Below are 115343 nucleotides of genomic sequence, written 5' to 3' on the forward strand. Positions count from 1 at the left end.
GTTCGTAGGGCGGTCAGAAGGTTGCCCCCCACCGCCGCGCGACAGCGTCCGGTATCCGCATCGAACAGGAAGACCGTCGACTGGTGGTTGGTCAGGCCCTTCGCAGCGTTGCCGGGCCAGAAGCCGCCGGCCTTGAGACCGAGCGCCAAGCTTTCCCGGTCGAAGCCCGACTTGAAGCCATACAGGGCCTCGGCATGGCCGATCGCCTCGCGGACGACCGGGAAGTTCCGGGCCGTCCGCCTCGCCATCGCGGCGAAGACCTTCTCGACGGCGGCGAAGCAATCCGCCGCCGTGACCAGGCCTTCGATGGCGCCCTCGGGAACGATGATCATGGGCGTCCTCTCCGTCCGGGCACGGGCCGGCGCCTCAATACGCCTTGCCGCGGGCTGAGACCGGCCAGAGCGTCTCGACCCGGCCGTTGCGGACGCCGACATACCAGTCGTGGACGTTGCAGGTCGGATCGCAGTGGCCGGGGACCAGCCGCAGCTTGTCGTTAACCTTCAGCTTGCCCTCCGGATCGTCGATCACCCCGTGCTCGTCCGAGCACTTGATGTACTTGACGTCGTCTCGGCCGAAGACGAAGGGCAGGCCGGAATCGACCGACTGGACCTTCAGGCCCGCGTCGCAGATCGCCTTGTCGGCCTTGGCGTGGCTCATCACGCTGGTGAGGATGAACAGGGCGTTCTTCCACTCGCCCGCATCGATACGCCGACCGTCCCGGTCAAGGATGCGCCCGTAATCGGCGTCCATGAACGCGTAGCTGCCGCATTGCAGCTCGTTGTAGACGCCGGATCCAGCCTCGAAATAGTAGCTGCCGGTGCCGCCGCCGCTGACGAGCTCCGGCTCGAGGCCCTCCCGGTTCAACGCCTCGACGGCCTCGCGCACCTGGGCGATGGCCGCGTCGAGCTTGGCCCGCCGCTCCTCGTAGCCGTCGATGTGCTGCATGGCGCCCTGGTAGGCCTGGAGGCCGGCGAAGCGCAGGTTCGGCGCGGCCGCGACGGCCTGTGCGATCTCCACCACGTCGGGCGTCGTCCTCACGCCGCAGCGGCCGGCCCCGCAATCGATCTCGACGAAGCAGTCGAGCTGCGTGCCGTGCCGCTGCGCCGCCGCCGAGAGGTCGGCGACGTTCGCCACGTCGTCGAGGCAGACGATGATCCGTGCGCCGTGGAGCGGCAGCCGCGCCAGCCGGTCGATCTTGCCGAGGTCGCGCACCTGGTTCGAGACGAGGATATCCTTGATGCCCGCCCGGGCGAAGACTTCCGCCTCCGAGACCTTCTGGCAGCACACGCCACAGGCGCCGCCAAGCTCCTGCTGGAGCTTCAGGACGTCGACGGACTTGTGCATCTTGCCATGGGCCCGGTGGCGCATCCCGTGCGCCTTGGCGTAGTCGCCCATCTTGCGGATGTTGGCTTCGAGTGCGTCGAGGTCGAGGATCAGGCAGGGCGTCTGGATCTCGTCCTCGCGCATGCCGGGCAGCGCGGGGACATCGAAGCCGACCTCAGGCTCGGCGGTCCGGGCGTATGCGTTCATTCCTGTGCCTCCCTTCGTTGCCAAGGCAACTTGTCGAGATCGACGTTCCCGCCCGTGATGATCACGCCCACGCGTTGTCCGGCGAAGACGGGACGGTTCTTTAACACCGCCGCCAGGGCGACGGCGCTGGACGGCTCCATGACGATCTTAAGCCGCTTCCAGATCAGCTGCATCGCCGCGACGATCTCGGCCTCGGAGACCGTGAGGATGTCGGCGACGTGGTGGCGGACGAAGTGCCAGGTGAGGTCCTTCAGCGGCACCTTGAGCCCGTCCGCGACCGTCACCGGCGCGTCGTCGGCGATGATCCGACCGGCCTTCAGGCTGCGATGGGCGTCGTCCGCCTGCTCGGGCTCCGCCGCGTAGACGGCGATGTGCGGGGCGAGACCAGCCAGGGTCAGGCAGGTGCCCGACACCATGCCGCCGCCGCCGATCGGGGCGATCACCGCGTCGAGATCCGGGACCTGCGCGATCAGCTCGCGGGCGCAGGTCGCCTGCCCGGCGATGACCCGGGGATCGTTGTAGGGGTGCACGAACTCCGCGCCGGTCTCGGCGACGACCTCGGCGAAGACGGCCTCGCGGGAGGAGGTGGACGGCTCACACTCCACCACCCGGCCGCCGTAGCCGCGCACGGCGTCCTTCTTCGCCTGGGGCGCGGTACGCGGCATCACCACCGTGCAGGGGATGCCGCGCCGGCCCGCCGCGTAGGACAGGCAGGTGCCGTGGTTGCCCGAGGAGTGGGTCGCCACGCCCCGGGCGGCCTGCGCGTCGGTGAGGCTGAAGACGGCGTTCGAGGCGCCCCGCGCCTTGAAGGCGCCCGCCTTCTGGAAGTTCTCGCACTTGAAGAACAACTCGGCGCCGGCGGCGGCGTCGATGATCCGCGAGGTCATGACCGGCGTGCGATGGATATGCGGCCCGATGCGCTCGTGGGCGGTGAGCACATCGTCGAGGGAGGGGATGCGCGAGGTGTCCATCGCGGTCAAGCGGCGGCGCGCAGGCCAGGCGCCGCTGCACCCCGGTAGACCGCTTGCGCGGCGGCGACGCCGGAGCCGAGTTCGATGCGCAAACCCAGATCGACCATCGCCATCTCGGCGGCCGCGATGCCGCTCAGCGCCATCACTTCGGTGAGGCTGCCGAGATGGCCGATGCGGAACACCTTGCCGGCGACCTCGCCGAGCCCGACGCCGAAGGCGACGTCGTACTTGCGGGCGGCATGGGTAACGATCTCGGTGGCGTTAAAACCCTCTGGCGTGCGGATCGCGCTGACGGTGTCGGAGTACAGGTCCGGCCGGGCTGCGCAGAGCTCCAGGCCCCAGGCGGCGACGGCTGCGCGGATCCCGTCCGCGATGCGGCGATGCCGGGCGAAGACGGTCTCGAGCCCCTCGGCGAGGAGCAGCTCCGTCGACAGCTTCAGGCCGTTCAGGAGGCCGACCGCGGGCGTGTAGGGATAGGCGTCGTTCGCGTAACCCTTCGCCATGTCGCGGACGTCGAAGTAGGTTCTCGGCAAGGTCGCCTGGGCGGTGGCATCCATGGCCTTGCCCGAGAAGGCGGTGATGGCGAGGCCGGCGGGCAGCATGAACCCCTTCTGCGAGCCGGCGACGGCGACGTCGACGCCCCATTCGTCCATGCGGAAATCCATGGAGGCGATCGAGCTGACTCCGTCGACCAGCAGCAGGGCCGGATGTCCGGCCGTGTCGAGCGCCTGCCGGACCGCAGCCACATCGGACTTCACGCCGGTGGCCGTCTCGTTGTGCGTGACCAGGACGGCCTTGATCGTGCGGGCCTTGTCCGCCGAGAGGATCTCCGCGAAGCGGTCAGCCGGGAGACCCTCGCCCCAGGTCGCCTCGACGACCCGAACGTCGAGGCCGTGACGGCGGGTCATGTCGATCCAGCGGTGGCTGAACATACCATGGCGGGCCGCGAGGACCGCATCGCCCGGGCTCAGGGTGTTGGAGAGCGCCGTCTCCCAACCGCCCGTAGCGGTCGACGGGAAGATGAACACATCCGCGGCATTCGACTTAAGCACCTTCTTCACGCCGGCCAAGGCGGGCTGCAGGATCTGGCCGAACAAGGCTGAGCGATGGTCCAGCGTCGGCATGTCGGCAGCGCGACGCAGGACTTCCGGCATGTTGGTCGGACCGGGGATGAAGACTGGGTTCTGCGCAAACATTGTCGGCGTGCTCCTCCGCTGCCGATACGGTAACACGGCGTCCCACCAATTGAAATTTTTTTGAAAAACTTTTCCATTTGAGGAATCATCCCGAAAAATCAATATTTTAAAAGAGGTTGCATTTTTTCGTTGAACGGAAAACACTTTCACGATAGTCGAGGCTGGCATTGGCCGAGCGAAGGATGCCGTTGTGGAACCGGGATTTCGCCGGAGGGGTCGGCCGAAGGGGATGGGTGGGTCCAAGCCTGCCGAGACGATTCAGGCTCTGGATCGGGCCCTCGACGTGCTCGACCTGCTCGCGGCGGGGGACGGCCTAACCCTGTCTGAGATCGCCGGCCGGCTCGATCAGTCCGTGGCGACCATGCATCGGGTCCTCGCGACCCTGGAGCGGCGGGCCTTCGTGGAAATCGGCTCCGACCGGCAGGAATGGCACGTGGGCGCCGAGGCCTACCGCCTCGGCTCGGCCTTCCTGCGTCGCAGCAACGTTGTCGAGCGCAGTCGCACGATGATGTGGACGCTCATGCAAAAGACTGGCGAGACGTCGAATCTCGGCGTCGAGAAGGATGGCCGCGTTCTCTTCGTGAGCCAGGTCGAGACGCACGAGACGATCCGCGCATTCTTCCCGCCGGGATCGCTGTCCCCGCTCCACGCCTCGGGCATCGGGAAGGCCTTGCTCAGCACCTTCGCGCCGTCGCGGATCGACCGGCTTTTCAAGGGAAAGCAGCTGGAGCTCTTCACGGACAAGACCCTCGGATCCCTCCGCGGGCTTCACGACGAGATCGAGGCGACGCGCGGACGCGGATACGCCGTCGACGACGAGGAACGGACCACGGGGATGCGCTGCGTGGCCGCCCCCATCCTCAACGTCCACGGCGAGGCGATCGCCGGCATATCCGTTTCCGGTCCGACGCACCGGCTGTCGAACCGGAGGATCGGCGAGATCGGCGACTTGGTGCGAGACGGGGCGGCCGCGGTATCGCGGCTCCTCGGTGCCCCCCGCTGATACGACGGGTCCCGCCTTCGCCAAGATGAATGCGGGGCTATCGCTCCAAGGCACCAAAGGCTTTCAAATGCCGACTGCCAATGAATGTCGGGTGATCCGGCTATCCGGGCTTGGCTGTGGAAGAAGATAGTCCTCTTCCGCGCCGTGCCCGGTTCTCCGTGTCGCTCCCGCTCCAGGCAGTCGACCTCGCCAAGCCCCTTCCCCGCGAATGCGGGTTGTCGAGACGTGGGTCGGCGGTGCGCCGTGCGCTCCCGTCTCGGCCCAGGGGACGCAGCACGCGCTCCTGCTGTCATCGCGCGACGTGCCTTTGCACCAGCCCGTCGAGGATCCCACGCCGGCCGTCCGCGGTCCCTGCGCCCTCGACGAGGGAACGTCCCCCCGGGCGGTGCGGGCCGCGTTGACGTCGGCGTGAAGGTGTAGGCCGCACCACACAGGCAGACGAGCTGCGATTGCGAGCGGCAATTGCGCTTGTCCACGTAGCCGCGGCCGGGCCGGGCGCAGTCTGCCGGGTATGAGCGTCAGGCCCGCCCTCCCCCGACCGATGGAGCGAACGGCCCGTGATCCGTTCGAACGCGGCACCTAACGCTCTGCCGGACCCGTAGCAGACGGACGCCGCCGGCCACATGCGCCAGCGTGTCAGATGAGCGACCGGCGGCTCGTACATGACGCGCTCGAACCGCGCGGCGAAGGTGGAGAGCCACGTCCCGCGTCTTGCGTGCGATCGCCCAACATCCGGCAACGGGCGACATCGCCGTTCATGGAGTTCAGCGCCAGCCGCATCGGCGGTTGGGCATGGCCGCGAGCCAGCCGCCGCGAGCGACGCCCTACTTCGATGCACCCTCAAGGCCTCGGCCAAGAGGGCCTGAGCAAGAAGCTCGGCTAGCGAGGCGCCGCCCGGCGTCGGCACGCTCAACTCCCGCATCAAGCACCGCGCCCCGGCCGATAGCCGGGCCTTGCCGGCATCGCCGGGATCAATGCCGACGAGGACGACCGATGGATCGGCGGCGAGCAACGTGTCCGACCCGAAGTCACCGAAGTCGAGGAATCAGGTATCGGGAAGAATGGGGTAATGCCCGCAACCTTCGGTTAAGCACCCGTCCCGACCTTCTAAGCCCACCGCTTGTGCGGCCGAGCCGCCGCACCTAGAACATAGACGGAACGGCGGAGCTTCACCCTGGCCAGGCGCGACGACCAGCGGCAGACGATCTCGGTTCGGCACCGCCTGACGCCGGCCGACCACGCGCGCCTCGACCCGCTCCGCCGCGAGCAGGCCACGCAGACCCGCCTCGCCTACGTCCGTGCCGCCGTCCCCGACGGCACCGCCGTCGAGAACGGCCGCACCGTCACCGCCTGGGCCATGGTCGCGGAGACGGCCGTGCGCCACGCCGTGCAGGCGCTGTGGCCTGCGGTCGTCGGCGACTCGCGCACCCTCGGCCACGCCGTGCAGGCGCTGTGGCCTGCGGTCGTCGGCGACTCGCGCACCCTCGGCCACGTCGTGCGCCGCGACCTCAGTGCGCGCAAGGCCACGCCCGACGGCACCGCCGTGTTCGGCTCGCGCCAGGAGGCGCGCCGCAGGACCAAGGGCTTGATCAGCCACGAGGAGATGATTCGCACGCGGCTGCTGCCGCTGTACCTGTGCGGCGACCGGGTCTGCCGCGGCAACGCCGCCGCCAAGCTGGTCATGCACGATGCCGGCGGCACCGAGATCGCCGCGCCCGCGGCGAATCAGGACCCGCTGCCGAAGAAGCGCGTGCGCCCGCTCAAGGAGATGACGAAGCGGCCGCGGCGCTCGCACGAGCGACCGGGCGCATGGCTGCGGCACGCCGCGCCTGCGGGTGCCGTTCTGCACGACGCCATGCCGGAGGGCACCCGCGTCACCGTCCTGCGCCTCGCCCTGCGAGAAAGCGTGCTGGTGGTGCCGCTGACGAACCACCGCGGCAAGCAGGGGCGACTCCTCACCCGCGTGGCATGGGCCGGGAGCGCCGGACTCGCCAACGTCACGATCAAGGTCGACGACGAACGGGTGCACGTCACCTTCGACCCCGCCGCGGTCGCCGAGCACCCGGAGCGGAAGCCTCCGACCGCGTTCGTGCCGGGCCGGGTGCTCGGCATCGACCGCAACCCGAACGCGCTCGGCGGCACGGTGCTCGACGTCGCCAAGCGCGAGAGCGTGGCCCGGCCGGACCTGCCGGGCGCGGTCGTCGACCACCTGCTCGTCGTGCCGAACCTCGACCGCTACGCGAGCGCCGAGGCGGCGGCCGAGGCGATGGCCAGGGCGGCCGCGGCGTTCGTCGCCCTGGCGCGGAAGAACCGCTGCGGCACAATCGTGGTCGAGTCGCTGAAGTTCGGCGGCGGCCGGACGCGGTCGCGCCGGCTGAACCACCTGCTATCGCGTTGGTGCCGGAGAGATTCCTCCAGAACCTGCGGCGTCGGGCGAGTCTCGCCGGCATCCGGGTGCTGGAGGTGTAGGCGGGGTACTCGACCATGGTCAGAACGTCCTCTACGACCTGCCGGACGCGTGCGCGTCCGGCGCCGAGATGGCCCGCCGCCACCGCGGCGGGAGAGAAGCCACGGTTCCTTCCGGCCTACGATGCAGGCCACGTCCTGGGCAGGTTGAGGAACCTGCCGCCGGCGCCCCCCAAGGCGCCGGACCGACGGAGGGAAGGGACCCGGGCCGCGAGCCGCACGAGCCACGAGGCGCGCATCACGCGCCTTCTGGCGCGGGCGGAGCATGTCGCGGGCTGGAAGGAGCTGCACCGGGCACTATCCAAATCGGGCGTTCGGGCCCGTCGGCCACATCCCACGCGATCGTCCGGTGTCGCGGTGGCCGTACGCCTGGGCCCCTCCTTGAGGGGCCGGTGCTTCCGGCAGCGATGCCGGAGGCCAGACGAAACGCGGGGCCTGGGGTGAATGGCTAGGAGCCTCGCCCGGCACAACCATGAACTGTGCTCGGCCTTGGCCTCAGAAACCATCACCCCAAGTTTCCCGATTTCCGAAGAATCTGCCGACGCTTCCCACCGGCGCGGACGGGAACGGCCGCGTGGTCTTGCCATGAAGCAGGAGTGTCACGTCGCCCGCGGTCAGGCGCCTGGGCCCGGCGTGGTCCACGGCCTGAATTCGGCAGCTTCTCGCCGCGATAGCGAAGCACCGCATGCCGTGCGCCGCCGGGTGTGCGAGTGCCCGGTCACCCGCAGCATCCGGTCCGCGAGAGCCGTAGCCAACGGCTCGCGACGGCGAGGATCCATGCGGCTCGGACGCCGGTCGCGAAATAATCATCGTTCGAACATGGTCGACCTACGCGCGCCGGCATGGCTCGCTGCCATTGCCGCGACGGAACACCCATAAGGGTTTCTCACGCCACTCGGTGATTGTCCGCGAAGTGCACGCATCTTGTCCAAGGGCCCGGCTAGAGCTGCTCCCGGTCAGGTAGCGACGGCCAAGTCGTTCTCGTAGCCAGCTGCGGCGAGGTAGTTGCGGCACTCTTGCGGCGTGAAACGGGTGAATGCCTGACGGATCGCCGCCCAGAGATCCGGGATCGTGCGAGCAGCCGCGCTGCGCAACAGCGCCTTCAGCTTTGCGAACACTTGCTCGATCGGGTTGAAATCAGGGCTGTAGGACGGAAGGTAGAGCAGCCGCGCTCCTGCGGCCTCGATCGCATCCTTCACGCTGGCGACCTTGTGAGCTGGCAGGTTGTCCATGATGACGATGTCGCCGGACTGCAGCATCGAGACCAAGGTCTCGGTGACATAGCTGCAAAAGCGCGTGCCGTTCGTGGGGCCATCCAACAGCGCGGTCGCGCACAGCCCGCTCGTGCGCAGGGCGGCCGTGATGGTCGTGGTTTTGTAGTGGCCAAATGGAGCCGCAAGCCGGCAGCGCTCGCCGCGTGGGGCCCAACCGGAGCGCCGCGCCATGTTGGTGGCGGCCGCCGTCTCATCCAGGAACACCAAGCGGTCCGGGTCGAGCTCGGGCTGGGCCTCGAACCACGCCTCGCGGGCCGCTCTTACGTCTTCACGCTCCTGCTCAGCTGCGTACGTCGCCCCTTTTTCCAGCTGATCCCGTGCCGCTGGAAGAAGCGCGATAGACCGCTCGTGCTGGTCTGCACGCCCTGCTCAGCCAGTCGGTCGCGCAGTTCGCGCAGGAAGAGACGCGGCTCCTGCTTGGAGGTCGCCAGGATCAGCCCGGCATGCGCCTCAATGCGCTTCGAGGTGTGATCGCCGCCCATCGGCTTGGGCGCGACATGGCCCTCTTGGTGGGAGCGCTGCGACCAGCGGCTGGCGCTGGAGACGCTGACCCCAAAGCGAGCTGCCGCTCGGTGGCACGAGGCACCTGCCGCCACGGCAGCCACCACACGCTCGCGTAAGTCGACGGACAGAGGTGAAGGCATCGGCATGCTCCTTCACCCGGCAACGCGCCACCCGCTAACCCGTCGCCATCAGCCCGGGATCGGCTCTAGGTCGACACCACCCGCCCGCCGCGCAACATCAACTGCGTCCGCCGGCTTGGGTCGCGGGAGTTCGACCACCAAGCCCTACAGCGCGCGAGATACTGTCGTCCGCCCTCGGGGACGCCGATGCACCGGTACCGACTCGCTCGGCACGATTTGGCTCGTCGTCTCCGTGGACATCCCGATCGTTTTCCAATGCGAGCGCTTCGTAGCGCAGCGGACGCCACCGACCTCGACCGTCGACGCTCCAGCCGAGCGCGGATGGACGCGTGAGTTCGCTCCGGCGCAGATGGTCCTAGGCGGCCGTCGCAGGGAGAGAGCCATGTTCGCCGTCATCGAAACACCCTAGCGCAGAGAAGCCCCTATACACCGGGTGCTCCCCAACCTTGCGTTATGATGAAATAATAAGCATTAATGTGCCGCAAAAATCGGCGTTTAGCTCACGTGATGAGCGACAGCCTGACCGGTTCGCATGAATGGCTCGCGCCCTCGATACCTCCTTCCTCCCTGATCCGCTTGCAGCGGGCCTATGGCCTTGGATTGATCTCGTCGAGATGGCCGGGGTTGGAATGGGCGCCAAGCTCCGGATGACGGCTGAAAACACCGTGGCGCTTCTTCGGCGCGAGTTGCGGATGACGCCCCCGATTGAAACCGCGTTGCTGGATGCGCTCCACGCCTCCGATACGTTGGCCCGAGACCTCGACCGGACAAGCTTCTTCCAGACCGAAGCTAGAACCGACGCCCTGTTGGCCCTTCATGCCCTAGTCCTGTGGCTACAAGCTGCCAAACTCCAAAGCGGAGACGAATTGTACGAAATTAGTTTTCCTGGCTGATGGATCGGATCGCGGGGATCAACCAAGCTCGCTTCGCATCGGGGCGGATCACGCCCAGCGACCGGTCAAGATCGAACGCTGCACCACCGCCACGACCGAGCGCAACCGGCTGCGAAGGACGAACGGTAAGGCTCGCCGAGAGGCGGCTGTAGCTGACAAGAAGCGCGGTTGCGGCCGGAACGAGGCCAAGGTGGAGGCCCACATGGCGAAGCGTCGGGAGTAGCAGGACCGCGACCACGCCACCCAGGATGAGGGTCAAGCGGCGGGCACGGAGATGCGCAAGGAGCGGCGCGTGTGCCGGGACAGCCCGAAGGCGACCGTGGGAGAGCGTCGGATGAAAGCCGACATGATGGGTTTCGGGCGCTTGCGGATCGACCCCGGCCGGGAGATACCCGCCGACGCGGAGAAGCCCCGGCTCACCATCCGCATACCGGCATGGCGCGGGGCCAGGTCCGGCTGGTCGTGATCGTGCCGGAGCGCGAGCTGGGTCATGACCCGCTGGAAAGCGGGCGGTTGCTGCACGAGGCGCTGCGGCACCTGCCGGCACGCGCCTCGGCGCGGTCGAAGCGGCGCGAGCAACCGGACTGCAGGTGCGCGGGCAGGACCTCGGCTCGCGCAACCCGTCCTGCGACGACCGCGGCATGGCCACGAAGCCGGTGCGGACCCCGCCTCGACATGCAGGCGATGAAGCGCGCCCAGGCGAGCGTGGCTCGCAAGGATGAGGCCCGGAAGAAGGCCGGCGGGGGCAAGTGCCGGAGCGTCAAGGCCGAGCTCCAGCGGGCGGCGATCCTGCGCATCGCCGGCCGCGGGGCTAACTGGGCGAGGACCCGGGCGCAGCAGGACGTGGCGCTGATGATGCGCTACAGGCCGGTGCTCGTCGCCACAGACCCGAAGCGCATGATGCCGTCGCTGCTCAAGCTCGACGGTCCGGCCGTGCGCCGACGTCCGGATGGAGGAGAAGTCGAGGGAGGGGGGCATCTTCTTCGACGCAGTGTCCGATCGACCCTGGAAAGGAGCGCCTCGGCCTAGTCGCCTCGGCCGTGGCGTTCCTATGCTCCGAACCACGGGCGCGTTCCTGAGGGTCGACGGCGGTTCCGTCAGGACCACGGGCGGGTGAGGCGTCCCTCGTGGAACAGCGGCCGCTCGGTGGTGGCGTGCGCACCGAACGGCTACGTACTGCGAGTTATGCCAGCGTGCGGACCTTCGGTTCGCGGTCCCAGTAGCGCTTCTTCGCCGCCTCGACGAAGCCGCCGAGGTCGGTCACGCCCTCGTCCGCCTCCACGCCCGCCTTGTCGAGAAGCGACTTGGCGGCGGCGTTGTGGCCGATCGCCTTCAGGTGTCCGAACGCATCCATCACCCACTGCACCGCAGCCGCCTCCTTCACGAGCTTGCCGGCGGCCTTCTCGGCGAGGATCACCGCGCAGCCATCCACCGTCACCGAGGGCTGGCCGAACAGTTGCGCGTCGGCGGCGATGGACGATCCGTCCGAGAGCGGCACCTTGCCGACCTTCGGTGCGATCGTCATCGCATGGCCACCCGCCGCCTTGATCGCCGCCTTCAGCGACTGCAACTCGCCCGCATCCGTCCCGTCGGCGATCAGGATGCCGATGGTGCGCCCTTCCAGCGTGTGCCGTTCGAGGGGGCCACGGATGATGCGCAGGGCCGGCGACGGCGCCATGTCCAGGACAGGCGCGGCGGTCGGCGAGGCGGCGGGCAGATCCATCGCCAGCCCGTCGGCGACGCGGGCCGCCAGATCCTCATCGACGTTGCGCAGGTTGGCGAGCATCGCCACCCGGATATGCTCCAGGCTGACCTTGGACAGCTCAAACACGAGCGCGGAGGCGATGTGCGCCTGTTCGGCCGGGTCCATCGAGCGGAAGAACAGCCGCGCCTGGCTGTAGTGGTCGGCGAAGCTCTCCGGCCGGATGCGCAGCTTCTGTCCCTCCTCGTCCGAGGGGAAGGTCTTGTAGCCCTTGGACGCATCCTCACGGGCACCGCCCGGCTCGCCGGCCCGGGCGAGGCTGTTCGGCTCGTAGTTGGCGCGGCCCTTTGGCACCGCCATCTGCATATGGCCATCCCGCTGCTGGTTCATGAACGGGCAGCCGGCGGCTGAGGCCCGCCCCTTGGCGGCGTTGATCGGGAGCTGGTGGAAGTTGACCGATCCCAGGCGCGAGAGCTGGGTGTCCGTGTAGCTGAACAAGCGGCCCTGCAGCAGCGGATCGTTCGAAAAGCCGATGCCCGGCACGACGTGGCTCGGCACGAAGGCCGCCTGCTCGGTCTCCGCAAAGTAGTTGTCCGGGTAGCGGTCGAGCACCATGCGCCCGACGATCCTCACCGGCAGGACCTCCTCCGGGATGATCTTGGTCGCGTCGAGGACGTCGTAGGGCTGGCTGTTGGCGAAGGCCTCGTTGAACAGCTGCACGCCGAGCTCCCAGGTCGGGTAGTCGCCGCGACCGATGCGCTCGAACAGGTCGCGACGCTGGAAGTCCGGATCGGCTCCGGCGATCTTCACCGTCTCGTCCCAGATGGTCGAGGCGAGGCCCGCCATAGGCTTCCAGTGAAACTTGACGAAGGTGCTCTTCCCGTCCTTGTTGATGAACCGAAAAGTGTGGACGCCGAAGCCCTCCATGTTGGCGAAGGTGCGCGGGAGCGTGCGGTCGGACATGGCCCACATGATCATGTGGGTCGACTCGGGCATGAGACTGATGAAGTCCCAGAACGTGTCGTGAGCGGTGGCCGCCTGCGGGTAGCCGCGGTCGGCCTCCATCTTGGCGGCGTGGATCAGGTCCGGGAACTTGATCGCGTCCTGGATGAAGAACACCGGGATGTTGTTGCCGACGAGATCCCAATTGCCCTCGCGGGTGTAGAACTTGACGGCGAAGCCGCGCACGTCGCGCGGCGTGTCGATCGAGCCGGCGCCGCCCGCCACCGTGGAGAAGCGGGTGAACACCTCGGTGCGCTGACCCTTTCGTTGAAACAGGTCGGCGACGGTGATGTCAGCTAGGCTGTCGGTGCACTCGAAGTAGCCGTGCGCGGCGGAGCCGCGGGCGTGGACGATCCGCTCCGGGATGCGCTCGTGATCGAAGTGGTTGATCTTCTCGCGGTAGACCTCGTCCTCAAGCAGGACCGGCCCACGGGGCCCGGCCTTGAGCTGGTTCTGATTGTCGGAGATCGGCGTGCCGTGATTGGTCGTCAGCACGGGGTGATCCGCATCGGCGATCTGATGTGTCTCGCCGCCGTGGCCGGCATTGAGTGAGGTCAGTTCGGTCATGGCATCGCTCCTTGGCTGGGGCCAACCAAAATCGGGGCCGTAAGTTTCACCCGTCATGCGATCGTTGCGACGGAACTGTCGCGGTTAGGCCGCGCGCCCTCCGACGAGCTGATCGCGATCGAAGCAGCAGGTCCGCTTCGCTTCTGTCGCCGCCCGGAGGCAGACCGGCGGCATGCGGCCAGACTACGTCACGCTGGCGTCGCCATCGTAGGTGGGACCAGACATTCATCTTGGCGCCCATCTCGGTGGTTCGCGGCCTTCCCGTTCGAACCCAATCGCGGACATCCGGACGCGAAGGCGTAAACTCGCACACCCTGATTCATGAGGGCTGGAATCGTCCCGCGTTACCTTGGGACGTTCGCCCGCGGGCGCTGTAGAATCACTGAGACGGCTGCGTGGTCCGATCCGTGAAGGCGACCCAGTGAGCTTCGAGGAAGACAGGCAGGCCGATCCGTCGGCCGCGCAGACGCCGACCCCGGAGTTCGGCGGCGGCTCGCGAACCAGAGAGCCGCGTTCCTGCGCGAGGGGAGCCGGCCGGTCGCCTCGCGGCTGCGAGACCTCAGCGCCCGGCGAGATGCGGTGAAAGGACGGCGCGAGGACCTCATCGCGGCAGTCGCGGCGGATTTCGGCCATCGTGCCTGGCAGGAGACGCTCGGCTTCGACATCCTGTCGACGGTGAAGACGATCGACTACCTCAGGCGAAACCTGCCGGGATGGATGCGCCCGGAGCGCCGCCGGGTAGCCCTGCACTTCCGGCCCGGCGCGGCCTGGGTGGGGTACGAGCCGATCGGCGTGGGTGGACCCGTGTCGCCCTGGAACTACCCGATCGTGTCGGCGCTGTCGCCGCTGGCGACGGCGCTCGCTGCGGGCAACCGGGTGATGCTCACTCAAGCCTTCGGAACTCGCCCCCCCGCACTGCCGCTGCGCTGGCCTCTCTGCTCGCCGGGATCGTCCCGCCCGACACCGTTTCGGTGACCCAAGGAGATGGTCAGGTCGCCCAGGCCTTCACGGGGCTGCCGCTCGATCGCCTCGTGTTCACCGGCAGCACGGTCGTCGGCCTGCTCGACGACCTACTCGCGGGCGGGTCGCGGCGAGGCCACCGTTGACAAGATCGACACGAGGGCGCTCGTCGAGGAGCTCGCCGTCCTGTTCAGCCCCCCCGAAGGGTTCACCATCTCGGCGGATGCTTGCCTGCCGACGCTCGAAGCGGCCAGGCCGCCGCCCCCCAGGCCTAGCAGAACCTGATCGGCAACGCCGTCAAGCGTCACGACCGGCCGGCCGAGGTCATATCCGGGTCGAGGCGAGGCCCCCGGGGAACGCGGTCGAGTTCGTCGTGACCGACGACGGGCAGGGCATCCCTGAGCAGTTCCGCTAACGCGTCTTCGGCATGTTCCAGACGCTCAAGCCCCGCGACGAGGTCGAGGACCGCGTCATGGGGCTCGCCATCGTGCTCAAGCTGATCGACCGCCAGGGCGGCGAGGTCTGGCTCGCCGACGGGCCGGATGGGCGCGAGTTGGCGGTGCATTTCACGTGGCCGCTCGACGGTGGGAAGGGGGGGACGGCTGGGCTCGACGTTTAACATCCTCCTGGTCGACGACGAGGTCGACGTCCAGGGACTCAAGCGCGTCTTCTTGAAGAGCAAGATCGGCAACCCGATCACCGTCGCCCGCGACGGCATCGAGGCCTTGGAGTTCATGCGCGGGGAGAACGGGCGCGAGCGCCGGCCGAAGCCGCACCCGATCCTGCTCGACCTGTACTTGCCGCGCATGAACGGCATCGAGTTCCCGGGGGCGTTGCGCACCGATAAGGACCTGCGCGCGGCGGTGGCGTTCATGATCACCACGTCGAAGGCCGACGAGGACCGGATGCGCGCGTACGGCCACAACGTCGCCGGCTATATCGTCAAGCGCGACCCGGCCAACACCTTCATGGAAGCGGTCGCGCTGCTGGGGCATTATTTGAAGGTCGTGGAGTTCCCCGCCTGAGCCCGAGCCCGACGACCCCGACCCGGATCCTGCTGATCGACGAGGACGCCGTCGACCGGGCTGCCGTCCGGCGGGCGCTGGCGAAGTCCGGCCTCACGCATACCCTTACCGAGGCTTCCGGGGGCGACGGGGGCCCGCGCCTCGCCACCGAGGCGACCTTCGACTGCATCCTGCTCGCCTACCGGCTGCCGGGCATCGACACCTTCGCACTGCTCAGGACCCTGCTTGCGGCCGGGGGTTCGGGCGCGTGCGGTACTGATGCCGACCGGCGAGGCCGACCCCGACCGGGCGACCCGGCTGATGCGGGCCGGCGCGCTCAGTTACCTCGACAAGGCAGAGGTCACGCCCTCCAGCCTGGTGCGGGCGATCCGCTACGCCGAGGCCCGGCTGCCCTTCCAGGCGGAGCTCGCCGCGGCACGGCTCGAGGCGGGGGCGAAGTCCCTTAAACTCGATACCCTGAACCGGCAGAAGTCGCTGCTGTTCTCGATCATCGCCCACGACCTGCGCAACCCGTTCCAGGCGCCGCTCGGCGTGTCCGAGGTGCTGAGCAAGGCCGTCGCGGCGCGCGACGCGGCGTCCGTCGAGCGCCGGGCGAAGGGCATCCATGAGGCGGCGACGCAGACCTACGGCCCGCTGAAAAGCCTGTTCTCCTAGGCAAGTCTGCAGATGGACACGATGACGGTCAGCCTGACCGACGTCGACTTAGACGCCAAGGCCGCCGAGGTGGTAAGCGGCGCCGCGGAGGCCGCCGCAGGCAAGGGGTTGAGCTTAGAGTTCTCCCGCGGCGGCGTCGTCGTCCGCGCGCAGCGGGACATGCTCGACACGGTGCTGCGCAACCTCATGGGCAACGCCGTCAGGTTCACGCTTCCCGGCGGGACGATCCCGGCCGCCGCGACGGCGACGAGGTCGAGATCTCGGTGACGGACACCGGGTTCGGCATGCCGCCTGGCAAGGTCGACGATCTGTTCCGGCTCGACCGGCGAACGACGACCAACGACACGGCGGGCGAGCGGGGAAGCGGGCTCGGCCTGCTGCAGTGCCGGGACCTCGTCGAGCGCCAGGGCAGCGTGCTCGCCGTGACCAGCGCCATCGACCGCGGCACGACCTTCCGGTTCCGGCTGCCCGCGTCCCTCTTGCCGGGATCGGTCCCGTCCGCCGCCGTTCCGGCATCCTGACCGTACCCGACGACACTGCCGGTCCGCAGGTGACATCGACGCCGCCGGCCCGAACGAAAAATCGCGTCTGCCTCGCCGCCTCGGCCTGAGTTGTCAGGTATCGGACATCTTTGCGTCAGGAAGTTTGCTACTGGACAACCCAACCGCCAGCGCTGCGACCCTCCCCCGTGAAAATCCGTACCTTGCCCACCATCGACGGCAACCTGTTGCTCGAAGCCCTCGATGCCGACGACCGGGCCCTGCTCGCGCCGCACGCCGAGCGCCGCGACGTCCGACGCGGCGACGTGTTGTTCCGAGCCGGCGATGACGTCAGCCACGTCACCTTTCCCGCGCACCATTGTGTCGTCACCCTGGTGGTGCCGCTCACGGACGGGAAATCCGTCGAGACCGCCACGGTCGGTCGCGAGGGCGCCATGGGCGGCGTCGTCAGCCACGGCTACCTGCCGGCGTTCGGGCAGGCGGTGGTCCAGGTCGGTGGCCCGGTCATCCGGATCGACGCCGCGCGCCTGTCCGAGGCCAAGCAGGCCTCGAAGGGCATCCGCGACCTGTTCGTGCGCTACGCCGACTGCCTGCTCGCGCAGGTGCTGCAGTCGGTCGCCTGCAATGCCGCCCACACCATCGAGCGGCGCTGCCTGCGCTGGCTCCTGACGCTGCAGGACCGGATCGGTACGCCCGAACTGCCGGTCACCCACGAACTCCTGGCCGACATGCTCGGCGTGCGCCGCGCCTACCTCACCGAGGTGCTCGGGCGCATGCAGCGCGACGGCCTGATCGCCATCGGCCACGGACGCATCACCCTCCCGGACCGGGCGCGCGCCGAGGCCGGCTCGTGCGAGTGCCACGCCGCGGTTCGGCGGCACTTCGAAGAGGTGATGGGGGCCGTGTACGCGCCCGGCGGTCGCATCGTCGCCGTCGATGTCGGCGACCCGGACCGGTTGAAACCGCCGTCCGTGCTCGTGAAGGACGCCACTCCGTGAACCAGGTCCTGCGTCCCGCCCGGATCGAGGAGGACGCGCGGCTCGCCGCGCTCGCCGCGTTCGACATCCTCGACACCCTGCCCGAGCGCGGCTTCGACGACATCGTCCATCTCGCGCGCCGCCTCTGCGCCGTGCCCGTCGCCCTGGTCAGCCTGATCGACCGCGACCGCCAGTGGTTCAAGGCGCGCGCTGGCTTCTCGCCCTGCGAGACCGACCTCGACCACTCGGTGTGCAAGTTCGTGCTGACCGAACCCGGCGTCCTGCAGATCCCGGACCTGACAGGCGACCCGCGCACCCGCGCCAACCCTCTGGTGACCGGCGAACCGCACCTGCGCTTCTACGCCGGCGCGCCCCTTCGCACGCCCGAGGGGCAGGTGCTCGGCAGCCTGTGCGTGATCGACCACGTCCCGCGCCCGGGCGGCCTCTCCCCGGAACAGGTTGCGGACCTGGAGGCGCTCGCCCGGCAGGTCATGGACCAGCTCCTGCTGCGCCGCTCTATGTCGGATCGGGACCGCGCCGTGCGCCAGGGCGAGGCCGTCGCCGTGACCCTGGCCGGCGTCGCGGCGGCGGGGGGCGACCTCGACGAGAGCTTCCGGGCTGTGCTGGCGGGCGCGATGCGCGCCGTCCCCGCCGCCGACGCCGGCACGGTCGAGATCCGCCAGGGGGATTTTCTCGTCTATCGCGCTGTTACGGACGGCCTCGCACCGCATCTCGGCCTTCGCGTCCCGCTTCGGGGAAGCCTCGCGGGTGCCTGCTACCGGGAAGGCGTCCCGCTTCTCGTCCGCGACGTCCTGAGCGATGACCGGGTCGAGCCCGAACTGGCCGAGCGGCTTCACCAGCGCTCGTGCATGCTGGTGCCCGTCCGCCGCGGCGGTGTCGTGGTCGGCGTCCTGAAGTTGCAATCGAGCCGGCCGGAAGCGTTCGCGGAGGCGGATTTGCAGGTGCTCGGCGTCCTCGCCGGCTCCGTCGCCTCCGGCCTTGCAGAGGCTGGCGAGCGCGCCGCCAACCGAGCGGCCGCCCTGACCGAGTACCGGCGCCGGGCGGTGTTCGACAGCGCACAGGACTACGCCATCATCCTGCTCGACCTCGGCGGCCGGATCACGGACTGGAACGCGGGCGCGACCCGCATCCTCGGCTGGCGTCCCGAGGAGATGTGCGGCGAGACCGCCGACGCCTTCTTCACGCCCGAGGACCGGCGCGACGGCATCCCGGCCATGGAGATGCGGTCGGCCTTGGAGACGGGCACCGGCGTCGACGAACGCTGGCACCTACGCCGCGATGGCGAGCGGTTCTGGGCCAACGGCGAGATGATGGTGTTGCGCGACGAGGCCGGCGCGGCCATCGGCTTCGTGAAGATCCTGCGCGACCGGACGGAGCAGAAGGAGGCCGCCGCACGCCTCCAGGAAAGCCAGGACCGTTACCGGCTGGCGGCCCGGGCGACGAACGACGCGATCTGGGACTGGAACCTCGCCACCAACGACGTCCTGTGGAACGAGGCCCTGACCGAGGCCTACGGCCATGCACCCGAGACCGTCGAGCCGACCGGCGAGTGGTGGATCGCGCAGGTCCATCCCGAGGATCGGGCGCGCATCGACGCCTCGATCCATGCCGTCATCGACGGCTTTGGCACGACCTGGACGGACGAGTACCGGTTTCGCCGTGCCGATGGCTCCTACGCGCACGTGCTCGACCGCGGCCACGTCATGCGCGACGCGGACGGCCGGGCCTGCCGCATGATCGGTGCGATGCTCGACCTGACCGCGCGCAAGCGGTCGGAGGATGCCCTTCGTACGAGCGAGCGCCGCCTCGGGCTTGAGCGAGGTCTGCTGGAGGCGATCTTCCGCCAGGCCCCGGTTGGGATCTCCATCGCCGGGGCCGAGGACGGCATGCCGTCCTCGCTGAACGCCAAGGCCGAGGAGATCCTCGGCCATGGGCTCGGGACGGAGGGCGATGCCCGCTACGTCTCGTACGGGGCCATGCACCCGGACGGTCGCCGGTACGAGCCCGCCGAGTACCCGACCCTGCGCGCCCTGCGGAAGGGCATGACGGTGCGCGGCGAGGAGATGCGCTACCGCATATCTGGGACGGGCGAGGTGCGCCTCCTGGAAGTTTCGAGCGGTCCCGTGCGCGATGCCGAGGGTACGATCCAGGCCGCGGTGACCGTGCTGGTCGACGTCGGGGAGCAGCGCCGGGCCGATGCCGAGACGCGCCGGCTCGCCGCCCTGGTCGAGCAGAGCCAGGACTTCATCGGCCTCGCGGCCCCCGACGGGAGCGTCGACTTCGTCAACGAGGCAGGCCGGCGCCTCATCGGCCTAACCGACCTCGCTGCGGCCCGGGCCATGCCCATCGTGGACTACTTCGTGCCGGAGGAGCGCGCGCGCGTCCTCGACGAGGTGTTGCCGGCGGTCGAACGGGACGGCTTCTGGGAGGGCGAGCTGAACTTCCGGCACGTGGTCACGGGGGTGGCGGTCCCGGTCCTGTACAACCTCTTCCCCGTGCGCGACGCCGACGGGCGCAAGCTCGGCTACGGTACCGTCACGCGCGACCTCACGGAACAGAAGCGGGCGCGCCAGGCCCTGCAAGCCAGCGAGGCGACGCTGCGTGCCGTGCTGGACACGGTGCCGGTCGGCATCCTGTTCGCGGAGGCTCCCTCCGGCCGCATCGTCGCCGGCAACCGGCGGTTGGAGGAGATCTTCCGCCATCCCGTCCTGCCCTCGCCCGACGTCGAGAGCTACGGCGAGTGGGTCGCCTTCCACGAGGGCGGTCGCCGGGTCGCTCCGGAGGAGTACCCGCTCAGTCGCCTCATCCGGGACGGGTTGGAACATGCCGAGATGCGCTGCGAGTACCAGCGCGGCGACGGCACACGTGTCTGGATCGAGATCACGGGTGAGCCGATGCGCGACGAGGCCGGCGCGGTGGTGGGCGCGGTCGTGGCGGTCGCCGACATCGACGCCCGCCGCCGGGCCGAGGAGCGACAGGAGCTCCTCAACCAGGAGCTCTCGCACCGCATGAAGAACCTGCTGGCGATGGTCCAGGCCATCGCCGCCTCGACGCTCCGCGGCGCCACCGACATGGACGCGGCGCGCGAGGTCCTGGGCAGCCGGCTGGTCGCGCTCGGCAAGGCGCATGACGTTCTGCTTGGGGGCGCCGCCGAGAGCGCCTCCCTGGCGGCTGTGGTCCGGGAAGGCGTCGGCGTTCAGGAATCGGCCGGCCGGCGCGTCGCGTACGAGGGCCCGGACGTCGAGATCGGCGGCAAGGCCGCGCTGTCCCTGGCCCTGACCCTGCACGAGCTGACCACGAACGCGGTCAAGTACGGCGCGCTGTCGGTACCGGACGGCACGGTGGCTGTGACGGCTGCGCTGATCGAGCCGGAGGATGCGCCGCGCCTTCGCATCGCCTGGACCGAGCGCGGCGGTCCGCCAGTCGTGCCGCCGTCGCGAAAGGGGTTCGGATCGCGCCTGATCGAACGCGGGCTCACGGCCCAGGTCAACGCCAACCTCTCGCTCGACTACCGCCCGGAGGGCGTGGTCTGCATCGTCGAGGCGTCACTGGCCGATTTCCAGGCGGTCGCTTGACGCCGCTAAGCAACGAAGGGCCGGACGGGCCGTTGCCGCTTGCCATGACCGATGCCCCGAACGCGAAGATGGCCCTGGTGGTCGAGGACGAGATGCTCTTCCGCCTGGACGTCCGCGACCTCCTCGAAGCGGAGGGCTACGCCGTGGTTGAGGCCGGCAATGCCGCTCAGGCACTCGAACGGCTCGACCACGGGGTTGTTCTGGTGGTGACCGACGTGCGCATGCCGGGTCGGATGGATGGCTTGGCGTTCGCGCGCGAAGTCACCCGCCGTCGGCCGGACGTGGCCGTCGTCGTCGTGTCGGCGCAGGTGACGCCGCGGCCGGGCGACCTGCCCGACTACGTGCCTTTCGTTGAACGGCCGTTCCTGGAGAGCTACTTCCGCGACGCCGTCCATCGGGCCATGGTGGCAAGGAGAGCAAGGCGATGATGCCGTCGAATATCTCGCCCTTCGAGCGGCACGAGCTCTCGGCCAGACCAAAGGACGCACCCGACCTTCGTCCCGGTGCCCTCGAAGGCGTTGGTCTCCGAACGGACGGCGGATAGAGACCGAGGCCATGAGCATCGAGGATCGGGGGAGGTCGAGCGGCTGCGCCGGCGCGAGGGCGAGTTGGTGGCAGCGGTCAAGTGCCTGCGCGCCGACCGGGAATCGGATGCTTCCTCGATCGCGAGCGAAGCCGGCGTCGGGACGCTCAGGCTGACCTTGTGTGGATGGCTCCCGCATTGCAAGTGGCGAATTGAGCTTCTGACGCGTTGGTCGGGTGCAGTCTTGTGTCCGGCCTGTCGATGCAGTCGTTCATGTTGACCGCTGGCCCTGATGGTATCCGCGAGCTGGGTCCCACTCTGCTTTGCGAGCTATCGCGCCCTGGACTGGCGGCGGGGTGTCCCGGCCCCCGGTCTGACCGGTTCGCCATCAACTCTCATCGTCCTTGCAACCTGGAAGGGTCTCCTTGCCCTGCTGTCAGGCGGCCGTGGCCGCCGGTGCGCGGTAGGTGCCGCCGCGGGTCATGATCGCCCAGGCGACCCGCGCCGTGCGATTGGCCGCCGCGACGGTCACCACGCGCACCGGCTTGCGCTGGAGCAGTGCCGGCAGCCGCGGGTCGACCGAGGTCGGCGTCGCCTTCGCGCGCCGGATCAGAGAGGTCATGCCGACCACGAGCAGGCGACGCAGGTGGCGGTCGCCCATGCGTGAGATCCGCCCCATGCGCTCCTTGCGCCGCTGCAGTTCTGAAGCGGCGTCAGCCCTAACGAGGCCGCGAACTGCCGACCGGAGCGGAAGCGCTCGGGCTCGCTCACCGAGGCGGCCAACGCGGTTGCCGAGACGATGCCGACACCCGGGATCGTCGCAAGCCGCTGCGACAGGTCGCTGTCCCGATGCCAGGCGAGCAACTCCTTCTCCAGTCGGGTGAGCTGGATCTGCAAGGCACCGATCTGATCGGCCAGCCCGGTCACGACGCGCTGGGCGAGCGGCGGCACCTCGGCCGCGTCTCCGGCCGAGAGCCTGGCCGCCAGTTCGAGCGCATGGCGCAGGCCCCGCGCCATCTCGAACCCGAACTCGGCGAGCAGGCCGCGGATCATGTTCACCAGCTGCGTGCGTTGCTTGACCAGCAGGTCGCGCGTCCGGTGCAGCGCCAGCGCCGCCTGCTGCTCGGTCGACTTCACCGGCACGAACCGCATGCTCGGGCGCGTCACTGCCTCACAGATGGCAGCGGCGTCGTTCGCATCGGTCTTGCCGCGCTTGACGTACGGCTTCACGTAAGCCGGCGGCATCAGCCGCACGTCGTGGCCGAGCCTCATGAGCTCCCGGGCCCAGTGGTGCGCCGTGCCGCACGCCTCCATGCCGATCAGGCAGCGCGGCAGCATGGCGAAGAACGGCACGACCTGCGCCCGCCTCAAGGCCTTGCGCACGACGACGTGCCCAGCTGCATCGACGGCGTGAACCTGAAAGATGCTTTTGGCCAGATCGATGCCTACGGTGGTGATCTCCATGGGGATGGCTCCTGCATGAGCGTGGCTGCTGCTTTGACAGCAACCACATCTTGGCACCGAGATGCCGTCAGTCGGAGCGGGAGCCATCCACCCCATCTGCGGCGACGGAGCGGCCGTGCGCGCGGCCCGGGATCGCGGACGTCCATGGGCGGGCCGCGCACTCGGGTCGAAGGATGCAGCTCGCGGAGGGAAGAGCCAAGCTTTGGGGGGCGACGGCGGATGTGTTAACCGGACGTGGCGGCGGGTGGGCCGCGGCGGCTTGAGCGAGGCCGCCTCCGAGACACGCTGAGCCAGAAAATTCATGAGAGCGCTCGCGACTGGCTACGTCAGCCGACGGCTCGTCCTCCTCGGAGCGATCATCTGCTCGATGCTCGTCGGCCTGGGGGAGTGGCACGAGTGGGATCAGCGCGCGGCCGACATCCGGCAGACCGAGACGGCCGCCCTCAACGTCGCCCGCGCCGTGGCGCGGGAGGCCGACGCGACGTTCAGGCTCTCCGACACCGTGCTGTTCGGCATCATCGAGCGGCTGCAGAACGAAGGACGATCACCTGGAGCGCTCGAGCGGCTGAGCCGGAGCATGGCCACGGCGACGGACGCGCTCGACAGCGTCGGGGCGCTGTTCGTCTACGATGCCGAGGGGAACTGGATCGCGAGTTCGCGGACCCCCATTCCGCCTGGCGCGAACAACGCCGACCGCGCCTACTTCCATTTCCACAAAGCCGATCCGTCCCTCGCGCCTCACCTGAGTGAGCCGATCCGCAGCCGGTCGTCCGGCGCCTGGATTATCCTCGTCTCGCGGCGGCTGCAGAGCCCGGACGGCAGCTTCGCCGGCGTCGTGGCCGCGACCGTGGACGTCCAGCGCTTCATCCAGCGCCTGTCCGGTTTCGACGTCGGGTCGGGCGGGGTGATCGCCCTGCTGACCGGCGGGGGCAGGATCCTGGCGCGCCAGCCGTTTTCCGAGGATCAGATCGGGCGCGACGTGTCGGCGACGCCCTTGTTCCAGGCGGACCTGCCCAGTCGGTCCTCCGGCGTGGGGCGCTACGTCTCGCCGATCGACGGCAACGCCCGCCTCGCCGGCTTCGCCACGGCGAGCATGTTCCCGGTCGTCGCCTACGCTGCCGTCTCCGAGGACGAGGCCCTGGCCTCCTGGCGTTCCGGCGCCATCATGCGTGTGGCCGTCCTCGGCCTCCTGCTCGCGGCGCTCTCGGGGCTCGGCCTCAGGTTGCTCCGGGATGTCCGGCGGCGGGAACAGGCCGAAGGCGAGCTTGCGCGGAGCGAGGAGCGCTACCGCCTGCTCGCCGAGAACACGAGCGACCTCATCGTGTTCAAGCCGACGATGATGGGGCGGCACAGGTACGTCTCGCCGGCCGTGCGTACGATCCTTGGCTGGGAACCCGAGGAATACGGCACCCTGCCGGCCGCCGAGATCATCCATCCCGACGAGTTGGCCGAGGTCTCCGCCGTCTATGCCGCGCTCTCGCCGGAGCACCCGCAGGCCACGCACATGCACCGCCTGCGCCACAAGGCGGGGCACTACGTCTGGATCGAGTCGGTGCTCAAGCTGGTCGGCCACGACCCGCAGGACAGTGCCGTCTTGGTCACGGGCCGCGACGTCACCGCCCGGCGCGCGGCGGACGAGGCCCTCCGGGTGAGCGAGGCGCGCTACCGGCTGCTCTCCGAGGCGACCACCGACATGGTCACGCACCTGGACCTCTCCAGCCGGCGTCTCTACGTGTCGCCGGCCAGCCGCGAGCTGCTGGGCTACGAGCCCCATGAGCTGATTGGCACCAGCCCTGGCGGACTGACCCACCCCGAGGACGCGGAGGGTCTCGCGGCCCTTCTCGCCGAGATGAGCTCCGGCAGTCGCGAGCAGGCCGTCCACGTGTATCGGCTGCGCCACCGTGACGGCCGCTGGGTCTGGGTCGAGGCCTCGTTGAGATGCCTGGAGGACGAGGGTGGGCAAGCCGCCGGTTTCGTGGCGTCGGTGCGCAACATCGATGCGCGCAAGGCGGACGAGGCCGCGCTGCTCGCGGCACGGGCCGAGGCCGAGCGGGCGAGCGCGGCCAAGAGCGAGTTCCTGGCCTCGATGAGCCACGAGATCCGCACGCCGCTCAACGGCGTCATCGGTTACGCCGACCTGCTGCTCGATGAGCCGGGCATCGATGGGCGGCCCCGCCAATGCGGCGAGCGCATTCGCTCGGCCGGCGCGGCGCTGCTCACCGTCGTCAACGATATCCTCGACTTCTCGAAGATCGAGGCCGGGCAGGTCGAGATCGCGCCGCGACCCTTCTCGCTCGCCGCGTTGATCGACGACACCGTGTCGATCGTGCGCGGGCTCGCCGAGGCGAAGGGCTTGGCCCTCCACGTCGATCTCGACCCGGCGTCGCCGCCCTGGCTTGCCGGCGACGAGGACCGCCTGCGGCAGGTGCTGCTCAACCTGCTCAACAACGCCATCAAGTTCACCCCCGCGGGAGGGGTCGGGCTGCGCGTCGCGGCCGGGGGCGGCCCGGATCCGGTCCTGCTAGCCTTCTCGGTGACTGACACGGGAATCGGCATCCCGGCGGCCGAGCGTGGCCGCCTGTTCAAGCGCTTCAGCCAGGTCGATGGCTCGTACCGCCGTCGCTACGGCGGCACCGGGCTCGGGCTGGCGATCTCGAAACTGCTGGTCGAACTCATGGGCGGACGGATCGGAGTCGAGAGCGAGGAAGGGACCGGCTCCACCTTCCGGTTCGAACTCGACCTTGACAGGGCGGAAGCCCCACCGCCGGTCGCGTCCGGGTCCGGCGCCGGACCGGCGCGGCGGGGGCGGCACCTACTGCTCGCCGAGGACGTGACGCTCAACCAGGAACTCGCCCGGACCATCCTGGAAGGAGCCGGCCATACGGTCGACATCGTCGCCGACGGGGCCGAGGCCGTACGCGCGGTCCAGGCGCGGCGCTACGATCTCGTGCTGATGGACGTGCAGATGCCGGTGATGGACGGCGTGGGTGCCGCCCGGCGCATCCGCGCCCTCGCCGATCCAGTGGCCGCGGTCCCGATCATCGCGCTGACCGCCAATGTCCTGCCGCAGCAGGTCGCCGAGTTCCGGGAGGCGGGGATGAGCCATCACGTCGGCAAGCCGTTCCGCCGCGAGGAGCTTCTCGCCGCGATTGATCGTTGGGCCGATGACCGCAGCCATCAGCGGCCTGCCGCTGTCGAGGGGGGATCGAGCCCGGCGACGGAATCCACCCCCGGCGTGCTCGACGCGGCGGTGCTGGAGGAGTTGAGCGCGAGCATCGGCGCCTACCGCATCGAGCGCATGCTCGACCTTCTCGCCAGCGAACTCAACGAGCGCTTCCGTTCCGACTTAGGCGATCGCGAGCGGGTCGCCCGAGACGCGCACGCCATCGTGTCAGCCGCCGGCTCGCTGGGCTTCCTCGGCCTGTCGAGCCTCTGTCGCGAGATCGAAACCGCCGCCCGATCGGATGCGGACCTGACGCCGCTGACCCGCCGCCTGGCGGAACAGCGCGCGGCCGCGTTGCGGCTGATCCGCGACCTGTCGGCGGCCTGAATCGAGTCTCGGGGAGCCCACCCTCACGAACGGCGGGCGTGGGGTACATCTTGCGTCGGGCGACCGGCAGGGTCGGCGGCCCGTACGGCAACGTGCTAACCGGGACGGTGATCGGCCCATTCGAGGCGGGGGGCGACCATTGCCGCAGACCATGGCGATCCTTCGGGATGGCCGAGTCTGCACGCCTGGATGATTCGATCGGTGCAGCCACCGGCTGCCACTCGAACCGATCGGAAACGAGGCTCCCGCCGAGGCGGACGCGCCGCCTCGCTCGGGCCGAGTTCGGAGCCGCGACCGCCCGACCCAAGCCGAATGGCCACCGGGCAACCCAGCGCGGTTCGGTGAGATTCCTGCATCGACGTCGCCGGTCGGCACACGCCGCCTCGTCCAACCGAGCCCGCCCCGGGAGGCCGATCGCACACTCTGAATGGCCGGGATGGGCGCCGATTTGAATGAACCCGACCGAAATCGGAGTTTCTGCTTTGTGCCTCGAGAAAAAATGTGATTTCTTGATATTGAGACCGGTTTGATATAATAATCATAGATTTTATGTTAAATTTCTACATCATCAAGACATAATTTTTGGTCATATGCAACGACTTCGAAGTTGAGACATTCCGCCGTAATCACAGGAATCCGATGGAGAACCAGGGGACCAGGATAATGACGAGGAGGCCGAGCAAGAGGGCGACGATGTAGCCGACGATCGGGCGCATCCCGGCGTCGGGATGGATCCGGCTGATCGCGCAGGCGGCGTAGTAGCCGACGCCGAAGGGCGGCGCGAAGAGACCGATGCCCATCGCGAGGATCACCACCATCGCATAATGGACCTCGTGCACGCCCACCGCCCGCGCGATCGGGAACAGCAGCGGCCCGAACAGCACGATCGCCGGGATGCCCTCCAGCACCGAGCCCAGGATGATGAAGGCGGCGGCCGAGACGAACAGGAAGCCGAGCGCGCCGCCGGGCAGGCCCTTCATCACCTCGGCCAGCGTCTGCGAGAAGCCCGACTGGGTCAGCGCCCAGGCCATGCCGGTGGCCGCGCCGATGATCAGCAGGATCGCCCCCGACAGGGCAGCAGTCGTCACCAGCATCGGGTAGACGCGCCTCCAGTCGAACTGCCGGTAGACCAGCAGGCCCGCCAGCACCGCGTAGACGATGCCGATGGTGGAGACCTCGGTGGCCGTGGCGATGCACTCGACAACGGCGAAGCGGATCACGAAGGGCAGCGCCAGTGCCGGGATCGCGATGAGGAACGATTTGCCGATGATGCGCCCCGACGGTCGGGCGACGTGGCTGAGATCCTCGCCGCGGTAGCGCCACCAGACCAGCGCGCACAGGGTGGCGGCGAGCACGAGGCCGGGCAGCAGGCCGCCGGTGAACAGGGCGGTGATCGACACGCCGGTCACCGAGCCGATGGTGATCAGCACGATCGAGGGCGGGATCGTCTCGGTCTGGGCGCCGGTGGTGGCGAGCAGCGCCACGAGGTCGCCCTCCTTGGCGCCGCGCGCCTTCATCTCGGGGAACAGCACGGGCGCGACCGCGGCCATGTCGGCGGCCTTGGAGCCGGAGATGCCCGAGACGAGGTACATCGCGCCGACCAGCACGTAGTGCAGGCCGCCGCGCACGTGACCGAGCAGCGAGGCCAGGAAGCCCACCATGGCCTTGGCCATGCCGGTCATCTCGATGAGCAGGCCGAGGAAGACGAACAGCGGCACAGCGAGCAGGATCAGGTGGCTCATGCCCTCGTCCATGCACCCGACCACCACCATGGAGGGCGCGTCGGTGGTCAGCGTGATGTAGGCGAAGGTCGACAGGCCGAACGCGAAGGCGATCGACACTCCGGAGAACACCAGCGTGCCAACGCCGACGACGAAGAACAGCGGCAGGTTGAGGTTGCCGAGGTTCATCAGCCAGGGCTGGAGCGCCACGAGGCCTGCCGCGATTCCGACGCCCAGCGCGAGCGCGCCCGCGGTGAGCTTCCAGTCGGCGGTCTCCAAGAGCCGGATCACCGCGACGATCAGCATGAGTCCGAGGCCGACAGGCAGGGCGGCCGCGCGCCACGCGTTGTTCAGTTCCAGCGCCGGCGTCTGGACGAAGGTCTCCTCGCTGGCGAACTCGAAGGCCGGCTCCAGCAGCAGGGCGACGAAGATGAGGCCGGCCACCACGGCGACCGTCTCCAGGAAGGCGCGCAGGCGCGGGCCGCTCATGGCCACGAAGGCGGTCATGCGCATGTGCTCGGCGCGCCGGAAGGCGACCACGGCGCCCAGCATGGCGAGCCACAGGAACAGGATCGAGGCCAGTTCGTCCGACCAGACGAGGGGCTCGCGGAAGACGTAGCGGCTGACGACGCCGCCGAGCAGCACGCCGATCTCGGCCAGCACCAGCAGCGCCGCGGGGATCTCCACGAGGTGGCCCAGGCCGGCGTCGAGCCGGCGCAGCCAGCCCCGAGCGCGCAGGGGCGGGCCGGTCAACGCAACCCCCGCCGTCGTCTCGACGGCCGCTATGTCAAACTGTATGGTGATCGTCCCTCAAGCGAGCTTAGAGTCCGTCCGAGAAGTCAGGTTGATCGGGCGAGGCGTCTGACGAGGATCATGACGGCTGCGGCGTAGAGGAAGGCTTTGGCGGAGGCGAGGGTCGCTTCCGGATCCTTCCAGAGGCGTCGGTTGCGGCTGATCCAGGCGAAGAACCGTTCAACGACCCACCGGCGTGGATGCACGGCAAAGCCGACCTGATCCGGCGGCTTGCGCACGATCTCGACGGCGATGATCGTCGCGCTCGCTGGCTTGTCGCCGGCATAGCCGGCGTCGGCGAAGGCCTTGGTAATGAACGGGAAGCTTCGGCGCGACAGGCGCAGCACCGGAACGGCTCCGTCCCGGTCCTGTACGTCGGCAGGCTGCGGATCGAGGACGAGCGCACGCCCGTCCGTGTCGACCAACGCTTGGCGTTTGCGGCCTTTGACCTTCTTGCCGGCGTCGTAGCCGCGCGGCCCGCCGCTCTCCATTGTTTTGACGGTCTGGCTGTCGAGCACTGCGGCGGACGGCGAAGCTTCTCGTCCGACACGCTCGCGATCAGCCATGACGAGGTGGTGGTTGATCCGGCCGAACAGCCCTGTGTCGCGCCAGCGGCTGAAGTAGCCGAACGTGGTCGAACGCGGCGGCAGATCCTTGGGGATCAGCCGCCATGCGATACCGCCGCGCAGAACGTAGAAGATCGCGTTTAGGATCTCCCGCGTCGTCCAGACCGGAGGCCGCCCGCGCGGCTCAGGCCTCGGCATCAGCGGCTTGATCACCGCCCACTCGGCATCGGTCAGGTCAGTTTCATAGCGAAGGCCCGCGCGGCTATGCTGCCGCCGGGTGGTCGGGGTCCACATGGCAGGTCCAGGTCAGGCTTCAGCACCCGCCTGGAACCATCGCCATCCCGGCTACTCAACCCCGCCTCAGACCCTTATCGGACGGGTTCTTAGCGAGGTCGTTCAGCGACTGCCCGTCCGGCCCGTGGAGGAACGCAGAACTGGGCTGTGCCGCCGAACGCTGGCAGGTTGTGGCGGCCGTACGCATGTCGCACATCATGTCACTCCCCAGATCGTCGGGGCCGAACGATCTTCCGTGTTTATCGTCGGCTAAGCGCACGTCTTGCCCTCTTCAGGGCGCGCTGAGTTCGGTATCCCGAACCGGCCTCCATTTAGGCTGCACCGATACCTGGCCGCGTGGTCTTGTCCTGACTATCCGCTGTTCGGGCTACGCACCGATCAAGGCCAACAAGCGGGGTCGGTGCGTGAGGCAGGCACCGGCCCCGTCGCGCGCGAAATGGGCACGTTACCTACTCGCGGGCGCCTGTCGCGACGAACCTCGCTTTAGGTCAGCTTCCCGCATGCCTCCTCCAGCAACGACCAAGCGTTGTCACCATATTTCTGCTTCCATGTCTGATAATATGACGTACTTGCGAGTGCCCGCTGGAAGTCAGATTTCTCAATGTCGATGAATGCGAGGCCCTTGTTGGCCAGTTCGGTTCGCAATGAACGATCGCGCTCGGCGACATCCTTGCGCTGATCGACCACGGATCGGTCGAGTTCGCTGGTCAGGACGGACCTGATATCCTCCGGCATGCGCGACCAAGCCTTGCGGTTGGCCAAAGGCCAGTAGCCGTCCCAGCTGTGACCGGTCAGCGAGCAGAATTTTTGAACCTCGTAGAGTCGGGTCGTCGCGATGAGCGAGAGTGCGTTCTCCTGACCGTCGATGACTCCGGTCTGCAACGAGGTATAGACCTCGGCGAAGTTCATGGGCGTCGGTGACGCTCCGATCGCAGCGAAGAACGACGTGAGCATCGGTGCCGGCGGGACCCGGATCTTGAAGCCGGACAGATCCTTCGGAGCGCGGACCTCCCGTCCGGATGAGGTGATCTGGCGGAAGCCGTTGTCCCAGATCCGCCCCGGCGCGATGACGCCGACCTTCTCGATCAATGCCCGGGTGTGCTGACCCAGACCCCCATCCATCGCCCGCCAAACGGCATCGTAATCCGGAAATGCGTACGCTGTGTTGGCGATGCCCGCAACGGGTACGAAGGTCGCCAATATCGATGCTGAGAGTAGCAAAAACTCGATGCTTCCGTTCCGCACCTGCGACAAGACATCGGTTTCGGTGCCGAGCTGGTTGGCTGGAAACAAGCGAATGCTGAGGCGACCATTCGTCCGTTCACGGACGCGATCGAGGGCGGCGCGCAGATGGACGTTGTTCGGATGGCTTGGGTCCTGACCCGTCGCGAACTTGAAATCGAATTCCGGCCCTGCCCTCACGATCGACGGCATCCCCATCACCAAGCCACCGGCCAGCAGGGCACGACGGCTTACGGCTTTCCGCGGTAGCGCTAGCATTGATGACCTCCCTGGATTTTCGCGTCTTGATCGAACCTGGCCGGTTTCTTGAGATCTTTATTATTGAAGCTATGGCGTTGGTCTGCAGATCTATGGGTCGCTTGCGGCGAGTGCGGCCCCGAGCGCGAACCGCGCCATGGTAAGCGCCTCGGCCGGCGCAACCCCGCGCGTCGCGTAGTAGAGGTCGCGACCGAGAGCCAGCACGTCGGGATGTCCGGAGGTCGCACGTTCCACGGTCTCGACGGCCCGGGGTAGCACCTCGGTCGCAGGCAGCACGGCATTCACCAGGCTGCGCGCATGTGCTTCTTCCGCATTCATCAATCTCGCTTCGTAAGCGATCTCGAACAGAACCGCTTTGGGCAAGGCGTCGCGCACGACGGCGAGCGCCAGGAAGGGAAAAAGGCCGTGCGCCAGTTCCGGCAGGCCAAGCGTCGCGTCGCGCGTGGCGAAAACCATGTCGCAGGCGAGGGCGAGTGCGAATCCGCCCGCATGCGCATGGCCATTGAGCGCAGCGATCAGCGGCTTGCCGAGACCGGCCATCGCGCCGAAGAGATCGATATGGGCTCGCCCGAACTCCATCCGTCCGGCAGCGGTCGGCCCGGCGCCCCGGTAGTCGCCGCCGAGACAGAAGACGGAGCCGCTCCCCGTCAGGACGCATCCGCTGATCGCTTTGTCGCTGCGAGCGGCGTTCAGGGCGGCGGTCAACTCGTCCGCCATATCCAGCGTGATCCTGTTCCCGGCATCGGGTCGACTCAGCGTCAGGATCGCGACCCGACCACACGTCTCGACTTCGATCCGTCGCATCGCCGCTGCGCCCTTCGTTCGACGGAAGATCCCGCCGGTCCAAGTCACACCCCTTCCGACCCCCCTCGCGTCAGGAGGCGTAGCGCCGCTCCTGCGCGATGAGATCGGACATACCGACGAATTCGTTGAACTCGTCGAAAGGGGTCATCAGGTCCGCCACCGCGTTCGTCGAGCACCCCGCCTCCATGAACCGCTCCATCATGGTTTTGACAGCCTTGTGCATCGCGAACATCGGCTCGATCGGGCAGAGCGCGTAGTCGAAGCCGCACTCTTCGACCTCTTTCAGCGACAGGTAAGGGCTTTTGCCGGATCTCGCCATGTTGAACAGGAGCGGCTTGCCGAGCGGACGCAGGCGGCGACTGATCTCCCGCATCTGTTCGACGCTCTCCATCGCGTCGCAATACAGTCCGTCCGCGCCGACCTCGGCGTAGCTGGTGAGGCGGGCGACCGCATCGTCGAAGCCGGTCACGGCGAGAGAATCCGTGCGCGCGACGATGAAGAAGTCCGGATCGCTCCGAGCCTCCAGCATGGCGCGCAGCTTCTGCTGCATCTCCTCGGCGCTGACGAGCTGCTTGCCCGAGAAGTGCCCGCACTTCTTGGGGACCGCTTGATCCTCCAGATGCAGCACCGAAGCGCCCGCCTCTTCCCACAGTCTGATCGTGCGCTGCGCGTCGAGCACGCCGCCATACCCCGTATCCGCATCCGCGAAGACGGGGACGCTGGTGACCCTGCAGATGCGGCGGATATGGTCGAACATCTCGGTCTGCGTCAGCAAACCCATATCGGGGGCGCCCGCGACGATGGCGGAGGCCGCGAAGCCGCTCACGTAGATCGCGGGCGCGCCGACCTGCTCGGCCAGCTTGGCCGTGACGGCGTCGTGCGCGCCCATGCAGACGAACGGCGGCGACTTGAGAAGTTCGCGGAAGCGGGATGAGCGGGACAAAGCGGAGCCTCTGGGTTGCATCGGGCGGGCGGTTCGAAGCGCGCTTGACCGGGCTCAGATCCCAAACCCGAACTCTCGATGTTAGCGCAAACATAAACGCGATTGCGGCGTTCCGCAATCCATGCGGACGGGCTATGCGGCAGAGTACGGGATCAACTAGGTTACAGACACGGCCGGGCGACTCAGATGGCAGACCTAACGGCGAGACCGCGCCGGAAGCAGAATCCCAGGCAGGGGAAGCCTGAGCCTCGCATGGAGGATGTGGCCGCCCTGGCTGCAGTTTCAGCGATGACGGTCTCGCGGGCACTGCGCGATCCGACTTCCGTGAATACAGAGACCAGACTCCGTATTGAGGCGGCGATCGATGCCACCGGATACGTTCCCAACCGGATCGCCGGCAGCCTCGCTTCGCGAAGGACGAACGTCGTCGGCCTGATCGTGCCGAGCCTTCGCAACTCGCTCTTCGCGGAGACGATCCAAGGCGTATCGGACGCTCTCGGCGCACTCCATCCCCTGATGATCGCCGATAGCGGCTACGCGTTGGCCGGTGAGGAGGCCGCCATCCGGGCCTTCCTGGCCCAGCGCATCTGCGGGATCGTGCTGCACAACACGCAGCACACGACGCGCAGTCGCACGATGCTCGAGGATGCAGGCATCCCCTGCGTCGAGACGGGGAACCTGACCGAGAGACCTCTCGACATGACAGTCGGCTTCTCGAATTTCGATGCAGCCTGCGCGATGACGGAGTACCTGATCGCCCGCGGGTACAAGAACATCGGATTCGTCAGCCTGCCCATTCGCGACAATGATCGCGCCGCCGAGAGACGGGCCGGATTCCTAGCCGCCCATGAACGGCGTGGATTGGTCCCCGATCGCGAGCTGCTGCTCGAAAGCCCGCCCGGACTGCGGAGCGGCGGGCACGCGCTCGCAACCTTGATCGAGCGCGTGCCCGCCGTCGATGCGGTCTTCCTGTCCGGCGATGTGCTGGCGACCGGTGCCTTGCTCGAAGCGAACCGCCGTGGCTTGGACGTCCCGAACAGGATCGCGATCGTCGGCTCGGATGACAATGAACTGCAGGAGGCCGTCTCCCCACCGCTGACAACGCTGCGCTTTCCCCGCTATCAGATCGGTCATCAAGCAGCGGACATGCTGATGAAGCAACTGCGCAACCGCTCCCGCGACATCAGCAGGCTTGACCTCGGTTACGAGCTCATAGAGCGGGCAAGTGCTTGACAGCGAAACGAACGCGCCAACAACAATGACATCCGTTGGCCTATCGCGACTCGTCCGCTTCGAGGCTCGGTTGGTGATGGGCGGACATCGGGTGCGGCTCCGGCGGAGATCTCAAAGTGAGCTGTGGCCGACTTCCGAATGCCGGCCGGTGAAGGGTCGCCGGGCGCTGAAGTCCGGCTTTGAGAAAGCGTCCAGGATTGTCAACGGGCGCCGAAGTCTGGTTCTTCCGCACTTCGTGTGGCGCGGAACGCCAGGTCAGATCGCGGTGAGGGCGCGCTGGCGCAACATGTTGTTGCCCCTAAAGATCGGCTCTTGCTCACTTTGCGTGGACGGCGGCAGATTGGCTCGGTCCGGTGATCGCTTGAACGGCCCTGCCTACCGTCGAAGGCTGCCATCCGGCCCTTTCGGCGCGTTCGCAAGGGGATGGTCGACCGACAAATCCCGGCGGCGTCAGGGGAGACGGAGATGCGTCCCAGGTCGGTGATATCGGCGGAGCGGGCACGCGCTGGAATTCCTCGGGGCACCCGCTCGATCGTTCGCCACTTGCTATGCTGCAAGAGCGGCCGCGAAGTCTCGGTAGGCGTGCAACGGGCGGCCCAGGAGCGCGGTAAGACGCTCGCGATCACCCTCGGCCGGGACCATGCCGTCGCTGACGTAACGCTCGGCCATCACGCGCATCTCGTAGGCCATCCACTTCGGCATGAACGTCGCCATGCTCGCCTCGAACCCGCTCGGATCGTCGCCGCCATAGGCGACCGGGCGGCCCAGCAGCTCCGTCCAGATCGCCGCCGCGTCCGCGCCAGTGAGCGTGTCGGGACCGACGAGGTTGATGGTCTCGATCGGCAGCTTGCCCGGCGCCTGGTCGCGGCGGATCAACTCGATCGCGGCGACCTCGGCGATGTCGCGTGCATCGACCATGGCGACGCCCTTGGATCCGATCGGCATCGGGTAGACCGCGTGGTTCAGGATCACGTCCTTGATCATGACCTCATTGTCGATGAAGTAGCTTGGGCGCAGGATTGTTGCGCTGAAACCCATCGTCTCCAGCATGCGCTCGGCGCCGTACTTTATCGCGAAGTGCGGGACGTTGACGGCGCGGTCGGCGTCGAACACCGACAGGTAGACGACCCGCTCGACGCCCGCGGCGCGCGCGACGTTCAGGGTGATGATCGCCTGGGTGAACTCGTCACCCGTCACGGCATTCAGCAGGAACAGCGTGCGGATGCCGGAGAAGGCGGTGCGCAGTGCGTCGATGTCGAGGAGGTCGCCCTTCACGACCTCGACGCCGGAACCGAAATCGGCCTTGGCGGGATCGCGGGTCAGCACGCGGACGCTCATACCGCGCTGGGTGAGTTGCTGAACAACGTTGCGGCCGACGCGGCCGGTGGCGCCGGTGACGAGGATGGTCATGGGGTCGTTCCTTCGGGTTGAGCCGTTTGGCTGACCCGAAGATGAGAGATCCACCTTAGCGTCGATAGCTGTTATATCTGGACAGACCGTCTCGCTGGTGGAGCGTATGGATTTGCTTGCCCTCGCCGATTTCAGCCTCGTCGCCCGCCACGGTGGCTTCGGGAAGGCCGCGCGGGCCGCCGGCCGCCCGAAGGCGACTCTGTCGCGGCGCGTGGCAGAGCTGGAGGCGACCTTGGAGCTACGCCTGTTCGAGCGCGGTGGGCGCTCGATCAAGCTCACCGAGGAGGGACGCGCCCTCCACGAACGGACCCATGCGCTCCTGAGCGAACTCGACGAGACCGCCACGGCCATCGCCTCGGGGGGTGGCGTGCCACGTGGACGCCTACGGATCAGCGCGCCGCTCCTGTTCGCGCAGGTGGCGATGGGGAAGCTCGCGGCCGAGTTCGCGGCGAAGCACCCCCAAGTCCGGCTGGAGGTGACGACGGAGGACCGCGCCGTCGACATGGTCGAGGAGGGCTACGACCTCGTCATCCGGGTCAACCCGCAGAACGACGAGAGCTTGGTCGGCCGCATCTTCCTGCACGATCGGTTCGTCGTGGTAGCGAGGCCGGGATTGGCCCGCCCCGCGGGCAACGATGCTGTGCCGGCCGTGGTGCGCGGTACCGGAGGCGGCGATACCTGGCCGGTCCGGACGCACGGTGGACGCGCGCGCATCGCCTTCGAGCCGGTCCTCCGACTGTCGTCGGTCGTCATGGTCCGGGATGCGGTCCGGGCCGGGGCCGGGGCCGCCTCGCTTCCCGTCTCGCTCGTCAGCCACGATCTCGCCGCAGGCACCCTGGTCTGCTGGGGCGACGTCGAAGGTCCCGACATCGCTCTCTGGACGCTCTATCCCTCCCGCCGGCTGCTCAGCGCCCGCGTGTCGGCGTTCCTCGATCACCTGAGGCACGCGTTCCCACAGGGCACGCCAGACGAGCTGGCAGCCTACATCGGCGCATGAGGCCCAGGGCGGCGTCCGGTCCCTCGCGCCAGGTATCCGCCGCGGGACTAACTCGGCCGGCCGTCCGCTGCTTGCGCCTCGTCGAAGATGCGGCGGGCACCCTCGATCAGGTGCCAGTGCTCTCGGATCCCCCCCGTGAAGCCCTCCAAGGCCGGCAGCAGGCTCGCGCCCATGGGCGTCAGCTCGTACTCGACGCGCGGCGGGACCTCGGGGAAGTAGTGGCGTACGAGAAGCCATCCCTCTCCAGGTTCCGCACCGTCACCGTCAGCATGCGCTGCGTGATGCCCTCGATGCCGTTCCTGAGCTGCGAGAATCGTAGCCGATGGCCGGGGACGATGGACAGCAGCAACAGCGTGAGGATGGTCCACTTGTCGCCCATCCGCGACAGCACGTCGTGCGGTGCGCAGGGCTTTGGGCGCGGTCCCAGCGCCGTCTCCTCGTAGAGGCGGCCGTGCAGCATCTTGGCCATGGGTACCCTCCGTGTGCCCCAGGCACATCACCGTGCCGTCTTCCGCGAAAACAGCAGCGGTATACATGGGTAACCATCGAGGCGCGAGACGGTCGGACCGATGCTGCTGTACCAGTTCCACAAGGGCACGAACCCGCGACGCGTCATCATCTACCTCACGGAGAAGGAGATCGACGTCCCGCGGTACGAACTCGATTACGCGAACGGCGAGCATCGCTCCCCGGGCTACCTCGCCATCGACCCGTCCGGCCGGGCTCCGACCCTGGTGACCGATGGCGGTCCCGCGATCACGGATTCCGCCGCCATCGTGGAGTGCCTGGAGGAGCTTCATCCCGAGCGGCCGATGATCGGCACCGATCCGGTGTCGCGCGCCCGGGTCCGCGCCTTGGAACGGCTCGGCAGCGATCTCGTCGCGCGAGGACAGCTCTGGCTCTGGAACCGTACCGAAGCGTTCCCGGCCAAGGAGCCGTCTCCCTCGCAGGAGACCGCGGACCGGTCGTATCGCTACGTGACGGAGTTGCTGGACATCCTGGAAGCGGAGATCGGCCGGCATGACTTCCTAGCCGGCGACGCACCGACCGTTGCCGACTCCACCGCCTTCCCGATCTTCCAGACGGCACGCGAGCGGTTCGACCTCCCCTTCGGAGAGTGGCATCCGCGGCTGGACGCCTGGTACGGGCGGTTCAGGTCACGGCCGAGCGCGGACTATTAGGCGGATGCGCGTATCGCGCGGCCACGTCTCGGCTTCCGGCGTCAGTGTCAGTGTCAGTGTTAAAGAGGCATGATCAACGCTGAATCTGCCAATCAGTAGTTGACTAGCCTATCACGCATCATATCTTAAGAATGGTTTTCTCTCGACAACGGGGCGCCCGAAGATCATTTTTGAGAAATAAATCATTCAACAGTTCCAAAGGCAGCAAAGAAATTCTACCGCGCGTTCTGTTGCGCCGCGATCCACTCAGCACATGATCCCATTGAAGTTACAGATCGAGCGACCGCTCACCCCCGATGCAGAAGGTGATCATCTCGTCGACCTAGAGCAGGTCTTTCTCGAGGTCGGACGACATGCATCGCTGCGGGAGCTTGAGCGTACCCATCCTCTTGAGCAGCTTGATCTACTGCGTGCGGTCCGATTCGGAGCTATGCGGATCGGGGGAGACGCCGGTGGGCGCGGCGCGACCTTCCGACAATTGCTGGCGTCGGTCATCGCCCTGGGCGACGCGGACCCGAACGTGGCCCACATATTCCGGAACCACTTCACTTTTGTCGAACGTTTCGCACGCCGACCACGCACCGAGCAGGAGCGCCGATGGCAGCGCTTGGTCGTTGATGGCGCGGTTGTCGGACTCGCCAATACGGAACTCGACAGCGCCACCATCGGCGGTGCGCCTATGTCCACGACACTGACCCGCGATGGCACCGCCTACCGATTGAATGGGCGCAAGTACTACAGCACCGGCACGCTCTATGCGGATCTGGTTCAAGTGAGAGCCTCGATGCCTGATGGCAGCCTCGCCTCCGCCATCATCCCGACCGACCGCTCCGGCGTGGAGCGGCTCGACGACTGGGACGGCACCGGGCAACGCTTGACCGGCAGCGGCACCACGATCCTGACCAACGTGCGGGTGGATGCCGACGAGATCGTCGTCGATGGCGCCGGCGCCGGATTCGGCGTCGCTTATTCGGCCACCCTTCCGCAGCTATATCTGACCAGCATAGAGGCCGGTATCCTGCGCAGCATCCTGCGGGACGCCATCGCGATGGTTTCCGGCCGAACCCGCCCGTTCTACTACTCCCCTGACAAGCCGCCGGATGACCCGCTTCTGCAGAACGCGATCGGGGAGTTGGCCAGCTCGGCCTTCGCTGCGGAGGCGATCGTCCTCGCCGCCGCGGATGCCCTGGACCGCGTCGATGCCGTCAGAGTCGCCGGGGACGACGAAGGCGATCTGGCCGAGCGCGCCTCTCTCGCGGCGGCCCAGGCAAAGGTCGTGGTCGACGACCTCGCGCTGCGCGCCGGTTCGCGGCTCTTCGATGTCGGGGGCGCCTCGGCGACGCAGAGGACGAAAAACCTCGACCGGCACTGGCGCAACGTCCGCACGCTCGCATCCCACAACCCGAAGGCGCTCAAGGCCCGCGTGATCGGAGACCATCTGGTCAACGGCATCGCATTGCCGCGCTCCGGCTTCTTCTGAGAGGCACGCGATGCATCGTCCTTCCGCATGGCTTTCGACCAGGCGCTCGGTCCTGGCCGCCGGAACCGCGGGATTGGCCGCGGCCACTCTGTCCCGAGGCGCACACGCGGGCGACGTCGCGAAGCCGGGCGGCACGCTCGTCGTCGTGCTCGATCCTGAGCCGGCGGGTCTGGTCGCCGGCATATCGATCTCGGCACCCGCCGTAGCCGTGTCCTCCAACATCTTCGACGGGCTCGTCGTTCTCGACGAGGCCTTCGCTCCGCGCCCGCAGCTCGCAGAAAGCTGGGAGACGTCGCCGGACGGCCTGTCGATCACCTTCCGCCTGCGGAAGGACGTCTCGTGGCACGACGGAAGGCCGTTCACGTCGGCCGACGTCCAGTACTCGCTGATGGAGGTCACCAAGAAGACGCATCCGCGCGGTAACGCCGTCTTCGCGAACCTCACGGCGGTCGAGACGCCGGATCCGCACACGTCCGTCTTCCGCTTCTCGCGCCCATCCCCGGTGGTCTGGGCGGCGCTCGAGGGAACCGAGACTCAGATCCTGCCTCGCCACCTCTACGAAGGCACGAACCCGATCGCCAATCCCTGGACCGCCAAGCCGATCGGGACGGGCGCGTTCGTCTTCAAGGAATGGGTCCGCGGCGACAGGATCGTGCTCGAGCGCAACCCGAACTACTGGGACAAGGGGCGCCCGCTCCTGGACCGCATCGTCTTCCGCACCATCCGGGACGCCGGCTCCCGCACCGCGACCCTGGAAGCCGGCGAGGCGCAGTACGGGGCTATGAACCCGGTGTCCCTCGCCGACACCGAGCGGCTGCGCGGATCGGCCGACCTGACCGTCGAGACTCGCGGCTTTGAGGGCTCCGCCCCGATGTACTTCTTCGACTTCAACATGCGCCGGAAGCCGTTCGACGACATCCGGGTCCGACAGGCGTTCGCGCACGCCATCGACCGCACGGCGCTCGCCCGGACGATCTGGTACGGGCTGGCCGAGCCGGCGACCGGCCCGATCCCAAACTACCAGAAGGCCTTCTACAACCCCGATACGCCGCAGTACGCGTTCGATCCGAAGAAAGCCGAAGCACTTCTCGACGAAGCGGGTCTCAAGCGCGGACCGGGCGGCGTGCGTCTGCGCATCGACCACATCCCATGCGCCTACGGCGACGACTACATACGGGCCGCGGAATTCTACCGGCAGGCGCTGAAACGGATAGGCGTCGAGCTGCGGGTCAGGACCTTCGACCTGCCAACCTACCTGCGCGTGATCTTCACCGACTACGACTTCGACACGCACTCCGCTTGGTACTCGGCCTACCCGGATCCGCAGATCGGCGTGCAGCGGAGGTACTGGAGCCAAGCGATCAAGAAGGGCACGCCCTCGTCCAACGCCTCCCAGGTCGCCGATCCCGATCTCGACCGGGTGATCGAGGCGATCCAGGTCGCAGGCGATCCCGCGGAGCGGAACGCACTCATCCGCCGCTTCCAGTCCGTCGCACAGGAGAAGTTGCCGTCGATCAACCTGCTCGAACTCAAGTTCTTCCGCGTGTACGCGAAGAATCTCGATGGCATCAGTTTCGCGCCGTTCGGCGGCTACCAGTCGTTCAAGACCGTCTCTACGAGCGCTTGACCGTGAGGAAGCCGCTTCCCGTCGCCGGCTCGAGCCGCGCCCTCCGCTATCTCGGACTGCGGTGCCTGCAGGCCGTGCCGACGGTGATCGCGATCGCCGTCCTCAACTTCTTCTTCCTCCGGTTGGCGCCGGGCGATCTCGTCGACACCATGGCTGGCGAGGCCGGGGCCGCGACGCCGGAATACATGGCGATGCTGCGCCAGCTCTACGGCCTCGATCAGCCGGTCTGGACGCAGTTCCTCCACTACCTGTCGCGGCTCGCACATTTGAATCTGGGCTACTCCTTCCGGAACTCGACGACCGTACTTGACCTCATACTCTCACGCCTTCCGAACACGGCGCTGCTGATGCTCTCGAGCCTCGCCGTGGCCCTCGTCGGGGGCGTGGCGCTCGGCACGATCGGCGCACGGTGGCGCGGGCGCTGGCCGGACGCCCTGATCTCCGCGATCTCGACGGTCGGCTTCGCGACACCGCTGTTCTGGATCGGCCTGATGCTGATCGTCCTGTTCTCGGTCCATCTCCGCTGGCTTCCGGCCGGCGGCATGACCGACGTCGAGGGGGGCCGGACCGGGCTGCCGTATCTGCTCGATGTCGCGCGGCATCTGGTGCTGCCGGTCTTCAGCCTCGCGGTCTTCTACGTCACGATCTACGCACGAATGACCCGCTCGGCGGTGCTGGAGGTGCGCGAGCTCGACTTCGTCCGGACCGCACGCGCGAAGGGGCTCGCTCCCCGCAAGGTCATGTCGCGTCACGTCCTGCGGAACGCGCTCCTGCCGATCGTGACGATGACCGGGCTCCAGTTCGGCACGCTCCTGTCCGGATCGGTGGTAATTGAGACCGTGTTCGCATGGCCCGGGATGGGGCGGCTCGCCTTCGACGCCGTATTCCAGAGGGACCTCAACCTGCTCCTGGGCGTGCTGCTGTTCTCGTCCTGCCTCGTCGTCGTCTCCAATCTCTGTACCGACCTGCTCTACTCGGTGCTCGATCCGAGGATCGAGGTCCGATGACCGTGGTTCCGCTTACCAAGGCCACGCGGGTCGCGACCCTCCTGTCCGGTCGCAAACGCGCCCGGCGGCCGTCGTCCAGTTTCCTCCGACGCCTCCTCCGCAACCGGTCGGCCGCATTCGGCGGCGCGGTGCTGATCGCCGCGGCACTGGCAGCGGTCTTTGCGGGAGCGATCTTCGACGCCGACCCGCTCGACATGGTCGGGCGCCCTTACACGTGGCCGTTCACCGACAGGCTCCACCCGCTCGGCACGGACATGCTCGGTCGGGACATACTCGTTGGGCTGGTCTACGCCGCCCGCGTCTCGCTCACGGTCGGGTTCGCGGCTGCCGCATTGTCCACGATCCTCGGCGTGTCGCTGGGCGTGCTGGCCGGCTACTTCGGGGGCTGGACTGACGGTCTGATCTCCCGGCTCACCGAAGTCTTCCAGACCATGCCGCCCCTGATCCTCGCGGTGGTCGTCGTGACGGTTCTGTCGCCGAGCGTCGGCTCGATCGCCTGCGGCATCGGGATCGCATCCTGGCCGCAGATCGCTCGGATCGTCAGAGCCGAGACGCTGCGCCTCCGGGACAGCGAGTTCGTCCAGGCCGCAGTGTCGGTCGGCGAAGGTCATCTGCGCATCGTGACCGGCCACATCCTGCCGAACGCGTTGCCCCAGATCGTCGTGACCGGCTCCATCCTGGTGGCCTCCGCCATCCTGACCGAGGCGGCGCTGGCTTTTCTCGGGCTCGGGGATCCAAACGAGATCTCCTGGGGAAGCATGATCGGCGCCGGGCGCGAGGCCATGCGGACGGCCTGGTACATGACCGCGCTTCCGGGCCTCGCGATCACGGCCGTCGTGCTTTCGCTGAACCTCCTCGCCGACGGTCTCAACGACGTCCTCAATCCGCGTGCCGGGAACGGCTGAAGGCGGGGCCCCCGGTCCGCGCCACCCGAAGGAAAGTGTCCATGGGCGTCGTCACGCTCCATACCGATCCGGACGAGGGGCGCCCCGACACCGGCCTCCGCGTACGGTCGCCGGCGGACTTCCCCGATAGCCCGCTGGCTCGGGTTCTGAGGCAGCCCTTCCTGCTCGGGCTCTTCCTGCCCATCCAGAACGGGGGATGGTCGCCCTCGACGCTGCCGCGCACGACCGACTGGAGCTTCGAGTACAACCTCGCGCTAACGCGGCAGGCGGAGGAACTCGGCTTCGACCTCGTGTTCGGGCTCGCCCAGTGGATCGGCAAGGGCGGGTACGGCGGCGAGCTGCGCTATCGCGAGACCACGCTCGACCCCTTCGTCACGGTGGCCGCGCTCAGCTCGGTCACCTCCAGGATCCTCCTGATCTCAACGATCCACATCCTGTACGGCCCTTGGCACCCGCTGCACTTGGCGAAGTTCGCCGCCAGCCTCGACCACATCTCGCAGGGGCGGTTCGGCCTCAATGTCGTGACCGGCTACGCGCCGCGCGAGCCGAGGATGTTCGGCATGACGCAGGTCGAGCACGACGAGCGCTACACGCGCTCGGCCGAGTTCGTCAGCATGCTGGAACGGCTCTGGGGCGCGTCCGAGAACGTGACGGTCGACGGCAGCTACTGGCGGCTGGACGAGGCCTACGTGACGCCGAAGCCGGCATATGGCCGGCCCATCCTAGTCAACGCCACCGGTTCGCCGGCCGGCTTCGCCTACGCGGCCGCCCATTCCGACCTCGCCTTCGTCACCAGTCCCGCCGGTGCCGACATCGACGCGGCCATCGCGGCCCTGCCCGATCACGTCGGTGCGCTGAAGGCCCGGGCGCGGGCGGTCGGCCGAGAGATCCGGACCATCATCAATCCGATGATCGTCTGTCGCCCGACCGAGAAGGAGGCGCGGGACTATCACGCCGCCATCCTCGCTCATGCCGACGCCGACGCCGTCCGGAACTTCGTCGCCCACCACGCGGCCGGTGACAGCCGCGCCTGGACCAATCATCGAGCCGACCACCGGGTGCTCGGCGGCAACGTGCAGATCATCGGATTGCCCGAGCAGGTGGTTGCGAAGCTCGTCGCGCTCAGGGAGACCGGGATCGACGGTGCGCAGCTCACCTTCTTCGACTTCGCGCCCGACCTCGCCTTCTTCGGCGCCGCCGTGCTGCCGCTGCTGAAGCAGGCCGGACTGCGCCTCTGACCACGAATCGCGGCCCGCCGCCTCGGTGGCGGCGCAGTCGCCCCGACGCCTTCCGAAGAAATGGGAGCTTCGCATGGACGAACGGATCCACCCCTCCGACGCACGGCCGGACGCGTCCGACGACCGGGTCGCGCCCGTGGCCTCCGTGCCGCGTCTCGGCGCCCAGGAGGTCAAGGCGGCCATCCGCGACGGGCGGGAACTCGCGCTTCTGGACGTGCGGGACGAAGGGGTCTTCGCCAAGAAGCACCTCCTCTTCGCGGCATCGGCACCGCTGTCGCGTCTCGAACTGGTCATCGACCGGCTGGTCCCGAGACGCTCGGCCCGGATCGTCCTGACGGACGAGCGCGAGGACCTCGTCCACCGGGCGGCCGAGAAGCTCGCGGGATGGGGGTACCGAGACGTGTCGGTGCTGCGCGGCGGCATCGAGGCGTGGCGGGAAGCGGGCTACGAGCTGTTCTCGGGCGTCCACGTCCCCAGCAAGGCCTTCGGCGAGATCGTCGAGCACGAGCTCGGCACGCCGAGGCTCGAAGCCCGGGACATCCAGGCGCTGCGCGAGCAGGGGACGGATCTCGTCGTCCTGGACAGCCGCCCGATCGAGGAGTTCAGGGTCATGTCCATTCCGGGCGGCCTGGACTGCCCGGGTGCCGAGCTGGTGCACCGCGTGAACGAGGTCGTTCGCTCTCCCGACACTCTGGTCGTCGTCAGCTGCGCGGGCCGCACCCGATCCATCATCGGCGCGCAGTCGCTGATCAACGCGGGCGTCCGCAACCGCGTGGTGGCGCTCAAGGACGGCACCATGGGTTGGCACCTCGCCGGCCTTCCTCTGGCCCATGGCGAAACGCGGACCGCGCCTCCGCCCTCGGCCGAAGCGCTCGCCCGGTCCCAGGCTCAGGCACGGGCCTTCGCGACGCGGGCCGGCGTCGGTACGATCACCCACGCCGATCTCGCGCGCTTCCGCAGCGAAGCCGGCCGGCGCTCCCTGTTCGTGCTCGACGTCCGCAGCCCGGAGGAATACGCTTCCGGCCATCTCCCCGGCTCGCGCTCGGCACCCGGCGGGCAGCTCGTCCAGTCGACCGATTTGTACATCGGTACCTTGAACGCCCGCATCGTCCTCGTCGACCGGGAGGGCGTCCGCGCCCCTATGACGGCATCCTGGCTGGTGCAGCTCGGATGGCCGGAAGTCCACGTCCTCGACGGCCTGGGAACAGGAGAACTCGAAACCGGACCGGAGCCAGTGCGCGTACAATCCGGGCAAGGCTCGGACCCGGCCTGGACCGATCCCCACACGCTGCGCGATCTCGTCGACCGGAACGACGTCGTGGTGATCGACGTCGAGAACAGCCTGGAATTCCGAAAGCGCCACATCCCCGGGGCATGGTTCGCGACCCGCCGCCGGTTCCACGATCTGCTCGGCAAAGTGCCGACCGACGCCGCGATCGTCCTAACGTCGCGGGACGGGGTGCTCGCGACCTTCGCGGCGGAGGACCTTGCGGTCGGGGGGCGCGAGGCGAGGGTCCTGCTCGGTGGGACGGCGGCCTGGATCGCCGCGAAGCTGCCGCTGGAGGAAGGGTCGGAGGACCGCGTCATCGGGATCGGCGAGGACGTCTGGTACAAGCCCTACGACTGGACGACCGATCAGGAGGCGCACATGCGCGGGTACCTGTCCTGGGAGGTCGGTCTCGTCGAGCAGATCGAACGCGACGGCGACGCCCGGTTCAGGATCGTGCGCCCGGACGACGACGGCGGGCAAGCCGCCTGACGCTCCGCGCCGGACGACCGCTCCGGCATTGACCGCACTGCCCGCGACGGGCGTCTTCCCGCAGGATCCTGGATGCCGGCGATACTCGAGATCGAGAAGCTCAGCCTCGCTCTGCCTCCGAGCGCCGATCGCCCCTACGCGATCGAAGGCGTGTCGCTGTCGATCGAGCGCGGAGAGACGCTCTGCGTCGTGGGCGAATCCGGGTCCGGGAAATCCATGACCGCCCTGGCGGCGATCGGGCTGCTGCCCTCCAACGTGCGCCCGGTATCCGGATCGATACGCCTGGACGGTCGGGAACTCGTCAGTCTCTCGGACCGCGACATGCGCGCGGTGCGCGGCCGCGACGTCGGCATGATCTTCCAGGAGCCGATGACGTCCCTGAACCCCGTCCTGAGGATCGGAGACCAGATCGCCGAGGTGTTCGAGGCCCACGACGTCCACGACGCCCCGGGACGCCGCCGGCGGACGTTGGAGCTGCTCGCGGAGGTCGGATTGCCGGATCCGCCCGCCATTGCCTCGCGGTACCCGCACCAGCTGTCCGGCGGCCAGCGGCAGCGAGTGATGATCGCCATGGCCCTGGCGCTCGAGCCGAAGCTGATCGTCGCCGACGAGCCGACGACCGCGTTGGACGTGACCACCCAGGCGCAGATCCTGAAGCTGCTGGACGCCTTGAGGAGGCGTCACGGCACCGCGGTTCTCTTCATCACCCATGATTTCGGGGTGGTCGCGGAGGTGGCCGACCGGGTCGCCGTGCTGCAGCACGGCAGGCTCGTGGAGGCAGGCCGGGCGGCGGACGTGCTCGCTGCACCCGCCCACGACTACACGCGGAAGCTGCTCGCGGCGGTGCCCTCGCTCGAGCCGCCGGCTCCGCGGTACATAGCTCCCGGAATCCCGGCCATCGCCGTCGCGGGACTTCGCAAAACCTATCGCTCGCGGCATCTGCTGAGTGGGGGCGAGGACGTCACGGCCGCGGAGGCGGTCTCCTTCGAGATCCGACGCGGCGAGACCCTCGGCCTCGTCGGGGAGTCCGGTTCGGGCAAGTCCACGGTCGGCAGATGTCTCGTGCGACTGACCGAACCCGACGGCGGCTCGGTCCGGATCGGCGGGACGTCAGTCGACAGCCTGTCGCAATCGCGCTTCCGCCCGGTACGGCGGCGCATCCAGATGGTGTTTCAGGATCCGTTCGCCTCGCTCGATCCACGGCGCACGATCGGCCGGACCATCGCAGACGGTCCAATCGCCCAAGGTACGCCAAAGCGCGAAGCGCTGTCGGACGCCGGCGATCTGCTCGAGCTCGTCGGCCTGAGGAGAGATGTCGCGGACCGGTATCCGCACGAATTCTCCGGAGGCCAGCGCCAGCGGATTGGGATCGCGCGGGCCCTGGCTTCGAGGCCGGAGATACTGGTCGCGGACGAGCCAGTCTCCGCGCTGGACGTCTCGGTCCAGGCGAAGATCCTCGCCCTCCTGCAGGAGCTTCAGGATAAGCTGGGCCTCGCGATCCTGTTTGTCACGCACGACCTCCGCGTCGCGGCGCAGATTAGCGATCGCATCGCCGTCATGCATCGGGGACGAGTAGTCGAGTTGAAGGCGACGGGCGATCTCTTCCGCTCGCCCGAGCATGCCTATACGCGGGCGCTCCTGTCGGCTGTGCCTGGAGGGCGGGCATAGGCGTCGTGCCGCCTCCGGCATCACCTCCGCCGTCCTCAAAGATCGCGACGCAGCCTAGCACGCACGGGCGTTAGGCGCCGGGAGGCTCGCCACCTTCTCTTCCGTTACGATGCACCCGCACGATAACCGGCCCCTGTATGCGTTCGGCTCAGCCGGGATGATCGGCCAGGGAAGAGCTTCTCGCGCAACGTGCCCTCGCCATAGGCGGTCTTGAAGGCGCCTCGATTCTGCAATTCGGGGACGACGAGATCAACGATCGCATCGAGTGACTCCGGCATCACCGTGCGCACGAGGTTGAAGCCGTCGACATCGGTCTCAGCCACCCAGGCGAGAAGTTCGTCCACCACCTCTACGGGCGAGCCGACGATCACCGGGGCCCGTGCCCCGGCGGGGGTGAAATCTAGGAGGTCGCGCACCCGCGTCGGCTGCGCGGCATCGCCGGCGAGATGCTTCACCGTCGACTGAATCGCGTTCGTTTTGACGAATGGCAGGGGATCGTCCAGGCCAAGAGCGGCGAGATCGATCCCCGTCCAGCCGGAGACGAGGGCGAGCTGGCCGGCGGCGTCGAGATAGCCGCGGTACTCGTCGCGCAGGTCCCGGGCCTCTGCGCCCGTCGGCGCGACGATCAGCGTGGCGCCGAGGAAGGTTTGGATGTCGTGGGGGTCGCGCCCGGCCGCCTGCGCCGCCTCGCGAATGCCCCGGACAGCCTTGGCGGCCGCCGCCTTAGTTGATGGAGTTGCCCCCATCAAACCGGACACGGGGCTGGTTGCATTTGAGCACGGATGAGCTCGCGCGGCGAGCGCATGCCGAGCCCACGATGGGGATGGTGTTCGTTGTAGTCGGTGATCCAGGCGCCGATCCGCGCCAGGACCGTGTTGGCGTCGGGCCGGGGTTGGACGCGGGCATTGTCGCGCTTGAGCGTCTTCACGAACGCCTCGCTCACCCCGTTGCTCTCGGGCGAGCGCACCGGCGTGAAGCAGGGCACGAGGTTTAGGGCTGCCGCGAAGGACAGCGTCTCGGCGGCCGTGAAGGCGGAGCCGTGGCACATCGGGAAGATGGCTCGACGGCTCTGGGGCGGCGCGCGAAGCCATGCTGAGCGCAGCGCGTCGCCCTGGGCGGTCATGGCCGATCAACGGGTCTCTAGAGTGACGGTGTTAGAAGCCTCATTCCAGAGACGGATCGACCATGACCAGACCACAGCTTACGCCGCCGGCCGGCGTTCTCGTAGCCATCGACGTCGCCAAGGCCCGCAACGAGGTCCTCATCGAGGTGCCCGGGTCCGGCCGACGACGCCGGTTGAGCGTGCTCAACACCCGTGCCGAGCACGACCGCCTGATCGCGCTCCTGGCCGATCTCGGCCAGCCGGTGACTTGCGGCTTCGAGGCCACCGGCAACTATCACCGCCCGATCGCCTGGCGCCTGCTGCAGGCCGGCTTTGCCGTGCGCCTGATCTCGTCCGTAGGGCTCGCCCGCACCCGCGAGGCCCTGCACAACGGCTGGGACAAGAACGACCCGAAGGACGCCCAGGTCATGCTGCACATGATCCGCATCGGCGCCTCGCAGGTGTACCACGACCCACTCGCCGCCGGCATCAACGACGTGCAGGAACTGTCCAAGACGCACGACGCCGCCTCGCGGGCCAAGACCGAGGTGCTGCATCGGATCCTGACCCACTTCCTGCCGCTGTACTTCCCGGAGGTCGACCGCTTCCGCCACAACGGCCGCTCGGACTGGTTCTTCGCCTTCCTCGATCGCTTCCCCACGCCCGCCAGCATCACCGCGCTGAGCAAGGAGGCCTTCATCGCTTCCGCCTGGGATGTCGTCGGGCGCAAGGTCGCCAAGGCGCAACTGCTCGGCGACATCTACGAGACGGCCCGCAGCTCGATCGGCCTGCCGGTGCCGCCTGACGCTCCGGCGGTGAGCATGTTCCGGCTCGTCATCGGCGAGGCGCGCGGGCTGATCCAGCAGCGCGACGCCATCGAGGCCACGGCCGACGCCCTCTTGACCGACAGCGCCGACTACAAGCTGCTGCGCCGCATCCCCGGCATCGGCCCGATCAACGCCCTGACCATCCTGGCCGAGGCCGGCGACCTGCGCCGCTTCGGCCATCACCGCCAGTTCCTGAAGTTCTGTGGCCTCGATCTGGCCACCCAGCAATCCGGCACCTTCCGCGGCCAGACCAAGCTGTCGAAGTACGGCAACGCCCGGCTCCGGCGTAGGCTCTGCTTGGCTGGGCAGGTGGCCATCCGGCAGCGGGAGAACGGCTTCCGCGACAAGTTCGAGCGCTACATCGCCCGCGACCGGCACGATGCCGACCTGCGGCGTAAGGCGCTGACCGCGATCACCGCCAAGATGGCGCGCGTGGTGCACGCCGTCATCAAGACCGGTGCCGACTACCGGCCCTTCGTCGAGGGGCCGGTGCCAGGTGGGAGAACTCCTCTCAGCAGAGCCGTGAGGGCGTGAGAACCACGACCCTGTAGATAATGCTCGGGTCTTCTGCCTGGATCGACATCTCGTGTTGAGGACGGTGAGGACCACGGTGCCGCGTGCATCGGCTGGATCCTGTGGCAGCTCAGGCCGAGAGTGCATCCGGATCGGCAGGAGCTGCCTGGATCGACGTTGACGACAAACATACCGCGGGCGCATGCTCGCGGACGGAGACCTGTTGCCTGGCCAGCCGTCCTTCCTCGCTACGTAGGACGTTGTCTGTGAGCACGATGTGGATGAGGTAAGGCACCGCCTCGATGAAGTAGCGCAGAAACTGGGCGGCCTCCATCTTGCCGGCGCTCTCCACGAGCCGCACGAAGGCAAATTTGCTGGTTCGATCAATAGCTACGAACAGCCTGAGCTTACCTTCGGCCGTGCTCACCTCGGCGATGTCGATGTGGACGTAGCCGATGGCGTAGGTCGCAAAGCGCTGTTTCTTGGGTTTGTCGCCTTCGATCTCGGGTTATTCGGCTGATGCCGTGCCGTTCCAGGCAGCGATGCAGCGAGGATCGCGTCAGGTGCGAGATCGTCGGCTGCAAGCCATAGAGGCAGTCGTCAAGCGGCAGCAGGGTGTGCCGGCGGAAGGCGACAATGATCGCTTCCTCCTCGACGGTGAGCACGGTGGAGCGCGGTTCCTTGGGGCCCATCCGGGCATCCGCAATGCTCGTCCGTTTGCGCCACTTCTGCACCGTCGTCGGGCTGACGCCGTAGCGCTTGGCCAGTGCTCTTACGCTCTCTTCACGTAGCTGGATCGCGCGACGGACTGCCTTGTATCTCTGAGTTGCCAGCTGGTGTGAAGCCAGCGAGGCTACAGGGTGAGGGTCAGCCCGTGTTTGCCTTGGGCCTGTAAGCCTGCGACGGAGCAGGGTGCGACCCTCACCACCACAGTCCCGAACCCGGACAGCCGCTCGGGCCCAAGCCTGCATTTGCAAGGTAGGGTCATGGACAAACAACCCACCCTCTTCGTCGGTATCGACGTGTCCAAGGATCGTCTCGACGTTCACCTCAGACCCGCGGACGAGGACTTCCATGTCCCTCGGGATGTGAAGGGGTTCGAGGCCCTCGCGCGCCGCTTCGGCAACCGCCCGGTTGCCCTCGTCGTCCTGGAAGCCACCGGCGGCTTCGAGGCGAGCGTCGCTGCCGCGCTCGCCGCGGCCGGACTGCCGCTCTGCATCGTCAACCCGCGCCAGATCCGCGACTTCGCCAGAGCCATGGGCCGCCTGGCCAAGACCGACACGCTCGACGCTGAGGTGATCGCCCTCTTTGCCGAGCGCATGAGACCGCCGGCTAGACCCCTGCCGGAACCGGAGCGACGCCACTTCGCCGAGCTCGTGAGCCGGCGGCGGCAGATCCTCGGGATGATCAACATGGAGACCAACCGCCGCGATCACGCTGTCGACGGGCAGCTGATCCGAAGGCTCAGCCGCCACATCGCCTTTCTGGAGAGGGAGATGTCGGAACTCGACCGCGACATCGGCCAAGCCATCAAAGCCTCTCCGGTCTGGTGCGAGATAGAGACATTGCTCAAGTCAGTCCCCGGATTAGGCGACGTCACCGCGCGCACGCTTCTGGCTCAGCTGCCTGAACTCGGCACGATTGGGCGCCACCAGTTCGCGGCTCTCGTCGGCATCGCCCCGATCAACCGCGACTCGGGCCTGATGCGGGGCCGCAGGTCTATCGCGGGCGGGCGAACCTCTGTGCGAGGTGTGCTGTACATGGCTGCCTTGACCGCGATCCGACGAGGCTCTTCCTTCCGGCCCTTCTATGAGCGGCTCACCCAGCGTGGCCGACCAAGGAAGGTTGCCCTCGTGGCGGTGATGCGAAAGCTTCTGGTGACGCTCAATGCCATCGTCCGCGACCGCACACCCTGGCGGCCACTGACCACTTGACCTTCAACACAGCCGCTCCGTCCTTCTCGCGGTCGAGCTCCGCTTGGACGACGGCATGGCGCCGATCCGGCCTGCGTCCGCGGGTTGCATGGACCTGCCGATCGAGGTCCTCCTGCTGGCCCCGATCCCGGAAGTACAGGTTGGCCAGGCCGTTCAGGATCTGGTGCTCGTCGATCCGGTCTGCCCCTGAACCGACGAGCGAGAGCGCCCGGAACTTAACGCCGGTCGTCGTGTCCTCGACGAGCGAGCCGTTCGCGACGAGCTTCGCCTCGATCTGTTGGACGGTCAGGCCAGGGTTTTGGGATCTGACGGCAGCGAAGGCTGCGGCGACGTGAGGGGCCGCCATTGAAGTTCCAGAGAGCGTCTTGTAGCCGCCGCCGGGCACGGTGGATACGATGTCCGTGCCGGGCGCCACGAAGTGCACGAGGGGAGACCGGTTGGAGTAGGCGACGTCGATCGCGCCCAACTTGTTCTCCGCGGCCACCGAGATCGTCGAAGAAATGCAGGCCGGTTCCGCGATCCCGTCGTAGTAGTGGTCGTTCCCTGCAGCGACCACGGTCGCCACGCCCTTGGCCTTCAACCGCTCGATCATCTCGGTGAGTGCCAACGTCCGGTCGCAAGGAGCATCGTGGTAACCGCTTCCAAGGCTCATGTTGACGGATGCGATCTTGTGTTTGTCGATTTGCTTGTATACCCAGTCGAGCGCCCGGAGCTGATCGGAGGTGAAGGACAGGATGCAGGTATCGCGGCCGCCGCATTCGTCCGCGCCCGTGAACTGCGTGAACACCTGGACGGCGACTATCTTTGCGTGGGGACGACTCCTTCGAACCGCTTGTCGCCGAAGCTCATGTCGTGGCCGGCGATGATGCCGGCGACATGCGTCCCGTGCTCGCAACCCTCGATGCTCGCTGGGCACCCGCGAGCCGCTCCGAGCACGAGCGAGACATCGTGACCGCCGGGACAGAGTGAGCGGGGCTTGTACTGCGCTGAGGAAGGCGTCGAGAAACAGGCCTCCGCCGCGAGCGAGCCCGCCAGCGCCGGATGGGCGCCGTCGACCCCCGTGTCGAGGACGGCGACGACGTAGCCGTGGCCGTCGAGTCCGAGCCCGTGGGCCCGGGCAGCCCCGATCTGCGGAACGCTGTCCATGAGGGTCGGCGGAATAGGCGTATCCTTCGTCACCAGCGCCACGTTCGGGTCCGAGTTGAGCTTTTCGAGTGCGCTCGCGTCGATCTCGCCGCGGCGATGGTCAGTGACCCGATCTACGTGACCGCCGAGGCGGAATTGCCGAGTGTTCCGGAAAGGTAGGACGTAACACTGGAGAAGGATTCGCCCCCACCTGCAACGCCCGGCTCCGGCCGTGTCACGACCAGAACCCGGACGAATCGCTTGGTTTGGGCTTCACGCGTCAGCGTTGATTCGATTTTATTCTGCGCTTAAGCGTTTACCGCCATAAGCAGGCAGATCAATCCTCCCTGTAGGGCAGTCTTCATTGTTGAATCCCCTACTTCATTGATAGTGAGGGAAAGAGCGCTGCCCGTCAACGATTTCGAGGCGGGATTGCAATCTAAAATTGTGCTCCGACGACTGCCCCGATAGGCCTGAACATCAGATTTCCAGGCTCTGGAGGGCAGCGAGCGGACGCGGTGGCAGAGCCGGCGGAGACCGGGTGCCATCTGCGCGCGGGCGCCCGGACGAGCGACCCGAGCTACCGATTGAAAGACGATGAATTGCGGTTCGGCCGTCAGGCGATGCAGGGGTATGACGTCCCGAGATGCCGCCCCGGCCTATTCCCGGGGTGTTGGACGCGAGGGGGACCGCACGTTGCGCTCGCGGACGTGCCGGCTAAATTGAACCGAGCCTTGCACGGTGCGCCGCTCGGGTCCTCGCGACCGCGATCGTCGCCTGCGAGGTGCTCCGACCTCCCTGCCTTTTGCAAAGGAGATCCGATTGGGCGTCGATATGCGATCGGGCCTCAGGAAGCTGCCGGTGGCTCTTGCGATCGTCGGGTCGATCGCGGCAAGCGGACGACCGCCTGCACAGGAGAACGTCGCCCGCCAGCGCGATGGCCGCATCGCCATCGGCGACAAGGATTTCGGCTATTTCAAAAGTGATGCGCGATGGCCTTCGCTCGCGGACGGGACGACCGTCATATTCGTGTGTTGGGAGCTACCGGGCGGCGAGCAGGAGGCGGAGCGCGGCTGGGTACGGGCTGCGGTGACCGATGCCTGGGAAAGGCATTCCAAGCTCCGCTTCCGTGGGTGGGGCACTTGCGCGGCGCGCAGCAGCGGCCTGCGGATCGCCGTCGCCGACGATGGCCCAGACGACGGCCCGCATACGACCGGGCTGGGCCGCGCGCTCGACGGCCAGCAGAGGGGCATGCTCCTGAACTTCACCTTCCGGACTTGGAGCCCGTCTTGCGCGGCGGACGAGAAATCAAGGAAATCCTGCATCGAGTCGATCGCGGTCCATGAATTCGGCCACGCGCTCGGCTTCGCGCACGAGCAAAACCGACCCGACAAGCCCGGCGAGTGCTTGCAACCTGCGCAAGGGGAAAGCGGGAGCACGCTTTTGACGCCGTACGATCCTTCATCTGTCATGAATTACTGCAACTCTGCATACAACAACTCGGGCGTTCTCAGCGATCTTGATATCGTATCCGTGCAAGCGGCGTACGGGAGGCCTTAATGCGCAGATTCCTGGTCGCCATTGTCTGCGTTGCGATCTTGGTCGGCACCAACGCACGAGCCGAACTTGACTCCGTGTCCCTTTCGGCTCTGGCCAGGAAATCGATCGTCTTCCTGTCGTATGACGTGACGAACGATAAGACTGGCGAGATAGAGTCGCACAGCGCGACCGGATTCCTCGTCAGCAGCCACGGATTGGTCCTGACTGCGGCGCACGTTGTGCGAGAATGGCAGGGGCAGAACGAGGCTGAGCTAGGAAAGCACCCAATGTCGGGTCGAATGCATTCGATCTCCGACGGAAAGGTCGTCCCGCTCGAGCCCGTCGGCCGAGATGACCAAGCCGACTTGGCGGTCCTGAAGTTCCGGGACGGAGGCGACGATTATCCCACGACCTCCCTTTGCTACGCCGAGGATCTCGCTTCCGGAACGCTTCTCATGGCGTTCGGCTTCCCGCGTGCCAAGGAGTTCACGCCGTTCCCTGTGACGCTGGCAAACGGCGACGCGCCCGGAGGCCGCTGGTCTGCGAACGTCAACTTCGTCGAAGGGGTCAGCGGCGGGCCGGTCTACGGCAGCGATGGCCGTGTCGTGGGCGTGGTCAAGGGCGGGTACGCGGATGTCGCCGCGGTTCGCTACATCACCCCTGTCATCAGGGCTCGTGAGATGCTGCGCAAGGTGGCCGTCGAAGACGAGTGTCTCGATCGCGCAGCAAAAAGCGGCAAGCCTGCGAGGGACGACTCGATCGCGACGCTTCGGGATCCATCCTGCGACGGCAACTCGTGCTCAGCGATGTTCGCCGTGGCCTTCTCGAAGGACGGGCGTCGAATCGCGACCGGCGGCCGACAGGGGGCCATCGCGATCTGGTCCGTGCCCGACGGAAAGTTGGTCCAGAGGCTCGTCGGCGATGGCGGCACCGTCGAGCAGGTCTCGTTCGATGGCTCGTCGACTGGCGAGAGGGTGATGTCGGTCGGGAACGGCCGCGTCTCCGTTTGGGATGTCCGGTCAGGGCGCAGGATATTCCGGATCGGAAGCGCAGCGAAGCTTTACGACCGCGCGACCTGGTCCGACGACGACACCGTCCTGGCGACATCCGGCATGATGTCTGGCTTCGCCCTTTGGGACGGGATGACAGGAGCGGAGCGGGTGTCCCCAGGGTATTCCGCGTCGGCCGCCCTATCGCCGGACGGGCATTTCTTCGCGTACTCGCGGCGGCTAGGGGTGGTCGAGCGCATTGAACTTTCCTCCGGATTGGTCCGAGCGACCGAATTGGATGATGAAAAGCGCGTCGATGTCCTCAAGGTCGACCCCACCTCCGCCACGATCCTGGCGGCGTATGCTCCCGACGTAGTCGCGCTCATAGCCGCCCAGACCGGCGCGGTGCTCGCTCAGATCAAGGCTCCAGGGGGCTCCTTGAAGGATGCCGCCTTCAGCCCCGACGGGAAATCGGTGGCCCTGTTGACGCTCAACGGAGGATTGGGACTCTACTCGAAGCTCGGCGAGCACGTCGGCGATCTCGCATTTTCCTACCGCAAGAACGGTGCGCCATGGGCGGGGCAAGCCGGCATTCCGTGGTCCATCGATTTCGCCGAAGGCGGCCTCATTGGTGCGGGGTCCATCAACGGCGAGGTCGTCGTCTGGGACGCCCGCAGTCAGCGGCAAACGGATTACTTCGAGGGCCACGGCCCGGAACAAGTCGTCCAAGTCAAGTTTTCCCCCGACGGGCAGTACATCGCCAGCGCCTGCTTCGACGGCACGGTCAAGCTTTGGAAACTTCGCAAGGGGCAGCCGTAGCCGTCGACCACGCTCCGCTCCCGGGCGTTGAGAAGGCGACGCTCGCATGGTGACGAGACGCGACGTCGTGCGTGGACGGCCATCGTGTCCCGGTCGCGGGTGGATGCCCGGCGGCTTCCTGGAGGAGGCGGTCGAGGGGACTCAGGCCGGGCCATGCCGCATCCAGCGCGCGCACTCTGCCTCCAGCCATCTCGCGCGGGCCCGTCCGCCGGTTCCGCGCCGATGCGGCAAAGCCGAGGCCACGCCCATCGTCGGCATCGCGCGGAGAGTCTAGACCATTGCCTCCGGCTTGAACGGTTTGCCCAAGAACGTGATCGCGGGTGGCTGTTCCCCCAGCCGCCGTGCAAGCCCAGATCCGAGCGGGACCACGGTCTCGGGCCGGCGTAGGAAGCTGGCGACCTCCCTGGTGCTGAAGCTGGTGGCCGGCCTCATCGTCCAGGCTTCGCCATGCGCGTCTCCAAGGCCCGGCGCCTGCCGAGGGCCGCGTTCGAGGTCTCGGACCTCGCGGCCTTTAACGCGCCGGCAGGCGGGACGGCTTACCGGCTGGCTGTGGGCGAACCAAGTCGGGAGGCTCGCGGTCGCCGAAGAGGGTGGCGGGCAGTTGTGCAGGCCTCTCCGCTCCGGGACGGTCCCGAAGGGCCACCACACGTCGAGCGGGCCTTGCGGAGATCGGGTTGCCGTGCACTTGCGGTCGCGTCGACCAATGCGGCCTTCGATTGACTTGCTTTGCGTTCAATATACATTCGAGCTGCTTAGCAGGCCACGAGTCATCGCATTCAATTATCATGATCTCGTTCATCCGGCGCTTACTGATCGTTTTGATTTTTATTGCATCCAGCTAGAATTCCAATTTCAATGAAAACACTTACATATTGATGCTAAAAGTATAGAGGCTAAATTAGCGATCTTCGAATCTTATGACCGCCCGCGATGAGATGGATGACGAATGACGTGGCGGTCGTTTCGGTGATCGCCGTTCAGAAGCGGCTGACACCGAATCCTTGGGGCTCGGCTCGCGATGGTCGCGCTCGGCCTCGCCCTTGATGGAGGCGGCCCGGCCGCCGCGGGCAGCTCGCCCGGCAACGGCCGGGAGCCCCGAGAGCCGGGCCGACGACCGGCACGACCGTTCGGCCAAGCACGGACCGGGCGGATGCCGCATGGGCCGGATCCGCGTAGCGTTGCGCCATCCACGTACAATCGGGTGATCTCGGATGTGCGGAGCGTGGCCCGAGCGTTCAGGAGCAGTTCGCATGACGATGAATCGCGAAGCCGAGATGAGCTCGACGGCCGCGGTCTCTCAGGCTTGCCCCCCTCCGGGGCCAAGCAGCGTGCGCAAGGGAGCGCTTCCGATCGCGAGCCCTGCCGAGGCTCCGTCGCCAGTCCCGGGCGGCTTCAGGCCGCTCCGCCACGAGATCAAGCTGCGCAGGCGCGACCGGCGCCTGATCGACCTGTTCGCCTTGCGCCGTGACGTCCAGGGCCACGAGGACCGGAGCATGCTTGGAGACGCGGTCCTCGACATTGTAAACGTCGGATTGGCGGGCTGCGCGCGGCGAGATGCACTCGCGCCCGGCAGCGCCGCCGAGGCGACGCATCACGGGAGGCGCATGGCCGCCATCCGCGCGGGGTGCCGCCTCCCGCGCCGGAGAGCGCCGCGCGGTGCGAGGGGGCAGAGGCATGGCAGTGACACGCAGGGGTGCGCTCGCGGCCGGCGGCATCGTCGGCGCAGGACTGCTCGCGGGCCAGGTTCCGGGCACCGCCGCGCTCGCGGGGCCCGTCGGCGTGCCGGTGAGGCGCTCGCTCCAGGGGCTCGCCTGGAACGATCCGATCCTGGAGACATACCGTGACGCCGTCCGCATCCTCAAGGCGAAGCCTGCGGCCGATCCCCTGAGCTGGGTGGGGCTATGTTCGATCCACGGGGGGCCGAGCAGTTTCAAGTACTGTCCGCACGGCGATTGGTATTTCCTGCCTTGGCATCGCGCCTTCACCGTGATGTACGAGCGCATCGTCCGCTCCGTCACGGGCAATCCCGACTTCGCGATGCCGTTCTGGGACTGGACCGCGAACCCGCTGATGCCGGAGGTGTTCCTCAGTCCCGCGACCCCGGACGGGAGGCCGAACCCACTCCACGTGGATGACGACGGCGTCCGGCGCACGTGGCCCGCCGACAGGCCGATGCCGTCCTCGATCGTCGGGCGGGCCGTCCTCGACGAAATCCTCGGGGCGACGCCCTACGAGGTCTTCGGTACGAGCCGCAATCCCCTCCAGGACTCGTCCGATCCGGATTGGGTCCCCCGCGGCGGCGGCGTCCAAGGCACCTTGGAGGCGACGCCGCACAACAACGTGCACAATCTCGTCGGCGGCTGGATGCCGACCAGGCAATCGCCGCGCGACCCGTTGTTCTTCATGCATCACTGCAATATCGACCGGATCTGGGCCCTGTGGTCTGCGGGCCACCAGAACTCGGCCGCGCCCCTCTGGACCGAGATGACGTTCACGGAGCACTTCCGGAATCCCGATGGCTCGTTCTGGTCTCCCAAGGTGTCGGACCTGCAGGACCCGGAAGCCCTCGGCTACAGTTACGGCCTGAGGACGGTCGCGTCCGCAGCGGCCGGCCCCGATTCCAGGACGGTCGCCCTCGGGCGGAAGCTGGACAGCGTCCTCGCCCCGCCGACCGGCCGCGCCGCCACGCCGGGCGTGGTGACCGCCTCGGTCGCGAATGCCTCGACCGCGACCTCGGCAGCCCCGCTTTCGCTGCCGTTGCCGTTGCCAGCCGGCGCGATCGCGACGATCGCGCGGCGCGCGCCCTCGCCATCCGGCACGGCGGCGGTCAATTCGGGCCGATCTCTCGAGCTCGCCGCGACCGGTCCGCGCGCCCTCGTGTTCCTGCGGGACGTCGCCATCACCGATCCGAGCACGACGAGCTTTCGCGTCTTCGTCGACCAGCCAGACCTCGGCCCGGACACGGCGGACACGGCGCCGGGCTATGTCGGTACCGTCGCCGTGCTCGACCACGGTTCCGGGGACGACGCCGGGCACCGGGACGGGCACGCGCCGCGGCAGGACGGGCGGCATGTGGCGCCGTCGTTCGTCCTCGACATCACGGATGCGATCCAGCGCGTGCACGGCGCGAGCGGCGCGCCGCCGGCCGAGGTCCGGCTACAGCTGTTGCCGGTCTCGATCGGCGGCGGCCCGGTCGGGACGGCGAGGCCGACCATCGTCGAGGTCGCCGTGGCTGCGGGCTGAATGAGCGTGCACCGGCGAGCCGACACGGCGTCCGGCCGCGGCAGCGTGACGGACGATCGCGGGATCCCTTGACCATGCGACGGACCCGGGCTCGACTTCGGGCGTCTCGCCGGTGGCACGACATCCGATTACCGTGGGGAGCGCCGATCGGCCTAGTGCTGGCCTCGGTCGTGGCCATCGGCGGGTCTGAGGCTGGCGAGGTCGCCATGCGCGTGGAGATCGACCATCCTGGCACGGCCCCGCTCGAGGGGGACGCCGCCCTCGCGGGACGTCGCCTCGTGCTCGAGGTCGGGGCCTACCAGCCATCACCGTCGGGTCCGACGTTGGCCGTCGTATCGGCCGATTGCGGCGGGATCGCCCGGGAGGTCGGGCGCTTCGCCGTCTTCCCCGACACGGCCTTCGCGGCGTCCGACACAGCCCCCCCGCAGCGCTACGGGTTCGGCTTGCCCGCGCAGGTCGGCTGCGGCGTACCCACGGGCGTGACCGTGCGGCTGGAGCCCGTCCTGGGAGACGGGCGCGGGGCGAGCTTGGTCATCACCGCGATCCGGATCGAGTAGGGCCGCGCGCACGGCGCGCCGGACCCGCCTGCAGCCGCCTCACCGGCCCGGACCGTCGGGAACTGTCAGAGGGACTTGAGATACTCGACCAGCGCGTACCGCTCGTCGTCCGGCAGATCGGTGCCGTAGTCATGGCCGGAATTGTAGTTGCCGAGGATCGGCACGCCGTCGCCGGTCTGGGTCTCTAGGGTGAAGCGTGCGCCAGCGGCCGCCGTCGCATAGCCGACCTTCCTCGGATCGAACTCGCGCTGCCCGACCGGAAACGAGGTCGGCCTTGTCCGGGTGCCGGCCGGCGCCCCGTCCGATCCCCGGGCCACGACGCGCATCGTCGACGGGAGCAGGAGGTCGTAGAGGGTCGGCACCGAGCCGTTGTGCAGGTAGGGCGCGGTGGCCCAGATCCCGTTCAGCGGCCGGGCTTTGTAGCGCAGCAGGTCGTTCGAGGCGCCGAGGCAGCGGCGGGCCCGCTCATGGGCCGCGGGATCGGTGACCCCGGGCAGGATCGCGCCCTCGGGGATCGCCGCCTTGGCCTCCGCCCGCTCGCGTGAGCCGCCGAACACCGTGTCGTCGACGATCGTGGAGGCGATCTCGTCGGCCTTGCCCAGGATGGTGCCGACGACGGCGTTTTCCAGGAGGAAGCGCGTGTCCGCCTCCGCCCCGATCGGAACGGTCGGGGCGGTCGCCGACTTGCGCCCCTCCATCACGCCGGACTTGGAACGGTGCAGGAACGTGTTGCAGGCGAGCCAGAGGTCCGTGCCCTGGCGTTCGATCGGGTCCATGCGGACCTCGACCTTCGTCGCGGTGTCGTTCGGGGCGAGCGGGGCATGGCACTCGCCGCATTGCAGCCGGGCGTAGATCGCCTCCCCCCTCGCACGCAGTGGCTCGTCGATCGGCGGGAACTGTGCCGGCCACCTGGGCGACCACAGCTTCCCCAGAAGCCGCTCCATCTCGATCAGGTTCGCGACCTTTATGCTCGACGGGTAGCCCCGCGCCTGCGCCGGCCGGACGTCCACCTCGCCGAACACGCCGATCACCTCGCCGACGTTCCGGCCGAGCGCGCCGAAGTCCGTCTTCTGACCACGGATGTCGATCGGCTTCTGGTTCCGGACGATCCCGTTCCACTGGATCAGGCCCTGCTGCGGCACGTTCCAGATGAAGGGGTAGCTCGCGGGTGCGTCGGAGGGCAGGCCGGGGACCTGGTCCGTCGCGCCGACGATGAGCGAGACCTTGTTCAGGATATGGCCCTGCGCATCGAGCCGGCCGGGCCCATAGCGCATCGCCGAGCCGTTCTTCCGGTCGAGCGCATCGTACCATGCGAGCTGCCGGTCGAATTCCGTGGCGAGCGCGGGTCCGTCCCCTCCGACCGCCGCCGAGAAGCGCGCCCATTTCTCCGGGTCCCGGCGCGTCTCCCGCATCGCGGCGAGCATCGCGTCGGTCATGGCCTGGAAGTCGGCGAGCGTCGGGGCACCCTCGATCTCGTAGGTCCTGCCGCCGTAGCTGAGCTGCGCCGTATGGCACGCCGAGCAGGTCAGCCCGAGATGCGGGGTGTTCTCCACGGTCTGGCCGCAGCCTAGCCCGACCAAGCGGCAGAGCTTTCGGAAGAGGCCGTCCTCCGCGACCTGATCGACGACGAAGCCGATCGGCAGGCCGTCTTCGGAAGCCGGGTTGGCGGGATAGCCGAGACCCGCCATGTATTCGGGATCGAGGAACTTGCGCCGGCCGCCGGGCAGTTCCAGCGCCCGCGCCCACGCCCAGGGCAGCATCCGCGAGCCTTGCCTGGCCGAATACCACCACTCCCGTTCGCCCCGGCTCCAGTTCTGCTCCAGGTAGACGATCCCGGACTCGGACCGGGCCGACGGGCCGGCTACAGGCGCCACCCAAAGGACGAGGGCGAAGACCCACGGCATGCAAGCGAGCGGGCGCATGGTGATGGCCTCCCTGTTGCCCATCCCGGCGACACCCCTGCAGTTCACCAGCTCGACGGCCGGACCGCAACCGGAATCGCGGACCGACGCTCTGTTTAGACCCCGATCTTGGAAAAATTCCGAAGTCTATCCATCCAATCGTTGCGCGCGCAGCGGCGATCAATAACATCCGCGCGGAGACAGAAGCGCGAATTGAGTGGAATCGAATCGGCGCCTTGCGATGAACCGCTTCCTCACCATGCTTCTCATGGCCCTTCCGCTCCTCATCGTCGGGCGGGCCCTCTCCGAGCCGGCGCCGGACTTCATGGCCGAGGCTCCGCCGCGGCGGCTCGCCCTCGTCGTCGGCAACAGCGCATACCTTCACACGACGCAGCTGCCCGGCTCGGCCCTCGATGCCGACAAGATGACCGAGATCCTCAAGGGCCTCGACTTCGCCGTTACGACCGTCAAGGACTTCCTGACGCGTGGCGACCTCACCGAGAACTATCTGCGCCCGTTCATGTCCAAGATAAAGGAAGGTGATGTAGTGGTATTTTATTTTTCAGGCCACGGATTTGCTTACGGAGGCGAGAACTACATCACTCCGTTGGACTTCGATTTGAAGGTCAGCAGCAACGACATCGTAGGCACGTTCATCTCGACGACCGGGATCGAGATCCAGGCCACAGACCGCCGCCCCGGGCTCGTGCTGATGATCCTCGACGCCTGCCGCAACATCCCGAACTTCAAGGTCGAAACGGGCAATCGGGACGATGCGGCCGTCTCGAAGGGGCTTGCGGAGCCGAGGGCACGGGTCGCGAGCACCGTGTACTGGTTTTCCTCGGCCCTCGGCGCGACCTCGATCGGCAGCAGCACCGGCGGCCTCAGCCCCTACACCGACGCGCTGGCGGCCAACATCCCGACGGAGGGGTACGACCTTGAACGCATCCTGAGGGAGGTCCGCATCGCGGTGATGTTCAAGACGGGCCATGGCCAAGTCCCCTGGACGTCCGGTTCCTCGTCGGCGCAGTTCTTCTTCAAGCCGACGGCCCAGATCCTCGGCGAGGAGAGGAGGCTCTGGAACTCGGTGCTCGAGGAAGGCACGCAGTTCGCGGTGACGCGCTTCCTGGAGATCTACGGGACCGGCCCCTACGGCGCCGCGGCGCGCGACTGGCTCGCCCGGAACCCGAACGCCCCGCAGATGCGGCCGAGCGCAGTGTCCCCGACGACGGCCGAGATCGCGTGGACGACGAGTTCCGGTCAGGACATCGCCCTTCCGCGGATCGGGGGGACCCTCGTCGCGCAGGCGACCGCCCGCGCGGCTCCGGTCGGAGCCGCCTCCACGCCGCCGGCCGGCGCGGCGGGCGAATCGGCGCGGATCGTCCGAGAGGAGACGGCTATGATCGCCGTGGCCCGCTCCGGCGATCCGACCCTCGCCAGCGCGCGAAGCCTGAACCGGCTCGGCGGCGCGGTGACCGTCGATCGCGTGGAGGCGCGCGCCTTCCCGACCGCCGATGCGCCCGTCACCCGGACGTTGCCGCAGGGCACGGCTGTCACGATCGACGGGCTCGCCTTCGACAGGGCCAGCAAGACCAACTGGCTGCATGCCCGCACGGACAAGGGCGATACCTCCTTCTTCGTCGAGCAGAAGGCGACCGGCCTCGCGCCGATCGAGGTCGGGACGCCGAGGCTGGAGGTTACGCTGCAACCGAGACCCGACGGGGTGCGATCGATCGTCGACGACGCGCCGCTGGTGGAGGCGCTCAAGCGACTGCAGGCGGCCGGCACCACCGTGACCTGGGTCTCGATCGCGACCCCGAGGGATGCGCAGCCAGGCGCGGACGCGCTGAACGGGCTGCAGGCTGTCTTCGTCAAGTCGGTCCTGTCCCGGCAGGGCATCTCGCGCGACATCATCACCACGAGCGAAGGCGCGTCGGATGCCGGCATCCGCGTGCGCGTGTTCGGCAAGAGGGGCGCTCAATGAGACGACGTGCGGCATTCCTGGCAGTCACCGTCGCGGTGGGGGCGGCCAACGCAACCGATGGCCCGGTGAGCGAGAGCAGTTTCCAGAGGCGCAATCCGGATTTCGACGACGCAGCGCTGCGCCACCTGCGCGGGCAGCAACCCAAGATCGTAAACGGCCAGCCGGCGTCGCCGGGCGAGTTCCCGTGGCAGGTGTCGCTCTCGATCGCCTGGATCGCGGATCCTTCCCAGGCCCATTTCTGCGGCGGGTCGATCTACGATCAGCGATGGGTCGTCACGGCTGCCCATTGCCTGAAGAACCTGACGACCGCTGAACTCGACGTCGTGCCTGGCGCCACCGTGCTGACGCCGACGACGGTCCGCCTGCCGGTTTCGAGGCTGGTCGTGCACCAGGGATACGACGACGCCAGTAAGGACAACGACGTCGCGTTGATCGAACTGGCGGCTCCGCTCGAGCTCGGGCAGGCCGCACGGCCGATCGCGCTTCTCGCGCCCGCCGACGAGGCGAGGATCCTTACGAAGGACCGCATCCTGAGCGTTTCGGGGTGGGGCGCGACGACGGAGGGCGGCGCGACTGTGGCCCAGCTCCAGAAGGTCGACGTCCCCTTCGTTCCGCGTGCGGTCTGCAACGATTTCCTCAGTTACGACGGCCGTGTAACCGAGAACATGATCTGCGCCGGCCGCGCGGCCGGTGGGCAGGATTCCTGCCAGGGCGACAGCGGCGGCCCGCTCGTTCAGCGGGGCGTCGACGGGGCGGCGGTCCTAGCCGGGATCGTCAGCTGGGGCGAAGGCTGCGCGCGGCCGGGTCGCTACGGCGTGTACACGCGTGTCTCGCAATACGCGGACTGGATCCGGGCCTGCGTTGCGCAGAACGGTGCGTGCCCGTGAGCGGGACCTTCTCCCACGCCATGCAGCGGGATCGACCGCGAGGACACCGTGACGGCCGAATCCATCGGGGCCGACGACGAAGACATCGTCGGGCTCCACCTCTGATACGATCGCCTTGGCCCATCGCTTGAGGTCGTCCGTTTCTACAGTCCCCATCCCAAGCCCTCCCAACCCAACGCGCTGCAGCCCAGGCCCGCCTACCCGACCGAAGCGGGCCACGTGGGCGGACGCCTCGCCCCCCCAGGCTCAGTCCCTGGGATAGTCCGGCTGCATGTTGATCGCCGCCTTCGCACTACGGCCGTAGTCGCTGAACGGTTCGACGTGGGCGGTCGCCGACTGCCAGACCGGCGGGGGGTATGCCACCGTGAAAGCGGTCATCGGCGCCCAGTTCGCGGTCTTGACGACCTCGCCAGGCGTCATCCCGACGATCGCACCGAGCAGGAGGGCGACGGCGGCGGCGGCGGGGCGCCCCAGCTTGGAGGCACACCACGCGAAGACGTTGCAGGCGGTCTGGAGCAACCGGCGAAGGTACCTGAACTCGGAAGCGCCGACGAATGGGGTCCGCCTCCCCCTCGCGCAGTTGCAGGCCCAGCGGATCGACAAGCCGGCAATTAGAGGCAGGCCAACGGCCGCGGTGGCCGCCTCGATAATCAGGAGCGCGTTCTCGGCACCATACGCGTCCATCGCCCAGCCTGCCGCGCCGATGCCGACGCCGTATAAAGCCATGTCCAAGGGAGACTTCTTAAGGTGCTCCTTGACATTTTCAAAGGTCATCTTTTCGGTCAACCCGGCGAACTGATTCTTCGTCATTGATTGACCTCCGCGCATGAAGCTAGCGCGGACAGAAAACTTCGATCGACCTTTGCCGTTCCGATGATACGACCGCTTAATTCGGAAATATTTTGGTTATGAATTTTATTTTGCCTATAGCGACGTCAATGAGAATGGATCTTATCAGTATTTCTAAACTGTCAAATCCAATGTAAGGGCGCGGACGGTCGAAGCGCTTCTGTTTCTCTCAGCCTAAAATAGGGACCGGTCGCGGGGTTCTGCCGACTCGTATCGGCCGCACGAGGCAACGGGGCGCCATCGCGACGGCGCCGAGGGCCAAGCGCCCGATCTCGAAGCCTGCCGGCGCGCCTGTGGCACCGAGGGACACGCTTCGGGCCAGATTCTTCGAGGCGCCACGACGATTCGCGCTTCCGGAAGCGCGGACGACGCCTCCCTATCCGCCGCAGGCTCGGCACGTTCGACGGGCTGTATCCGCTTGTCGCAAGAACACGTTGAAACGAGCCCAGAGCAGCTCGCACCGACGCCGACCATCCACGCCAGGCATCTTCCAGCATCGAGCCTCCCGAGGCCCCAGGGCAACTCCGCGGGCGCGGGACCGACAAGCGGCGGGTTAGATTAAATCCGGGCCGCCAAAAATCCCAGGCTCATCCCGCGCCTCATCCCGGCAAGCCCTTGGCAGGGAATGTCTTTGAGACCTAACAGGCACTTGATCGATCGCCGGGTTACGGTCCCCTCAGCTCCACCAGGCTTTCCTGGTGACAAATCGGTATCCTGGCGCAACGGCGATAACGCTGTCGCGGCCGGGACTTAGCGGCGGACAGCGGAGATCTTCCCGCGCCCCGCCCCCCGTTCCATACCGGATCCCGAGTCTCTCGCGGCCCGTGACCGCGCCTGCCGCCACGTCCCGAACCAGGCGGCCGAGGGATTGCCGCACCGCGCGGACCCGCGTCGTGGCGGCGAGCGCCTGCGCCGCTGAGGCGCGCGCCCCGGACATGGCCGATTCGTCGGGATGTGGAAAACGACGGTCGGGGCTGCGGCCGATCCTGCAACCATCGCGGCGGAGCGGGGTTCGGTCCCGGTTGGCGACAGACGGAGGTCGGGTGGCGTCCTGGATCGAACAGGCAGTCTGGTGGCAGGTCTTTCCCCTCGGCTTCGTCGGGGCGCCCCCGGAGGCCGAGCCGGCCGCGCCGGTCACGCGCCGCCTGTCCCATCTGCACGGCTGGCTCGACTACGCGGCCGAGCTCGGCGCGTCCGGGCTGGCGCTCGGGCCGATCTTCGCGGCCTCCACGCACGGCTACGACACGGTCGACCATTTCCGGATCGATCCGCGCCTGGGCGACGAGGCCGATTTCGACGCGCTGATCGCCGCGGCCCGCGCCCGCGGCCTCCGCGTCCTGCTCGACGGGGTGTTCAATCATGTCGGGCGGGCCCATCCGGCCTTCCAGGACGTCCTGCGGCACGGGCCGGAATCCGAACAGGCCGGCTGGTTCAGGCTGTCCTGGCCGCGGGGCTCCGGCCCGGGCATCGAGCCGGACTACGCCTGCTTCGAGGGGCACCGGCAGCTCGTCGCGCTCAACCACGACCAGCCGCGGGTCGCCGACCACGTCGCCGCCGTCATGAGTCACTGGATCGCCCGCGGCGCCGACGGCTGGCGGCTGGACGCGGCCTACGCGGTGCCGCCGCGCTTCTGGGCGCGCGTGCTGCGGCAGGTCCGCCTCGCGCATCCGGACGCCTACTGCGTCGGCGAGGTGATCCACGGGGACTACGGCCGCTTCGTCCAGGACAGCGGCCTGGATGCGGTGACCCAGTACGAACTCTGGAAGGCGATCTGGAGCGCCCTCAACGATCGCAACCTGTTCGAGCTGGTCCACGCCCTGGACCGGCACAACGGCTACCTCGACACGTTCGTGCCCCTGACCTTCGTGGGCAACCACGACGTCACGCGGATCGCGAGCCGGCTCGCGGACGCGCGGCACCTGCCGCACGCGCTGGCGATCCTGCTGACCTGCGGCGGGACGCCCTCGATCTACGCCGGCGACGAGCAGGCCTTCCGCGGCGTGAAGGAGGAGCGGGTCGGCGGCGACGACGCCATCCGGCCGGCCTTCCCGCCGACGCCCGCGGATCTCGCCCCGTATGGCTGGCCGATCTACCGGCTGCACCAGGATCTCATCGCCTTCCGGCGACGCCGTCCCGGGCTGCACCGCGCGCGGACGCGGGTTCTGCACCTCGCCAACGCGCAGCTCGTCCTCGCGCTGGGTGACGGGACCGCGCGGGCGCTGCTGGCCCTGAACCTCTCCGAGGCCTCCGTGACGCTGCCGGCACCGGAGGCCCGGGCGGTCGAGATCGGCGGCGGCGATCTCGCGGAGGCCGGCGGCCACGGCGCCCGCGTCACCCTTCCGGCCCATGGCTGGGCCGTCCTGACTGCCTGACCGTCGCGCACCGGACTGCAACGGCCGGTTGCCGACCGAACCGCCCCGCCCGCCCCGCTCTGGCCTAGCTGGTGCGACGGGCCGTCCAGCGCCCTGCGCAGCCGCCGAGCCCCGACAGCGACCAGCGGCCGGTCCCGCCGGATCCGCGCAGGCGGCCCGAGACCGAGACGGTGGCGAGCCCCTTCCGGATCGTGCCGGTGATCCGGCCGTCCGGTCCCGCCCGACCGGAGGCGTCGACGCCGTTGCCGCCGGCATCGTCCACGTTCCCGTCCCGGATGACGATGGGATAGCTGTAGGGCCCCGTGCAGCTGCCGCTGTCCGCGGTGGCGATGACCGACCAGGCCCCGTCGAACCGGTTGGCCGCGGAGGCTCCCGTCGCGGTGCAGACGGTGAGGATCAGGGCGGGCGCGAGCCGCGCAGCGCGAAGTCGGGTCATCGTCTCCTCTGTGGTGATCTCGCGTGTCGGGTGGGGGTCATCCGGGCCGGGCAGCCCCGTCGCGCGGGCCGGTGCGCCAGCCTGACGGCGCGGGTCGACCCAGGAGCCGGCAGGCTGGCGCACCGGCGGCCAGGATCGGCCATTCCGGAGCCGCGCGCCGGGGATGGAAGGGCAACGGGCCGGACGCGCGCCCGGAGCGGCGCGGGAGCCCGGCCTCGCGGCCGTGCCGGGCAAGAGGGCCATCCGCCCGGCACAACCTCGAAAACGGATTGGAACCCCGCAGGCGGCCGAGGCGCTCTCGGCGCGTTCCGCGTCGCGTTCCACGACCGCGATATGGGCCCTAACGCCTTCCTGTGAATGAGAGATCTTTACTGGTACGCCGCGCTTTTCTCCGGCTCGGCACGCCGGGCGCGGAGCGCCGCCGGTCCGTCCTCCGGAGCCGGCACCGCGAGGCGGCGCGCGACGCGGCCGTTGACGAAGCGGATGCGCAGGATCGTGACGAGCCACGCGAGCATCCCGGTTCCGGCCCGGAACTGCGCGCGGCGCTCCCAGGCCTTCAGCAGGGTGAGCCGGACGAGGTCGTCACCCTGGATGTCACCCGCGACGGCGTCACGGGTCAGCGCCCGCGCGTGGCGGCGCAGATCCGGCACGGCGGCGAGCAGCGCCGGTCCGAAGCCGGCGGGGACCTGACCCTCGGCCTCCGCGGCGTCCGCCGCCTCCGACAGCCGGCCGAGCAGGCGCCTTAGACGCGAGGTTGCATCGAGTTCTACAACTTCTGGAAAATGCCCGCGCAGACTTGCCCCCGGCTGCGCGCCCGGTCCGGAGATCACGGCCTCGTCCTGCGCGGTGATACGCAATGGTCGGTCAATATCCTGCACGTTCGGCATGCTCAGGTCTGCTGGTGAAGGCGCCGGGATCGCGCGGGAACGGCGCCGCGGCGGGGCGAGCATTAAACTTCGGCTCGAAACGCCCGCGTCAATGGTGCGCGTATACCAGGAAAATAACTTACGTGTGGGAACCGGCTTGTGCGCAACCCGTTTGTGCCCCGCTGCCGCTCGGGCAGCGGGCGCGGGACGGGGTGTGGAAGCTGTGACGGCGGGCGTCGACAGGCACGAGCTCCGGCAGATCATCGCCGGCCTCAGCGAGGGCGTGATCCTGGTCGAGCCCGACCAGACCATCGCGTACGCCAACGCGGCCGCGCTCGCGATGCACGGCGCCGAGAGCCTCGACGAGCTCGGACCCACCGTCGAGGCTTACCGCGACCGCTTCTGCCTGCGCTACCGCAACCACGTCACGCCCAACCAGTACCCGATCGAGCGCGTGATCGCCGGCGAGCGCTTCCACGACGTCGTGGTCGAGGTGCGCCGCGCCGACAGGCCCGAGCTCGACTTCGTCCACTCGCTGCGCAGCCTCGTGGCCACCGACCGCGACGGCAACCCGAGCTGCCTCGCGCTGATCCTCAAGGACGTCTCCGACCAGTTCGAGGCCGAGGAGCGCTTCGAGCGCACCTTCAACGCCAACCCGGCCCCGGCCGTGATCACGCGCCTGTCCGACCTGCGCCACGTCAAGGTCAATGCCGGCTTCCTGGAGATGACCGGRCACAYCCGCGACGCCGTGATCGGCCGCAGCGTCTACGAGCTCGACGTCCTGGCCGGCGCCCGCAACCGCGACCTCGCCGTCGCCCGGCTCAACGCCGGCGCCACGATCCCCCAGATGGAGGCCTGCCTCGACCTGCCCGACGGCGGAAGCCGCTGCGTGATCGTCGCCGGGCAGCCGATCGCGATGGGCGACGAGCCGTGCATGCTGTTCACCTTCGCGGACCTGGAGTTGCGCCGGAAGGCCGAGGCCGCGCTGCGCCAGAGCGAGGAGCGCTTCGCCAAGGCGTTCCGGATGACGCCGGTGCCGACCGTGCTGGCGCGGGCCGACGACGGCCAGGTCACGGGCGTGAACGCGGCGTTCAGCCGGGTCTTCGGCCTGGGCGAGGACCGCGTCGTCGGCCGCTCGCTGGCGGAGGCCGGGCTGTGGGTCGCCGACAAGCAGCGCCTGCAGGTCGAGGCCGCGCTCGAGCGGCAGGGCTACGTGCTGGGCGTCGAGGTGTGCCTGCGCCACGAGAGCGGCGCGCACCTCGACTGCCTGGTCTCGGCCGAGCGGGTCGAGATCAACGAGGCGGCCTTCGTGCTGCTGGTGCTGCAGGACATCACCGAGCGCAAGCACACCGAGCGGGAGCTGTTCGACGCGATCGAGACCGTGATGGCCGACACGTCGTGGTTCAGCCGCGGGCTGATCGAGAAGCTGGCGAACCTGCGCCGGCCGGCCCGGGAGGGCGGCGACGCGGCGGCGCCGAACCTGACCGTGCGCGAGCGCCAGATCCTCAACCTGATCTGCGCGGGGCTCGGCGACGACGCGATCGCGCGCAAGCTCGGTCTGTCGCGCAACACGGTGCGCAATCACGGCGCCGCACTGTACCGCAAGATCGGCATCCACAAGCGCAGCGAGGCAGTCGTCTGGGGGCGCGAGAACGGCTTTCCCCTGAACATCTCTGACGGATGAATACCGCAATACTGGTACAACCACACCATTGATCCGGCGCGCCCGGCGTACATCTTCCGCTCGGCAAGGGTTTTCTTACGCATGACGAGGCGCCCATGACCGAAGACAGGAAGACACTGTCCGCCGAGCACCTCAAGGGCTCGGTGAAGGAGGCCATCGGCAAGCTGACCGGCGATGCCCGGACGGAGACCGAGGGCCGGCGCCAGAAGCGCGACGCGCCCGGATCGAAGGCCGGCTCCGGGCCCGCGGGCTCCGGCCCGCGCTGACGGACGTCACCCGGCGCCTCACGGTGAGGCGCCCCCACCACGAGCGCGGTCGCGGAGGCGGTCGCCGACGCGAAGACGAAGGAGAATGACATGGTCGATACCAATCGGATCACGGGCGCGGCCCGGGAACTCGGCGGCAAGGTGCAGGGCGCGTTCGGCGACCTGACCGGCTCGCGGCGGGACTCGGTCGAGGGCCGCGCCCGCGAGGCCGCCGGACAGGCCGAGACCCTCTACGGCCAGGCCAAGGACACCGTGCGCGACGCGGCCGACCACGTGGCCGACGCGGCCCGCGACATCGGCGGCCGGGTTCGCGACGCCGTCGACGATCTCGGGGCCGACGACGTCGAGGCCCGCGCCCGCCGCGCCCAGGGCGCCGTCGAGGACCAGTACGCCCGCGCCGAGCGCGGCGTCCGCCACGCCGCCGAGGAGGCGTACGACTACGCCGAGGACGTCTACGCGCGCGGCAGCCACGCCCTGCGCCGCGGCACCCGCGAGGTCGGCCAGCAGGTCGCCGAGTACCCGCTCGCCTCCCTGCTCATCGCCGGCATCGCGGGCTTCGGCCTCGGCCTGCTCGTCAGCGCCCGCCGCGATTGAGCCGCGACTGAGCCGCGTCCCGGCAACCCCCGGGCCTTCCGGGGGCCGGCGGCCCCACGAATTTCAGCGATCCACCACCGGAGTGACAGCGTGACCACCATCCAGACCGTTGCAACGCCCCTCGCGCCGGACGCGCACGCCGACACGCGCGCCGTCCTGCTCAACCAAGTCTCCTGGGGCGCGATCTTCGCCGGCGCCGTGACCGCGCTGGTCACCCAGGTGATCATCAACCTCGTCGGCGTCGGCGTCGGGCTGGCCTCGGTCGGCACGACCGCCGCCGACAACCCCTCCGCCTCCGCCGTCTCGATGGGCGCGGGCGTGTGGTTCGTCGCCTCCGGCCTCGTCGCCTCCCTGGCCGGCGGCCTCATCGCCGGGCGGCTCTCGGGCAAGGCCCTGCCGGGGGCGGCCGCCCTGCACGGGCTGGTCTCCTGGGCGGTGACGACGCTGGTGGTGCTGTACCTGCTGACCTCGGCCGCCAGCGGCCTGGTCGGCGGCACGCTCAGCACGGTCTCGGGGGCGCTGGGCGGCGCCGGCAACCTCGTCGGCGGCACGGTGCAGACCGCCGCCCAGGCGGCGGCGCCGTCGCTGTCGAAGATCTCGAACCCGCTCGACGGCATCGAGGACAAGGTCCGCCAGCAGGCCGCCGGCCAGGACCCGCAGGCTGCCAAGGACGCGGCTGTGGCGGCGGTGAAGGCCGTCCTGACCGGTGACCCGGCCCAGAAGGAGCAGGCCAAGACCCGCGCCGCCGACGCCCTGGCCAAGGCGCAGGGCATCACGCCGGATCAGGCCAAGGCGCAGATCGACGACTACCAGAAGCAGTACGACCAGGCGGTGGCCAGCGCCAAGCAGAAGGCGGAGGCCGCTGCCGTGACGGCGAAGTCGGCGGCCACGCAGGGCGCCTTCTACGCGGCGCTGGCGCTGATCCTGGGCGCGCTGGCGGCGTATGTCGGCGGCCGGATGGGTGCGCCTAAGCCCGCGACCCTGCTGGGCGCCTACGAGACCCGGCGCGTCTGACACCGCCCTCTGACATCTCTCTCTGACCCCGTCACCGGCCCCCGCGCGGACTGCGGGAGCCACCACCGGCCGGGAGACCGGCCTCACCAGCGAAGCAGGAGCACACGATGAGCAGCACCACCGACAAGCTCAAGGGTCTGGCCAACGAGGCCGTCGGCAGCGTCAAGCAGGCGGCCGGCAAGGCGACCGGCAACGACAAGCTGGTGGCCGAGGGCAAGGCGCAGGAGCTGAAGGGCGAGGCGCAGAAGACCGTCGGCGACGTCAAGGACGGCGCCAAGTCCATCGCCGACAAGGTCACCGGCAAGCACTGATCCCGACACCGCGGCGCCGGCACACCGGCGCCGCCGCCCCGAGACGGGGCTCCATCCACCCGAGAACAGGAGAGCTGCATGAACCGCGACCAGATCCGCGGCGCGTCCCGCCACATCAAGGGCCGCGCCCAGACCGCCCTGGGCGGCCTGACCGGTGACCCGGCCCGTCAGGTGCGCGGCGCCGTCAACCAAGTGGCGGGCGGGGCGCAGTACGCCTACGGCCGCGCCCGCGACCGGGCCGAGGACCTCGCGGAGGACGGCCGCCACCTGACCGAGGCCGCCCGGAGACGGGCCGACCACCTGATCGACGAGGGCCGGGACCGCGCCCGGGACGTGCGTCGCCGCGGCGCCGATTACGGCCGGCAGGCGATCCGCACGGCCGAGGCCAACCGCACCAACACCCTGCTGGGTCTGGCCGCCCTCGCCTTCGCGGCGGGCTGGCTCGTCCGCCGCGCCCGCTGACGGAGGTTTACCGATGCTGCGCAAGCTCCTGACGGCCTTCATCGTGCCGAAGCTCATCGCCTATCTCGGGCGCCGCTACGACCGGCGCCGGGGCACCGGCCGCCCCTACTGAGATCCGGATCGGCGCCCCGGGATCGCTAGCCCGGGGCCTTCCAGATGCCGGCGGCGATCTGGGTCGTCTCGACCAGCGCCGCGTGGAGCGCCGCGTCGCCGTCGTGGCGGCCGGCGCGGATCGCCGCGACCAGGTCGGCGGGCGATCCGGCGCCGTCCAGCGCCCGCTCCCAGGCCTCGGTCGCGGCGCCCGCCTGCGCGATCTCCCGCATGACCACGCCCATCGCGTTGGCAGCCATCAGCAGGACGTAGCGCTGGCGCCCCGACAGGGCCGGGGCGACCTCGTCGAGGAGGCTCTGCCGGGCGACCGCCAGGAGGGCGGCGCCCGCGGGCGCGTCCGGGAAGGATTCGCTCATCGGGCTCCCCACCGCTCGGGCGCGGTCTCGCGCAGGATCGCGGCCTCGAGTTCGGGCACCATCCGGCCGGTCAGCGCCAGCTCCAGCGACGTCTCCTGACCGGAGACGTGGCGGTGGCCCTGCTCCAGGGCGATCACCGCCCAGCGCAGATGCGCCATGACCTCCCAGTAGCGCACCGCCTCCGGCTCGATCGCGCGCCCGCTCTCGGCCTCGTAGCCGCGGTAGAAGGCGGCCCGCGGGGCGATGCCGCCGGCCTCCAGGTCGGGCCGGCCGAAGCGCCAGCAGGCGGCGCAGAACCAGCCGATATCCTGGACCGGGTCGCCCCAGCCGGCGAATTCCCAGTCGAGGATCGCCGTCAGGCCCTCGGCATCGACCATGTAGTTGCCGGTGCGGAAGTCGCGGTGGACCAGGACCGGCCGGGGACAGGGCGGCGCGCGGAGCTCGGCCCAGCGCAGGCCCCATTCGAGGGCCGGGCGCGCGGCGCCGATCCCGTCGAGACTCGCCCGGAGCGCGCGGATCTCGGCCAGGGCCGGCTCCGGCTCGGGCGCGCCGAGGAAGGCGAGGTCGTCCGCCGGGGCGGTGCCCGGGCCGGCCGCCGGCAGGATGCCGTGCGTCCGGGCGAGCTCGCGGCCGAGCTGCTCGGCCAAGGCCGCGCGGTCGCCGCCGAGGCTCATGTCCTTGACCACCCGCGGCCCCAGCCCGATCCCGGAGACGAGGCCCATCAGCGCGAAGGGCGCCCCGACCACCCCCGGATCCGCGCAGAACCCGACTGGCTCCGGCACCCGCACGCCGGCCGCGAAGGCGGCGCGCAGGATCCGGAACTCCTCCGCCCGCGAGCGGCTCGACGCGATGGTGGCGGCCGCGTCCTTGCGCAGGACGAAGCCCCGGGGGGCGCCGTCGACCCGGCACGACAGCATCCAGTTCTCCTGGATCGAGCCGCCGGTCAGCGGCCGGGCGTCGTCGAGCGCGACCGTCCCGGCCTCCAGGGTCCGGCCGATCCAGGCGCAGAGCGCCGTCCTCTGATCTGCGTCCAGCATCGGGCTCAGGGCCGCGTCACGGGAGGCGCTCGACCGCCATGGCGATGCCCTGGCCGCCGCCGATGCACATGGTCACGAGCCCGTAGCGGCCGCCGGTCCGGGCCAGCTCGTAGAGGGCCTTCACGGTGATGATCGCCCCCGTGGCGCCGATCGGGTGGCCGAGGGCGATGGCGCCGCCGTTCGGGTTGACCTTGTCGGGATCGAGGTCGAGTTCGCGGGAGACCGCGCAGGCCTGCGCCGCGAAGGCCTCGTTCGACTCGATGACGTCGAAATCGCCCGCCCGCAGGCCGGTCCGCTCCAGCAGCCGCCGCACCGCCGGCACCGGGCCCATGCCCATCTCGGACGGGTCCACGCCGGCGTGGGCGTAGCCGACGATGCGGGCGAGGGGCGTCGCGCCGTCGCGCGCGGCCCGCGCGGCGCTCGACAGGACGAGGGCCGCCGCGCCGTCGTTCAGCCCCGAGGCGTTGCCGGCCGTGACGCTGCCGGTCTTGGAGAAGGCCGGGCGCAGCTTGGCGAGGTCCTCGGCGCTCGTGGCCTTCGGGTGCTCGTCGGTGTCGAAGGCCACCGTCTCGCGCTTGCGCTGGATCTCGATCGGCAGGATCTGCTCCCGGAACCGGCCCTCGCGGATCGCCCGCGCGGCGCGGGCCTGGCTCTCGGCCGCGAAGGCGTCCTGCGCGTCGCGGGGGACGGCGTAGCGCGCGGCGACGTTCTCGGCGGTGACGCCCATGTGGCCGTTGCCGAACGGGTCGGTCAGCGCGCCGAGCATGTAGTCGACCAGCACGGCGTCGCCCATGCGCGACCCGGTCCGCCCGGTGGTCAGCAGGTGGGGGGCGCGGCTCATGCTCTCGGCGCCGCCGGCCACGGCCGTCTCGGCGTCGCCGAGCAGGATGGACTGCGCGGCCGAGACGATCGCCTGCAGGCCGCTGCCGCAGAGGCGGTTGACCGTCATGGCCGGCACCTCCTCGGGAATCCCGCCCTCCATCGCCGCGACGCGGGCGATGTAGGCGTCCCGGGGCTCGGTCGGGATGACGTTGCCGAGGACCACGTGCCCGACCGTCTCGGGCGCGGTCCCGGCGCGGCGCAGCGCCTCCGCGACGCAGCTTGCGGCGAGGACGGAGGGCGGCGTGCCGGCCAGCGCGCCGCCGAACGTGCCGATCGCGGTGCGCACCGCGCCTGTGATCACGACCTCGGTCATACTCTCGGCTTCCTCTCGGCTTCCCTGTCTGGCTCGGCCTGCCGACGCGCCCCGCGCGGCGGGCGGACGGTGTCGGCCCCGCTCAGGCCCCGACGCTCAGGCCCCGACGTCCCACGACCAGAAGGCGTCGCCCTCGGCCTCAAGATTGCGGTTCAGGACCATCTTGTGGACCTCGTCGGCCCCGTCCACGAGGCGCGCCTGCCGGGCGTAGCGGTAGATCCACTCAAGGGGCGTGTCGGTGGAGTAGCCCCGCGCGCCGTTGATCTGGATCGCCGTGTCGGCGGCCGCGTGCAGGAGGTTGGCCACGTGCACCTTGGCCATCGACACCTCCTTGCGGGCGAAGCTGCCCCGGTCGAGGGCCCAGGCGGCCTTCATCACCAAGAGGCGCCCGATCTCGATCCGCATGGCGAGGTCGCCCAGCATCAGCTGGATGCTCTCCCGGTCGGCCAGCCGGATCCCGAAGCCGTGCCGCTCGGCTGCGTAGGCCCGGGCGATCTCGACGCAGCGCTTCGACAGGCCAAGCCAGCGCATGCAGTGGGTCAGCCGCGCCGGCCCGAGGCGGATCTGGGTGAGCTTCAGGCCGTCGCCCTCGTTCATCAGGACGTTCTCGGCCGGGATCTCCAGGCCCTCGAACAGCAGCTCGCAGTGGCCGCCGTGCTCCTCCGGCCCCATGATCGGGATGCGGCGCAGGATCCGCCAGCCGGGCTGGTCCCGGTGGAACAGGAAGGCGGTCAGCCCTTTCCGCGCGTCGTCGGAGGTGCGCGCCATCAGGATGAAGTGCTCGGCCTCCTCGGCCCCGGTGATGTACCACTTGCGGCCGGTGACCACGTAGCCGTCGCCCCGCCGCTCGGCCCGGGTCTGGATCATGCCGGGATCGGAGCCGCCGCCGGGATGCGGCTCGGTCATGGCGAAGGCCGAGCGGACCCGCCCCTCCACGATCGGCGCGAGCCAGCGCGCCTTCTGGTCCGGGGTCGCGACCTTCTCCAGCACCATCATGTTGCCGTCGTCGGGCGCGGCCGAGTTGAACACGACCGGCCCGAAGATCGAGCGGTTCATGGCCTCGTAGCAGACCGCCATGCCGACCTTGTCGAGACCGGCGCCCCCGGTCTCGGGCCGCAGCTGCAGGCACCACAGGCCCTCTGCGCGGGCGAGGCCGCGCAGCCGGGCCAGCTCGGCGAGGCTGATGTTGCCGTGACCGTCATAGGCCGCCGGATCGGCCTCCAGCGGCAGGATGTGCGCGTCCACGAAGGCCGCGATCCGGGCGCGGTAATCCGCGACGCGCGGGGAGATGGTGAAATCCACGGGCCCACCTCCTGTGCCGTGCCGACGGTAAAAATCGAGCGAGCGCTCGCTTTTTACCGCCTGGATTCGCGCCTGGCAACGGTCTAGACCGCGGGGGGACCGTTCCCGGCCGTCGCCCCGGCGGGCTCGCGCCACGATGGATCGATGAGACCCGCAGACGCCCCTCCGGCCCTCCCCGCGGCCGCCCTCAAGGCGAAGGACGCCTACGCGACCGAGGCGGTCTGCGCGCGGATCCTGGCGCGGCACCGGGACCGGATCCGCGTCCGGAAGGACCACGTCGCCACCGCCAACCTCGCCCGGATCATCGAGGCGGTGCTGAAACTGTCGAGCCGGCAGGGCTTCCACGAGACGAGCCTGCGCGACCTCGCCCAGGCCTCGGGGCTCAGCATGGGCGGGCTCTACTCGTACTTCGACAACAAGAACACGCTGCTGGTGATGATCCTCACCGAGGTGGCCGAGACGGCCGAGGCGGTCCTGCGGCAGGCCCCGGCGGGGCTCGCGGCGGATCCGGCCGCGCATCTGCGCTGGCTGATCGAGACCCATATCCGCCTGACCGAGGCGATGCAGCCCTGGTTCGTCTTCGCCTTCATGGAGGCGAAGGGCTTCCCGGCCCCCGCCCGGACGATGGCGACGGAGAGCGAGGCCGCCACGGAGCGCATCTTCGCCGAGGTCCTCGCCCGCGGCGCGGCGGCGGGCGCCTTCGCGGTCGCCGACGTCGATCTCACCGCCGCGCTGATCAAGCCGCTCCTGCAGGACTGGTACGTGAAGCGGGCCAAGCACCGGAAGCGCGGCGTCCCGATCCAGCGCTACATCGACGGCGTCATCGCCTTCGTCGAGAAGGCCATCGCGCCGGGCTGACCCCGCGCGGCGGCGGGCGTTCCCCCTGGCCGAGGCCACCGCGCGCCCTTATGCCGGGCCGCGGGGGCGTACCGGAGCGCGAGGAGCATGGCCGGACCGATCAGGCGCCGCGCGGGCGGGCCCGAGGCCGACGGGGCCGACGGGGTCGACGACCCGCTGAGCGGCCTCGCGCCNGACGCTGCGGCGGCCCGGGGGCGCGCCGCTGCAGGTCGCGGCCGGGGACATCCTGCTCCTGCCGCGCGGCGACGCGCACCTGCTCCACGGCGCGGGGCCGCCGCCGTCGACGCCTCTGCCCGTCGCGGTCCGCCACGCGCACGATCTGCGGTTCAAGACCACGGTCGGGGTCGAGCCGGAGGTCGAGCTGATCTGCGGCCGCCTGGCCTTCGAGGCGGCGCCCCGCACCCTGATCGTCGCCGCCCTGCCGGACCTCCTCGTGCTGAGCGTCGGCGCGCAGCCGCTGGCCACCCGCTTCGCGCCGCTGCTGGACGGCATCCGCGAGGAGCTGAGCGACCTCCGCGCCGGGTCGGTCGCGGTCGCCGAGAATCTCGCGAGCGCGCTGTTCCTGATGATGCTGCGCGCCCATCTCGAGGCGTCGGCCCCGGCCGAGGGCCTGCTGCGCCTCCTGGGGCAGCCGCTCACCGCCCGGGCGGTGCTGGCGATGGTGCGCGACCCGGTGCATCCCTGGACGCTGGACGCGCTGGCCGCGACGGCCGCCGCCTCGCGGGCGAGCCTCGTGCGCGCCTTCCGCGGGGCGGCGGGCGTCGCCCCGCTCGAATTCCTCACCGACCTGCGGCTCGGGCTCGCCCATCACCGCCTGCGCACCGAGACGGTCTCCCTCGAGCGTCTCGCCGCGGAGGTCGGCTACCAGTCCGCGGCCGCCCTCAGCCGGGCGTTCCTGCGCAAGTACGGGGTCCGGCCGGGACAGGCCCGGCAGGCCGAGGCCGCCGCGCCGGCGGGCTGATCCGCCCGGTCATCAGCCTGCGCCGCCCGGTCATCGAGGGCGCGGCCGGCCCCGATTACCTTCTCCGTCATCACGAAGGAGGTCGTCATGCACATGACCGATTGGAACACCTACCGCCAGCAGGTCACCGCCGGCGTCGGACACTTCGCCAAGCTCAGCCCCGACACGGTGCGCGGCTACGGCACCCTCAGCACGGCGGGCCAGAAGACCGGCCAGCTCGACGCCAAGACCCGCGAGCTGATCGCGGTGGCGGTGGCGATCTCCCTGCGCTGCGACGGCTGTATCTCGGTCCACACCGACGCCGCCCGCAAGCTCGGCGCCACCGAGGCCGAGCTGGCCGAGGCCCTCGGGGTCGCCACCAGCCTCAATGCCGGGGCCGCGGTCGTCTACGCGACCCGCGCGCTCGACGCCTTCGCGGCCTCCGCCGAGGCCTAGCCCCATCCTCCCATCCGGTTGAACAAGGAATCGTGCCATGAACACGCAGCTTCGTCGCGTCCTCGGCCTCGTCTCCGGGCCGGGCTCGAACCGCCTCGGCCTCCAGGCCATGCGGGTCGCCATCGCGGTCATCTTCCTCTGGATCGGCGCGCTCAAGTTCGTGCCCTACGAGGCCGACAGCATCACGCCCTTCGTCGCCAACAGTCCGGTGATGGCGTTCTTCTACGCCCATCCCGACCAGTACGCGCAGCACCTCACCCACGAGGGCGAGCTCAACCTCGCCGCGCGCGCCTGGCAGGCGGCCAACCACACCTACGCGTTCTCGCGCGGCCTGGGCACGGTCGAGCTGCTGATCGGCCTGCTCGTCCTGGTCGGGCTGGCGTCGCGGCGCCTGGGCCTGGCCGGGGCGGTGCTGGCCTTCCTCACCCCGGTGGTCACCCTGTCGTTCCTCGTCACCACCCCCGAGGCCTGGGTGGGCGCGCTCGGCGACGCCCAGCACGGCTTCCCCTACCTGTCCGGCGCCGGGCGCCTCGTCCTCAAGGACGTCACCCTCATGGCCGGCGCCTGGCTCGTCCTCGCCGACAGCGCACGCGCCGTCCTCGAGCGGGAGGCCCGGACACCGGGCGCCCCCGCCCGCCTCGCGCTCGCGGGCAGCCGCTAGGAGGCCGGGGTGCGGCCCGCGGGCAGCGCCCCGATCAGGGCCCGCAGGCCGCCGATGTCGTCGAGGACGGCGTCGGCGGCGTCGGCGTCCGCGGGGCGCCCGTACCCGTAGCGGGCCAGGATGGCGGCGGTGCCGGCGGCGCGGGCCGCCGGGAGCACCGCCCGAGGCGCGCAGGCCGCGCCGCAGCAGCGCCACCGCACCGTCGCCCACCATGGCCCGCATCGCGGCGGCCCCGACCGGCGGCAGGCCCTCCCGCGCCAGGGTGGCGTTCAGGGCCGTCCGGAGATCGGCCAGGCTGTCGACGAGGGTGCCGTCGAGATCGAGCAGAACGGCGTCGAACCGCGACGGGCCCCCGGGCAGGGGCGCGGGCCTGGGCGCAGACAAGGGTGCTCTCCGCGTCGCTGCCGGGCGGCCGGGGACGCCTCGCCCTTCGGGACGGGCGGTTCCTAGCGGGTCCCGCGCGTCCGGGCCAGGGCGAGCCAGGGCGGGCCGCGTCCCCGGACGCCGCTCAGCCGAGACCGCGGCGCGCGGCGTATGCCGCGCCGGCCCCCGAGGGCGCGCCCGTGCCTGGGGCCGCCCCGTGGCCCTGTGTCACCGCGGATGTCCCGTGCCGGTCCCGGCCGCCGGGCGCTCAGGCGGCGCCGAGCTTGGTGTTGGCCACCGGCAGGGCGCGGATCCGCTGGCCGGTCAGCGCCGCGATGGCGTTGAGGATTGCGGGCGGCACGCCCGGCAGCCCCGGCTCGCCGACCCCGCCCATCGGCGCGCCGCTCTCGACGACGCGCACGTGCACGGCCGGCATGTGCTCCCGGCGCAGGATCGGATAGGTGTCGTAGTTCTGCGACTGGCGCACGCCGTCCCGGTAGACGATCTGCTCGAACAGGACCGAGGACAAGCCGAGCGCGGCCGCCGACTCGACCTGCGCCCTGACGATCGCCGGGTTGACGATGCTGCCCGGGTCGAACGCGATCCAGAGATTGTGGACGCGGGCCTCTCCGCCCGCCACCGAGACCTCGGCGACGGTGGCCGTCTCCGACCCGAAGGGCGAGGCCATCGCGACGCCGCGGGCGCGCACGCCGCCCTCGGCCCGGTAGGGGCCGCGCCGCCAGCCGCCCGACATCTCGGCCACCGCCGTCAGCAGGGCGCGGTGGCGGGCGCTGCCCTCGAGGAGCGCCATGCGCAGCGCGAAGGGATCCTGCCCGCCGGCCTGCGCGACCTCGTCGAGGAAGCTCTCGTAGAACGCGTCGTTCATCGAGTGGCCGACGGAGCGCCAGAACGCGATGTTCACGGGGTGCGCGACCTTTGTGAAGGTCATGCGCCGGTTCGGCACCGCGTAGGGCTTCTCGACGATGCCCTCGACCGCCGAGGGGTCGACGGGCGTCTTCATCATCATGCCGAAGTAGCGGCCGATCGGCCCCTCGCCGACCGTGCGCACCGCGATCGCGGTCGGCCGGCCCGCCGCGTCGAGGGCCGCCCGGAATCGGCTGAAGCTCAGAGGCCGGACCGCGTCGCGGGCGAACTCCTCCTCGCGCGACCACAGGACCTTCACGGGCCGGCCGGTCGCCTTGGCGAGCAGGATCGCCTGCGGGAACGGGTTGCCGGCCTCGTAGGTGAAGTGCCGGCCGAAGAAGCCGCCGAGCATCGGCGAGTGGATCCGGACCTGCGCCGGCTCCAGACCGGCGACCTTGGCCGACACGGCCTGGAACACTTCCGGCATCTGGTTCGGCAACCAGACGTCGAGGGTGCCGTCGCCGTTGAAGCGCGCGATCGCCGAGGGCGGCTCCAGCTGGGCATGGGCGAGGTAGGGCGCCTCGTAATCCGCCTCGACCACCTTGGCGGCCCTGGCGAAGGCGCCCGTCACGTCGCCCTCCGCCTCGGCCACGTGGCCCGGATCGGCCGAGGCCTTCAGCGCGGCGAGCATGCCGGCGGAGGAGAAATCGGCCGCGACCGTGTCGATGCCGCTGGGCTTGCCCGCCGACCACGCCACCTGCAGGGCCTCGACGGCCTTGCGGGCGCGCCACCAGCTGTCGGCGGTGACCGCCATGGCGCCCGGCAGGCGGTGCACCGCGTGCACCCCCGGCATGGCCTTGACCTCGGCCTCGTTCGCCAGGCTCTCCGGCTCGGTCCCGAGCCGCGGCGCGTGCTGCACGGCGGCGTAGAGCATGCCGTCGACCTTCTGGTCGATCGCGTAGATCGCCCGGCCGGTCGACTTGTCCCGCACGTCGATCCGCGGGACCGGCTGGCGGATGTAGCGGAAGGTCTTCGGGTCGCGCAGGGCGACGCTCTCGTTCGGCTTCAGCGCCAGCGCGTCGGCCGCCAGCGCGCCGTAGGGGAGCGACGTGTTCGAGGCCGCGTGCAGCACGACCCCGTCCCGGGTGGTGAGCTCGCCCTCCTGGACCTTGAGCCGGGACGCGGCGGCGCGGATCATCAGGTCCCGGGCGGTGGCGCCGAGGCGCCGCATGACGTCGTAGCTCGACCGGGTCGAGAAGCTGCCGCCGGTCATGCGGATGCCGTTCACGACGGCGTAGTCCGGACCGGGCGGCGCGCATTCCACCACGAAGCGGGACGGCGGCACGTCGAGTTCCTCGCCGACGATCTGCGCCAAGCCGGTGGCGATGCCCTGGCCGCCCTCCACGAAGGGGCTCAGCAGCCTGATGGTCCCGTCCGGGTGGATCTCCAGGAAGGCGGCGACCCGGGTGCCGGGCTTGGGCGCGAGGGCGCCCGCGCCCTCCGCGGGCCCCTGCGCCTCCGCCCGGGCGGCGCGCACCAGGGCGCCGCCGGCCGCCGCGAGGACGCCGCGGCGGGAGGGGTCCGGCCGGCGCGGCGGGCCGTCGGAGACGGGATCGACGCGGGCGAGGCCGAGACGGGCGAAATCGCGGAGCTGGTCCATGGCGACCTCCTCAGGCGGCGGCCTGCCGCACGGCGGCGGCGATGGCGTTGTAGGTCCCGCACCGGCACAGGTTGGTCATCGCCTCGGCGATCTCGGCATCGGTCGGCTTGGGCGTCTGCTTGAGGAGGGCCGTGGCGGCCATGACCTGGCCCGACTGGCAGTAGCCGCACTGGGGCACCTGCACGGAGACCCAGGCCTCGACGACCTTTTGGCCGACGGCGTCCTGCTCGATCGCCTCGATGGTGGTGACGGCCTGGCCGCCGACGCTGTCCAGCGGCACCTGGCAGGAGCGCGTCGCCTGCCCGTCGAGGAGCACCGTGCAGGCCCCGCACTGGGCGATCCCGCAGCCGTACTTGGTACCGGTCATCCCGAGCGTGTCGCGCAGGACGAACAGGAGCGGCGTGTCGGGCTCGGCATCGACCGCGTGCGGGCGGCCGTTAATCGTCAGATTTACCATGGCCGCGTTCCTCCGAGGATCGGCTGAGTCTCCCGGCCATGCTTACGGTCGCCGCGGAGGGCGGCCTACGCCATAGAAGCCACGTTTCCGGCCATGGAGGCGCGCGTTCAGGCGACCGCGAGGGGCCCGGCCGCCCGGCGGATCGCCCGCGGCACCGCGCCGTGGACGCGGAGGAACGCGCGGCGCATCCGCTCGCGGTTGGCGAAGCCGGCCTCCTGGGCGATCACCTCGATGGGCAGGCGGCTCTCCTCCAGCATCAGCTTGGCGGCCTCGACGCGGATCGTCTCGATGGCCTTGGCGGGCGAGATGCCGGTCTCGGCCCGGAACAGCCGTGTGAACTGGCGCGGGCTGAGGCAGGCCGCGGCGGCGAGCGCCTCGGTGGTCAGCGGCAGCCGCAGGTTCTGGCGGGCGTAGGCGAGCACGCTCTGGATCCGGTCCGTGGGCGCATCCACCTCCAGCAGCGCCGAGTGCTGCGCCTGACCGCCGGCCCGGCGGCGCTCCATGACCAGCCCGCGGGCGACGCGGGTCGCGAGGTCGCGGCCGTGATCCCGCTCCACCATGGCGACCGCGAGGTCGATCGCCGCCGACATGCCCGCCGAGGTCCAGATGTTGTCGTCGGCGATGTAGATCTTGTCGATGTCGAGCCGGGCCGCGGGGTAGCGCTCGCGGAACTGCGGCGCGAAGTGCCAGTGGGTCGTGGCGCGGCGGCCGTCGAGCAGGCCGGCATCGGCCAGGATGAACGCGCCCAGGCACAGCCCGGCGACCCGGCGCGTCGCCCGGGCCGCCGCCCGGAGATGGCCGGCGAGGCCCGGCGTGGTCTTCGGGAGCCCGATCCCGGCCGCGACCAGGATCGTGTCGAAGGCATCCGGCTCGCCGAGCGGCTCGGCGGCGATGTCGGGGCCCAGCCCCGCGCGCACCCGGCCGCCCTGCTCGGCGAGCACGCGGACGTCGTAGAGCGCGGCCTGCGCGTACTTGTTGGCCAGCACGAAGGGCGAGGTCACCGCCAGGGCCATGAAATCGAAATCGGGACAGACCACGAGGCCGATCCGCCGCACGACAGCCATGGATGACCGCTCCGCTTCGCAGGCGGACAACATCAGGCACCGGCCGGGCCGGGACAAGGGTCGTGGCCGGAAAGGAGGCATCCGTGTCCGGAGCCGCTCCCGTGCCCGGCGCCGCGTGTCCTAGCGGGGCTCGGCGTCCGCCGGCGTCCGGTCGGTGCAGGTGACGGGCTTGCCGGACCCGTCGGTCCACGTGACCGATCGCCCCTTTCCCCGGAGCTCGTGCGTGGCGTCGGCGTAGCGGAACCCCGACCCGCTCAGCTGCACGGGCAGGGTGACGGCAGCGCCGCCCGCGGGCCGGACGACCGCCTTGTCAGGCCCCGCGGCGTTCACGAACGTGACGGCCAGGGCCTGGCCGTTCGCGCAGGCGAAGGTCACGTCGATCGTCTCGGCCTGCCCCGGCCCGGCGGCCATGGCCAGCCCGCCGAGGAGGATCGCGGCGCGGGCGGCGCGGTCACGGGTTCGCATCGGTCTCTCTCCAGCCTCGCGCCCGCGGCCGCGTCGCCGCGACGATCATCGCCGGGATGCGGCGCGCGGGCAATCGGGCAGGCGGGCGGCGCGGGCCAGTGGCGGCCAGCCGGGACGATGGGCGCGGGCGAGACCCGGGATGGCATCGGCGCGCGACCCGCCGAGCCCGCGCGGGACAAGCCGATGAAGATGTCAAATGCAGCCACAACAACTGCGGCAAGACAGTTCGGGTTGCCGCCCAGTCAAAGCAGGCCGGACGCCGCCGGAAATCCGAGCGGTCGCGGGCACATCTTCTGCAGATCACCGCGGACCGGCGCGCGAGAGCGCGCGGTCACGCCCTGGACGACCATCCTCCTCTGCCGCCGCTTAAATGCCTCCTTAATGAAAGGAAAATAGTAATACCGAAATTGCGCAGCCGCAGCTCCGATGAACCTTCCCAAACATCCGCTCTCGTTACTGATCGCGTCGTTGGCCACATCCGCCCGGGGCCTGACCGCCACGCGTCAGCTCGCGGAGCTGCGGAAGCAGATCCCGACCCTCTACGGGCTGCTCTCGGTCAATGCCGGCGCGCTCGCCGTGACGCATTACGGTCTGGCGCCGGCCATCCTGACGCTCGGCATCCCGGCCGTCGTGATCTCGCTGTGCGTGGTGCGGGCGGCGCACTGGCTGCGCCTGCGGCCCGAGACGTTGAGCGAGGCACAGGCCGCCCGTCATCTGCGGCGGACCACGGTGCTCACGGTGTTCTTCTCGGTCGCCTTCGTGATCTGGGCGATGGTCCTGAACAGGTTCGGCGGCCCCTACGAGCAGGGCCACGTGGCGATCTTCGTGGCCGTCACGGTGATCGCCTGCATCTTCTGCCTGACGCACCTGCCGGTCGCGGCCTTCCTGGTGACCGGGATCGTGATGGGCGTGTTCCTGTTCTGCTGCGTGACCAGCGGGAACAACGTCTTCCTCGCCATCGCCGTCAACACGGCCTTCGTGACGGCGGTGATGGTCCGCATCCTCAACACCAACTACCGGGCCTTCGTCGACCTCGTCGCGTCCCAGGCCATGGCGAGCGAACTCTCCGAGGAGAACGCGCGCCTCGCCCAGACCGACAGCCTGACCGGCCTGCCCAACCGGCGCTACTTCTTCCAGCAGCTCGACGCGGCGATCCGGTCGCCTTCCGGGGCGGACACGCCCTTCGCCCTGGCGATCTTCGACCTCGACCGCTTCAAGCCGATCAACGACACCTACGGGCACAATGTCGGTGACCGGGTCCTGGCGGAGGCCGGCCGGCGCCTCGCGGGGTTCGCGAGCGCCGCCGTGGTGGTGACGCGGCTGGGGGGCGACGAGTTCGGCGTCCTCCTGCGCGCGCCGGACTCGGCCGCGGCGGCGCTCACCGTCTGCGACAGCATCTGCACGGCGCTCCAGCAGCCGATCTTGATCGGCGACATCCAGGTCGTCACGGGCTGCTCGGGCGGGCTGGCCCTGCCCTGCCGGGTCACGCACGACGCCGACGCCCTGTTCGACCGCGCCGACTACGCGCTCTACCACTCCAAGGAGCAGCGGCGCGGCGCGACGACCCTGTTCTCGCAGGAGCACAAGGACGCGATCCGCGCCGAGCAGGCGGTGGAGACGGCCCTGCGGACGGCCGACCTCGCCGCCGAGATGGTGCTGCACTACCAGCCGGTCCTCGACCTCGAGGCGGGCCGGACCGCCTTCGTGGAGGGTCTGGCGCGCTGGACAAGCCCGTCGCTGGGCTCCGTCCCCCCGGACCGGTTCATCGCGGCCGCCGAGCGCTGCGGCATGATCCACACGGTGACGCTCCTGCTCCTGCGCAAGGCGCTCGCGGATTGTGCGCAGCTGCCGCCCGGGACCGGCCTGTCCTTCAACCTCTCCGCCCACGATCTCGCCTCGCCGGAGACCGTCCTGGCGATCCTGGCTTCGGTGCAGGGCAGCGGCCTCGACCCGCGCCGCCTGACGCTCGAACTCACCGAGACCGCCCTGATGCGCGACTTCGATCACGCCAAGGCGGCCATCACCACCCTGCGCAGCCTCGGCATCAAGATCGCCCTCGACGATTTCGGGACCGGCTATTCGAGCCTGGGCTACGTCCACCGCCTGCCGCTGGACAAGATCAAGATCGACCGCAGCTTCATGGCCGACATCGACACGGACCGGGGCCGCAGCCTCGTCTCCACGATCCTGGACCTGTGCCGGAACCTCGGCCTCGACGGGATCGTCGAGGGGATCGAGACGGAGGCCCAGCTCGACGTGGCGCGGCGGCACGGCAGCCGCTACGCCCAGGGCTACCATATCGGCCGGCCGATGCCCCTCGCCGACCTGCTCCGGCGGCTGGAGGGCGAGGCGGAAGCGGAGGCCGGCGCGGTGCGCCTCAGGGCCTGAGCCGCCGCCCCTCAGGCGCGGCGGAGATTCCACAGGATCGGGAAGCCCGGGAGCCGGCCCGTGAGGTCGCGCCGGTACGAGGTCATCGAGCGGTAGGAGCCAACCGGCACGAACACGACCTCCTCGAGGGCGATCCGCTGCATGTCGGCGCAGATCGCCCGGCGCGCCTCCGCGTCGGAGGCCGCGAACCACGCGGCCCGCAGCGCCTCCAGCCGCGGCACCGACGGCCAGCCGAACCACGCGTTCGGCCCGTTGGCCCGGAGCGGCTGGAGGGCGGCGGGGTCGGCGTTGTCGAAGGACGAGAAGGTGGTGAGCAGCACCGACCAGCCGCCCTTCTCGACCGGCTCGCGGGAGACGCGCCGCTGGATCACCGTGCCCCAGTCGCTCAGGGCCAGGTCGACGTCGAAGCCGATCCGGGGGAGCAGGTCGGCCGCGACCTGGGTCAGCGCCGACGGCGCCAGGATGTCGGTGGGGCCGATCAGCCGGATCTTCGCCCCGTCGTAGCCCGAGGCCTTGAGCGCCGCCCGGGCGGCGTCGAGGCTGCGCGGCCCGGTGAGCACGTCCAGGCCGGCCTGCGTCGCCATCGGCGTGTCCGGCGTGAAGATCCCGCAGCGAGCGTTGAAATTGGCCGGATCGTCGCCCGCGATCGCCGCCATGAAGTCGCTCTGGACGATCGCCGGCAGCACCGCCCGGCGCACCGCGACGTCGTCGAAGGGCGGCTGCAGGTGGTTCATCCGCAGGATCGCCGGGTTGGTGAGCCGGTCGAGGCCCTCGACCACGATGTCCCGGTTGCGGGCGAGCAGCTGCTGGAGTTCGGGCGGCGGCTGCTCGTACCAGTCGATCTCGCCGTTCTGCAGCGCCGCCGCCGCGGTGGCGCCGTCGGCGATGATCCGCCACTCGATCCGGTCGAAATGCGCGACCTTGCCGCCGGCCGTCAGGCTCGGGCTGCCCGGGGCCGGCACGTAGCCGGGATGGCGCTCGTAGACCATCAGGCTGCCCGAGTTGAACTCGTCGGCCTTCCAGCGGAACGGCCCGGAGCCGGTGGCGTCGGTGATCTGCTTGTACGGGTCGGTCTGGGCGATCCGCTCGGGCATGACGAAGGCCGGCTGGCTGACGCTCGCCAGCGCCTGAGGCAGGAGCGGGAACGGCGCCTTCAGGCGGAACACGATGTCGGTGTCGCCGTCGGCCCCGAGCTCGTCGGTGGCGGCCATCAGGGTCTGGCCGAAGCCGTTGCGCGCCGCCCAGCGCCGGATGCTGGCGACGCAGTCCCGCGCCAGGACCGGCGTGCCGTCGTGGAAGCGCAGGCCCGCGCGCAGGGGGATCGTCACCCGGCGCCCGTCCTGCTCGACCCTGAGGCCGGCGGCCATCTGCGGCCGCGGCCGCAGCTCGGCGTCGAGGCCGAACAGCGTGTCGTAGACCACGTAGGCGTGGTTGCGGGTCACGATCGCCGTCGTCCAGATCGGATCGATGGAGGTGACGTTCGCCTGGGGGACCATGCGCAGGACCCGGGCGCCCTGCGCCCGCCCCACGGAGGGGGCCGCCAGGGCCGCGGCCCCCGCGGCGAGGAAGGTGCGTCGCCTCATCGTCACTCCCCGAACGGTGGACCTCCGCGTCGCAAGCGCCGGACCAGGGGGCGCCCCGCCTCAGCTCAGCGCGACGGCGAAGCCCCGCTGCACGGCGGGGCGCGCCATCATCCGGTCGTACCAGCGCCGGACCTGCGGGTAATCGGCGAGGTCGACCTGATGGCGCTCGTGGCGCCACGCCCAGCCGAGGATCGCGAAATCCGCCACCGAGAGCGGCCCCGCCACGTACGCGACCTGCGCGAGGCGCCGGTCCAGCACGCCGTAGAGCCGGTGCGTCTCCTTGCTGTAGCGGGCGAGCCCGTAGGCGCGGTCGGCCTCCGCGACGGTCAGGAAGTGGTGGACCTGGCCGGGCATGGGCCCGAAGCCGCCCATCTGCCACATCAGCCATTCCAGGGCGGCGACGCGCTGCCGCCGATCCTCGGGCAGGAAGCGGCCGGTCTTCTCGGCGAGGTAGAGCAGGATCGCCCCGGACTCGAACACCGGGATCGGGGACCCGTCCGGCCCGTCCGGGTCGACGATGGCGGGGATGCGGTTGTTCGGGCTGATCGCCAGGAAGTCCGGCGCGTGCTGCGCTCCCTGGGTGATGTCCACCGGGATGACCCGGTAGGGCAGCGCCATCTCCTCCAGCGCCACGCTGATCTTCCGGCCATTGGGGGTGTTCCAGGCGTAGAGGTCGATCATCGCGGGCGCCTCCGCTGCGCGGAGGGAAGCTAGGGCCGGCGGCCGGGACCGGCAATTCGGCCGGCCCGGCCGACGCCGCCCTCCGTCATCCCCGGGCCGCGCGGCGAAGCCCGGGCTCGCCGTCCGGCGACCCGGCATGACGGCCGGGGATCACCGGCGCTCAGGCGGCGACCGGGGCCGGCTCGGGCTCGGGCAGGCCCATATGGCGGTAGGCGTGGCGGGTGAGGACGCGGCCGCGGGGGGTGCGCTGCACGAAGCCGCGCTGGATCAGGTAGGGCTCGATGATGTCCTCGATCGCGTCCCGCGGCTCCGACAGGGCCGCCCCGATCGTCTCGATCCCCACGGGCCCGCCCCCGAACGCGCGCGCGATCAGGCTCAGGTACTTGCGGTCCATCACGTCGAGCCCGGCCCCGTCCACGTCGAGCAGCTGCAGCGCCCGGTCGGCGATCGCTCGCGTCACCGTCTCGGCCTCCGCCACCACCGCGAAGTCCCGCACCCGCCGCAGAAGCCGCCCCGCGATCCGCGGCGTGCCCCGCGCCCGCCGGGCGATCTCGTTGGCGCCCTCCGCCGACATGCCTAAGCCCAGGACCCGCGCGCCGCGGGCCACGATCTGCTCCAGCTCGTCGATCTCGTAGAATTCCAGCCGGATCGGGATCCCGAACCGGTCGCGCAGCGGCGTCGTCAAGAGGCCCGCGCGCGTCGTGGCGCCCACCAGGGTGAACTTCGGCAGCTCGATCTTGACCGAGCGCGCCGCCGGGCCCTCGCCGATGATCAGGTCGAGCTGGTAATCCTCCATGGCCGGGTAGAGGATCTCCTCGACCGCCGGGTTGAGCCGGTGGATCTCGTCGATGAACAGGACGTCGCGCTCCTCCAGGTTGGTGAGCTGCGCGGCCAGATCGCCGGCCTTGGCGATGACCGGTCCGGAGGTCGAGCGGAACGGCAGCTCGATCTTGACCGAGCGCGCCGCCGGGCCCTCGCCGATGATCAGGTCGAGCTGGTAATCCTCCATGGCCGGGTAGAGGATCTCCTCGACCGCCGGGTTGAGCCGGTGGATCTCGTCGATGAACAGGACGTCGCGCTCCTCCAGGTTGGTGAGCTGCGCGGCCAGATCGCCGGCCTTGGCGATGACCGGTCCGGAGGTCGAGCGGAAGTTCACGCCGAGCTCGCGCGCCACGATCTGGGCCAGCGTGGTCTTGCCCAAACCCGGCGGCCCGACGAACAGCACGTGGTCGAGCGCTTGGCCGGTCTTCTTCGCCGCCTCGATGAACACCTGCATGTTCGCTCGCGCCGCCCGCTGACCGATGAACGCGGACAGGCTCAGCGGGCGGATCGTCTGATCCGCCTCCGCGGCGGTCATCCCCGCGCCCGGGGCCGGCCCCGGCCGGACCGTCTTGATCGGCGCCGCCATTCAGGCCGCCCTGGCGCGACCCGACGCCGGCTCGAAGGGCTGCACCAGGACCCGCCGGCCCGAGAGGTCGTGCACGCTCACCCGCCACTCGGCCCAGTCGGTCCGGTTGGCCAGCGACTGCCGCACGTCGGAGGCGACCTTCCGGGCCCGGTCGACGAGGCGCGCCGTCGCGCGGACCTCGGTGCCGCGCGCGTCGAACACGCATTCGAGGCCGTTGGTGCAGTGGAACCGGTACTTGGCCATCCCTCGCTCCTCCTCGGCCGCCCCGCGCGGCGCTGCTCTTGTGTTCACTATATGTTCTCAAACTGGCGGGATCCAGCCCCGGCGAAGCGTCGCAGGCGGCCTCGGCGCGGCCCGCGTGCCGGCCTCCCGGCCGCGGCCGATGGCTTCGGCCCGGAACACCGCGCGCGCCGGGCGCTTACCGGCCGAGACGCTTCACCGCCGGACCGGGATCCCACCATGCGCGCCACGCTCCTCGCCCTCCTGCTGGCCGTCGGCCTCGGCGCGCCCGGCCGCGCCGCCGAGGCGCCGGCCGGGGCCGACGCCCTCAAGCCGATGGTGGAATCGGACAGCCTCGTCTTCAACGGCATCACCCGGTCCGCGGACGGCCGGCTGTTCTCGCCGTTCCAGCGGCAGAGCAAGGACGAGGGGATCGAGCTCGGCGAGTGGCGGGACGGCAAGGCGGTGCCGTTCCCCGACGCGGCCTGGAACGGCTGGAAGACGGGCGACGACCCGGCCAAGGCCTTCGTGGCGGTCAACGCCATCCGGATCGGCCCGGACGGGGACCTCTGGGTGGTCGACAAGGGCGCGCCCGGCATGGGCGCCGCGCCGCTGCCGGGCGGCCCGAAGCTCGTGCAGATCGACCTCGCCACGAACGCCGTGCGCAGGGTCTACCCGCTCCAGGCGGCGACCACCGACAAGAGCTTCATCGACGATTTCCGCTTCAACGGCGGCCACATCTACCTGACGGATGCCGGCCAGCCCGGGCTGATCGTCCTCGACCGCGAGACCGGCGGCCTGCGGCGGGTGCTCGACGGCCACTGGTCGACGATCGCGCAGCGCCCGCTGACCGGCCAGGGCCGGGTGCTCCGGGACGACAAGGACAAGCCACTCTTCATCCACGCCGACCAGCTGGAAGTCTCGCCGGACGGGAAGACCTTCTACTACCAGGCGTGCACCGGGCCGCTCTACAGCATCGAGACCCGGTATCTCGACGACGCGGCCGTGAGCGACGCCGAGCGCGCCAAGCACGTGAAGCTCCACGCCGCGACGGTGGCGACGGGCGGCACCGCCATCGACGCGGGCGGCACCATCTACGCGAGCGACACGGACGGCCTGCGCATCCTCAAGATCGCGCCGGACGGGACCATGAGCACGCTGGTGCGGGACCCGCGGCTCGTCTGGGTCGACGCGATGTGGATCGACGAGCAGGGCGGCCTGTGGATCCCGGCGGCGCAGATGAACCGCACGCCGGCGATGAACGGCGGCGCGGCCTCGGCGGTCAAGTTCCCGACGACGATCTACCGGATGCAGATCGACGCCAAGCCGCTGCGCAACTGAGGCCGCGTCCCTCGGAGGTGAGCCCCGACTGCGTTCGGCACGCGGCGGCTCACCGAGAACCCAAGCCTAGGTTTACAAGTTTGATCGAAGCGGGCGCCGGGCCGGTGACCCGGCACGATGATAGGATGGACCGACCATGCGCAGGATGGAGTCGTCGGGGCGGGCCGCCGCCTTCCTGGCTGCCGGCCTGATCGTCGCGCTCGCCCCGCCGGCGCGGGCCGACGCCGCCCTGGTCCTGCGGGAGACCCGGCTGCACACGCCGCCGGACTCGCACGAGCCGCAGCGGGCGATGGTCAACCTGCGCAACACCGGCCCGGACCTCGCGACCAACGTGACCGTCCTCTGCACCTTCACCGGGGCCGGCGGGGCGGTGCTCGACACGCAGCAGGCCTCGGTGCCGGAGGTCGTCGGCCTCGCCGACGTGCAGGCCGAGACGATCTACTACGGCTGGCCCCGCGCGAGCGGCGCGACCTGCCGCCTCGCCGCGCCGCACTAGGCCGCCCCGCGGCCCGCACGACGCGGCCCTGGCGGTTCCCGCGCGTTCTGCCGCGTTCCCGTGGCGTCCCGGGCCCGTTTCCGGCAGAAGGCACCCACGACCCGCCCCCGTCACACGCCAGCCTCGTGCCCGAATCAGCCGTCCTCGCCGCTCAGACCGCGACCCGCCCCGACCGCCCCGCGCGGACGGGCCCCGCCGCGTCCGCGCGGTGGGCGGCGGAGCCNCTGGACCGCGGCGGCGATGGCCGGGCAGCCCTTCGCGGCGCTGTTCACGCCCGAGGACCGGGCGGCCGGCCGTCCCGAGGCCGCCCTGCGCGACGCCCTCACCCGGGGCAGCCTCGGGAGCGAGGGCTGGCATCCGCACGCCGAGGGCGGGCGGCGCCGCCTGTCCGGGACGCTGACACCGCTGCGCGACGCGTCCGGCGCTCCCGTCGGCTACGCGATGATGCTCCGCGCGCCCGCGGACCCGCACAGGGCCGGCCAGGCCCTCCGGGAGGCCGAGGCGCGCCTGCTGCGGGCGCAGGAGGCGGGCGGGATCGGCCTGTTCACCGTGGGGGTCGCGGACGGGCTCCTGCACCCGACCCCGCAATTCTGCCGGCTCTACGGCCTGCCGGAGCGCGACACCTACCCGGCCGAGCTGGTCGAGGGGCTGATCCTGCCGGAGGACCAGCCCCTCGTCTCGACGGCGGCGAGCCGGCGCCGCGGCGACGCCCCGCGGGACGTCGCCTACCGGATCCGGCGGCCGGATACCGGCGAGATCCGCTGGATCGCGCGTCAGGGGGAGATCGAGCGCGACGCCGCGGGGCGGCCGGTGCGGTTCTCCGGGGTGGCGCGCGACATCACCGAGCAGCGGGAGGCCCGCGACGCCCTGCGCGCCGGCGAGGAGCGCTACCGGACGCTGTTCGAGGCCATCGACGACGGCTTCTGCATCATCGAGTTCCTCGACGGCCCCCACGGCCCGCTGAGCGACTACGTCCACGTCGAGGCCAATCCCGGCTACGAGCGCCACACCGGCATCGCCGGCATCGTCGGGCGGACGCTGCGCGACCTCGTGACGGAAGAGGACGCGGAAGCCTGGCTCGAACTCTACGGCGGCGTGCTCCGCACCGGCATCCCGATCCGGTTCGAGCGCTTCTTCGCCCAGGCCGACCGCTTCATCGACGTCTCGGCGGCCCGGATCGGGCCGGCGAGCCGGCGCCAGGTCTCGGTGCTGTTCCGGGACATCTCGGCGCGCCGGCAGGCGGAGGACGCCCTGCGCGCCAGCGAGGCGCTCGCCCGGACCAACGTCGAGCGCGTGCAGCTCGCCCTCGCGGCCGGCGCCATCATCGGCACGTGGCACTGGGACCTGCCGAGCGACCGGTTCACGGTCGACGAGGGCTTCGCCCGCAGCTTCGGCCTCGACCCGGCGCTCGGCCGGGACGGCATCCCGCTCGCCCAGATCGTCGCGACCGTGCATCCGGACGATCAGGCCGGGCTGGCGGCGGCCATCAACGCGGCCGTCGCCCGGGGCGGCGCCTACGCGCACCAGTACCGGGTCCGCCGCGCCGACGGGAACTACTACTGGCTGGAGGCCAACGGCCGCGTCGACCACGCGCCCGACGGCACGCCCCTGAGCTTCCCCGGGGTCCTGATCGACGTGGACGAGCGGCGCGCCGTCGAGGCGGAGCGGGACCGCGTCACCGCGATGCTGCGCAGCCTCAACGAGACCCTGGAGCAGCGGGTCGCCGAGCGGACGGCCGAGCTGATGCGCGCCGAGGAGGCCCTGCGCCAGTCGCAGAAGATGGAGGCGGTCGGCCAGCTGACCGGCGGTCTCGCCCACGACTTCAACAACATGCTGGCCGGGATCGTCGGCTCGCTGGAATTGATGCAGACCCGGATGCTGCAGGGCCGGGTCGGCGACCTCGACCGCTACATCGGCGCGGCGCAGGGCGCGGCCAAGCGCGCCGCCGCCCTGACCCACCGCCTGCTGGCCTTCTCGCGCCGCCAGACCCTCGACCCGAAGCCGACGGACGCGAACCGCCTGGTCGAGGGCATGATGGAGCTCGTCCGCCGCACGGTCGGCCCCGCGGTGGCGATCGAGTCGGTGGGGGCCGGCGGCCTGTGGCCGACGCTGGTCGACCCGAGCCAGCTCGAGAACGCGCTGCTCAACCTGTGCATCAACGCCCGGGACGCGATGCCGGCGGGCGGGCGCATCGTCATCGAGACCGCCAACCGCTGGCTCGACCACCGGGCCGCCCAGGAGCGCGAGCTGGAGCCGGGGCAGTACGTGACGCTCTGCGTCTCGGACAACGGCACCGGCATGACCCCCGACGTGGTCGCCAAGGCCTTCGACCCGTTCTTCACGACCAAGCCGATCGGCGAGGGCACGGGCCTCGGCCTGTCGATGATCTACGGTTTCGCCAAGCAGTCCGGCGGGCAGGTCCGGATCTACTCGGAAGTGGGCCAGGGCACGATGGTCTGCCTGTACCTGCCCCGCCATCTCGGCGAGGCGGAGGCCGAGGTGAGCCTGCCCGACCTCGCCCACGCGCCCCGCGCCGAGCAGGGCGAGACGGTCCTGGTGGTGGACGACGAGCCGACCGTGCGGATGCTGGTGACCGAGGTGCTCGAAGACCTCGGCTACGCGGCGATCGAGGCGGCGGACGGTGCCTCGGGCCTGAAGGTGCTCCAGTCGGACGTGCGCATCGACATGCTGATCACCGATGTCGGCCTGCCCGGGGGCATGAACGGCCGCCAGATGGCCGATGCCGGCCGCCAGCACCGCCCGGACCTGAAGGTCCTGTTCATCACCGGCTACGCCGAGAACGCCGCCCTCAACCACGGCCATCTCGGCCCCGGCATGCAGGTGATGACGAAGCCCTTCGCCCTGGAGGCGCTCGCCACCCGCATCCGCGGCATCATCGGCGACGAGGGCTGAGGTCCGCGGGCCGCGGGCCGCGGGCGATGCCCCCCGGGCACACGGCGTCGCAGGCCCGCGCGGAACAGGTTCGCCGGGCCGGGCGTCATTGCCATACCGCGGCGGCGCGCCCATGACGGCGTCATCGCGGGCGTCCTCGGCGCGGTGCCCGCCGGGCGGGCGGCCCCGGGAACGGACCAGCAGGACCGCGCCGAACGGAGGCGACAGGGAACCGACCGTGGACACTGAGACAATCCCGGACGCACTCAGGACCTTCTTCGAGAAATCCCACATCGCCGTGGCGCTGGCCGCGGCGACCGACGACAACGTCCTGCTGCTGGTGAACGAGCGGTTCCACCAGCTCACCGGCTACACGGGCGCGGAGGTGATCGGGCGCAATTGCCGCCTCCTCCAGCGCGACGCCGACAACCGGGAGGCGCGGGCCAAGATCCACGCCTTCCTCGAGAACGAGCGGCAGGACACGGTGCGCACGCCGATCCTGAATTTCCGCAAGGACGGGAAGCCCTTCGTCAACCTGCTGTACATGTCCAAGCTGAAGGCGCTCTCGGGCGAGGTGCGCTTTCTTTTCGCATCCCAATTCGATGTCAGCCGCTCGCAACCTGAGTTGCTTTCCGCCTACGATGCGGAACTGGGCCGGACCCTGTCCCGGCTGACCCCGACGCTTGCGGAGAGTGGGCTCGTCATCGAGGGCTCGCTGATGACGATCGCCAACACGGTCGCCACGGTCGCGCAGGCCAAGCTCACGCTCGCGGATCTCGATGCACCAGGATTTCCTTAACGCCCCCGGAGGCGAGGCCTCGGAGGTCCTGGACGGCGCCGGGACGGTGACGGCGCCGCCCTTCGCCGGGCCGGTCGTGGGAATCGGTGCCTCGGCGGGCGGGCTCGAGGCCCTGCGGGAGATGCTGGCGCGCGCCCGGCCGCCGACCGGCATGGCCTTCGTCATCGTCCAGCACCTCGACCCCAACCACGAGAGCATGCTGGCGCAGCTCCTCGACCGGCAGACGGAGCTGGAGGTGCTCCAGTGCGAGGGCGGGGAGCGGATCGCGGGCGACAAGGTCTACATCATCCCGCCCGGGCGCGGCCTCGTCATCCAGAACGGCGTCCTCGAACTCACCCATTTCGTCCAGCCGCGGGGCCTGCGCCGGCCGATCGACGACTTCTTCCTGTCGCTCGCGGTCGACCAGCAGGCCAACGCCGCCTGCGTGATCCTGTCGGGCACGGGGGCCGACGGCACGACCGGCCTGCGGGCCATCAAGGAGCACGGCGGCGTCTGCGTGGTGCAGCAGCCCGACACCGCCCGCTACGACGGCATGCCGCTCTCGGCGGTCGGGACCAGCCTCGTCGACTTCGTGCGGCCGCCGGGCGAGATCGTCGACTGCCTCACCACCTTCTTCCGCCGCCGCGGCACCGACGCCGTCGACGCCGAGTCCCGCCTCGTCGCCGACCACATCGACGACCTCTGCCGGGTCATCCGCGCGGCGGTGGGCCACGACTTCGCCGGCTACAAGCGGACCACCCTGGTCCGGCGGGTCGAGCGGCGCATGCACGTCCTCGGGCTCGAGTCCGGCCGGGCCTATCTCGGCCGCGTCCGGGCCGACAAGACCGAGTGCGAGGCGCTGTTCCGCGACCTCCTGATCAACGTCACCCGCTTCTTCCGCGACGCCGAGATGTTCGAGCTCCTCCGGGAGCGCGTGGTCGAGCCCCTGCTGCGCACCCGCGATCCCGAGGAGGACATCCGGGTCTGGATCCCGGGCTGCTCCAGCGGCGAGGAGGCCTACAGCATCGCCATGCTGTTCGCCGACGCCGCCCGCCGCCTCGGCCTGCCGCCGGCGGTCCAGATCTTCGCCACCGACATCGACGAGCGCATGCTCCAGATCGCCCGGGAGGCGACCTACCCGGCCGCCGCGCTCGCCGACATCCCGGCCCATCTGCGGGAGCGCTACGTCGTCCTCCACGCCGAGCGCTTCACCGTCGCGGCCGAGATCCGCGACCTGATCCGCTTCTCCAGCCACAGCCTGGTCAAGGACCCGCCCTTCTCGCGGGTCGATCTCCTGTCCTGCCGCAACCTGCTGATCTACTTCGACGAGCGCCTCCAGCAATCGGTGGTGCCGCTGTTCCACTACGCGGTCCGGCCGGGCGGCTACCTGTTCCTCGGGCCCTCGGAGAGCGTCAGCCGGTTCGAGCACCTCTTCCCGGTCATCGACCAGCACGCGCGCCTGTTCGAGCGGCCGCCGGGCGCGCCGCAATACCCGATCGACCTGCCCGGGAGCGCCCGGCGCGGCGAGGCCCGGCGCGGCGGCCGCGAGGAGCGCCGCGGCGAGCCCGCGATCGCCGACGAGACCGTGGCGGTGCGCCGCGTCATGGAGCGCTACGCTCCGCCCAGCATGGTGCTCAACGAGGATGGCGGCATCATCGCCGCCTACGGGCGCCTGAGCCGATACTTCGACTTCCCGGTCACCCGGACCGGCGGNCCCGGCGCGGCGAGGCCCGGCGCGGCGGCCGCGAGGAGCGCCGCGGCGAGCCCGCGATCGCCGACGAGACCGTGGCGGTGCGCCGCGTCATGGAGCGCTACGCTCCGCCCAGCATGGTGCTCAACGAGGATGGCGGCATCATCGCCGCCTACGGGCGCCTGAGCCGCTACTTCGACTTCCCGGTCACCCGGACCGGCGGCACCAGCGCGATCACCCTGGCGCGGCCCGGCCTGCGCGACGTGATCGGGCCGCTGCTCCGCCAGACCCGCGACGCGCGCAAGCGCGTGGTCGTCCGCGACGTGGAGATCCGCTCGGAATACGGCGTCCAGCCGGTGGAGCTGATCTGCGATCCCCTGCCCGACGGCTCGATGCTCCTGGTCCTGCGCGACACCGGCGCCTTCCGGGCGGCGGACGATCTCGACCTGATCGAGATGGATGCCGGCGGCGACCACGTCGAGGCGCTGGAAGAGGAGCTGCTGCGCACCCGCTACAAGCTGCGCTCGGCGGTCGAGGAGCTGGAGACGACGAACGAGGAGCTGAAGAGCTCCAACGAAGAAATGATGTCGATGAACGAGGAGCTCCAGTCGACGAACGAGGAGCTGTCCACGGTCAACGACGAGCTGAAGACCAAGGTCGAGCAGCTCACCATCGCCAATGCCGACCTGCGCAATTTCTTCGAATCCACCGACCTCGCCGTCGTGGTGCTCGACCGCGAGCTGAAGGTGCGCAGCTTCACCACGGCGGCCACCACGATCTTCCCGCTGCAGCCGGGCGATCGGGGCCGCCCCCTCGCCGACGTGTCGAGCCGGCTCGCCGGCCACGAGTACCTGCACGACGCCCAGGAGATCTGCGCCGGCGGCTCGGTGATCCAGCGGCGCGTCGCCACCCGGGACGGGGAGCGCACGCTCTCGCTGCGGGTGCTGCCCTACCGCCTGCAGAACGGCGGCGTCGACGGCGCCACCCTGGTGCTCACCGACATCACCGAGGCGCTGTCGCTGGAGCGCCAGCTCGCCGCCGAGCGCGAGCGGCTGGAACTGGCCGTGAAGGCCGGGGGCATCGGTGTCTGGGAGTACAGCCCCGATGCCGGGACCGTCGTGGTCGACAGCACCGCCGGCACGATGTTCGGCCTCGCCCCCGACGCGCCGCACCCCACCGCCGCCCTGGCGGCCAGCGTGCTGCCCGAGGACCGTCCCGTGTTCGAGGGGGCGCTCGCCGAGGCGGCGCACGGCCTGAGCGAATTCGAGGCGCGCATCCGCGTGCGCGCCGCCGACCACGCGCCGCGGCACATCCGCAGCTACGGGCGCCTGACCCGGAGCGGCGACCGGAAGCGGATCGTCGGCGTCTGCATCGACGTCTCGCCCGAATACGCGCTGGCCGAGACCCGCGACCTGATGCTGCGGGAGATGAACCACCGGGTGAAGAACCTGTTCGCGATCATCGGCGGCATGATCTCGGCGGGGGCCCGCACGCACCGGGAGATCGGCGTCTTCGCCACCGACATGCGCGACCGCATCTCGGCGCTCGGGCGGGCGCATTCGCTGGCCGATCCCTCCGACGGCCAGGGCATGAGCGACCTCGCCGGCCTGATCGGCGCGACCCTGCGCCCGTACCGCGACCATGTCCCCACGGTGATCGAGGGCCCCCTCGTGGCCATCAACTGGCGGCACGTGTCGTCGCTCGCCATGATCCTGCACGAGTGGGCGACGAACTCGGTGAAGTACGGCGCGCTCGGGTCCGACGACGGCGCGCTGTCCGTCACCTGGGAGCGGCACGAGGAAGGGCTGGTCCTGGACTGGTGCGAGCGCATGGCCCGCGTGGCCGAGCCGCGGCCGGGCCGGGGCTTCGGCACCCTGCTGGTGGAGATGTCCCTGCGCCAGCTCGAGGCGCGCGTGACGCGCAGCCACGACGCGTCCGCCTACCGGATCACCCTGCACCTGCCGGAACTGGTCCTCACGCGGGGGTGAGGCGGAGGCCGACCCCGCCGCGACCGGCCGCACGCTCGCGGCGGGTCGTCGGATCCACCCATCCGTGTCGGCCACGCGGCCTCAGGACCGGGCGCGGGTCCCCTCTCCCGAGCGGGCGAGGGACAGGGTGAGGGATGCGGCCTCACCGAGAGAGTCTCGACCTCGGCTGCCCGGCGGCGGGGCGCTCGATCCTGATCCTTCTCGTCCCTCACCCCGGCCCGCTCCCGCTCGGGAGAGAGGGTCCGTCGCGCCGCGTCTCCTCGTCCGGCACGGCCTGCCACACGCGAGACGGCCCGCCGCGGCGATGCCGGACGGGCCGTCCTGCCTGGCGGAGCGCCGGGATCCCGGCGCCCGTCCGATCAGTCGATGACTTCGACGATGCGGTGGCCGCGATCGACCAGGACGGGCTGGTCGTTCACGATGGTGTAGCGGTAGCCCGGCCGCACCCGGTACTCGCTGGGCACGTCGTAGTAGGTGACGCTGTCCTCCGGCAGCACGGTGCCGACCCGGACCGGGCCGCCCCAGCTGTAGGAGCGCGCGCCGCGCTCGCGGACGTAGCTGCGGAACCGCGGGCGGTCGTCGACGCCCAGGATGCCGCCGACCGTTCCGGTCGCCGCGCCGACCGCGCCGCCGACGATGCCGCCGACCGGGCCCGCAGCGGCCGATCCGGCCTCGGCGCCCTCGGCCGCGCCCCGCAGGGTACCCTGCGCCTGGGCGGCCACCGGGAGGGCGAGGAGGCCGGCCGTGGCCAGCGACAGAAGAAGCTTGCTCGTCATGCTGAGATCTCCAGGGTCGTCAGGGCGTCGCTGGCCGCCGGGGATCAGTTGCAGCCCTCCTTGTGGACGGTCTTGGAATTGCCCATGCCGTCCTCCTTGTGGACGGTCTTGGAGCCGCAATCGACGCTGCCGGTGGTGACCTCCCGGCGCTCGACCGTGGTGTCGCGGTGGTCGACGACGGCGGGCCCGTCGCGGCGGATGACCGTGGTGTCCTCGGCGCTCGCCGCGCCGCACAGGGCCGCGAACAGGGCACCCGAGAGAATGATGGTCCGCATTGGTGAGCCTCCTGACTTCAATCGAACCCAGCAACGGCGACCGCGGAGAAAGGGTTCCACAGGCATCGATCGGTAAATCGCGCGGATCCGCGCGATTAATTGCGGTATTGGTTGCGTACAACCGATCACCGCCGGCCGGTTCAGCTGCGCGGCAGCGGCGCGCCCTGTCAGGCGGCCAGGGGCGGCACCCGGCACCACCACGCGTGCGCCCGCTCGTACTGGTGGGCCACCCGCAGGATCTCGGCCTCGGCGAAGGGCCGGGCGGCGATCTGGAGGCTGATCGGCAGGCCGCGCCGGTCGAAGCCGCAGGGCAGCGCGATGGCCGGCAGGCCCGCGAGGTTGAACGGGTAGGTCAGGCGCCACGAGGCCGCCAGCACGCTCTCCGCGCGCCCGCCGAGCGACACCGCCGACTCGTCCGTCCGCCACGCGGTCAGCGGCGAGGCCGGGCCGACGATCACGTCGGCCTCCGCCAGGACGCCGGCCATCTCGGCCATGATCAGGGCCCGCGCCTGCTCGGCGCGCAGGTAGTCCGGCCCGGTCACGAGCCGGCCCATCTCCACGAGGTCGCGGACATCGGCCGCGAAGCCCGCCACGTGGCCCCGGGCGAGGCTGCGGCCGTGATAGGCGGTCGAGGAGGCGAGCTCGATGGCGTAGATCGCGCCGAGCCCGTGGCGCAGGGACGGCACCGCGACGTCGCGCACCGTGCAGCCCTGGTCGGCGAGGAAGCGGAGCGCCCCCTCGACGGCGGCGGCGACGTCGTCGTCGACCGCGTCGAAGAAGTGGTTGCGGACCACCGCGACCCGCAGCCCCCGGATCGGCCGGTCCAGCCCGGCCGTGTAGTCGGGGACCGGAGCCGCGCTGGCGGCGGGATCGCCGGCATCCGGGCCGGCGAGCGCCTGCAGCATCAGGGCGGAATCGGCCACCGTCCGGGTCAGCGGCCCGGCATGGTCGAGGGACCAGGAATGCGGCACGATCCCCGACCGGCCGACCCGGCCGTAGGTCGGCTTGAGGCCGACGACCCCGCACAGGGCGGCCGGGATCCGGATCGAGCCGCCCGTGTCCGAGCCGAGGGCGGCCGGGCAGAGGCGGGCCGCGACCGCCGCGCCGGAGCCGCCGCTGGAGCCGCCGGGCACCCGGTCGAGGTCCCAGGGGTTTCGGGTCGGCGGCGTGACCATGCCCCAGGCGAATTCGTGCATGCGCAGCTTGCCGAGGATCACCGCGCCGGCCGCCCGGAGCCGCGCCACGGCGTGGCTGTCGGATGCCGGGAAGGTCAGGGCCTCCACCGCCGTGCCGGCCCGGGTCGGCATGTCGGCGGTGGTGTAGTTGTCCTTGATGGCGATCGGGACGCCGTGCAGCGGGCCGCGCGGGTCGCCCTGCGCGATCGCGGCATCGGCCGCGCGCGCGGCGTCGAGGGCCCCGGGCGACAGGTGGACGAAGCTGTTCAGGGCGCCGTCGAGGCGCGCGATCCGGTCCAGGCAGGCGCCGACGAGCTCGGCGCTCGACAGCTCACGCGCCGCGATCCGCCGCGCGAGCTCCGTGATCGGCAGCTGCCAGGGAGCGTCAGTCGCGGCGGTCGTCATGGGGCATCCGGCGGTAGGGCAAGGTCGGGTCGAAGACGACCGGCGGGTGGATGTCGGCGAGGTCGAGGTCGCGCAGCCGGGCGATCTCGGCGAGCACCGGCGCGAACTGGGCCAGCAGGTGCGCGACCCGCCCGGGCTCCTCGCGCAGGCCGACGACGTCGCGCAGGAGGTCAGGGGCTCCGGCGGGGCCCCCGTCGCGCGCCCCGCCCGGCCGCTCGGCGGGGGCTCTCAGGAGCATCGCCGTGACGGCGTCCGGCAGGGCGCCGGCCGGCCCGTCCTTCCGGGGCATGCCGGCCACGAAGGGGACGAGCTGCCGGCGGGCGACCGCCAGGACGCGGCGCAGCTCGGCGACGGGCTGCGCGTGCTCGTCGACCCGCAGGTCGAGGAGCGGGTAATCCTCGCCGGCGACGATCTTGAGGGCCGCCGACTGCTTGCCGCGCCGGTCGCCGCCGGCCGCGTCGCCGGCCTCCAGGGCGCGCATCAGCCGCTCGTCGAGATCCTGGGCGGCGCTGTCCTCGAAGGCCTGCGCCATGGCGTCGATCACGCCGGTCCCGGCGAGCATGTTGCCCTGGACGGCGTAGCCGGCCCCATGGCGGGCTCAGCGCCCGGCGGCAGGTCCCGCTTCACCTGGGCGAGGCGCTCGGCCACCTGCTGGCGGGCGAAGTAGATGTCGAGCTTCTCCGCGAAGACGGCGGTGACCTGCGAGAATCCGTTGCGCGAGAGCGAGCGGGTGTATTCCAGCCCCTTGATGCCGGCGAGCGCGGTCTCGACCGGGTAGGTGACCTGCTTCTCAATGTCGACGGGCGACAGGGATGGCGCGGTCGTGTTGATCTGNGGTCCAGGCCGCGCCGGCCCCGCGCGCGGCGACGAGGCCGAGCTGGCGCAGGTCCGGCCGGTCGTCGGTGGCGAGGGCCGCCGCCAGCGCCGCCTCGGGATCCTGCCCGCCTGCGAGCCCGTCGAGGATGTGGGCCGCGAGGTAGGGATTCACCCAGGACTGGGTGGTGACGGCCCCGATCCCGGCCCGGATGTACGGGCAGAGCCCGCCCACCGCCGGGACGGCGCTCGCCACCGCGACGCCGAGTTGCCCGGTCCGCGGGCACCGGGCGGCGATCGAGAAGGTGTTGAGTTCTCTCATGAGCCTGCGGCTTCCTCCTCCCTGACCCCGATTCACCGTCGTCTTCGCGAGCCCAGCGAAGCAGTCCAGCAGCGCCCCGTTCGGAAGTGTGGCGCGACCCTGGGCCGCGTCGCGGCGCCCGCGATGAAGTGGTGGATCCTGGGCGACCTCACACCGCCAAGTGGTCGATGACGCGCGCCTGCGCGTCCGGCGCCCGGGCGGGACCGCTGTCGACGATCTCGCCGAGCTTGAGGACGGCGTAGCGGTCGGCCAGCGCCAGCGCGAAGGCGACGTGCTGCTCCACCACCAGCATGGACACGCCCGAAGCCCGCTCGGCCTCGAGCACGCCGCGCAGGCGCTCGACCATCGAGGGCTGCACGCCCTCGGAGATCTCGTCGATCAGGAGGAGGCGCGGGCGCAGCATCAGGGCGCGCCCGAGGATCAGCATCTTCTGCTCGCCTCCCGAGAGGGTGCCGGCCCGCTGGGCCAGCCGGTCCTTCAGGAACGGGAAGTGGCCGAACAGCCGCTCCAGCGCCTCCGGCAGCATCCGGTCGGACGGCACCGCGAGGCGCAGGTTGTCGCGGATCGACAGGTCCTGGAACAGGGGCTGCTCCTGCGGCGCGTAGCCGACGCCGAGCGCGTTGAGCTTGGCCGGCGTGAGGCCGGCGAGCGCCTGGCCGCCGACCGTGACGGCGCCGCCGCGCAGGGTCACCATCCCCAGGACGGTCTTGAGCAGGGTGGTCTTGCCCATGCCGTTCTTGCCGAGCAGCGCCACGATCTCCCCCGCCCCCACCGAGAGGGACACGTCCGTCACGATGGAGACGGCGCCGTAGCCGCTCGACACCCGGTCGAGGGCGAGGGCGGCCCCCGCCGGCGCGATCTGCCGTGCTGCCTGCCGTGCTGCCTCAACCATGGCCGCCTCCCGCGTAGATGGTCCGGACCAGCTCGGAGCCGACGACGTCCTCGACCGTGCCGTCGAGGACGAGCCGGCCCTGGTGCAGCACCACGATCCGCGACGAGATCTCGCGCACGAAATCGAGGTCGTGCTCGACCAGCACGGCGGCGATCCGGCCCTCGGCAGTGAGCGCCTTGAGGACGGTCCCGATGGTGGTGCGCTCGGCCTTGGTCAGGCCGGCGGTGGGCTCGTCGAGCAGGATCAGCCGCGGCTCCAGCGCCACCACCATGGCGAGTTCCAGCGCCTGCTTCTGGCCGTGCGACAGGAGCCGCGTCGGCCGGGTCAGCAGCCGGTCGAGGCCGGTCATGCGCAGGACGTCGAGGGCCGGCTGCGGCAGGCCCAGCGTCTCCGCCTGCCCGACCGGGCTCAGCCCGTCGCGGGACGCCCGGGCGAGGCGGAGGCAGTCGGCCACCGACAGGCTCTCGAACACGCTCGCGACCTGGAACTTGCGCCCGACCCCGAGGCCGACGATCCGGTTGGGCGTCAGCCCGGTGATCGGCGTGCCGCCGACCGCGATGGCGCCCGTGAACGGCTCGGTGCCGTCGCTGAGGCAGCGCATCAGCGTGGTCTTGCCCGCGCCGTTGGGCCCGACGAGGCTGACGAGCTCGCCCGCGCGGATCTCCAGGTCGATGCCCTCCAGCACCGTCAGGGCGCCGTAGGCCTTGGCGAGGTTCTCGACCTTGAGGATCGGGAGTCCGGTCCCGGTCGCCGAGGTCCCGGTCGCCTCGGTGCCGGCCGCCCGCGCGACGAGGCGCGGCGGCGCGGCCTCGGCGCGGCCTCCCGCCGGCCCGCCGGCAGCGCCCGCCAGAGGCGGCCGACGAGGTCGGCGAGGCCGCCCGGCAGCAGGATGATGATGGCCACGAAGGCCGTCCCCAGGAGGAGCTGCCAGAGGAACGGCAGGTCGCCCGACAGGTTCGCCGCGAGGTAGTCGATCGCGATCGTGCCGAGCACCGGGCCGAGCAGCGTGCCGCGGCCGCCCAGCGCCACCCAGATGACCAGCTCGGTGCCGAACAGGAAGCCGGCATTCTCGGGCGCGACCACGCCCGAGGCGTTGGCGAACAGGAAGCCCGCGAGGCCCGCGACGGCGGCGAGCGAGGCGGTCAGCCGGATCTGCAGGCGTCGCGGGTTGAGGCCGAGATAGGCGCAGCGCGCCTCGTTGTCCCGGAGCGCCACGAGGGCCCGGCCCCGATCCGAGCGCACCAGGATCCAGGCCGCCAGGGTGACGACGATCAGGAACAGGGCCGCGAGGCGGAAATAGCCCTCGATCTCGAAGGGCAGCACGTCGAAGCCGACGAGGCCGCTGCTGGAGCCGGTCCACTCCCCGCCGGCGTAGATGAGCTGCACCACGACGATCGGGACGACCAGCGAGATCACCGAGGCGTAGAGCGGGGTCGAGCGGTGGTAGAAGGACAGCCAGCCGACCGCGAGGCCGAGCAGGGCCGGCGCGACGAGCGCCGCCGCGACCGCCGCCGCGATCCCCAGCGGCGTCGCCCCGTAGGCGGCGAGGATCATCGCGGTGGCGTAGGCGCCGATCCCGAAGAACGCCGCCTGCCCGAAGGTCAGGATCCCCGCGAAACCCCAGAGCAGGTCGACCGTGACGGCCAGCACCGCGTAGATCATCGAGCGGGTCAGGACGTTGACCGCGAAGGTGTCGAGGAAGAGCGGCGCGATCCAGAGCGCCAGGGCCGCCAGGGCCGCGACCACGAAGGGCGCGGCGCGGGACAGGCGGCGTCCGCGGGGCGCCGCGGCGGCGCGCTCGGCGACGGGCAGGGTCTCAAGCACGGGAGAAACCTTTCGGGCTGATCCGCAGCACGAGGGCGGCGAGCACCGCGACGGCGATGCTGCCCAGGATCGGGCTCACGAAGGTGCTGATCAGGACCTGCGCCGCCCCGAAGACCAGGCAGGCCGCGGCGAGCGCCAGGTACGAGGCGTCGGCGACCATCACCAGCATGAAGGCGCCGATCAGCCAGGAGACGCCCATGTTCGGGTCGACGCTGGTGAGCGGCGTCAGCAGGACGCCGGCGAGGCCCGCGAAGCCGGCGCCGAGCATGAACACGACGAGGCGCACGCGCCCCGTGTCGATGCCGAGGCTGCGCGCCAGGGTCTCGTTCATGATCACCGCCCGGGCCGAGAGGCCGAGCCGGGTCCGCTCGATGGTCAGCGCGAACAGCGTGCCGATCGCCAGCGCGATGCCGAGCGCCACGAGCCGGTAGGCCGAGTAGTCGACGCCGAGGATCTCGACGGTGCCGGCGTAGAGGTTCGGGGTCAGCTGGACGTCGCGGCCGAAGGCCAGGGTGATGAGTTGCCCGAGCACGATGCCGAGCCCCCAGGTGGCGAGGATCGCGTCCAGCGGCCGCCGGTAGAGCGGGCGGATGATGAAGTGCTCGGCCAGCCCGCCGAGCGCCGCCCCGACCACGAAGGCCAGCGGCAGCGCCGCCCACGGATTGAGTCCGAGCCTGGCGGTCACCACCGCGCAGTAGGCGCCGACCGTCAGCCACGCCCCGTGGGCGAAGTTGATGATCTTGAGCACGCCGAAGATCGCCAGGAGGCCGATCGAGACGATGAACAGGATCGCCGCGGTGGTCAGGATGTCGAGGGTGAGCAGCATCGGGGTTTCCGGTTGAGGGACCGCCGTCGCGCGGCGAAGCACGCATCGGCATGGGCCATCGGCAGGGGCAGCGCGGTCTCAGGATCGGGCGCGGGTCCCCTCTCCCGCACGGGAGAGGGGGCGCGTCGCCTGTGCGGCGAAGGACGAGCCTCGCGCTTCTCCCCTCACTGCAGCTTCGGGCACTGCTCCCCGGGATCGACGTCCTTGAAGGTCCCGGCGACCTTGACGGTGCCGTCCTTCTGGATCTGGCCGAGATACATGGTCAGCGGCGCGTGGTGCTGCTTGCTCATGGTGATCGTGCCCCGCGGCCCGGTGAAGCTCACCGTCGGCAGCGCCTCCAGCACCTTGGCGGTCTCGGTCCCGCCCGCCTTCTCGACGGCGGCCTTGTAGAGGTAGATCGCCTCGTATTCCGGCACCGACAGGTCGTTCGGGGTGCGCAGCTCCGCGCCGAACTTCTTCTGCATCGCCGCCAGGAAGGCCTTGTTCTCCGGGCTGTCGATGCCGGTGACGTAGGAGGCCGAGAGGTAGACGCCCTCGGCATCCGCGCCCATGCTCTTGGCGGTGCCCTCGTCCAGCGCGAGGTTGGCGAAGGGCAGCGTCACGCCCGCGCCGCGCAGCTGCTTGGTCAGCGTGACGTTCGGCGCGCCGCCGGCGGTCGAGGTGATCAGCGCGTCGGGCTTGGCCTCCTTCAGCTTGGAGATGATCGCCGTCCAGTCGCTGCCGTCCATCGGCAGGTACTCCTCGCCGAGCACCTTGCCGCCGGTCTTCTCGACGTAGCTCTTGGCGAAGCCCAGCATGCCGCGGCCGAAGGCGTAGTCGCTGCCGATCAGGAAGTAGGTCTTGGCGCCCTGCGCCTTGAAGGCGTCCACCACCGGCGGCACCTGCTGCTCCGGCACCCAGGCGTCCACGAACATGTTCTTGTTGCAGGAATGGCCCTCGTAGAACGAGGTGTAGATGTACGGCACCTTCCCCTTGGTGACGGCGGGCAGGCCGGCGTTGCGGGCCGCGCTCGTCTCCATCGAGATCAGGACGTCGACCTTCTTCTGGTAGATCAGGCTGTCGAAGGCCTTCTGGGCGCCGGCCGCCCCGGAGGCGTCGTCGGCCACCTCCAGGACGAGCTTGCGGCCGAGCACGCCGCCCTTGGCGTTGATCTCCTCCACGGCGAGTTCGGCCGACTGCACCACCGAGGGGGCGACAACGCTGTTGGCGCCCGACAGGCCGATCGGGATGCCGATGACGATCGGCTTGCCGTCGGCGGCCTGCGCGGCCGAGGCGGCCTGCGCGGCGGCGAGGGCGAGCGCCGCGGCGCCGACGAGGGACCATTTCACCATGAGCGGACTCCTTGGAAAACGACGGTGCGGAGGGGATCAGCCGTAGATGTCGGTGCGGCGGTCGCGCAGGAGCGCGTTGAACCGGTTCAGGTCCTTGCGGCCGGCCGCGTCGAGGTCGACCAGCGCCGAGAGGGTCTCGGTCCCCTCGCGGCTCGCCGGGCCGGCGAGCGGCCAGCCCTTCGGCCCGATGATCAGGCTCTGGCCCTCGAAGGGCTGCCCGCGCTCGACGCCGACCCGGTCGGCGCAGGCGATGAAGATGCCGTTCGAGTGCGCGGCGGCCCGGTGCAGGGTGTTGGCCATGGCGGCCTCGCCTTCGGGCTGGTCGGGCATCGGCACCCAGTTGGTCGGGATGCAGACGATCTCGGCGCCGCCGAGGGTCAGCTGCCGGAAGGTCTCGGGGAACCAGCCGTCGTAGCAGATGGCGACGCCGACCTTGCCGAGCGCCGTGTCGAAGACCGGGAAGCCGAGATCGCCCTTGGCGAAGAACACGTTCTCCTGGTCCCAGAGATGCGCCTTGCGGTAGGTGCCGATGTAGCCCTCGGGCCCGACGATCACGGCGGCGTTGTAGAGGGTCTCGCCGGCGGATTCGGCGATCCCCGCCACGATGTGCACGCCGAGCTCCGCGGCGAGCGCCGCCCAGGCCCGGGTGGTCGGGCCGTCCGGCACCGGCTCGGCCAGCGCGGCGGCCTCCGCGGCGGATTCGAACACGTAGCCGGTGCTGGCGAGTTCCGGCAGCACGATCAGCCGGCTGCCCGCGGCGGCGGCCGCGCGGACGAGGTCGGAGGCTCGCGCCATATTCGCGTCGACCGCGCCGAATTCCGGCGCGAACTGGATGCACGACACGCGTATCGGCGGGCGTGCGGGACCGTTCGCCTGGATCATGGAAGCTCCAAAACGCAAAAAGCCCCTGGGCGCGGACAAGATCGTCCGCGAACCAGAGGCTTCAAAGCCGTGATGTAGTGCAGCAATGCTGCTGCGGGGCAACCTTGCCCGGTTAGACTACGATACGCATCGCGATACGGACCGCAAGACCATAAATGCGGCAGGCTGCTGCGATCAGGTCTTTTCCGCCAACGCGATGCGCAGGCCGAGACCGCTCATCGCCTCGTGGGCCGAGACCACGCTCTCGGCGACGCTCGCCATCGGCACGCGGGCGGCGGTGGCCCGGTCCCGGAGCATCTTGTAGGCGGCGTCCTCGTCGATCCGGTTCAGGTCCACGAGCAGCCGGACCGCCTTCTCGACGGTGCGGCGGCCCTTCATGGTCTCCTCCAGCCGGTTGATCTTGCTGGTGAGCCGCCCCTCGTAGCCGCGCCGGTAGCGGGCCAGGGCGAACTGGGTGAGCACGCCCCGCGGGTGGAGCGGCTTGTTGAGCACGCCGTGGGCGTTGACGTCGGCGATCGCCTTCAGCGAGGTCGGGCTCTCGTAGGCCACGATGGCGATGACCGCCGGCTCGATCGCCTCGATCGACGGCAGCAGGTGCATCACCTGGGCGTCGTCGAGCTGGATGAACAGCGTGTCGATGTCGGCCGGCAGGGCGGCGGGCGGCGGCCACGCCAGGGAGACCGCGCAGCCGAGGCGGCGGAGCTGCTCCAGCAGCGCGGCACCCTCCTCGTCCCGGGGATGGATGACGAGGGCGCGGGCGCGCCGCAGGTCGTCCAGGATCTTGCGGGCGGGGCCGGTCACGCGGCGAGCCCCTCCTCCAGCCAGTTCGTCTCGAACCGGGACCACGCGAGGTACGGGTCGGGCCGCACCGGCCGGCGCGCCCGCCAGACCACGTCGAACTGCCCGTCCGCGCGGGCGACGCCGATGCCGGGGGTGAGCCAGATGTGGCGCGTCTCGCCGTCGAAGGCGAGCTCGCCCTCCGGGGCCGCGAGGCGCTGCCGCAGGGCCGCCGCGCCGAGGCGCTCGGCGTCGAGGGTGCCGGCCTCCGCGAGCGCCCGGGCGAAGAGGTGGACCTGCGCGTAGGCCGTCTCCGACCACATGCTGGTGGGGCGCTCGGCCCCGAACCGGGCCTGGAAGGCGGCGACGAAGCGCCGGTTCTCCTCGCCGGCGAGAGCCCCGAAATACGGCGCCGCCAGGACGTGGCCGGTGCAGTGCTCCGGGCCGATCGCGCGGATCTGGCCCTCCGCCAGGGTCAGGCTGGCGATCGGGCAGCGGGCGCGGTCGATGCCGGATTCGGCGTAGGCGCGGTAGAGCCGCTCGGCGCCGCGCCCGACCACGGTCGAGAAGACCGCGTCCGGGGCGGCGTCGCGGATCGCCGCGATCATGGCGGCGTGGGCCGCGTCGTCCGCGTCGAGGGCGGCGTAGAGCTCGCCCACGATCGTCCCGCCCTTCGCCTCGATCAGGTCGCGCATGACCCGGTTCGATTCCCGCGGGTAGATGTAGTCGGAGCCGATCAGGAAGATCCGGGCGCCGTGCTCCTGCAGCAGGTAGTCGGCCAGGGCGAAGACGTTCTGGTTGAGGGTCGCCCCGGTGTAGATGATGTTCTCCGAGTACTCGAAGCCCTCGTAGATCGACGGGTACCAGAGCAGGCCGTTGTGCCGCTCCACGGTGGAGAGCACCGATTTCCGGCTCGCCGAGAGCGAGCAGCCGAACACCACCTCGACCCCGTCCTCGGCGAGCATCCGCCGGGCCAGGGTGCGGTAGGCGTCGGTGTCGCCGGCGGGGTCGTAGCAGATGGGCTCGATCGGGCGCCCGCGCACGCCGCCGGCCCGGTTGACCTCCTCGATCGCCAGGGCGGTGCCGAGGAAATGCTCGGTCTCGGTGATGCCGCTCACCCCGCTGCGGGAGAACAGGACGCCGACCCGCCACGTCGCTTCATCCCTGGCCGCCATGGTCCCCCCGGGCTCGCCGCAGGCGCCCGGAGGGCTGCGCGCCCCGCTGTCCTAGCCGAGGGAGGACCCGGCGCGAAAGCCGTTCCCCGCGCCGTCGTCGCGGATCCCGCGGGCGGGCCCGGGCCGAGCGGCTCCGGGGCGGCTCCGGGGCGGCCCTAGCGCCGCTCCGCCCGGGCCAGCCGCGAGACCAGGATCCCGATCCCGATCGCCGCGCCGGTGAGCGCGAGCTTGCCCGCCAGCCCGGACCGGTTGTGGGCCAGCTCGGCCCGGGCGCCCATCTCGGCCGGGACGTTGGGGACGCGACCGCGGCCGAGATCCTCGATCACGCCCTCGACCACGTTCACCCGGTCGGCCGCCATGAGCATCAGCCAGTGCGCCCACTGGGACTCGCTGTACCGGAACGCCTGGCGGCGGATGACGCCGCTCACGCCCCGCGGCGGCGTCGACGTGCCGACGACCGCCGGCCGGGCGTTGTACTCGATCGAGGTGAGGACCTCGACGCGCGCCCGCTGCTTCGGCGGGCGCGTCCAGTTCATGCCCCGGCCGTCGTCGCGCGTGATGTCGCGCATCGGGTAGGTCGGGTCGTTCTGCGGATCCGCGTCGACGCCCCAGCCCGGGACCGTCGACGGATCGATCGGACGCTGTCTCATCGCCTCCTCCTCACGCCCGTGCCGTCGGGGGGACGAGGACCGGCTTGATGCAGTCGTCGAGCTTGGCCGAGAAGAGGTGGTAGGCATCCGCGGCCTCCTCGAGAGGTACCTTGTGGGTGATCAGTTCCTTGGGGTTCAGGCGGCCCGCCTCGATATGGGCGATCAGCTTCGGCAGGAGGCGCTTCACCGAGGCCTGGTTGGCCCGGATGGTGATGCCCTTGTTCAGGACGTTGCCGATCGGGATCAGGTTGCCGGTCGGCCCGTAGACCCCGACGATCGAGACGATCCCGCCCTTCTTGACCGAGTTGATCGCCCAGTGGAGCGCCACCGCCGAGCCGCCCTCCAGCTTCAGCTTGGTGCCCATCAGGGTGTGCAGGGCGCTCCCCGCCGCGTCGCCGCCGACCGCGTCGATGCAGACGTCGGCCCCGAGGGAATCGGTCGTCTTCTTCAGGAAGACCACGGGATCCCCGATCGAGCGGAAGTTGTAGACCTCGGCGGGACAGTAGCGCCGCGCGAAGTCGAGCCGGTACTCGACGTGGTCGATGACGATCACCCGGCCGGCCCCGAACAGCCACGCGCAGCGCGCCGCCATGATGCCGACCGGTCCGGCCCCGAAGACCACGACGGTGTCGCCGCGCTGGATCCCGCCCATCTCGGCGGCCTGATAGCCGGTCGGCACGACGTCGGTGAGCAGCACCGCGTCGTCGAGGTCCATCGTCTCGGGGATCTTGCAGGGGCCGACATCGGCGTAGGGCACCCGGACGTACTCGGCCTGGCCGCCGTCGTAGCCGCCGGCGGTGTGCGAGTAGCCGAAGATGCCGCCGACCGCGGTCGCCTGCGCGTTCGCCTCGTGGCAATTGCCGAACAGCCCCTGCTTGCAGAAATGGCAGCGGCCGCAGGCGATGTTGAACGGGACCAGCACGTGGTCGCCGACGGCGAGATTGCGCACGCCGGGACCGACTTCCTCAACAACGCCGGTGAATTCGTGACCGAACGTCATGCCCACGCGGGTATCCGGCACCATCCCGTGATAGAGGTGAAGATCAGACCCGCAGATGCAGGTGCGCGTAACCCGGATGACCGCGTCCTCGACATGCTCGCAGACGGGGACCGGCTTGCGATCGACGCGCACGCGATACGGCCCACGGTAGTTCATCGCCAGCATGCTGCGGCTCCCTCATCCACGACTGGGGAACCTCAGGTGGATGCCCAAGTTCCCGGCGGTGCGTGAGGCGGGCCTGCCCTCACCCGGCGGCCGGCCCAGCCTTCCGCGCCGGCCGGCTGACGAACCGGGAACCGGCGAGCAGGAAGCGCCAGGGCGTCTCGGCGCCGCGGGTGATCCCGACGCGCCGGTCGCTGACCACCGCGACGGCGTCGGGATCGCCCGCGGCGCGGGGCTCGAACCGGAACGGCGCCCGCGCGAGGGGCGCCCCGTCCAGCGCGTCGGTGACGCCGAGGGCCTGGCAGAGGCGGCCCGGCCCGGCGCAGAGCAGGCGCGGATCCTCCAGGCCGCGGCGCGCCCGCATGGCGGGAAGCCCCTCGGTCGGCGCGAGGGCCCGGAGCAGCACGGCGCTGCCGGGCTCGCAGACGAGGTTCAGGCACCAGTGCATCCCGTAGGAGCGGTACACGTAGGCGCGGGCCGGCGGGCCGAACATGCTGGCGTTGCGCCGGGTCGGGCCGCGGAAGCTGTGGGAGGCCGGATCGGTGCGGTCGTAGGCCTCGGTCTCGACGATGATCCCGCCGGCCGCGCCGACGAACAGCCGGGCGCCGATCAGGTCGGCGGCCACCGCGGCGGCGCTCCGGGCGAAGAAGGTCTCCAGCATCGGGTCTCCGGCGCGGCGGCCCGCGGTCCTCATCGCCGAGGATCGGCGGATTGCGGGCGATTAGAAATAAATCGGACGTGGTGGAAGTCTTGCTGGTACGAGGGGCCGTGAATGGTGGGCCCAAACCGATCGCCTCGGACCTCCAGCATGGTGCGCACAGCCTCGATCGCGACGCTCCGGTCCGCCGAGTCGGGCGCGCCGCCCCGGCCGGCCACCCGAGCCACGCGGATCCGCCTGAACCTGCGGCG

General features: G+C 70.0%; 101 protein-coding genes and 6 pseudogenes (2 of these 107 cut by a window edge). 52 read left to right on the top strand and 55 right to left on the bottom strand.

Annotation, left to right across the window (positions count from 1 at the left end; all coding sequences use genetic code 11):
- The 4 genes in view from bhcD to bhcA are tightly spaced (at most 34 nt apart) and all read right to left on the bottom strand, a layout consistent with a single transcriptional unit that may run on beyond the window.
- On the bottom strand, positions 1-332 hold the 5' end (the start) of the coding sequence (gene bhcD / locus MOTC310_RS24230) for an iminosuccinate reductase BhcD (protein ID WP_331303607.1). 634 nt of this gene lie to the left of the window's left edge; only the first 332 of its 966 coding nucleotides appear in the window; its start codon is at positions 330-332; its stop codon lies beyond the left edge, outside the window.
- 34 nt (positions 333-366) lie between these two features.
- The gene (gene bhcC, locus MOTC310_RS24235; protein ID WP_331303608.1) at positions 367-1530 is read right to left on the bottom strand and encodes a 3-hydroxy-D-aspartate aldolase BhcC; all 1164 of its coding nucleotides are present in this window, start codon (positions 1528-1530) and stop codon (positions 367-369) included.
- Positions 1527-2501 (bottom strand): beta-hydroxyaspartate dehydratase BhcB, encoded by a 975-nt coding sequence (gene bhcB / locus MOTC310_RS24240; protein ID WP_331304103.1) that lies wholly within the window; start codon positions 2499-2501, stop codon positions 1527-1529. Before bhcB ends, bhcC begins: the two co-directional genes overlap by 4 nt.
- A gap of 5 nt (positions 2502-2506) precedes the next feature.
- The gene (gene bhcA, locus MOTC310_RS24245; RefSeq protein ID WP_331304104.1) at positions 2507-3697 is read right to left on the bottom strand and encodes an L-aspartate--glyoxylate aminotransferase BhcA; all 1191 of its coding nucleotides are present in this window, start codon (positions 3695-3697) and stop codon (positions 2507-2509) included.
- Positions 3698-3887: 190 nt separating this feature from the next.
- Between bhcA and bhcR the strand changes: the two genes are divergently transcribed.
- Positions 3888-4700 (top strand): HTH-type transcriptional regulator BhcR, encoded by an 813-nt coding sequence (gene bhcR / locus MOTC310_RS24250; RefSeq protein WP_331303609.1) that lies wholly within the window; start codon positions 3888-3890, stop codon positions 4698-4700.
- Positions 4701-6075: 1375 nt separating this feature from the next.
- Positions 6076-7317, top strand: a complete 1242-nt coding sequence (locus MOTC310_RS24255; protein ID WP_331303610.1) for a hypothetical protein — start codon at positions 6076-6078, stop codon at positions 7315-7317.
- A gap of 805 nt (positions 7318-8122) precedes the next feature.
- On the opposite strand, the gene MOTC310_RS24260 is transcribed toward MOTC310_RS24255, so the two are convergent.
- Positions 8123-9084, bottom strand: a protein-coding gene (locus MOTC310_RS24260) for an IS630 family transposase (protein ID WP_331303611.1) whose coding sequence is annotated in 2 segments (ribosomal slippage) — positions 8123-8736 and positions 8736-9084 — 963 coding nt in all. Because the reading frame shifts where the segments join, the coding sequence is not laid out codon by codon here.
- 536 nt (positions 9085-9620) lie between these two features.
- Here MOTC310_RS24260 and MOTC310_RS24265 point away from each other — a divergent pair.
- Entirely contained in the window at positions 9621-9977 is a 357-nt protein-coding gene (locus MOTC310_RS24265; RefSeq protein WP_331303612.1) for a hypothetical protein, read from the top strand.
- On the opposite strand, the gene MOTC310_RS24270 is transcribed toward MOTC310_RS24265, so the two are convergent.
- Positions 9961-10236, bottom strand: coding sequence for a hypothetical protein (locus MOTC310_RS24270; protein WP_331303613.1), 276 nt, complete (start codon positions 10234-10236; stop codon positions 9961-9963). The two genes, MOTC310_RS24265 and MOTC310_RS24270, sit on opposite strands and share 17 nt — an antisense overlap.
- Entirely contained in the window at positions 10233-10514 is a 282-nt protein-coding gene (locus MOTC310_RS24275; protein ID WP_331303614.1) for a hypothetical protein, read from the bottom strand. Before MOTC310_RS24275 ends, MOTC310_RS24270 begins: the two co-directional genes overlap by 4 nt.
- A 138-nt stretch (positions 10515-10652) precedes the next feature.
- On the opposite strand from MOTC310_RS24275, the gene MOTC310_RS24280 reads away from it, so the two are divergent.
- Positions 10653-11006, top strand: a complete 354-nt coding sequence (locus MOTC310_RS24280) for a hypothetical protein (RefSeq protein WP_331303615.1) — start codon at positions 10653-10655, stop codon at positions 11004-11006.
- 154 nt (positions 11007-11160) lie between these two features.
- Here the strand turns inward: MOTC310_RS24280 and MOTC310_RS24285 are convergent, their stop codons facing one another.
- Positions 11161-13248 (bottom strand): catalase, encoded by a 2088-nt coding sequence (locus MOTC310_RS24285; RefSeq protein ID WP_331303616.1) that lies wholly within the window; start codon positions 13246-13248, stop codon positions 11161-11163.
- 492 nt (positions 13249-13740) lie between these two features.
- Between MOTC310_RS24285 and MOTC310_RS24290 the strand changes: the two are divergent.
- From MOTC310_RS24290 to MOTC310_RS24335, 10 genes and pseudogenes are all read left to right on the top strand, one after another.
- Positions 13741-14223 (top strand): annotated as a pseudogene (locus MOTC310_RS24290) (aldehyde dehydrogenase family protein); the annotation flags it as partial.
- A complete protein-coding gene (locus MOTC310_RS24295) occupies positions 14220-14354 on the top strand; it encodes a hypothetical protein (RefSeq protein WP_331303617.1) in 135 nt (44 codons plus the stop codon). The pseudogene MOTC310_RS24290 and the gene MOTC310_RS24295, both read left to right, overlap by 4 nt.
- A 281-nt stretch (positions 14355-14635) precedes the next feature.
- Complete coding sequence (locus MOTC310_RS24300) at positions 14636-14827, top strand: hypothetical protein (RefSeq protein ID WP_331303618.1); 192 nt, start codon at positions 14636-14638, stop codon at positions 14825-14827.
- A complete protein-coding gene (locus tag MOTC310_RS24305; protein ID WP_331303619.1) occupies positions 14751-15233 on the top strand; it encodes a response regulator in 483 nt (160 codons plus the stop codon). Before MOTC310_RS24300 ends, MOTC310_RS24305 begins: the two co-directional genes overlap by 77 nt.
- A 258-nt stretch (positions 15234-15491) precedes the next feature.
- Entirely contained in the window at positions 15492-15887 is a 396-nt protein-coding gene (locus MOTC310_RS24310; RefSeq protein ID WP_331303620.1) for a histidine kinase, read from the top strand.
- Between the two features lie 12 nt (positions 15888-15899).
- Positions 15900-16154 (top strand): histidine kinase, encoded by a 255-nt coding sequence (locus tag MOTC310_RS24315; protein ID WP_331303621.1) that lies wholly within the window; start codon positions 15900-15902, stop codon positions 16152-16154.
- Positions 16130-16408: pseudogene (locus tag MOTC310_RS24320) on the top strand (sensor histidine kinase); the annotation flags it as partial. The gene MOTC310_RS24315 and the pseudogene MOTC310_RS24320, both read left to right, overlap by 25 nt.
- A 167-nt stretch (positions 16409-16575) precedes the next feature.
- Entirely contained in the window at positions 16576-17385 is an 810-nt protein-coding gene (locus tag MOTC310_RS24325) for a Crp/Fnr family transcriptional regulator (protein WP_331303622.1), read from the top strand.
- On the top strand, positions 17382-20960 hold the full coding sequence (locus MOTC310_RS24330) for a PAS domain S-box protein (protein WP_331303623.1): 3579 nt from the start codon (positions 17382-17384) through the stop codon (positions 20958-20960). Before MOTC310_RS24325 ends, MOTC310_RS24330 begins: the two co-directional genes overlap by 4 nt.
- Before the next feature lie 32 nt (positions 20961-20992).
- Complete coding sequence (locus tag MOTC310_RS24335; protein ID WP_331303624.1) at positions 20993-21388, top strand: response regulator; 396 nt, start codon at positions 20993-20995, stop codon at positions 21386-21388.
- 531 nt (positions 21389-21919) lie between these two features.
- Here MOTC310_RS24335 and MOTC310_RS24340 read toward each other — a convergent pair.
- A pseudogene (locus tag MOTC310_RS24340) lies at positions 21920-22947 on the bottom strand (IS110 family RNA-guided transposase).
- A gap of 301 nt (positions 22948-23248) precedes the next feature.
- Between MOTC310_RS24340 and MOTC310_RS24345 the strand changes: the two are divergent.
- Positions 23249-26497, top strand: coding sequence for a PAS domain S-box protein (locus MOTC310_RS24345; protein WP_331303625.1), 3249 nt, complete (start codon positions 23249-23251; stop codon positions 26495-26497).
- 626 nt (positions 26498-27123) lie between these two features.
- On the opposite strand, the gene MOTC310_RS24350 is transcribed toward MOTC310_RS24345, so the two are convergent.
- The 5 genes from MOTC310_RS24350 to MOTC310_RS24370 form a co-directional block, all read right to left on the bottom strand.
- Entirely contained in the window at positions 27124-28971 is a 1848-nt protein-coding gene (locus MOTC310_RS24350) for a TRAP transporter large permease (protein WP_331303626.1), read from the bottom strand.
- Between the two features lie 86 nt (positions 28972-29057).
- Positions 29058-29870: an IS5 family transposase gene (locus MOTC310_RS24355; protein ID WP_331303627.1), complete on the bottom strand. Its 813-nt coding sequence runs from the start codon at positions 29868-29870 to the stop codon at positions 29058-29060.
- Positions 29871-30353: 483 nt separating this feature from the next.
- Entirely contained in the window at positions 30354-31310 is a 957-nt protein-coding gene (locus tag MOTC310_RS24360; RefSeq protein WP_419539965.1) for a TRAP transporter substrate-binding protein, read from the bottom strand.
- Between the two features lie 150 nt (positions 31311-31460).
- On the bottom strand, positions 31461-32174 hold the full coding sequence (locus MOTC310_RS24365) for an enoyl-CoA hydratase/isomerase family protein (RefSeq protein WP_331303629.1): 714 nt from the start codon (positions 32172-32174) through the stop codon (positions 31461-31463).
- 70 nt (positions 32175-32244) lie between these two features.
- Positions 32245-33138 (bottom strand): isocitrate lyase/PEP mutase family protein, encoded by an 894-nt coding sequence (locus MOTC310_RS24370; RefSeq protein ID WP_331303630.1) that lies wholly within the window; start codon positions 33136-33138, stop codon positions 32245-32247.
- A 231-nt stretch (positions 33139-33369) separates the two neighbouring features.
- Between MOTC310_RS24370 and MOTC310_RS24375 the strand changes: the two genes are divergently transcribed.
- Positions 33370-34350 carry a LacI family DNA-binding transcriptional regulator gene (locus MOTC310_RS24375; RefSeq protein WP_331303631.1) on the top strand — a complete coding sequence of 327 codons (981 nt, stop codon included), beginning with the start codon at positions 33370-33372 and terminating at the stop codon, positions 34348-34350.
- Positions 34351-34896: 546 nt separating this feature from the next.
- Here the strand turns inward: MOTC310_RS24375 and MOTC310_RS24380 are convergent.
- Entirely contained in the window at positions 34897-35760 is an 864-nt protein-coding gene (locus MOTC310_RS24380) for an SDR family oxidoreductase (RefSeq protein ID WP_331303632.1), read from the bottom strand.
- 106 nt (positions 35761-35866) lie between these two features.
- Here MOTC310_RS24380 and MOTC310_RS24385 point away from each other — a divergent pair, with 106 nt between their 5' ends.
- Entirely contained in the window at positions 35867-36757 is an 891-nt protein-coding gene (locus MOTC310_RS24385) for a LysR family transcriptional regulator (RefSeq protein WP_331303633.1), read from the top strand.
- Between the two features lie 178 nt (positions 36758-36935).
- Here the strand turns inward: MOTC310_RS24385 and MOTC310_RS24390 are convergent, their stop codons facing one another.
- A complete protein-coding gene (locus tag MOTC310_RS24390) occupies positions 36936-37226 on the bottom strand; it encodes a winged helix-turn-helix transcriptional regulator (protein ID WP_331303634.1) in 291 nt (96 codons plus the stop codon).
- Positions 37227-37326: 100 nt separating this feature from the next.
- Here MOTC310_RS24390 and MOTC310_RS24395 point away from each other — a divergent pair, with 100 nt between their 5' ends.
- The 8 genes from MOTC310_RS24395 (at position 37327) to MOTC310_RS24430 (ending at position 47622) form a co-directional block, all read left to right on the top strand.
- Complete coding sequence (locus MOTC310_RS24395) at positions 37327-37938, top strand: glutathione S-transferase family protein (RefSeq protein ID WP_331303635.1); 612 nt, start codon at positions 37327-37329, stop codon at positions 37936-37938.
- 253 nt (positions 37939-38191) lie between these two features.
- Positions 38192-39418 carry an acyl-CoA dehydrogenase family protein gene (locus MOTC310_RS24400; RefSeq protein WP_331303636.1) on the top strand — a complete coding sequence of 409 codons (1227 nt, stop codon included), beginning with the start codon at positions 38192-38194 and terminating at the stop codon, positions 39416-39418.
- A gap of 73 nt (positions 39419-39491) precedes the next feature.
- Complete coding sequence (locus MOTC310_RS24405) at positions 39492-41045, top strand: ABC transporter substrate-binding protein (protein WP_331303637.1); 1554 nt, start codon at positions 39492-39494, stop codon at positions 41043-41045.
- Between the two features lie 2 nt (positions 41046-41047).
- Positions 41048-42052: an ABC transporter permease gene (locus tag MOTC310_RS24410; protein WP_331303638.1), complete on the top strand. Its 1005-nt coding sequence runs from the start codon at positions 41048-41050 to the stop codon at positions 42050-42052.
- Positions 42049-42957: an ABC transporter permease gene (locus MOTC310_RS24415; protein WP_331303639.1), complete on the top strand. Its 909-nt coding sequence runs from the start codon at positions 42049-42051 to the stop codon at positions 42955-42957. Before MOTC310_RS24410 ends, MOTC310_RS24415 begins: the two co-directional genes overlap by 4 nt.
- A gap of 41 nt (positions 42958-42998) precedes the next feature.
- Positions 42999-44195: an LLM class flavin-dependent oxidoreductase gene (locus tag MOTC310_RS24420; protein WP_331303640.1), complete on the top strand. Its 1197-nt coding sequence runs from the start codon at positions 42999-43001 to the stop codon at positions 44193-44195.
- Between the two features lie 73 nt (positions 44196-44268).
- Positions 44269-45954: a rhodanese-like domain-containing protein gene (locus MOTC310_RS24425; RefSeq protein WP_331303641.1), complete on the top strand. Its 1686-nt coding sequence runs from the start codon at positions 44269-44271 to the stop codon at positions 45952-45954.
- Between the two features lie 72 nt (positions 45955-46026).
- The gene (locus MOTC310_RS24430) at positions 46027-47622 is read left to right on the top strand and encodes an ABC transporter ATP-binding protein (protein WP_331303642.1); all 1596 of its coding nucleotides are present in this window, start codon (positions 46027-46029) and stop codon (positions 47620-47622) included.
- Positions 47623-47726: 104 nt separating this feature from the next.
- Here the strand turns inward: MOTC310_RS24430 and MOTC310_RS24435 are convergent, their stop codons facing one another.
- The gene (locus tag MOTC310_RS24435; protein ID WP_331303643.1) at positions 47727-48380 is read right to left on the bottom strand and encodes an LLM class flavin-dependent oxidoreductase; all 654 of its coding nucleotides are present in this window, start codon (positions 48378-48380) and stop codon (positions 47727-47729) included.
- A pseudogene (locus tag MOTC310_RS24440) lies at positions 48368-48664 on the bottom strand (integrase core domain-containing protein); the annotation flags it as partial. The pseudogene MOTC310_RS24440 and the gene MOTC310_RS24435, both read right to left, overlap by 13 nt.
- Before the next feature lie 143 nt (positions 48665-48807).
- Between MOTC310_RS24440 and MOTC310_RS24445 the strand changes: the two are divergent.
- Entirely contained in the window at positions 48808-50085 is a 1278-nt protein-coding gene (locus tag MOTC310_RS24445; protein WP_331303644.1) for an IS110 family RNA-guided transposase, read from the top strand.
- Positions 50086-50323: 238 nt separating this feature from the next.
- On the opposite strand, the pseudogene MOTC310_RS24450 reads toward MOTC310_RS24445, so the two are convergent.
- A pseudogene (locus MOTC310_RS24450) lies at positions 50324-50912 on the bottom strand (helix-turn-helix domain-containing protein); the annotation flags it as partial.
- A gap of 138 nt (positions 50913-51050) precedes the next feature.
- Here MOTC310_RS24450 and MOTC310_RS24455 point away from each other — a divergent pair.
- Positions 51051-51998, top strand: coding sequence for an IS110 family RNA-guided transposase (locus tag MOTC310_RS24455; RefSeq protein WP_331303645.1), 948 nt, complete (start codon positions 51051-51053; stop codon positions 51996-51998).
- On the opposite strand, the gene MOTC310_RS24460 is transcribed toward MOTC310_RS24455, so the two are convergent.
- Both MOTC310_RS24460 and MOTC310_RS24465 read right to left on the bottom strand, forming a co-directional pair.
- Positions 51949-52785, bottom strand: coding sequence for a S8 family peptidase (locus MOTC310_RS24460; RefSeq protein ID WP_331303646.1), 837 nt, complete (start codon positions 52783-52785; stop codon positions 51949-51951). The genes MOTC310_RS24455 and MOTC310_RS24460 overlap by 50 nt on opposite strands.
- An 11-nt stretch (positions 52786-52796) precedes the next feature.
- Positions 52797-53186 carry a S8 family serine peptidase gene (locus MOTC310_RS24465; protein WP_331303647.1) on the bottom strand — a complete coding sequence of 130 codons (390 nt, stop codon included), beginning with the start codon at positions 53184-53186 and terminating at the stop codon, positions 52797-52799.
- Positions 53187-53945: 759 nt separating this feature from the next.
- Here MOTC310_RS24465 and MOTC310_RS24470 point away from each other — a divergent pair.
- The 4 genes from MOTC310_RS24470 to MOTC310_RS24485 all read left to right on the top strand — a co-directional run bounded on the left by MOTC310_RS24470 (position 53946) and on the right by MOTC310_RS24485 (position 60270).
- Positions 53946-54683: a M12 family metallopeptidase gene (locus MOTC310_RS24470; RefSeq protein ID WP_331303648.1), complete on the top strand. Its 738-nt coding sequence runs from the start codon at positions 53946-53948 to the stop codon at positions 54681-54683.
- Positions 54683-56470: a trypsin-like peptidase domain-containing protein gene (locus MOTC310_RS24475; RefSeq protein WP_331303649.1), complete on the top strand. Its 1788-nt coding sequence runs from the start codon at positions 54683-54685 to the stop codon at positions 56468-56470. Before MOTC310_RS24470 ends, MOTC310_RS24475 begins: the two co-directional genes overlap by 1 nt.
- A 1674-nt stretch (positions 56471-58144) precedes the next feature.
- Positions 58145-59713, top strand: coding sequence for a tyrosinase family protein (locus MOTC310_RS24480; RefSeq protein ID WP_331303650.1), 1569 nt, complete (start codon positions 58145-58147; stop codon positions 59711-59713).
- Between the two features lie 155 nt (positions 59714-59868).
- Positions 59869-60270 (top strand): hypothetical protein, encoded by a 402-nt coding sequence (locus tag MOTC310_RS24485; protein WP_331303651.1) that lies wholly within the window; start codon positions 59869-59871, stop codon positions 60268-60270.
- A 65-nt stretch (positions 60271-60335) separates the two neighbouring features.
- On the opposite strand, the gene MOTC310_RS24490 is transcribed toward MOTC310_RS24485, so the two are convergent.
- The gene (locus MOTC310_RS24490) at positions 60336-62192 is read right to left on the bottom strand and encodes a di-heme-cytochrome C peroxidase (RefSeq protein ID WP_331303652.1); all 1857 of its coding nucleotides are present in this window, start codon (positions 62190-62192) and stop codon (positions 60336-60338) included.
- Between the two features lie 220 nt (positions 62193-62412).
- On the opposite strand from MOTC310_RS24490, the gene MOTC310_RS24495 reads away from it, so the two are divergent.
- Positions 62413-64155, top strand: a complete 1743-nt coding sequence (locus tag MOTC310_RS24495; RefSeq protein ID WP_331303653.1) for a caspase family protein — start codon at positions 62413-62415, stop codon at positions 64153-64155.
- On the top strand, positions 64152-65042 hold the full coding sequence (locus MOTC310_RS24500; RefSeq protein WP_331303654.1) for a serine protease: 891 nt from the start codon (positions 64152-64154) through the stop codon (positions 65040-65042). The genes MOTC310_RS24495 and MOTC310_RS24500 overlap by 4 nt, the downstream gene beginning before the upstream one ends.
- A 246-nt stretch (positions 65043-65288) precedes the next feature.
- Here the strand turns inward: MOTC310_RS24500 and MOTC310_RS24505 are convergent, their stop codons facing one another.
- Complete coding sequence (locus MOTC310_RS24505) at positions 65289-65852, bottom strand: hypothetical protein (protein ID WP_331303655.1); 564 nt, start codon at positions 65850-65852, stop codon at positions 65289-65291.
- A gap of 1082 nt (positions 65853-66934) precedes the next feature.
- On the opposite strand from MOTC310_RS24505, the gene MOTC310_RS24510 reads away from it, so the two are divergent.
- The gene (locus tag MOTC310_RS24510; protein WP_331303656.1) at positions 66935-68263 is read left to right on the top strand and encodes an alpha-amylase family protein; all 1329 of its coding nucleotides are present in this window, start codon (positions 66935-66937) and stop codon (positions 68261-68263) included.
- A gap of 64 nt (positions 68264-68327) precedes the next feature.
- On the opposite strand, the gene MOTC310_RS24515 is transcribed toward MOTC310_RS24510, so the two are convergent.
- Positions 68328-68699: a hypothetical protein gene (locus MOTC310_RS24515; protein ID WP_331292974.1), complete on the bottom strand. Its 372-nt coding sequence runs from the start codon at positions 68697-68699 to the stop codon at positions 68328-68330.
- A 368-nt stretch (positions 68700-69067) separates the two neighbouring features.
- Positions 69068-69556 carry a sigma factor gene (locus MOTC310_RS24520; RefSeq protein ID WP_331303657.1) on the bottom strand — a complete coding sequence of 163 codons (489 nt, stop codon included), beginning with the start codon at positions 69554-69556 and terminating at the stop codon, positions 69068-69070.
- Between the two features lie 232 nt (positions 69557-69788).
- On the opposite strand from MOTC310_RS24520, the gene MOTC310_RS24525 reads away from it, so the two are divergent.
- The 6 genes from MOTC310_RS24525 to MOTC310_RS24550 all read left to right on the top strand — a co-directional run bounded on the left by MOTC310_RS24525 (position 69789) and on the right by MOTC310_RS24550 (position 73896).
- The gene (locus MOTC310_RS24525; protein ID WP_331304105.1) at positions 69789-71249 is read left to right on the top strand and encodes a helix-turn-helix transcriptional regulator; all 1461 of its coding nucleotides are present in this window, start codon (positions 69789-69791) and stop codon (positions 71247-71249) included.
- A gap of 95 nt (positions 71250-71344) precedes the next feature.
- On the top strand, positions 71345-71515 hold the full coding sequence (locus MOTC310_RS24530) for a CsbD family protein (protein ID WP_331303658.1): 171 nt from the start codon (positions 71345-71347) through the stop codon (positions 71513-71515).
- 90 nt (positions 71516-71605) lie between these two features.
- A complete protein-coding gene (locus tag MOTC310_RS24535; RefSeq protein ID WP_331303659.1) occupies positions 71606-72109 on the top strand; it encodes a CsbD family protein in 504 nt (167 codons plus the stop codon).
- A 90-nt stretch (positions 72110-72199) separates the two neighbouring features.
- On the top strand, positions 72200-73123 hold the full coding sequence (locus MOTC310_RS24540; protein WP_331303660.1) for a PhnA-like protein: 924 nt from the start codon (positions 72200-72202) through the stop codon (positions 73121-73123).
- Between the two features lie 107 nt (positions 73124-73230).
- The gene (locus MOTC310_RS24545; RefSeq protein ID WP_331303661.1) at positions 73231-73434 is read left to right on the top strand and encodes a CsbD family protein; all 204 of its coding nucleotides are present in this window, start codon (positions 73231-73233) and stop codon (positions 73432-73434) included.
- 78 nt (positions 73435-73512) lie between these two features.
- Positions 73513-73896, top strand: a complete 384-nt coding sequence (locus tag MOTC310_RS24550) for a CsbD family protein (RefSeq protein ID WP_331303662.1) — start codon at positions 73513-73515, stop codon at positions 73894-73896.
- A 137-nt stretch (positions 73897-74033) separates the two neighbouring features.
- Here MOTC310_RS24550 and MOTC310_RS24555 read toward each other — a convergent pair whose 3' ends face one another.
- The 4 genes from MOTC310_RS24555 to MOTC310_RS24570 all read right to left on the bottom strand — a co-directional run bounded on the left by MOTC310_RS24555 (position 74034) and on the right by MOTC310_RS24570 (position 77897).
- Positions 74034-74363, bottom strand: coding sequence for a DUF6285 domain-containing protein (locus tag MOTC310_RS24555; protein WP_331303663.1), 330 nt, complete (start codon positions 74361-74363; stop codon positions 74034-74036).
- Positions 74360-75400 carry a phosphotransferase family protein gene (locus MOTC310_RS24560; protein ID WP_331303664.1) on the bottom strand — a complete coding sequence of 347 codons (1041 nt, stop codon included), beginning with the start codon at positions 75398-75400 and terminating at the stop codon, positions 74360-74362. Before MOTC310_RS24560 ends, MOTC310_RS24555 begins: the two co-directional genes overlap by 4 nt.
- A 16-nt stretch (positions 75401-75416) precedes the next feature.
- Complete coding sequence (gene bktB / locus MOTC310_RS24565) at positions 75417-76595, bottom strand: beta-ketothiolase BktB (RefSeq protein WP_331303665.1); 1179 nt, start codon at positions 76593-76595, stop codon at positions 75417-75419.
- 96 nt (positions 76596-76691) lie between these two features.
- Entirely contained in the window at positions 76692-77897 is a 1206-nt protein-coding gene (locus MOTC310_RS24570; protein WP_331303666.1) for an acyl-CoA dehydrogenase family protein, read from the bottom strand.
- A gap of 144 nt (positions 77898-78041) precedes the next feature.
- Here MOTC310_RS24570 and MOTC310_RS24575 point away from each other — a divergent pair, with 144 nt between their 5' ends.
- The 4 genes from MOTC310_RS24575 (at position 78042) to rclC (ending at position 80812) form a co-directional block, all read left to right on the top strand.
- Entirely contained in the window at positions 78042-78755 is a 714-nt protein-coding gene (locus MOTC310_RS24575; protein WP_331303667.1) for a TetR/AcrR family transcriptional regulator, read from the top strand.
- 232 nt (positions 78756-78987) lie between these two features.
- A complete protein-coding gene (locus MOTC310_RS24580; RefSeq protein ID WP_331304106.1) occupies positions 78988-79716 on the top strand; it encodes a helix-turn-helix domain-containing protein in 729 nt (242 codons plus the stop codon).
- A gap of 87 nt (positions 79717-79803) precedes the next feature.
- A complete protein-coding gene (locus MOTC310_RS24585; protein ID WP_331292986.1) occupies positions 79804-80151 on the top strand; it encodes a carboxymuconolactone decarboxylase family protein in 348 nt (115 codons plus the stop codon).
- Positions 80152-80188: 37 nt separating this feature from the next.
- On the top strand, positions 80189-80812 hold the full coding sequence (rclC, locus tag MOTC310_RS24590; RefSeq protein ID WP_331292987.1) for a reactive chlorine resistance membrane protein RclC: 624 nt from the start codon (positions 80189-80191) through the stop codon (positions 80810-80812).
- Here rclC and MOTC310_RS24595 read toward each other — a convergent pair.
- The 5 genes from MOTC310_RS24595 to MOTC310_RS24615 all read right to left on the bottom strand — a co-directional run bounded on the left by MOTC310_RS24595 (position 80809) and on the right by MOTC310_RS24615 (position 85685).
- Complete coding sequence (locus tag MOTC310_RS24595; protein WP_331303668.1) at positions 80809-81012, bottom strand: hypothetical protein; 204 nt, start codon at positions 81010-81012, stop codon at positions 80809-80811. The two genes, rclC and MOTC310_RS24595, sit on opposite strands and share 4 nt — an antisense overlap.
- A gap of 431 nt (positions 81013-81443) precedes the next feature.
- Positions 81444-83699 carry a xanthine dehydrogenase family protein molybdopterin-binding subunit gene (locus tag MOTC310_RS24600; protein ID WP_331303669.1) on the bottom strand — a complete coding sequence of 752 codons (2256 nt, stop codon included), beginning with the start codon at positions 83697-83699 and terminating at the stop codon, positions 81444-81446.
- A gap of 10 nt (positions 83700-83709) precedes the next feature.
- Positions 83710-84156 carry a (2Fe-2S)-binding protein gene (locus tag MOTC310_RS24605; protein ID WP_331292993.1) on the bottom strand — a complete coding sequence of 149 codons (447 nt, stop codon included), beginning with the start codon at positions 84154-84156 and terminating at the stop codon, positions 83710-83712.
- 107 nt (positions 84157-84263) lie between these two features.
- On the bottom strand, positions 84264-85220 hold the full coding sequence (locus tag MOTC310_RS24610) for a GlxA family transcriptional regulator (protein ID WP_331292994.1): 957 nt from the start codon (positions 85218-85220) through the stop codon (positions 84264-84266).
- Positions 85221-85340: 120 nt separating this feature from the next.
- The gene (locus tag MOTC310_RS24615) at positions 85341-85685 is read right to left on the bottom strand and encodes an MliC family protein (protein ID WP_331303670.1); all 345 of its coding nucleotides are present in this window, start codon (positions 85683-85685) and stop codon (positions 85341-85343) included.
- Between the two features lie 426 nt (positions 85686-86111).
- On the opposite strand from MOTC310_RS24615, the gene MOTC310_RS24620 reads away from it, so the two are divergent.
- Positions 86112-88073 carry a putative bifunctional diguanylate cyclase/phosphodiesterase gene (locus MOTC310_RS24620; protein ID WP_331303671.1) on the top strand — a complete coding sequence of 654 codons (1962 nt, stop codon included), beginning with the start codon at positions 86112-86114 and terminating at the stop codon, positions 88071-88073.
- A gap of 11 nt (positions 88074-88084) precedes the next feature.
- On the opposite strand, the gene MOTC310_RS24625 is transcribed toward MOTC310_RS24620, so the two are convergent.
- From MOTC310_RS24625 to MOTC310_RS24640, 4 genes are all read right to left on the bottom strand, one after another.
- Positions 88085-89656 (bottom strand): ABC transporter substrate-binding protein, encoded by a 1572-nt coding sequence (locus MOTC310_RS24625; RefSeq protein ID WP_331303672.1) that lies wholly within the window; start codon positions 89654-89656, stop codon positions 88085-88087.
- 60 nt (positions 89657-89716) lie between these two features.
- Entirely contained in the window at positions 89717-90337 is a 621-nt protein-coding gene (locus MOTC310_RS24630; RefSeq protein ID WP_024828796.1) for a glutathione S-transferase N-terminal domain-containing protein, read from the bottom strand.
- Between the two features lie 160 nt (positions 90338-90497).
- Positions 90498-91694: a Holliday junction branch migration DNA helicase RuvB gene (gene ruvB, locus MOTC310_RS24635; protein WP_419539966.1), complete on the bottom strand. Its 1197-nt coding sequence runs from the start codon at positions 91692-91694 to the stop codon at positions 90498-90500.
- A 51-nt stretch (positions 91695-91745) separates the two neighbouring features.
- Positions 91746-91988, bottom strand: a complete 243-nt coding sequence (locus MOTC310_RS24640; RefSeq protein ID WP_091788146.1) for a DUF6894 family protein — start codon at positions 91986-91988, stop codon at positions 91746-91748.
- A gap of 216 nt (positions 91989-92204) precedes the next feature.
- Here MOTC310_RS24640 and MOTC310_RS24645 point away from each other — a divergent pair, with 216 nt between their 5' ends.
- The 6 genes from MOTC310_RS24645 (at position 92205) to MOTC310_RS24670 (ending at position 101149) form a co-directional block, all read left to right on the top strand.
- Positions 92205-93305, top strand: coding sequence for an SMP-30/gluconolactonase/LRE family protein (locus tag MOTC310_RS24645; protein WP_331303674.1), 1101 nt, complete (start codon positions 92205-92207; stop codon positions 93303-93305).
- Between the two features lie 136 nt (positions 93306-93441).
- Positions 93442-93801, top strand: a complete 360-nt coding sequence (locus MOTC310_RS24650; RefSeq protein ID WP_331292991.1) for a hypothetical protein — start codon at positions 93442-93444, stop codon at positions 93799-93801.
- A 441-nt stretch (positions 93802-94242) separates the two neighbouring features.
- Positions 94243-96714 (top strand): PAS domain-containing hybrid sensor histidine kinase/response regulator, encoded by a 2472-nt coding sequence (locus MOTC310_RS24655; RefSeq protein ID WP_331304107.1) that lies wholly within the window; start codon positions 94243-94245, stop codon positions 96712-96714.
- Between the two features lie 217 nt (positions 96715-96931).
- Entirely contained in the window at positions 96932-97492 is a 561-nt protein-coding gene (locus tag MOTC310_RS24660) for a PAS domain-containing protein (RefSeq protein ID WP_331293000.1), read from the top strand.
- A gap of 121 nt (positions 97493-97613) precedes the next feature.
- Complete coding sequence (locus MOTC310_RS24665; protein ID WP_473753950.1) at positions 97614-99347, top strand: CheR family methyltransferase; 1734 nt, start codon at positions 97614-97616, stop codon at positions 99345-99347.
- Positions 99263-101149, top strand: coding sequence for a sensor histidine kinase (locus MOTC310_RS24670; RefSeq protein ID WP_331303676.1), 1887 nt, complete (start codon positions 99263-99265; stop codon positions 101147-101149). Before MOTC310_RS24665 ends, MOTC310_RS24670 begins: the two co-directional genes overlap by 85 nt.
- Positions 101150-101508: 359 nt before the next feature.
- On the opposite strand, the gene MOTC310_RS24675 is transcribed toward MOTC310_RS24670, so the two are convergent.
- The 17 genes and pseudogenes from MOTC310_RS24675 to MOTC310_RS24750 all read right to left on the bottom strand — a co-directional run bounded on the left by MOTC310_RS24675 (position 101509) and on the right by MOTC310_RS24750 (position 115095).
- Positions 101509-101925, bottom strand: coding sequence for a DUF1236 domain-containing protein (locus MOTC310_RS24675; protein ID WP_012321349.1), 417 nt, complete (start codon positions 101923-101925; stop codon positions 101509-101511).
- Between the two features lie 44 nt (positions 101926-101969).
- The gene (locus MOTC310_RS24680) at positions 101970-102200 is read right to left on the bottom strand and encodes a hypothetical protein (RefSeq protein ID WP_331293003.1); all 231 of its coding nucleotides are present in this window, start codon (positions 102198-102200) and stop codon (positions 101970-101972) included.
- A gap of 167 nt (positions 102201-102367) precedes the next feature.
- Entirely contained in the window at positions 102368-103780 is a 1413-nt protein-coding gene (locus MOTC310_RS24685; protein WP_331303677.1) for an amidase, read from the bottom strand.
- Positions 103761-104342, bottom strand: a complete 582-nt coding sequence (locus tag MOTC310_RS24690; RefSeq protein WP_331303678.1) for a DUF1028 domain-containing protein — start codon at positions 104340-104342, stop codon at positions 103761-103763. Before MOTC310_RS24690 ends, MOTC310_RS24685 begins: the two co-directional genes overlap by 20 nt.
- Before the next feature lie 20 nt (positions 104343-104362).
- Positions 104363-104614: pseudogene (locus tag MOTC310_RS24695) on the bottom strand (efflux RND transporter permease subunit); the annotation flags it as partial.
- Complete coding sequence (locus MOTC310_RS24700) at positions 104571-104915, bottom strand: DUF1028 domain-containing protein (protein WP_419539951.1); 345 nt, start codon at positions 104913-104915, stop codon at positions 104571-104573. The gene MOTC310_RS24700 and the pseudogene MOTC310_RS24695, both read right to left, overlap by 44 nt.
- Before the next feature lie 148 nt (positions 104916-105063).
- Positions 105064-105807 carry an ABC transporter ATP-binding protein gene (locus MOTC310_RS24705; protein WP_331303679.1) on the bottom strand — a complete coding sequence of 248 codons (744 nt, stop codon included), beginning with the start codon at positions 105805-105807 and terminating at the stop codon, positions 105064-105066.
- Complete coding sequence (locus tag MOTC310_RS32905) at positions 105800-106492, bottom strand: ABC transporter ATP-binding protein (RefSeq protein WP_419539170.1); 693 nt, start codon at positions 106490-106492, stop codon at positions 105800-105802. The genes MOTC310_RS24705 and MOTC310_RS32905 overlap by 8 nt, the downstream gene beginning before the upstream one ends.
- 2 nt (positions 106493-106494) lie before the next feature.
- Positions 106495-107631 (bottom strand): branched-chain amino acid ABC transporter permease, encoded by a 1137-nt coding sequence (locus MOTC310_RS32910; RefSeq protein ID WP_419539952.1) that lies wholly within the window; start codon positions 107629-107631, stop codon positions 106495-106497.
- The gene (locus tag MOTC310_RS24715) at positions 107624-108457 is read right to left on the bottom strand and encodes a branched-chain amino acid ABC transporter permease (protein WP_331293007.1); all 834 of its coding nucleotides are present in this window, start codon (positions 108455-108457) and stop codon (positions 107624-107626) included. The genes MOTC310_RS32910 and MOTC310_RS24715 overlap by 8 nt, the downstream gene beginning before the upstream one ends.
- A gap of 164 nt (positions 108458-108621) precedes the next feature.
- Positions 108622-109788, bottom strand: coding sequence for a substrate-binding protein (locus MOTC310_RS24720; protein ID WP_331303680.1), 1167 nt, complete (start codon positions 109786-109788; stop codon positions 108622-108624).
- 36 nt (positions 109789-109824) lie between these two features.
- The gene (locus MOTC310_RS24725; RefSeq protein WP_331303681.1) at positions 109825-110670 is read right to left on the bottom strand and encodes a nitrilase family protein; all 846 of its coding nucleotides are present in this window, start codon (positions 110668-110670) and stop codon (positions 109825-109827) included.
- A 174-nt stretch (positions 110671-110844) separates the two neighbouring features.
- Positions 110845-111471, bottom strand: a complete 627-nt coding sequence (locus MOTC310_RS24730) for an ANTAR domain-containing response regulator (protein ID WP_331303682.1) — start codon at positions 111469-111471, stop codon at positions 110845-110847.
- On the bottom strand, positions 111468-112622 hold the full coding sequence (locus MOTC310_RS24735; protein WP_331303683.1) for a transporter substrate-binding domain-containing protein: 1155 nt from the start codon (positions 112620-112622) through the stop codon (positions 111468-111470). Before MOTC310_RS24735 ends, MOTC310_RS24730 begins: the two co-directional genes overlap by 4 nt.
- 155 nt (positions 112623-112777) lie before the next feature.
- On the bottom strand, positions 112778-113272 hold the full coding sequence (locus MOTC310_RS24740) for a hypothetical protein (protein ID WP_331303684.1): 495 nt from the start codon (positions 113270-113272) through the stop codon (positions 112778-112780).
- A 10-nt stretch (positions 113273-113282) separates the two neighbouring features.
- Positions 113283-114437, bottom strand: coding sequence for a zinc-dependent alcohol dehydrogenase (locus MOTC310_RS24745; RefSeq protein WP_091788105.1), 1155 nt, complete (start codon positions 114435-114437; stop codon positions 113283-113285).
- Between the two features lie 79 nt (positions 114438-114516).
- Positions 114517-115095: a DNA-3-methyladenine glycosylase gene (locus tag MOTC310_RS24750; RefSeq protein ID WP_331303685.1), complete on the bottom strand. Its 579-nt coding sequence runs from the start codon at positions 115093-115095 to the stop codon at positions 114517-114519.
- A gap of 147 nt (positions 115096-115242) precedes the next feature.
- On the opposite strand from MOTC310_RS24750, the gene MOTC310_RS24755 reads away from it, so the two are divergent.
- Positions 115243-115343, top strand: the beginning of a protein-coding gene (locus MOTC310_RS24755) for an adenylate/guanylate cyclase domain-containing protein (RefSeq protein WP_331303686.1). The gene runs 1624 nt beyond the window's last position; only the first 101 of its 1725 coding nucleotides appear in the window; it begins with the start codon at positions 115243-115245; its stop codon lies off the right edge, out of view.

Source organism: Methylobacterium oryzae (assembly GCF_036441375.1).
GTDB classification, from domain to species: Bacteria; Pseudomonadota; Alphaproteobacteria; order Rhizobiales; family Beijerinckiaceae; genus Methylobacterium; species Methylobacterium oryzae_A.

Excerpts from the sequence above, each read along its gene's own strand:
- MOTC310_RS24685 (WP_331303677.1), bottom strand. The coding sequence starts at position 103,780 with ATGACGACCGCCGCGACTGACGCTCCCTGGCAGCTGCCGATCACGGAG.
- MOTC310_RS24430 (WP_331303642.1), top strand. The coding sequence starts at position 46,027 with ATGCCGGCGATACTCGAGATCGAGAAGCTCAGCCTCGCTCTGCCTCCG.
- MOTC310_RS24375 (WP_331303631.1), top strand. The coding sequence starts at position 33,370 with ATGGAGGATGTGGCCGCCCTGGCTGCAGTTTCAGCGATGACGGTCTCG.
- MOTC310_RS24650 (WP_331292991.1), top strand. The coding sequence starts at position 93,442 with ATGCGCAGGATGGAGTCGTCGGGGCGGGCCGCCGCCTTCCTGGCTGCC.
- MOTC310_RS24420 (WP_331303640.1), top strand. The coding sequence starts at position 42,999 with ATGGGCGTCGTCACGCTCCATACCGATCCGGACGAGGGGCGCCCCGAC.
- MOTC310_RS24500 (WP_331303654.1), top strand. The coding sequence starts at position 64,152 with ATGAGACGACGTGCGGCATTCCTGGCAGTCACCGTCGCGGTGGGGGCG.
- MOTC310_RS24630 (WP_024828796.1), bottom strand. The coding sequence starts at position 90,337 with ATGATCGACCTCTACGCCTGGAACACCCCCAATGGCCGGAAGATCAGC.
- MOTC310_RS24300 (WP_331303618.1), top strand. The coding sequence starts at position 14,636 with ATGTTCCAGACGCTCAAGCCCCGCGACGAGGTCGAGGACCGCGTCATG.
- MOTC310_RS24345 (WP_331303625.1), top strand. The coding sequence starts at position 23,249 with ATGAGAGCGCTCGCGACTGGCTACGTCAGCCGACGGCTCGTCCTCCTC.
- MOTC310_RS24690 (WP_331303678.1), bottom strand. The coding sequence starts at position 104,342 with ATGCTCGCCGGGACCGGCGTGATCGACGCCATGGCGCAGGCCTTCGAG.
- MOTC310_RS24385 (WP_331303633.1), top strand. The coding sequence starts at position 35,867 with ATGGATTTGCTTGCCCTCGCCGATTTCAGCCTCGTCGCCCGCCACGGT.
- MOTC310_RS24400 (WP_331303636.1), top strand. The coding sequence starts at position 38,192 with ATGATCCCATTGAAGTTACAGATCGAGCGACCGCTCACCCCCGATGCA.
- MOTC310_RS24515 (WP_331292974.1), bottom strand. The coding sequence starts at position 68,699 with ATGACCCGACTTCGCGCTGCGCGGCTCGCGCCCGCCCTGATCCTCACC.
- MOTC310_RS24550 (WP_331303662.1), top strand. The coding sequence starts at position 73,513 with ATGAACCGCGACCAGATCCGCGGCGCGTCCCGCCACATCAAGGGCCGC.
- MOTC310_RS24380 (WP_331303632.1), bottom strand. The coding sequence starts at position 35,760 with ATGACCATCCTCGTCACCGGCGCCACCGGCCGCGTCGGCCGCAACGTT.
- MOTC310_RS24310 (WP_331303620.1), top strand. The coding sequence starts at position 15,492 with ATGCCGACCGGCGAGGCCGACCCCGACCGGGCGACCCGGCTGATGCGG.
- MOTC310_RS24640 (WP_091788146.1), bottom strand. The coding sequence starts at position 91,988 with ATGGCCAAGTACCGGTTCCACTGCACCAACGGCCTCGAATGCGTGTTC.
- bhcB (WP_331304103.1), bottom strand. The coding sequence starts at position 2,501 with ATGGACACCTCGCGCATCCCCTCCCTCGACGATGTGCTCACCGCCCAC.
- MOTC310_RS24370 (WP_331303630.1), bottom strand. The coding sequence starts at position 33,138 with ATGCAACCCAGAGGCTCCGCTTTGTCCCGCTCATCCCGCTTCCGCGAA.
- rclC (WP_331292987.1), top strand. The coding sequence starts at position 80,189 with ATGAACACGCAGCTTCGTCGCGTCCTCGGCCTCGTCTCCGGGCCGGGC.
- MOTC310_RS24555 (WP_331303663.1), bottom strand. The coding sequence starts at position 74,363 with ATGAGCGAATCCTTCCCGGACGCGCCCGCGGGCGCCGCCCTCCTGGCG.
- bktB (WP_331303665.1), bottom strand. The coding sequence starts at position 76,595 with ATGACCGAGGTCGTGATCACAGGCGCGGTGCGCACCGCGATCGGCACG.
- MOTC310_RS24575 (WP_331303667.1), top strand. The coding sequence starts at position 78,042 with ATGAGACCCGCAGACGCCCCTCCGGCCCTCCCCGCGGCCGCCCTCAAG.
- MOTC310_RS24615 (WP_331303670.1), bottom strand. The coding sequence starts at position 85,685 with ATGCGAACCCGTGACCGCGCCGCCCGCGCCGCGATCCTCCTCGGCGGG.
- MOTC310_RS24265 (WP_331303612.1), top strand. The coding sequence starts at position 9,621 with ATGGCTCGCGCCCTCGATACCTCCTTCCTCCCTGATCCGCTTGCAGCG.
- bhcA (WP_331304104.1), bottom strand. The coding sequence starts at position 3,697 with ATGTTTGCGCAGAACCCAGTCTTCATCCCCGGTCCGACCAACATGCCG.
- MOTC310_RS24745 (WP_091788105.1), bottom strand. The coding sequence starts at position 114,437 with ATGCTGGCGATGAACTACCGTGGGCCGTATCGCGTGCGCGTCGATCGC.
- MOTC310_RS24545 (WP_331303661.1), top strand. The coding sequence starts at position 73,231 with ATGAGCAGCACCACCGACAAGCTCAAGGGTCTGGCCAACGAGGCCGTC.
- MOTC310_RS24495 (WP_331303653.1), top strand. The coding sequence starts at position 62,413 with ATGAACCGCTTCCTCACCATGCTTCTCATGGCCCTTCCGCTCCTCATC.
- MOTC310_RS24315 (WP_331303621.1), top strand. The coding sequence starts at position 15,900 with ATGGACACGATGACGGTCAGCCTGACCGACGTCGACTTAGACGCCAAG.
- MOTC310_RS24475 (WP_331303649.1), top strand. The coding sequence starts at position 54,683 with ATGCGCAGATTCCTGGTCGCCATTGTCTGCGTTGCGATCTTGGTCGGC.
- MOTC310_RS24600 (WP_331303669.1), bottom strand. The coding sequence starts at position 83,699 with ATGGACCAGCTCCGCGATTTCGCCCGTCTCGGCCTCGCCCGCGTCGAT.
- MOTC310_RS24655 (WP_331304107.1), top strand. The coding sequence starts at position 94,243 with ATGATGCTCCGCGCGCCCGCGGACCCGCACAGGGCCGGCCAGGCCCTC.
- MOTC310_RS24360 (WP_419539965.1), bottom strand. The coding sequence starts at position 31,310 with ATGGGGATGCCGTCGATCGTGAGGGCAGGGCCGGAATTCGATTTCAAG.
- MOTC310_RS24675 (WP_012321349.1), bottom strand. The coding sequence starts at position 101,925 with ATGACGAGCAAGCTTCTTCTGTCGCTGGCCACGGCCGGCCTCCTCGCC.
- MOTC310_RS24535 (WP_331303659.1), top strand. The coding sequence starts at position 71,606 with ATGGTCGATACCAATCGGATCACGGGCGCGGCCCGGGAACTCGGCGGC.
- MOTC310_RS24725 (WP_331303681.1), bottom strand. The coding sequence starts at position 110,670 with ATGATCCAGGCGAACGGTCCCGCACGCCCGCCGATACGCGTGTCGTGC.
- MOTC310_RS24705 (WP_331303679.1), bottom strand. The coding sequence starts at position 105,807 with ATGGTTGAGGCAGCACGGCAGGCAGCACGGCAGATCGCGCCGGCGGGG.
- MOTC310_RS24390 (WP_331303634.1), bottom strand. The coding sequence starts at position 37,226 with ATGGCCAAGATGCTGCACGGCCGCCTCTACGAGGAGACGGCGCTGGGA.
- MOTC310_RS24505 (WP_331303655.1), bottom strand. The coding sequence starts at position 65,852 with ATGACGAAGAATCAGTTCGCCGGGTTGACCGAAAAGATGACCTTTGAA.
- ruvB (WP_419539966.1), bottom strand. The coding sequence starts at position 91,694 with ATGACCGCCGCGGAGGCGGATCAGACGATCCGCCCGCTGAGCCTGTCC.
- MOTC310_RS24610 (WP_331292994.1), bottom strand. The coding sequence starts at position 85,220 with ATGGCTGTCGTGCGGCGGATCGGCCTCGTGGTCTGTCCCGATTTCGAT.
- MOTC310_RS24715 (WP_331293007.1), bottom strand. The coding sequence starts at position 108,457 with ATGCTGCTCACCCTCGACATCCTGACCACCGCGGCGATCCTGTTCATC.
- MOTC310_RS24625 (WP_331303672.1), bottom strand. The coding sequence starts at position 89,656 with ATGAGGCGACGCACCTTCCTCGCCGCGGGGGCCGCGGCCCTGGCGGCC.
- MOTC310_RS24645 (WP_331303674.1), top strand. The coding sequence starts at position 92,205 with ATGCGCGCCACGCTCCTCGCCCTCCTGCTGGCCGTCGGCCTCGGCGCG.
- MOTC310_RS24560 (WP_331303664.1), bottom strand. The coding sequence starts at position 75,400 with ATGCTGGACGCAGATCAGAGGACGGCGCTCTGCGCCTGGATCGGCCGG.
- MOTC310_RS24720 (WP_331303680.1), bottom strand. The coding sequence starts at position 109,788 with ATGGTGAAATGGTCCCTCGTCGGCGCCGCGGCGCTCGCCCTCGCCGCC.
- MOTC310_RS24735 (WP_331303683.1), bottom strand. The coding sequence starts at position 112,622 with ATGGCGGCCAGGGATGAAGCGACGTGGCGGGTCGGCGTCCTGTTCTCC.
- bhcC (WP_331303608.1), bottom strand. The coding sequence starts at position 1,530 with ATGAACGCATACGCCCGGACCGCCGAGCCTGAGGTCGGCTTCGATGTC.
- MOTC310_RS24425 (WP_331303641.1), top strand. The coding sequence starts at position 44,269 with ATGGACGAACGGATCCACCCCTCCGACGCACGGCCGGACGCGTCCGAC.
- MOTC310_RS24280 (WP_331303615.1), top strand. The coding sequence starts at position 10,653 with ATGCAGGCGATGAAGCGCGCCCAGGCGAGCGTGGCTCGCAAGGATGAG.
- MOTC310_RS24305 (WP_331303619.1), top strand. The coding sequence starts at position 14,751 with ATGGGCGCGAGTTGGCGGTGCATTTCACGTGGCCGCTCGACGGTGGGA.
- MOTC310_RS24740 (WP_331303684.1), bottom strand. The coding sequence starts at position 113,272 with ATGAGACAGCGTCCGATCGATCCGTCGACGGTCCCGGGCTGGGGCGTC.
- MOTC310_RS24415 (WP_331303639.1), top strand. The coding sequence starts at position 42,049 with ATGACCGTGGTTCCGCTTACCAAGGCCACGCGGGTCGCGACCCTCCTG.
- MOTC310_RS24750 (WP_331303685.1), bottom strand. The coding sequence starts at position 115,095 with ATGCTGGAGACCTTCTTCGCCCGGAGCGCCGCCGCGGTGGCCGCCGAC.
- MOTC310_RS24455 (WP_331303645.1), top strand. The coding sequence starts at position 51,051 with ATGGACAAACAACCCACCCTCTTCGTCGGTATCGACGTGTCCAAGGAT.
- MOTC310_RS24490 (WP_331303652.1), bottom strand. The coding sequence starts at position 62,192 with ATGCGCCCGCTCGCTTGCATGCCGTGGGTCTTCGCCCTCGTCCTTTGG.
- MOTC310_RS24530 (WP_331303658.1), top strand. The coding sequence starts at position 71,345 with ATGACCGAAGACAGGAAGACACTGTCCGCCGAGCACCTCAAGGGCTCG.
- MOTC310_RS24365 (WP_331303629.1), bottom strand. The coding sequence starts at position 32,174 with ATGCGACGGATCGAAGTCGAGACGTGTGGTCGGGTCGCGATCCTGACG.
- MOTC310_RS24620 (WP_331303671.1), top strand. The coding sequence starts at position 86,112 with ATGAACCTTCCCAAACATCCGCTCTCGTTACTGATCGCGTCGTTGGCC.
- MOTC310_RS24605 (WP_331292993.1), bottom strand. The coding sequence starts at position 84,156 with ATGGTAAATCTGACGATTAACGGCCGCCCGCACGCGGTCGATGCCGAG.
- MOTC310_RS24285 (WP_331303616.1), bottom strand. The coding sequence starts at position 13,248 with ATGACCGAACTGACCTCACTCAATGCCGGCCACGGCGGCGAGACACAT.
- MOTC310_RS24395 (WP_331303635.1), top strand. The coding sequence starts at position 37,327 with ATGCTGCTGTACCAGTTCCACAAGGGCACGAACCCGCGACGCGTCATC.
- MOTC310_RS24585 (WP_331292986.1), top strand. The coding sequence starts at position 79,804 with ATGCACATGACCGATTGGAACACCTACCGCCAGCAGGTCACCGCCGGC.
- MOTC310_RS24680 (WP_331293003.1), bottom strand. The coding sequence starts at position 102,200 with ATGCGGACCATCATTCTCTCGGGTGCCCTGTTCGCGGCCCTGTGCGGC.
- MOTC310_RS24355 (WP_331303627.1), bottom strand. The coding sequence starts at position 29,870 with ATGTGGACCCCGACCACCCGGCGGCAGCATAGCCGCGCGGGCCTTCGC.
- MOTC310_RS24480 (WP_331303650.1), top strand. The coding sequence starts at position 58,145 with ATGGCAGTGACACGCAGGGGTGCGCTCGCGGCCGGCGGCATCGTCGGC.
- MOTC310_RS24445 (WP_331303644.1), top strand. The coding sequence starts at position 48,808 with ATGACCAGACCACAGCTTACGCCGCCGGCCGGCGTTCTCGTAGCCATC.